Source organism: Ohtaekwangia kribbensis (assembly GCF_042676245.1).
GTDB classification, from domain to species: Bacteria; Bacteroidota; Bacteroidia; order Cytophagales; family Cyclobacteriaceae; genus Ohtaekwangia; species Ohtaekwangia kribbensis.
On the sequence record NZ_JBHTKA010000015.1, the window covers coordinates 1 to 115343 of the forward strand.

The 115343-nt window shown below is 43.3% G+C and carries 93 protein-coding genes, 2 pseudogenes and 1 riboswitch (1 of these 96 running past the window's edge); of the genes and pseudogenes, 61 read left to right on the plus strand and 34 right to left on the minus strand.

Annotated features, from left to right (window positions below; genetic code table 11):
• Positions 1–167: 167 nt before the first annotated feature.
• The 5 genes from ACFQ21_RS26875 to ACFQ21_RS26895 form a co-directional block, all read right to left on the minus strand.
• Positions 168–1955, minus strand: coding sequence for a DUF885 domain-containing protein (locus tag ACFQ21_RS26875; RefSeq protein WP_377584961.1), 1788 nt, complete (start codon positions 1953–1955; stop codon positions 168–170).
• A gap of 136 nt (positions 1956–2091) precedes the next feature.
• Positions 2092–3126, minus strand: coding sequence for a patatin-like phospholipase family protein (locus tag ACFQ21_RS26880; protein ID WP_377584964.1), 1035 nt, complete (start codon positions 3124–3126; stop codon positions 2092–2094).
• 165 nt (positions 3127–3291) lie between these two features.
• Positions 3292–5505 carry a cellulase family glycosylhydrolase gene (locus ACFQ21_RS26885; RefSeq protein ID WP_377584966.1) on the minus strand — a complete coding sequence of 738 codons (2214 nt, stop codon included), beginning with the start codon at positions 5503–5505 and terminating at the stop codon, positions 3292–3294.
• 178 nt (positions 5506–5683) lie between these two features.
• On the minus strand, positions 5684–9817 hold the full coding sequence (locus ACFQ21_RS26890) for a two-component regulator propeller domain-containing protein (RefSeq protein ID WP_377584968.1): 4134 nt from the start codon (positions 9815–9817) through the stop codon (positions 5684–5686).
• Positions 9818–10031: 214 nt separating this feature from the next.
• Positions 10032–11435 (minus strand): Gfo/Idh/MocA family protein, encoded by a 1404-nt coding sequence (locus ACFQ21_RS26895; protein ID WP_377584970.1) that lies wholly within the window; start codon positions 11433–11435, stop codon positions 10032–10034.
• 110 nt (positions 11436–11545) lie between these two features.
• Here ACFQ21_RS26895 and mreB point away from each other — a divergent pair, with 110 nt between their 5' ends.
• Positions 11546–12571, plus strand: a complete 1026-nt coding sequence (gene mreB / locus ACFQ21_RS26900) for a rod shape-determining protein (RefSeq protein ID WP_377584973.1) — start codon at positions 11546–11548, stop codon at positions 12569–12571.
• 90 nt (positions 12572–12661) lie between these two features.
• Here mreB and hppD read toward each other — a convergent pair whose 3' ends face one another.
• Complete coding sequence (hppD, locus tag ACFQ21_RS26905) at positions 12662–13756, minus strand: 4-hydroxyphenylpyruvate dioxygenase (RefSeq protein ID WP_377584975.1); 1095 nt, start codon at positions 13754–13756, stop codon at positions 12662–12664.
• A 258-nt stretch (positions 13757–14014) separates the two neighbouring features.
• Between hppD and ACFQ21_RS26910 the strand changes: the two genes are divergently transcribed.
• Positions 14015–14374, plus strand: a complete 360-nt coding sequence (locus ACFQ21_RS26910; protein WP_377584978.1) for a hypothetical protein — start codon at positions 14015–14017, stop codon at positions 14372–14374.
• An 83-nt stretch (positions 14375–14457) separates the two neighbouring features.
• On the opposite strand, the gene trpS is transcribed toward ACFQ21_RS26910, so the two are convergent.
• Positions 14458–15429, minus strand: a complete 972-nt coding sequence (trpS, locus tag ACFQ21_RS26915; RefSeq protein WP_377584981.1) for a tryptophan--tRNA ligase — start codon at positions 15427–15429, stop codon at positions 14458–14460.
• A 69-nt stretch (positions 15430–15498) separates the two neighbouring features.
• Here trpS and fcl point away from each other — a divergent pair, with 69 nt between their 5' ends.
• From fcl to ACFQ21_RS27105, 38 genes are all read left to right on the plus strand, one after another.
• Entirely contained in the window at positions 15499–16446 is a 948-nt protein-coding gene (gene fcl / locus ACFQ21_RS26920; protein ID WP_377584983.1) for a GDP-L-fucose synthase, read from the plus strand.
• 73 nt (positions 16447–16519) lie between these two features.
• A complete protein-coding gene (gene gmd, locus ACFQ21_RS26925; protein ID WP_377584985.1) occupies positions 16520–17638 on the plus strand; it encodes a GDP-mannose 4,6-dehydratase in 1119 nt (372 codons plus the stop codon).
• 84 nt (positions 17639–17722) lie between these two features.
• Positions 17723–18802 (plus strand): DUF1573 domain-containing protein, encoded by a 1080-nt coding sequence (locus ACFQ21_RS26930; protein ID WP_377584988.1) that lies wholly within the window; start codon positions 17723–17725, stop codon positions 18800–18802.
• Between the two features lie 255 nt (positions 18803–19057).
• Positions 19058–19861 carry a polysaccharide biosynthesis/export family protein gene (locus tag ACFQ21_RS26935; RefSeq protein WP_377584991.1) on the plus strand — a complete coding sequence of 268 codons (804 nt, stop codon included), beginning with the start codon at positions 19058–19060 and terminating at the stop codon, positions 19859–19861.
• Positions 19862–19865: 4 nt separating this feature from the next.
• On the plus strand, positions 19866–22286 hold the full coding sequence (locus ACFQ21_RS26940) for a polysaccharide biosynthesis tyrosine autokinase (protein ID WP_377584993.1): 2421 nt from the start codon (positions 19866–19868) through the stop codon (positions 22284–22286).
• 44 nt (positions 22287–22330) lie between these two features.
• Complete coding sequence (locus tag ACFQ21_RS26945) at positions 22331–23758, plus strand: MBOAT family O-acyltransferase (RefSeq protein WP_377584995.1); 1428 nt, start codon at positions 22331–22333, stop codon at positions 23756–23758.
• On the plus strand, positions 23758–24849 hold the full coding sequence (locus tag ACFQ21_RS26950) for a hypothetical protein (protein ID WP_377584998.1): 1092 nt from the start codon (positions 23758–23760) through the stop codon (positions 24847–24849). The genes ACFQ21_RS26945 and ACFQ21_RS26950 overlap by 1 nt, the downstream gene beginning before the upstream one ends.
• A 28-nt stretch (positions 24850–24877) precedes the next feature.
• Entirely contained in the window at positions 24878–25876 is a 999-nt protein-coding gene (locus ACFQ21_RS26955) for an NAD-dependent 4,6-dehydratase LegB (protein WP_377585000.1), read from the plus strand.
• 9 nt (positions 25877–25885) lie between these two features.
• Positions 25886–26908: an N-acetylneuraminate synthase gene (gene neuB / locus ACFQ21_RS26960; RefSeq protein WP_377585003.1), complete on the plus strand. Its 1023-nt coding sequence runs from the start codon at positions 25886–25888 to the stop codon at positions 26906–26908.
• A complete protein-coding gene (gene neuC, locus ACFQ21_RS26965; protein WP_377585006.1) occupies positions 26890–28014 on the plus strand; it encodes a UDP-N-acetylglucosamine 2-epimerase in 1125 nt (374 codons plus the stop codon). Before neuB ends, neuC begins: the two co-directional genes overlap by 19 nt.
• A 9-nt stretch (positions 28015–28023) precedes the next feature.
• On the plus strand, positions 28024–29082 hold the full coding sequence (locus ACFQ21_RS26970) for a nucleotidyltransferase family protein (protein ID WP_377585008.1): 1059 nt from the start codon (positions 28024–28026) through the stop codon (positions 29080–29082).
• Complete coding sequence (locus ACFQ21_RS26975; RefSeq protein WP_377585011.1) at positions 29083–29769, plus strand: acylneuraminate cytidylyltransferase family protein; 687 nt, start codon at positions 29083–29085, stop codon at positions 29767–29769.
• Between the two features lie 41 nt (positions 29770–29810).
• Entirely contained in the window at positions 29811–31610 is a 1800-nt protein-coding gene (locus ACFQ21_RS26980; protein ID WP_377585013.1) for an ABC transporter ATP-binding protein, read from the plus strand.
• A gap of 1 nt (position 31611) precedes the next feature.
• Positions 31612–33000: a surface carbohydrate biosynthesis protein gene (locus ACFQ21_RS26985; protein ID WP_377585016.1), complete on the plus strand. Its 1389-nt coding sequence runs from the start codon at positions 31612–31614 to the stop codon at positions 32998–33000.
• A gap of 68 nt (positions 33001–33068) precedes the next feature.
• Positions 33069–33617, plus strand: coding sequence for a serine O-acetyltransferase (locus tag ACFQ21_RS26990; RefSeq protein ID WP_377585019.1), 549 nt, complete (start codon positions 33069–33071; stop codon positions 33615–33617).
• The gene (locus tag ACFQ21_RS26995; protein ID WP_377585021.1) at positions 33614–34690 is read left to right on the plus strand and encodes a glycosyltransferase; all 1077 of its coding nucleotides are present in this window, start codon (positions 33614–33616) and stop codon (positions 34688–34690) included. Before ACFQ21_RS26990 ends, ACFQ21_RS26995 begins: the two co-directional genes overlap by 4 nt.
• A 3-nt stretch (positions 34691–34693) precedes the next feature.
• Positions 34694–36175: a capsular polysaccharide export protein, LipB/KpsS family gene (locus ACFQ21_RS27000; protein WP_377585024.1), complete on the plus strand. Its 1482-nt coding sequence runs from the start codon at positions 34694–34696 to the stop codon at positions 36173–36175.
• Positions 36163–37722 (plus strand): aldolase catalytic domain-containing protein, encoded by a 1560-nt coding sequence (locus ACFQ21_RS27005; protein ID WP_377585027.1) that lies wholly within the window; start codon positions 36163–36165, stop codon positions 37720–37722. The genes ACFQ21_RS27000 and ACFQ21_RS27005 overlap by 13 nt, the downstream gene beginning before the upstream one ends.
• On the plus strand, positions 37719–38417 hold the full coding sequence (locus ACFQ21_RS27010; RefSeq protein WP_377585030.1) for an acylneuraminate cytidylyltransferase family protein: 699 nt from the start codon (positions 37719–37721) through the stop codon (positions 38415–38417). Before ACFQ21_RS27005 ends, ACFQ21_RS27010 begins: the two co-directional genes overlap by 4 nt.
• Positions 38395–39033 carry an HAD family hydrolase gene (locus ACFQ21_RS27015; protein WP_377585032.1) on the plus strand — a complete coding sequence of 213 codons (639 nt, stop codon included), beginning with the start codon at positions 38395–38397 and terminating at the stop codon, positions 39031–39033. Before ACFQ21_RS27010 ends, ACFQ21_RS27015 begins: the two co-directional genes overlap by 23 nt.
• A gap of 3 nt (positions 39034–39036) precedes the next feature.
• Positions 39037–39810 (plus strand): glycosyltransferase family 29 protein, encoded by a 774-nt coding sequence (locus ACFQ21_RS27020; RefSeq protein ID WP_377585035.1) that lies wholly within the window; start codon positions 39037–39039, stop codon positions 39808–39810.
• 24 nt (positions 39811–39834) lie between these two features.
• Complete coding sequence (locus ACFQ21_RS27025) at positions 39835–41094, plus strand: glycosyltransferase family 4 protein (RefSeq protein ID WP_377585038.1); 1260 nt, start codon at positions 39835–39837, stop codon at positions 41092–41094.
• Positions 41095–41108: 14 nt separating this feature from the next.
• Positions 41109–42218, plus strand: a complete 1110-nt coding sequence (locus ACFQ21_RS27030; RefSeq protein ID WP_377585040.1) for a glycosyltransferase — start codon at positions 41109–41111, stop codon at positions 42216–42218.
• A complete protein-coding gene (locus tag ACFQ21_RS27035) occupies positions 42215–43339 on the plus strand; it encodes a glycosyltransferase (RefSeq protein WP_377585043.1) in 1125 nt (374 codons plus the stop codon). The genes ACFQ21_RS27030 and ACFQ21_RS27035 overlap by 4 nt, the downstream gene beginning before the upstream one ends.
• A 72-nt stretch (positions 43340–43411) precedes the next feature.
• The gene (locus ACFQ21_RS27040; RefSeq protein ID WP_377585046.1) at positions 43412–44395 is read left to right on the plus strand and encodes a GNAT family N-acetyltransferase; all 984 of its coding nucleotides are present in this window, start codon (positions 43412–43414) and stop codon (positions 44393–44395) included.
• 132 nt (positions 44396–44527) lie between these two features.
• Positions 44528–45520 carry a GNAT family N-acetyltransferase gene (locus tag ACFQ21_RS27045; protein ID WP_377585048.1) on the plus strand — a complete coding sequence of 331 codons (993 nt, stop codon included), beginning with the start codon at positions 44528–44530 and terminating at the stop codon, positions 45518–45520.
• Positions 45521–45586: 66 nt separating this feature from the next.
• Positions 45587–46735 carry a hypothetical protein gene (locus ACFQ21_RS27050; RefSeq protein WP_377585051.1) on the plus strand — a complete coding sequence of 383 codons (1149 nt, stop codon included), beginning with the start codon at positions 45587–45589 and terminating at the stop codon, positions 46733–46735.
• Positions 46732–47733, plus strand: coding sequence for a polysaccharide deacetylase family protein (locus tag ACFQ21_RS27055; protein ID WP_377585053.1), 1002 nt, complete (start codon positions 46732–46734; stop codon positions 47731–47733). The genes ACFQ21_RS27050 and ACFQ21_RS27055 overlap by 4 nt, the downstream gene beginning before the upstream one ends.
• Complete coding sequence (locus ACFQ21_RS27060) at positions 47720–48880, plus strand: glycosyltransferase family 4 protein (protein ID WP_377585056.1); 1161 nt, start codon at positions 47720–47722, stop codon at positions 48878–48880. The genes ACFQ21_RS27055 and ACFQ21_RS27060 overlap by 14 nt, the downstream gene beginning before the upstream one ends.
• Before the next feature lie 59 nt (positions 48881–48939).
• Positions 48940–49545, plus strand: coding sequence for a sugar transferase (locus tag ACFQ21_RS27065; protein ID WP_377585058.1), 606 nt, complete (start codon positions 48940–48942; stop codon positions 49543–49545).
• Positions 49532–50146 (plus strand): acetyltransferase, encoded by a 615-nt coding sequence (locus ACFQ21_RS27070; RefSeq protein ID WP_377585061.1) that lies wholly within the window; start codon positions 49532–49534, stop codon positions 50144–50146. Before ACFQ21_RS27065 ends, ACFQ21_RS27070 begins: the two co-directional genes overlap by 14 nt.
• Positions 50143–50769 (plus strand): acetyltransferase, encoded by a 627-nt coding sequence (locus tag ACFQ21_RS27075; RefSeq protein WP_377585064.1) that lies wholly within the window; start codon positions 50143–50145, stop codon positions 50767–50769. Before ACFQ21_RS27070 ends, ACFQ21_RS27075 begins: the two co-directional genes overlap by 4 nt.
• Before the next feature lie 2 nt (positions 50770–50771).
• Positions 50772–51314 carry an exosortase family protein XrtF gene (xrtF, locus tag ACFQ21_RS27080; RefSeq protein ID WP_377585067.1) on the plus strand — a complete coding sequence of 181 codons (543 nt, stop codon included), beginning with the start codon at positions 50772–50774 and terminating at the stop codon, positions 51312–51314.
• Entirely contained in the window at positions 51311–51718 is a 408-nt protein-coding gene (locus ACFQ21_RS27085; RefSeq protein WP_377585070.1) for an exosortase F system-associated membrane protein, read from the plus strand. The genes xrtF and ACFQ21_RS27085 overlap by 4 nt, the downstream gene beginning before the upstream one ends.
• A gap of 21 nt (positions 51719–51739) precedes the next feature.
• Positions 51740–52864 (plus strand): DegT/DnrJ/EryC1/StrS family aminotransferase, encoded by a 1125-nt coding sequence (locus ACFQ21_RS27090; RefSeq protein WP_377585073.1) that lies wholly within the window; start codon positions 51740–51742, stop codon positions 52862–52864.
• 100 nt (positions 52865–52964) lie between these two features.
• Positions 52965–57743, plus strand: coding sequence for a T9SS type A sorting domain-containing protein (locus ACFQ21_RS27095; protein WP_377585076.1), 4779 nt, complete (start codon positions 52965–52967; stop codon positions 57741–57743).
• The gene (locus ACFQ21_RS27100; protein ID WP_377585079.1) at positions 57744–57935 is read left to right on the plus strand and encodes a hypothetical protein; all 192 of its coding nucleotides are present in this window, start codon (positions 57744–57746) and stop codon (positions 57933–57935) included. It begins immediately after the preceding gene.
• On the plus strand, positions 57932–59893 hold the full coding sequence (locus ACFQ21_RS27105) for a polysaccharide biosynthesis protein (RefSeq protein ID WP_377585082.1): 1962 nt from the start codon (positions 57932–57934) through the stop codon (positions 59891–59893). The genes ACFQ21_RS27100 and ACFQ21_RS27105 overlap by 4 nt, the downstream gene beginning before the upstream one ends.
• A gap of 217 nt (positions 59894–60110) precedes the next feature.
• Here ACFQ21_RS27105 and ACFQ21_RS27110 read toward each other — a convergent pair whose 3' ends face one another.
• Entirely contained in the window at positions 60111–60989 is an 879-nt protein-coding gene (locus ACFQ21_RS27110) for a DUF6089 family protein (RefSeq protein ID WP_377585085.1), read from the minus strand.
• A 50-nt stretch (positions 60990–61039) separates the two neighbouring features.
• Positions 61040–62251, minus strand: a complete 1212-nt coding sequence (gene sucC, locus ACFQ21_RS27115; protein WP_377585088.1) for an ADP-forming succinate--CoA ligase subunit beta — start codon at positions 62249–62251, stop codon at positions 61040–61042.
• A gap of 69 nt (positions 62252–62320) precedes the next feature.
• On the opposite strand from sucC, the gene ACFQ21_RS27120 reads away from it, so the two are divergent.
• Positions 62321–62977, plus strand: coding sequence for an ABC transporter ATP-binding protein (locus ACFQ21_RS27120; RefSeq protein WP_377585091.1), 657 nt, complete (start codon positions 62321–62323; stop codon positions 62975–62977).
• 315 nt (positions 62978–63292) lie between these two features.
• Here ACFQ21_RS27120 and mtaB read toward each other — a convergent pair whose 3' ends face one another.
• The 6 genes from mtaB to ACFQ21_RS27150 form a co-directional block, all read right to left on the minus strand.
• On the minus strand, positions 63293–64612 hold the full coding sequence (mtaB, locus tag ACFQ21_RS27125; protein WP_377585094.1) for a tRNA (N(6)-L-threonylcarbamoyladenosine(37)-C(2))-methylthiotransferase MtaB: 1320 nt from the start codon (positions 64610–64612) through the stop codon (positions 63293–63295).
• An 88-nt stretch (positions 64613–64700) separates the two neighbouring features.
• Positions 64701–66431: a phospho-sugar mutase gene (locus ACFQ21_RS27130; protein WP_377585097.1), complete on the minus strand. Its 1731-nt coding sequence runs from the start codon at positions 66429–66431 to the stop codon at positions 64701–64703.
• A 69-nt stretch (positions 66432–66500) separates the two neighbouring features.
• The gene (locus tag ACFQ21_RS27135; RefSeq protein WP_377585099.1) at positions 66501–66776 is read right to left on the minus strand and encodes a Trm112 family protein; all 276 of its coding nucleotides are present in this window, start codon (positions 66774–66776) and stop codon (positions 66501–66503) included.
• 55 nt (positions 66777–66831) lie between these two features.
• Complete coding sequence (locus ACFQ21_RS27140; RefSeq protein WP_377585102.1) at positions 66832–67503, minus strand: thiamine phosphate synthase; 672 nt, start codon at positions 67501–67503, stop codon at positions 66832–66834.
• 11 nt (positions 67504–67514) lie between these two features.
• Positions 67515–68573 (minus strand): AIR synthase family protein, encoded by a 1059-nt coding sequence (locus ACFQ21_RS27145; RefSeq protein ID WP_377585105.1) that lies wholly within the window; start codon positions 68571–68573, stop codon positions 67515–67517.
• Positions 68574–68614: 41 nt separating this feature from the next.
• Positions 68615–69316, minus strand: a complete 702-nt coding sequence (locus ACFQ21_RS27150; RefSeq protein WP_377585108.1) for a class I SAM-dependent methyltransferase — start codon at positions 69314–69316, stop codon at positions 68615–68617.
• 79 nt (positions 69317–69395) lie between these two features.
• Positions 69396–69490, minus strand: a riboswitch (TPP riboswitch).
• Positions 69491–69634: 144 nt separating this feature from the next.
• Between ACFQ21_RS27150 and ACFQ21_RS27155 the strand changes: the two genes are divergently transcribed.
• From ACFQ21_RS27155 to ACFQ21_RS27175, 5 genes are all read left to right on the plus strand, one after another.
• Positions 69635–70075 (plus strand): hypothetical protein, encoded by a 441-nt coding sequence (locus tag ACFQ21_RS27155; RefSeq protein WP_377585110.1) that lies wholly within the window; start codon positions 69635–69637, stop codon positions 70073–70075.
• A 250-nt stretch (positions 70076–70325) separates the two neighbouring features.
• Complete coding sequence (locus ACFQ21_RS27160; protein ID WP_377585112.1) at positions 70326–72230, plus strand: DNA topoisomerase IV subunit B; 1905 nt, start codon at positions 70326–70328, stop codon at positions 72228–72230.
• A gap of 89 nt (positions 72231–72319) precedes the next feature.
• The gene (locus ACFQ21_RS27165) at positions 72320–75184 is read left to right on the plus strand and encodes a DNA gyrase/topoisomerase IV subunit A (RefSeq protein ID WP_377585114.1); all 2865 of its coding nucleotides are present in this window, start codon (positions 72320–72322) and stop codon (positions 75182–75184) included.
• A gap of 125 nt (positions 75185–75309) precedes the next feature.
• The gene (locus tag ACFQ21_RS27170; RefSeq protein WP_377585884.1) at positions 75310–75489 is read left to right on the plus strand and encodes a type II toxin-antitoxin system HicB family antitoxin; all 180 of its coding nucleotides are present in this window, start codon (positions 75310–75312) and stop codon (positions 75487–75489) included.
• A gap of 33 nt (positions 75490–75522) precedes the next feature.
• Positions 75523–75660: a type II toxin-antitoxin system HicA family toxin gene (locus tag ACFQ21_RS27175; RefSeq protein WP_377585887.1), complete on the plus strand. Its 138-nt coding sequence runs from the start codon at positions 75523–75525 to the stop codon at positions 75658–75660.
• 226 nt (positions 75661–75886) lie between these two features.
• On the opposite strand, the gene lhgO is transcribed toward ACFQ21_RS27175, so the two are convergent.
• From lhgO to ACFQ21_RS27200, 5 genes and pseudogenes are all read right to left on the minus strand, one after another.
• The gene (gene lhgO / locus ACFQ21_RS27180) at positions 75887–77083 is read right to left on the minus strand and encodes an L-2-hydroxyglutarate oxidase (RefSeq protein ID WP_377585116.1); all 1197 of its coding nucleotides are present in this window, start codon (positions 77081–77083) and stop codon (positions 75887–75889) included.
• A 507-nt stretch (positions 77084–77590) separates the two neighbouring features.
• Positions 77591–79837 (minus strand): annotated as a pseudogene (locus tag ACFQ21_RS27185) (aconitate hydratase); the annotation flags it as partial.
• 41 nt (positions 79838–79878) lie between these two features.
• The gene (locus ACFQ21_RS27190; protein WP_377585118.1) at positions 79879–80388 is read right to left on the minus strand and encodes a MarR family winged helix-turn-helix transcriptional regulator; all 510 of its coding nucleotides are present in this window, start codon (positions 80386–80388) and stop codon (positions 79879–79881) included.
• 144 nt (positions 80389–80532) lie between these two features.
• Positions 80533–81216: a GTP cyclohydrolase I FolE gene (gene folE / locus ACFQ21_RS27195; protein ID WP_377585120.1), complete on the minus strand. Its 684-nt coding sequence runs from the start codon at positions 81214–81216 to the stop codon at positions 80533–80535.
• Complete coding sequence (locus tag ACFQ21_RS27200; protein WP_377585122.1) at positions 81176–81586, minus strand: 6-pyruvoyl trahydropterin synthase family protein; 411 nt, start codon at positions 81584–81586, stop codon at positions 81176–81178. The genes folE and ACFQ21_RS27200 overlap by 41 nt, the downstream gene beginning before the upstream one ends.
• Before the next feature lie 591 nt (positions 81587–82177).
• Here ACFQ21_RS27200 and ACFQ21_RS27205 point away from each other — a divergent pair.
• From ACFQ21_RS27205 to ACFQ21_RS30550, 4 genes and pseudogenes are all read left to right on the plus strand, one after another.
• Complete coding sequence (locus ACFQ21_RS27205; protein WP_377585124.1) at positions 82178–82834, plus strand: phosphoadenylyl-sulfate reductase; 657 nt, start codon at positions 82178–82180, stop codon at positions 82832–82834.
• Between the two features lie 15 nt (positions 82835–82849).
• Positions 82850–83770 carry an NAD-dependent epimerase/dehydratase family protein gene (locus tag ACFQ21_RS27210; protein ID WP_377585126.1) on the plus strand — a complete coding sequence of 307 codons (921 nt, stop codon included), beginning with the start codon at positions 82850–82852 and terminating at the stop codon, positions 83768–83770.
• A 33-nt stretch (positions 83771–83803) separates the two neighbouring features.
• Positions 83804–85390 (plus strand): Na+/H+ antiporter, encoded by a 1587-nt coding sequence (locus tag ACFQ21_RS27215; RefSeq protein ID WP_377585128.1) that lies wholly within the window; start codon positions 83804–83806, stop codon positions 85388–85390.
• 129 nt (positions 85391–85519) lie between these two features.
• Positions 85520–87479: pseudogene (locus ACFQ21_RS30550) on the plus strand (insulinase family protein).
• Between the two features lie 55 nt (positions 87480–87534).
• On the opposite strand, the gene ACFQ21_RS27230 reads toward ACFQ21_RS30550, so the two are convergent.
• The 8 genes from ACFQ21_RS27230 to ACFQ21_RS27265 all read right to left on the minus strand — a co-directional run bounded on the left by ACFQ21_RS27230 (position 87535) and on the right by ACFQ21_RS27265 (position 94313).
• Positions 87535–87951, minus strand: a complete 417-nt coding sequence (locus tag ACFQ21_RS27230) for a BrxA/BrxB family bacilliredoxin (RefSeq protein WP_377585135.1) — start codon at positions 87949–87951, stop codon at positions 87535–87537.
• Between the two features lie 36 nt (positions 87952–87987).
• Positions 87988–88335 (minus strand): SUF system Fe-S cluster assembly protein, encoded by a 348-nt coding sequence (locus tag ACFQ21_RS27235; RefSeq protein WP_377585138.1) that lies wholly within the window; start codon positions 88333–88335, stop codon positions 87988–87990.
• Entirely contained in the window at positions 88332–88766 is a 435-nt protein-coding gene (locus ACFQ21_RS27240) for a SufE family protein (RefSeq protein WP_377585140.1), read from the minus strand. The genes ACFQ21_RS27235 and ACFQ21_RS27240 overlap by 4 nt, the downstream gene beginning before the upstream one ends.
• Positions 88767–88769: 3 nt before the next feature.
• The gene (locus ACFQ21_RS27245) at positions 88770–90017 is read right to left on the minus strand and encodes an aminotransferase class V-fold PLP-dependent enzyme (RefSeq protein WP_377585142.1); all 1248 of its coding nucleotides are present in this window, start codon (positions 90015–90017) and stop codon (positions 88770–88772) included.
• A gap of 2 nt (positions 90018–90019) precedes the next feature.
• Positions 90020–91327, minus strand: coding sequence for a Fe-S cluster assembly protein SufD (sufD, locus tag ACFQ21_RS27250; RefSeq protein ID WP_377585145.1), 1308 nt, complete (start codon positions 91325–91327; stop codon positions 90020–90022).
• Positions 91328–91337: 10 nt separating this feature from the next.
• Complete coding sequence (gene sufC, locus ACFQ21_RS27255) at positions 91338–92093, minus strand: Fe-S cluster assembly ATPase SufC (protein ID WP_377585148.1); 756 nt, start codon at positions 92091–92093, stop codon at positions 91338–91340.
• Positions 92094–92161: 68 nt separating this feature from the next.
• Positions 92162–93607: a Fe-S cluster assembly protein SufB gene (gene sufB / locus ACFQ21_RS27260; RefSeq protein WP_377585151.1), complete on the minus strand. Its 1446-nt coding sequence runs from the start codon at positions 93605–93607 to the stop codon at positions 92162–92164.
• Positions 93608–93848: 241 nt separating this feature from the next.
• Positions 93849–94313, minus strand: coding sequence for an Lrp/AsnC ligand binding domain-containing protein (locus ACFQ21_RS27265; protein WP_079688822.1), 465 nt, complete (start codon positions 94311–94313; stop codon positions 93849–93851).
• 722 nt (positions 94314–95035) lie between these two features.
• On the opposite strand from ACFQ21_RS27265, the gene ACFQ21_RS27270 reads away from it, so the two are divergent.
• The 7 genes from ACFQ21_RS27270 (at position 95036) to yiaK (ending at position 102181) form a co-directional block, all read left to right on the plus strand.
• A complete protein-coding gene (locus ACFQ21_RS27270) occupies positions 95036–96712 on the plus strand; it encodes an AMP-binding protein (RefSeq protein ID WP_377585154.1) in 1677 nt (558 codons plus the stop codon).
• 162 nt (positions 96713–96874) lie between these two features.
• Positions 96875–97309, plus strand: a complete 435-nt coding sequence (locus tag ACFQ21_RS27275) for a tellurite resistance TerB family protein (RefSeq protein ID WP_377585157.1) — start codon at positions 96875–96877, stop codon at positions 97307–97309.
• A 174-nt stretch (positions 97310–97483) separates the two neighbouring features.
• Positions 97484–98932, plus strand: coding sequence for a TonB-dependent receptor (locus ACFQ21_RS27280; RefSeq protein ID WP_377585159.1), 1449 nt, complete (start codon positions 97484–97486; stop codon positions 98930–98932).
• A gap of 8 nt (positions 98933–98940) precedes the next feature.
• Positions 98941–99348, plus strand: a complete 408-nt coding sequence (locus ACFQ21_RS27285) for a DoxX family protein (protein ID WP_377585162.1) — start codon at positions 98941–98943, stop codon at positions 99346–99348.
• A 97-nt stretch (positions 99349–99445) separates the two neighbouring features.
• Complete coding sequence (locus ACFQ21_RS27290; RefSeq protein ID WP_377585165.1) at positions 99446–100321, plus strand: alpha/beta hydrolase family protein; 876 nt, start codon at positions 99446–99448, stop codon at positions 100319–100321.
• Between the two features lie 103 nt (positions 100322–100424).
• A complete protein-coding gene (locus ACFQ21_RS27295; RefSeq protein WP_377585168.1) occupies positions 100425–101093 on the plus strand; it encodes an OmpA family protein in 669 nt (222 codons plus the stop codon).
• Positions 101094–101152: 59 nt separating this feature from the next.
• On the plus strand, positions 101153–102181 hold the full coding sequence (yiaK, locus tag ACFQ21_RS27300; RefSeq protein ID WP_377585171.1) for a 3-dehydro-L-gulonate 2-dehydrogenase: 1029 nt from the start codon (positions 101153–101155) through the stop codon (positions 102179–102181).
• A gap of 80 nt (positions 102182–102261) precedes the next feature.
• Here the strand turns inward: yiaK and ACFQ21_RS27305 are convergent, their stop codons facing one another.
• Positions 102262–103998: a cellulase family glycosylhydrolase gene (locus tag ACFQ21_RS27305; protein ID WP_377585174.1), complete on the minus strand. Its 1737-nt coding sequence runs from the start codon at positions 103996–103998 to the stop codon at positions 102262–102264.
• Between the two features lie 450 nt (positions 103999–104448).
• On the opposite strand from ACFQ21_RS27305, the gene ACFQ21_RS27310 reads away from it, so the two are divergent.
• Positions 104449–104886, plus strand: coding sequence for a CAP domain-containing protein (locus ACFQ21_RS27310; RefSeq protein ID WP_377585177.1), 438 nt, complete (start codon positions 104449–104451; stop codon positions 104884–104886).
• A 162-nt stretch (positions 104887–105048) separates the two neighbouring features.
• A complete protein-coding gene (locus ACFQ21_RS27315) occupies positions 105049–105807 on the plus strand; it encodes a GH12 family glycosyl hydrolase domain-containing protein (protein ID WP_377585180.1) in 759 nt (252 codons plus the stop codon).
• A gap of 297 nt (positions 105808–106104) precedes the next feature.
• Here ACFQ21_RS27315 and ACFQ21_RS27320 read toward each other — a convergent pair whose 3' ends face one another.
• The 5 genes from ACFQ21_RS27320 to pckA form a co-directional block, all read right to left on the minus strand.
• Positions 106105–107250, minus strand: a complete 1146-nt coding sequence (locus ACFQ21_RS27320) for a lactonase family protein (protein ID WP_377585183.1) — start codon at positions 107248–107250, stop codon at positions 106105–106107.
• Between the two features lie 49 nt (positions 107251–107299).
• On the minus strand, positions 107300–108502 hold the full coding sequence (locus ACFQ21_RS27325; protein ID WP_377585186.1) for a family 1 glycosylhydrolase: 1203 nt from the start codon (positions 108500–108502) through the stop codon (positions 107300–107302).
• 2 nt (positions 108503–108504) lie between these two features.
• Positions 108505–109284, minus strand: coding sequence for a M15 family metallopeptidase (locus ACFQ21_RS27330; protein ID WP_377585188.1), 780 nt, complete (start codon positions 109282–109284; stop codon positions 108505–108507).
• A 215-nt stretch (positions 109285–109499) separates the two neighbouring features.
• On the minus strand, positions 109500–109970 hold the full coding sequence (locus tag ACFQ21_RS27335) for a hypothetical protein (RefSeq protein WP_377585192.1): 471 nt from the start codon (positions 109968–109970) through the stop codon (positions 109500–109502).
• A 206-nt stretch (positions 109971–110176) separates the two neighbouring features.
• Complete coding sequence (pckA, locus tag ACFQ21_RS27340) at positions 110177–111793, minus strand: phosphoenolpyruvate carboxykinase (ATP) (protein ID WP_377585195.1); 1617 nt, start codon at positions 111791–111793, stop codon at positions 110177–110179.
• 195 nt (positions 111794–111988) lie between these two features.
• Between pckA and ACFQ21_RS27345 the strand changes: the two genes are divergently transcribed.
• Positions 111989–113488, plus strand: coding sequence for a peptide MFS transporter (locus tag ACFQ21_RS27345; protein WP_377585197.1), 1500 nt, complete (start codon positions 111989–111991; stop codon positions 113486–113488).
• Between the two features lie 27 nt (positions 113489–113515).
• A protein-coding gene (locus ACFQ21_RS27350; RefSeq protein ID WP_377585199.1) for an OPT family oligopeptide transporter crosses the window boundary here: on the plus strand, positions 113516–115343 show its 5' portion. It continues 215 nt past the right edge of the window; only the first 1828 of its 2043 coding nucleotides appear in the window; the start codon lies at positions 113516–113518; its stop codon lies off the right edge, out of view.

A 115343-nucleotide genomic window follows, 5' to 3' on the forward strand; every position in this document is an offset into this window, starting at 1 on the left:
ACGACTGTCTGTTTAAATTCTTCGCTAAAAAGACGTCTGTTCGCTAATGTAATTCGCTTTGTCATAAGTTAACCTTTTGTGGTCAACCTATTTCAGGGACTGACATGTCCTGAAGCCAGTAGCTTGCAACCAGCAGCCATTGTATTTGTCCAGTGGCCAGCAGCCTTCTACGCTTTCTTTACCGACTCGATCCAGCGGTTTACTTTTTCTTCCAGAACTTTTAACGGTATACATCCGGAATCCAGTACCTGGTTGTGGAATTGAGACACACTGAATTTGTCGCCCAATTCTTTTTCTGCTTTGGTGCGCAGCTCGCGGATTTTCAATTGTCCTATTTTGTAAGACAGTGCCTGCCCCGGTATAGCCATATAGCGTTCTATCTCTGAGATGATACCTTCTTCTGTTTCAGCTTCGTGGTCAAGGGAATATTGAATTGCCTGTTCGCGTGTCCAGCCTTGTGTGTGCATACCGGCATCTACTACCAGGCGGATCGCGCGGTGCATCTCGGCACTGAGCATACCAAAGTATTGATACGGATCGGTATAGAGTCCTAATTCTTTACCAAGTGATTCGGTATACAGGGCCCATCCTTCAGCATACGAGCTATAGCCCAGTATTCTGCGGAAAGCAGGCAATGCTATATTTTCCTGTTGCAGCGATATCTGGTAATGGTGGCCCGGTATAGCTTCATGCAAAAACAGGTCTTCATCCGAAAGCGTGTTATACTTCTTTGCATCCGGTATGGGAACATAGAATACTCCCGGACGTGTACCATCCTGCGACCCCGGATTATACTCGGCACTGGCAGATGCTTCGCGGAAAGCTTCGGTACGTTTCACTTCGAATGGTGTCTTCGGAGTTTTATCAAACAGCTTGGCAAGGTTCGGCTTCATGCGGTCGTGTATAGCATTGAAGTGTGCAATCACTTCTTCCGGCTTAGTGAACGGCATCAGCTCTTTCTTGTCACGCAAGTGAACGAAGAATGCTTTCAGGTCGCCTTTGAAACCGACCTGCTCTTTTACCGCTTCCATCTCTTTGGTAATGCGGTCTACTTCACTTTTACCTAAAGCAAAAATTTCGTCAGCCGATTTATCGGTGGTCGTATAGAGCTTGATCAGGTAATTATAGTATTCCTTACCCACCGGCAATGCAGATATGCCGGACGTCTCGCGACAAGCTGGTATATATTCCTTCTTGATGAAATCATTCAGTCTCTTGTGAGCGGGTATAACTTTATTCTGGATAGCATCTTCGTATGCTTTCGTCAGTCGCGCTTTATCTTCTGCCGAGAACTCGTTCGGAAATAACTTGATCGGGTTGTAGAAGAGGTGATCTTTTACCGGACCATGATCCAGGTCTGCGAGTTGAGGAACAACTTTTTGTGCCAATACTTTCGGAATAACATAGCCTTGTGCTACACCTTTTTTCATGTTTACGATAGCCGTATCCGTCCAGGCTACATAAGCGTCCAGACGCTTCAGCCAGTCTTCATAATCTTTTACACTTTTAAAAGGTTGCAAGCTGCTGCCACTGGCAAGTTGTCCGATGAGCAAATGTGCGGACCAGAACTGATTTACCGGAGTGAGGTAGTCTTTAAATTGTAAACCTTCCAGTGCTATATCGCATTCCCATTTCAGAATGTCGTAGCTCATCTGGTCTTCTTCTGAAAGTTTACTGCGATCGGTAGCCTGAAGTGCATCGCGGTATTGCGTATAAAAATCTTTTAACCGCGTGCGATACTCCTGTGTGATGTTGTTGGGCAACTGGTCATTATACCGGTTGTCACCCATCATCGTAGCATCCATCGGGAAAAGCTTCAGCCGCTCTTCATGATACTGTTGCAACAGACTATCAAGCGAAGCTTGCTTCTCAGTAGATTGGGTTTCTTCTTTCGGAGGCGCTGAACAGGCAACAAGCATCTGTACAGCGACAATGTAGATCAAAAGTTTTTTCATATAGTTAGCATACATGGCAGCAAGGTAGCAAAAAATAGCTGCTAGCTACCAGCTGCGAGCTGCTGGTTGGAGCCCAATCTTTCAATATTTCAATCTTCTAATCTTGCAATCTTTTAATCTCCCAATCTTAAATTTTTCAATTCACCACAAGTTCTGGTGCACGGTGTGGTTCCTTATGCACGATGCTATCCAGGAATTTTTGTAACGTCTGCTTCTGATCGGTATCGAAGATCTGCTTCTGAACTTGTTCTTCCAAATACTGTCTTGTGGATTCGCGTGCATCGGTCATGTCAGAATATTCTTCATTTGCTATATTGATGTTCAGTCGCATATAGTTTCCGGTGCCGAGCATCTCACGGCTTTCATAGTCTGTGGTCTGGTTAACACCGCGCATCATAATATCCGTGATCTCCTGTATCCACTGAAGCTCACCCCAGCGTACGGCTTCCTTCTCGGTAATGGTGCCACAGTAACTTCCGGTGCCAAGCGAGAGTACACGTATATCGTTAAAGGCTATATCTGTTCCATCGCGCTTCTTGTAGAAGCCCTGGTTACCATACCGGCTTATCTCAGCAATGGATGCCATGGTTGGGTTGTTCACATATACTCCGCCATCTATACCGGTGAGGCGTGCATTCTTATAGGTGAAGGTATACGCAGGCAGATATGTTGGTGCAGCGGATGTAGCACGACAGATGTCATGTATCCTGGCGTTGGCAGTAGGATCTCCGACCGCTTCACTCGATTTGAAGAAGACAGGCTTGTTGCCGTTGAGATCGTACGTTGATACCATGATCGGCCGCAGCGATTCTTTTATCGTTTCTTCTTTCACATATTCTTTCAATACTTTCTCGATACCATCAGCATTATAGGCAGGAGAGAAAAGGTTAGTTGCCCGATGAAAGAATTTACTGATGCCGGAGCGGATCGGAAAAATTACTTTACCCTGCTTGATATAGATATTCGCGATATCATCCAAAGTATATTTAGGACCGCTCCCATTTTTCAAGGTGAGACAGGACACAATCAGTCCACCGGTAGAAGTGCCGGCCAGCATATCGAACGTATCGAGTATATTTCGTCCAGTCATTTTCTGTACTTCCTGGAGAATGCGCACGGGTACAATGCCACGGAGACCGCCTCCGTCAATGGTCAGGATGTTGTAGGTCATGGGTCTTTTGTTTAAATGGTGCAACGTAATTTAAGAACGCAAAAAAAGCCCACCGTTCTGCAGGGTTTGCAGATCGATGGGCTCCTGACGGAAGTTAACCAATTATCAGCGCATTACAAGCATTTACTGAATGTAAATTACTTCCTGCGCGGTCTCAAGAGTCCGTTACTCTTTCTTGAAAGTAGTGCTATATATTTCTTCGTTGGACTCTACGCGAAGTATATATAGTCCTGTTTTTAGTTTTTGAATGTCGATCGCAGTGGCTTTCTCGCGGGCATCCTGCGTGAGCCATACTTGTCCACTCATATCGTGAATAGTAACCCGCGCATTCGGTGAAACACCGCTCACCGTGATGGATGTCTTCGCAGGATTAGGGTATACCTGTATAGCATTATCGACAGCACGGGCAGAACTGATAATAGCAGAGGTTCCCGTTGCGTGGTTTACCAGTTTGATATAGTCATGCGTAAATTGATATCCGGTGCTGCTTGCATTTTTACCGGCTACGGTGAAGCGCACTTTTTGATCGCCCGTGTAGAAATTCACATTGGCTACAAGTACTTCTTTAAACTGGGTAGTAGCGCTGTAAAGATCGAATACCGATCCGTAAGCCGCGCCATCTTTATATACCTGGCAAGTTCCCTGGTCAGGTCCTGCACGGAAGCCGAGGTATATATCGTAATTCACAACGCCACTATGAGGAAATGTATACTCTATAAAATCACCTGTACCATCTGCATTTAAGCGAACAACGTTACTGTTACTGGCGGCAGCATCGCTTACTACTGTGTTGGTTGCACCGCTCGACCACCGACTGGTGCTTTCTGCTTCACGAGGAGCAACAGAACCTGTGGATGATGTGAACTCAATATAGTTCAGGTTGAATCCGCCACCGGCAATCTCAAGTCGCAATACCTTATTGCTGCCACCGGTAACAGCAACGTTATTTATCGTTAGTGACTCCCAGGTTTCCCAGCCACCGGTGTTGTTCGGTATAACGGTACCGAGCGTAACACCATCCAGCTTTACTGTCACACTTCTGCCGGTGCCCGAGCTGGCGCTGGCAGATCGCAATGCTATAGTATAGGAACCGTCCACAACATTGGCGATAGTATACTCGAGCCATTCGCCCCCAACGGTATACCCAACCGTATAACCACCACCTACATCACTCGTAGTTCCAATATCAACATCGCTGGTGCGATAGGTATTGCCGTTGTTGCCGTAGTCAGTGTCGTGATAGGCCACATCCTGGTTGCCGTTGTCAAAATTCTCTGCTTGTATTTTGCCGGGTATATTTTGCGTTGTAAACGGTGTTTGTGTACCAACGCCACCCGAGCCTCCCGGTTGATTATGATTTTGTTTATCGAACAACCAGTTCTGAATGAAGCGCCCCTGGTTCTCACCCGACATCAAGTTCCAGTTCCAGTCAAAGAACTGTGGCTTCCAGAAGTTATCGAAGATCCAGCTTTGCCAGCTTATCCACGGACGTGCATCTATATAGTTTCGAAACGGAGTGCCCCAGCCACCGGTCGTTCCATACGTAACGCCATCCGAATAATTCGGATCTTGATTCCAGCCAAACTCGGTCAGCATTACCGGTATGGTATTGGCCGCGTTACCAAATTTAGCATTTAGGTTGGTAGCGGTTGCAGCGCCCTGGTTCGGGTATATATGGTATACATATACCAGGTTGCTGCCAACGAGCGGATCGGTTACGGCACTGTTCACCCGTGTGCTCCACTGCGGACTACCGACAAGAATCAGATTATTCGGAGCCACAGCACGTATAGCATTGATGACGGGCTGGATATAGTTCTTCCACGATGTCCAATTATCCGGATTGATCGGTTCGTTAAAAACTTCGAAGATCACGTTGGGCGTATTGGCATACCGTGGTGCCACGTAGTTCCAGAAGTCCAATACAAATTGCTGCTTCACACCGCCTGATCCGTTCACGTCATAATTACTCACCAGGTGCAAGTCTACAATCACGTATTGATTACGTGCTATAGCCTGTTGTACATACGGATCGATGTGCGTAGCGAAACTCGTAGCCGGATCTTTTACTTTCGCTGTTGTAACGGGTAAGCGCAACACCCGCGAGTACCAGCCGCGACTTCCATCAGCTTGCCAGTCGAGCATTTCGGTCATGGGTTTGTTGTTACAGGTAGTACATTCGTTCTGATGTTCGCTTGGAAGAATCGATACACCCCGAAGCGTAACGGGATTACCCGCGGGATCTTTGATCTGATTTCCGTCCACGTGTAGCCATGGCTTTTGTGCATGCGCTAAAGAAGACAGTACAATAAGAAGGACGACAAGGAGGTAGTATTCGGGATGGAATTTTTGAAGTGCGTGTAATCGTCTGGTTTTCATAAAAATAGATTTTGGTTGTATTGAATTTGTGACGCGTGCCTTTGAGACAAGTCGAAAGGCAATGTGTTCAAGCCTGCAGCGCTTGACTAAAAGTAGGAGGGACCGTAAAAAACAGGAGAGTAAAAATCAGTATATAACAAGGAAAAACCTTCCAAAATGAAACCAGCGGCCGCAATGGTTACAACGACCCGGGTATACGCGCTTGCGGTGGACGATAAGCGGATGGTAAAACACCAAATTGTTTTTTGAACGACTTGCTGAAATAGTTAGCGTCAGCAAAACCAACCCTGCACGCAATTTCATGTACCGGGTGTTGACCCGACTCGAGTAATTGGACAGCGCGCTTCATGCGAATGTCTTTGATAAACTGATTGCCGGAAACGCCCAGTATACTTTGAAGTTTGCGGTATAGATTTGTCTGACTCATGCCAAGGTCGCGACAGAATGTTTCAACATTAAAATCCGGGTCTTCTATATTTTGCTCAACAGCCTCAACTGCTTTCTTGATAAAGATGGCATCCGGAGATGTTGTTGCCGGTGCAGTAGGATTAGCGATGAAGTCGCGATAGTATTTTTTCCGGAAGCTCTCGCGCAGCTCGATGATGTTGCTGAGTTTGGCGAGCAGTACATTGGTGCTGAACGGCTTTACAATATAGTCATCTGCATGTGCAGCTTTGAAGGCATGAAGTTGAAAGTCTTCATCGCTTCGTGCTGTAAGAAACACCACAGGTATATGACTGGTGCGTATATCTTTCTTTATCCGTGAGCACATCTCTACACCATCGAGTACTGGCATCATTACATCGCTGATGATAATATCGGGTATACTATCGCAGGCTTTTTGAAAACCAATCTCGCCATTCTCAGCTTCTTCGATGAGAAACGTAGTGTCAAAATTCAGTTTGATAAACTGGCGGATGTCGCTGTTATCTTCTACCACTAGCAGCAACGGACGCCTGCGTAATTCGGATTGGTCGGTCGGATCTGCAGGTTTAGTATCCGGTATACCATACGTTGTCTGTGTATCCAGTAGCCTGTCCGTGATATCATACGGTTTATTCGCGAATTCATCTGAGGCAAAGGCTTCTTGTCCTACGGGGAGCCATACAGAAAATTCGCAGCCCTCGCCCATGTCACTTTTCAATAGTATATCTCCGTGATGCAGTACAGCCAGTTGCCGTGCAAGTGCGAGCCCAATGCCGGTGCCTTCTTTGGTGCGATGCTCACGTTCAACGCGGAAGAACGGATCAAACACTTTCTCATGATACGCCTGCGATATACCTTCACCACTGTCTGTAATGCGGATGCAGAGAAACGATTTTGCATGACGCTTCTTCTTCAGAATAACTTCCGGAACCGGTGGTATACCTTCTTCAAAGAGCATGATGCTGACACTGATCTTCCCCTGGTCGGGAGTATATTTAAACGCATTGGACAGGATGTTCAATATGATTTTCTCCAGCTTGTCAGGATCGAAGTACTTTTCAGCCGTCGGTACCGAAGTTGAAAAGTTATAAACTATATTTCGTTTCTCGGCCGTAAATTGAAAGGCTTCCTTAATGCCTTTAACAAAACTGATGATATCGCCCTGCATAACATTCAGCTTCATGAACCCAGCGTCCAGTTCGTAGATGTGCATCAGTTGGTTGATGAGGCGAAGCAGATGCTGTCCATTACGATGAATGAGGTCAAGCATTTGCTTGTCTTTACCGTGTATATCCGTTGAAGTCGTTAGCTGGTTGAGCGGACCGAGTATAAGCGTGAGTGGTGTTCGGAACTCGTGTGAGATGTTGGCGTAGAACCGAAGTTTGATGTCATCCATTTCGAGGCGGTTGCGCACCTTCATGCGCTGTACAAGTATATAGCGCAGTACGAACAGCGAAGCCAGGAGAAGTATAGCATAGATAATCTTTGCCCACCATGTTTTCCAGAAAGGAGGGGTGATGATAATGCGAATTGAATTTCCTTGTTCATTCCAGATACCATCGTTGTTGGTTGCCTTTACGCGCAAGATATATTCTCCGGGATCGAGGTTGGTATAGGTTGCTTTTCGTTGTGACCCTACGAAATTCCAGCGTTCATCAAAACCTTCCAGTCTATAGGCATACTGATTCTTTTCCGGAGATGTATAGTTTAGAGCCGCAAACGCCAGCGAGAACACTGATTCTTTATACGATAGCGTTATCACCTGAGCTTCATCAATAGGACACGCGATAGGAGCGTGGTCCTCCCGGAAATTTACAGGCTTGTTGAACACCTGCAGTTCCGTAAAATATACCGGTGGAATAAAATTGTTATCGGCGATACTATCCGGATGAAAGTAGTCCAGACCGTTAATACCGCCAAAGTATATTGTTCCCTGTTTGTTTCGAAAGGATGATAACCGGTTGAAGGAGTTGCTTTGAAGTCCATCGGCTATCTCATAATTGCGGAAGGTCACAGCTTTTGTGTCAAGCCGCGATATACCTTTGTTCGTGCTGAGCCATAAATTGCCGTGGCGGTCTTCTTCAATGGCTTGTATAACGTTGTTGGGCAGACCGTCTTTAATAGTATAGGTGGTAAATGTACTTTTATTCCGGTCGAGTAAATTCAATCCTCCCTGTGTGCCGATCCAGAGATTGCCGCTGCGGTCTTCGTAAATTACATTGACAATATTGTTGCTGATGCTTTGCGGATTATCGCGATTGTATTGGAAGTGAATGAACTGATCTTTCTTTCGATCGTATAGGTTAAGACCTCCGCCTTCTGTGCCAACCCACATATTTCCCTGTTGGTCCTGGTATATAGAAAATACAATGGCGTGACTGAGACTTTCTTCCTTCGTGGCATCGGGTATATAGTGCTGTACCTTTTGATTCTGCTTGTCGTATATAATTAATCCTTCTCCCCAGGTTCCCATCCATATTTTACCGGTAATCGTGTCTTCGGTAATAGCTGCTACGTGCTTTATATCAACATTGAAATTAATTTTTTGAAAGCTATAGGTCTGCTTGTTGAACAGGGAAACCTTTCCGTAAAAACTCCCAAGCCAGGTATAGCCTTCACGGTCTTCATACATGCACAGCGGATAATTACTGGGAATGCTGTTTGTGTTTTGAGTTGCATGCACGAGGTGTTTGAACTCTTTGCTATGCCGTTGGTATATATTCAGCCCGCCTCCGTCTGTACCGATGTATATAATTTCGCTATCATCTTCGTAAATAGAAAGGACATTTTCGTTATTAAGACCGGTGGATGTATTGTTGTTGGTGAAGTGTCTGAATTTGTTCGCAGTACGATCGCAGAAATTTATACCACCGCTAAACGTACCGACCCAGATATTGCCTTGCTGGTCCTTGTATAGTGAGTATACCGATCCGTTGTTGAGGCCGTCCGGATTGTTCTTGTCGTGATTTATATAGTGAAATTTATTGCGGCTCTTGTTCAGAATATTAATGCTTCCGTTTTGCGTGCCGATCCACAGGTTGCCTGCATCATCTTCCGTAATCGAAAGTACATCGTTATTGCTGATGCCATGTTTTGTACCCGGTGTATAGATATAGCGGATAAACCGGTTTTGCGTTTTATCGTAGCGATTCAGTCCGCCTTCGGTCGTGCCGATCCAAAGTGTTCCCCCAGCATCGATATATAGTTTCTTTAAATAATTCGAACTTAGCGAGTATATATTGTTTTCTTCTTTCCGGTAATGGATAAACTTTTCTTCATCGATCCTGAATTTATTGAGGCCTGCATTCCAGGTAGCAATCCATAGTGAACCATCGCGGTCTTCGAGTATATCCTCAATGTCGTTTCCGCTTAGCGAAGAGGCATCTGCAGGAGTTTGGCGATAGCATGTAAAGACTTTCTCTTTTGCATCGAAGCGATTGAGTCCACCGCCACCCGTGCCAATCCAGAGTCTGCCTTTCGAATCCTGTGTGATGGCACGTACCTTGTTCGAACTGATGCTGCGTATATCCCGCGGGTTGTGCAGGTAGTTGGTAAAGTCATCAGTCGCACGGTCGTACAAACTCAGGCCACCGTCTTCCGTGCCCACCCAGAGCCTGTGCTGGTTGTCTTCGAAGATCGTCCGGATATAATTATGACTGAGACTTCGCGGGTTGACAGGGTCGTTCCGATAGACGGTAATTGTATAGCCATCGTACCGATTCAACCCATCGCGCGTGCCGAACCACATAAAGCCTTTGTGATCTTGCAGAATGCAGGTAACGTTACTTTGAGACAGCCCATCATTCCGGTTAATATGTTTAAACCGATAATCCTGACCAGACACATATACTATAGACGCAAGCTGAATGAGACAGAGTATACTCATCAGCTTGCGAAATATACCGGGGCAACACCGAAAATGAATCGTGTAAATACACCTGTCCGATACGACTGCCATTTCTTTCACTTACCTGGATCTGATTCTTATGAAGTAAATCAAATTAAGTCATGAAAGCTATATTCAATCGATTGAAAGGAGCTTACGGCATATCAGTGGTTGTAACGGGTAATGTCTTACAACGACCTTTGAGACAAATGCATCAGGTGAGTCTGGCAGCCTCCGGATCCCAATTGATGATCTTCTTTTCAAAATAGCTTTTGTTGCTCGCAAGTGCCGGGCCAGCTGCGCGCATGCCGAACAGTGCATCTTCTTTTATAGTCTTGCCTTCGCGGATGCCTGCGTAAAAATTCATGTGATGATCGTAGTTCGCGCTATATCCTTCCGGAGCTTTGAACTCGAGGTCTGACTCCACCATTGCTGGCTTTCCGGGTTTATAGGTTGCCTCATACCATTTCTTATACTCTTTCTGTTGCGTTTCGGTAAAGGTCTCGAAGGAGTCCCAACCGCCATACGTGGGCACGCTGGACAATTTGTGTCGTTCTACTTTTACTCCGCCCCAGCCGAGGGTAATCACGCCATCGGTGCCGATAAAGCGAAGTCGCTCACCGCTCTCACTTCCGTCTACAAAATTTACCCGCATCTGTAAATTGAATGCCGAATGTTGTTTCGTCTCGGGGTAGTCATATATACCCATGATTACATCGGGCACATCGCGACCATCTTTCCAATGGCGCAAACCTCCGGAAGCAAAAATCCGGTTCGGACCTTTTGAGCTGGTTACAGCATGAAGCGCAGAGAACAAGTGGACAAACAGATCGCCTGCCATACCGGTGCCGTAGTCCTGGTAATTTCGCCAGCGGAAGAAACGTACGGGTTCGTATGGCATTTTCGGAGCATCTCCTATAAAGCTGTCCCAATCCACCGTGTTGGCTTTTGCATCGGTAGGGATGGAGTATTGCCACGCGCCATTGGAACTGTGCCGGTCCATATAGGTCTCAACGACCACGAGATCGCCAATGATTTTGGATTCAAAGAGCTCCTGTGCTTTCTGCGTTACGATGGAACTCACGCGCTGGCTCCCGACCTGTAATACTTTGCCGGTTTTCTTTTGCGTGGCAATAACTTCTGCGCCTTCCTCAAGTTTGTGTACCATCGGCTTCTCGCAGTATACATGTTTGCCTTTGTTCATCGCTTCTATGGATATGCGGTCATGCCAGTGATCGGACGTAGCTACGATGACAGCATCTATATCTTTTCGATCGAGTATCTCTTTATAATTTTTTGTTACAAAAATGTCATTACCATACACCTCCTTCGCGCGGTCCAGTCGGCCGGTATATAGGTCGCAAACACCAACCAGTTTTACACCGGGTATCTGTACACTTGTCTCTGCATTACTAAAGCCCATAATGCCCATGCCTATAACAGCGATATTTACCTGATCGTTGGCGGTATATTTCTTATCAGGAGCTTTCTGTTGCTGCAACGCTACAACTTTTGTGTTGGAAGCCTGAAGTAAAGAAGGTGCTGCTCCCGTAATGATAGCAGTACCAAAAGCTTTCTTCAGAAAGCTTCTTCGTGATTTTCTTGATTCATTATACATAAGGTACTTCTGGTTGATTAGACTTATGGAAGTTACGATATTTGAGAGCTTTCAAAAAGCATGGTAGATTTTAGGGGAATAGTGATTACGAGCGGAAAAATTTATTTGTGATGATGAACTTCAACTTTTTCAGAAACCGTAGCCTGGCCATTGATCTGGGTAATAACAATACATTGGTGCGTGACAAGAATAACCTGTTGGTATCGCAGCCATCATACATTGTATTTAATGTTGAGAATAACACCGTGAAAGCTGTAGGCGAGAAAGCCTATAGCATGTTTGAAAAACACCACGATGAACTGAAGCCGGTGAAACCGTTGAAGGGTGGTGTGATTGCTGATTACGATTCGGCAAGCCGTATGATTCATGAGCTGGTTCGCCAGGTGAATGGTAAATCATTCATGAGCGGATACGAATATATCATCTCCGGTATTCCGTTCTCTACTACCGAAGTTGAGCGCAGAGCGCTTCGCGATGCGTTAGGACAGTTCAATGCAAAGTATACTTATTTAATGTATGAACCACTGGCGGCAGCCATGGGTATGGGACTCGACATACAGGAGCCGAATGGTAAAATGGTGATCGATATAGGAGGGGGCATTACTGAGATCGTGATCATTTCACTTTCCGGTGTTGCTGCATTTCAATCCGTGAAGATTGCCGGTGATACATTTGATCAGGAGATACAGGACCACTTCCGCAGAAACTATAACATGGCGATTGGCCTGAAGACTGCCGAGCAGGTGAAGATAAAAGTAGGAGCAGTAGTGGATTCGTTGGTTGAAAAGCCCGAGCCGATGATCGTTCGCGGTAAAGACCTGATGGAAGGTATACCGGTAACGCGCAAGATCGATCACTCGGAAGTTGCTCATATATTAGACAAGTCGATTGGAGCTATTGAACATGCCGTGATCCAGACACTCGAAACATGTCCTCCGGAATTAGCGGCTGATATTTACCAGAACGGAATTCACATCACTGGTGGAAATGCGTACCTGCGCGGTTTGCGTCAGCGCTTTGAAGACAGAATCAAATTGCCGGTTCACATTGATGACGAAGCTCTCCACTCTGTAAGTAAAGGTGCTGCAAAAGCGTTACAGGATCCAAAGAAATACAGAAGCGTGTTGATGGAGTAATATTCAGGCATACCGCTCTAAAATTATAAGCCGAAAGTAATAGGAGTAACTCCTATACTTTCGGCTTTCTTAATTTATACTTTACTGGTGTTACAGATTGCCGCGAAGAGCTTGTTCGCGTTCGATCGACTCAAACAGAGCTTTGAAGTTTCCTTTGCCGAATGACTTTGCTCCGTTGCGTTCAATGATCTCGAAGAAAAGAGTAGGGCGGTCTTGAACAGGTTTCGTGAAAATCTGCAGCAGGTAGCCTTCTTCATCGCGATCAATCAGGATGTTCTGCTTTTTCAGTTCCTTGATATCTTCATTGATGGTGCCGACACGGTCGAGTACATCTTCATAGTAATTATCAGGCACGTATAAGAATTCAACACCGCGTTTTCTCAACTCGCTTACCGTATATACAATGTCATCAGTCGCGATCGCGATGTGTTGCACACCGGGGCCATAGTAGAAGTCAAGATACTCTTCGATCTGTGATTTCTTCTTGCCTTCAGCCGGCTCGTTGATCGGGAATTTAATATACCCGTTTCCATTCGATACAACTTTGGACATCAGGGCGCTATATTCCGTGGAGATGTCGCTGTCATCAAACGTAACGAGCAGACTGAAGCCCATTACTTTTTCATAGAAGCTTACCCACTCGTTCATCTTGCCGAGTTCAACATTACCAACACAGTGGTCTACATATTTTAATCCGATGGGTGATGGCGTTAGTGTACTCTTGCGTGCCTTGTACCCCGGAAGGAATGGTCCTTTATAATTCTTACGCTCTACAAACGTATGGATGGTCTCACCGTATGTTTTGATGGATGCTACCACGGCTTCACCATGCTCATCTTTCAAAACCGTTGGCTCTTGCACAGCAACGCCACTGCGGGAGGTTGTCTCATAAAATGATTTACGGGCATCATCCACCCATAATGCCAACACCTTTACACCATCGCCATGCTTGCATACATGTTGAGCGATGGGAGTGTCTTTTTGCAAAGCAGTTGTCAATACAAATCTGATCTTGTTTTGCTGCAGTACATACGAAGCGCGATCGCGCACGCCTGTTTCCGGACCAGCATACGCTACGAGTTCGAACCCGAGACAATGCTGATAATATAGAGCAGACTGCTTGGCATTGCCAACATAAAATTCAATATGGTCGGTGCCATTGATGGGCAAAAAGTCCTGATTCATAAAATGAGATTTAAGAGTTAAACCGTCTGATTCATTTACTTCGCCTGTGAAATTACAGCATCTCGCAAGAGGATGGAAGCATTACAAAGGACATTCGGCAAAATGATAAATGAGCGATTTTTATTGGCTGGACTTATTGAAAATTGTATTACGTGCAAAATAATATAGGGAAGAAAATGCGGTTGAGTTTGCCGGTGAGTGCATCAAACTATTTCCAAATTCAATGATTTCTTTAATCTTTGGGGTAAAATAAGAAACATGGATATTCAGGCATTTGATAAGGCGCTCCAGGAAATTGTAAAAAAGAGAACCGATCTGGAGAAAATTGATTATAACAACCCGAAGTATGATGATCTGGAGGAGCAACTGCACGATCTGGAAGATGCTTTCTCTGTGAAGTATGGCGAATACCTCGAAGATGTATTACAAGATGTGCACGATGAGTTATGTCCTGATAACGATGTACTGTTCCCAACAGCCTATATTAAAGGTGTTCCTGTAGAAATTGACAAGTACGCAGGCAAAGAAACCATATTAACGCTCGAAGCAAATCCACCACGCATCACCCTGAGCATCGGGAAAGAAAAGAAGAAAGAAGTGGTTTGGACAGCAAAATAGTGCTGGTGTGTTGATGTGTTCAGGTGTTGACGTTTAAATGCAGTGTACTTCAACACATCAACACCTGAACACATCAACACATTTCATCGAAATCCCAACGTCTTCCTAACTCTTTCCAAAACCTCGAGCGCGATGGTGCGGGCCTTGGCTTCGCCTTGTTCGAGTTTTTTGTCGAGCTCGGCAGGGTTGCTCATATAGAAATTGAAGGCTTCGCGTTCTTTGCTGAACTTCTGGATGATCAATTCGTATAGCGCTTGCTTGGCGTGGCCGTAACCAAAATTACCCGCGAGGTATTTATCACGAAGTTGTTTTTGTTGATCTTCGGTGGCAAGCAGACTATAGATCTTATAGGTGTTGTCTGTATCCGGATTCTTCGGAGCTTCCAGTGGTGTACTGTCGCTCACGATCGATTTAACCTGTTTTAGTAATTCCTTCTCGGGCAAGAATATGTCGACAATATTTCCGTACGACTTACTCATTTTTTGACCGTTCGTGCCCGGTATAGTCATTACCTGTTCTTCAATTTTCGCTTCCGGAATTACAAAAGTTTCTCCATACTGATTGTTGAATGCTGTAGCGATATCACGCGCCATCTCTACATGCTGGCGTTGATCTTTCCCTACCGGAACAAACTGTGCATCATACAATATTATATCAGCCGTCATCAACACCGGATAGGTGAAGAGTCCTGCATTAACATCCGCTAATCTTTCAGACTTGTCTTTAAAAGAGTGTGCGTTGGCAAGCATCGGAAAAGGCGTGAAGCAGTTCAGGTACCACGTGAGTTCACACACTTCCGGAATGCGTGATTGCCGGTAGAGATAATTCTTTTCAATATCGAAGCCGAAGGCAAGCCATGCGGCAGCTACAGCACGGACGTTGTTGACACGGGTTTCTGCGTCTTTAATAGTAGTAAGTGAGTGAAGATCAGCAATGAAAAAGAAAGATTCATTACCCGATTTCTTTGAAAGTTCTATTGCCGGAATAATAGCACCCAACAAATTGCCCAGGTGCGGACGACCACTACTTTGTATGCCTGTTAAAATTCTTGCCATAATGGTTGCAAAGAAAATAAAATAAAGCAGAACTGAATTAGTTTTAAATTTGAACCGGAAAACGGATTTATGATAAAATCATCCAAAGTTTATGTAGCGGGTCATCGGGGAATGGTTGGTTCAGCTATTGTGCGTTGTCTGGAGAGAAATGGTTATTCCAACCTCGTGTTTGCCACCAGTAAGGAACTCGATCTACGTCAACCAGACCAGGTAAATAGTTTTTTTGAGCGTGAACGCCCTGAGTATGTCTTTCTGGCCGCTGCAAAAGTAGGAGGGATCCTTGCCAATAACATCTATCCCGTTGAATTTCTGTATGATAATCTCATGATTCAGAACAATGTTATTCATGCAGCCTATCAATATGGCGTGAAGAAACTGTTGTTTTTAGGATCATCCTGTATATATCCAAAGTTTGCTGAGCAGCCTATTCATGAGGAGAGTCTCCTTACAGGTTCGCTCGAACCTACCAACGAAGCCTATGCTATCGCAAAGATTGCCGGTATCAAATTGTGCCAGGCATACTATAGACAATACGGTGCACACTTCATTTCAGCAATGCCTACCAATATGTATGGCTATGGCGACAATTATCATCCACAAAACTCACACGTACTGCCGGCACTTTTAAGGCGTTTTCATGAAGCGAAAAATGAAAATAAATCTGAAGTAGTGATCTGGGGATCGGGTAGACCGCTTCGTGAGTTCATGTTCTCAGATGATCTGGCCGATGCCTGTTATTACCTGATGTTAAACTATGAAGACCCCGAGCTTATCAATGTAGGAACAGGTGAAGAGGTGTCTATACTTCAACTGGCTAGTCTCATTGGTGAAGTGATTGGCTATAAAGGTAAAATTGCCTTTGATACTTCGAAACCGGATGGAACGCCACGCAAGTTGATGGACAGTTCAAAGCTGCATGCTCTTGGCTTCAGACATAAGACTTCGCTGCGTGAAGGCATCGAGAAAACATATCAGGAATTTTTGACGAAACAGTTTGAGTATAGTCAAACTATATAAGTAAGTATACATTTAAAACAAAAATAATGTCGTGCCCTGAGGCATGACTAAAAAACATTATCAATTTATTTAAATGAAAAAAGCGTTTATTACCGGTATCACAGGTCAGGATGGAGCTTACCTCGCAGAGTATTTACTAGAGAAGGGGTATGAAGTGCATGGCTTAAAGAGAAGGTCTTCTCTCTTTAATACAGATCGCATTGATCACATCTATCAGGATCCGCACGATAAGGGAGCGCGGATGAAATTGCACTTTGGCGATCTCACCGATTCAACGAATCTGATCCGTCTTATTCAGGAAATACAACCGGATGAGATTTACAACCTGGGTGCGATGAGTCACGTTCGCGTGAGCTTTGATATGCCGGAATACGTTGCCAACACAGACGCTATCGGAACACTGCGGATTTTGGAAGCAGTACGCTTGCTGGGCCTTGGTCAGAAGACCCGTATATACCAGGCATCAACATCAGAACTTTATGGCAAAGTACAGGAGACCCCACAAACGGAGCGTACTCCATTTTACCCTCGCTCACCGTATGCGGTAGCTAAGCTTTACGGATATTGGATCACGGTTAATTATCGTGAGGCCTATAACATGTACGCTTGTAATGGTATACTTTTTAATCATGAGTCACCATTGCGTGGAGAAACTTTTGTATCGAGAAAAATAACGCGCGGTGTGGCACGCATCATGCTGGGCTTACAACAGAAACTATATATGGGTAACCTGGAAGCTAAACGCGATTGGGGACATGCCCGTGATTATATTGAAGCAATGCACCTGATACTTCAACAGCCTGTAGCGGAAGACTATGTTATTGCTACAGGAGCAACAACATCGGTGCGTGACTTCCTCGTAAGAGCTTTCGATCACGTTGGTGTTACCCTTGCATTTAAAGGTAATGGTGTTAATGAAGTCGGTATTGTTGAGCAGGTGAGAAACGTATCAGACGATTTTGTGTTGAAGCCCGGTGCAGAAGTAATTGCTATTGATGAGCGTTATTTCAGACCAACTGAAGTTGATTTACTTCATGGCGATCCTTCAAAGGCGAAAAAGATTCTGGGATGGGAACCCAAGCATGATGTCAATTCGTTGCTGAAGGAAATGGTAGATGCCGATGTTACCTTGATGCGCAAGGAAAGTCACTTGAGACAAGGCGGATTCAAGGTGTTGAACTACCACGAGTAACGATACGTTATTTCAGGGGAATATAGTTTGATTGTGAAATATACACTTGTCCATACAGGAGGCAGTAGGTAAATACAGTACAATATGAAAATTAGGTTGTTTATTTTAGTTCTGATTACGATGATCAGTGCTCATGCCTGGTCACAACAATCGAAGCCTCTTCAGTTCAAGGAGGAGATTTTTGATTTTGGTAATGTAGCAGAAGAAGGTGGCCCGGTAACGCACGAGTTTGTTTTTACCAATGGAAGTAACCGCCCGGTAAAGATATTAACGGTACAGGCATCGTGTGGTTGTACCACACCCGGATGGTCGAAAGAATCTGTAGGTCCGGGAAAGACCGGCTATATACAGGCCAGCTTTAATCCGAAAGGACGTCCTGGGTTCTTCACAAAGTCACTCACCGTTACAACCGACCTCGAGGCAACTCCGATTGTGCTTCAGATTAAAGGTCAAGTATATTCCGGAGGATCGGTTGATGCTTCAGATTTTCATATAGCCAATGGAAACTGGAAGCTGAAGGCAGGATCGTTCAACCTCGGCAAAGTATATCGCAAAGACGAATTTACTTCCCGTGACTTTCAGATTTTGAATGGCGGTAGTAAAGCCATTACATTCACCGGTAAAGTTGTTGGTCCGAACTATATAAAAGTTGATGTTACTCCGAAAACATTAGCGCCCGGTGCAAAGGGCAATGTGAAGATCAGCTACAACGGTAAACTGAAGAATGCGTATGGATTTCAATCAGACAACATCGAGATACAGACGGATGATGAACTGAATCCGGTTAAGTCTTTCTCGGTATATGCGACACTCGAAGATTACTTTGATCCGTTGAAACCTGAGGATCTCGCGAAAGCGCCTCAGCTCAGATTAGGCATGACTTCGCTTGACTTCGGCACGGTGTCATCAAATGGAGCCACGCGTGAGATAACTGTGTCTAATACCGGGAAGAAAGAACTTAACATCCGTTCGCTTCAAGGTAACTGTACATGCGTAACAGCATTAGCAACCAAGCCGACACTCAAGCCCGGAGAGAGCAGTACGATCAAGCTAAATTTCAAGCCTCAAGATCGTAAAGGCACGCAGCAAAAAGCAGTTACTATTTATTCCAATGATCCACGAAATCCGGTCCAGAGAATTACCTTCTCAGCCTACGTGGATTGATTAAGGTAACGTTTCCAATACTTTAAGTTTCTTAAAAGAGAGTTCATGGATATAGAAGTGTCCTTGAACTCTCTTTAATTTTACCGCAATCATTTTCTTACTCACGTTCAGCAGAGCTTCAGCTATGTATGTTCCTGCTTAAAGATAAAGAGAAGGGATGCACGGACAGATTGTTGCTGCAATGGACGAATTGAAATTGAAATTGGGTTTAATAACTGTATATTTACCCCCCTTAAAGAAGGCAAAAACAAAGAAATGACCCGAATTTGGCTGATTTTAGGCGTATTGGTTCTGTTATTAGGCGCCTGTGTTCCCAATAGAAAAATAGTTTACCTACAAAAGGACGATCTGAAGCACCGGGACGAAATTCCGAAGGATACTATATTACGTTCGCATACGCTGAAGATTAGAGAGTATCGTATTCAGCCACTCGATATATTAAGCATCAACTTTGAGACACTAAGTAAAGAGAATGACGCTTTTGATTTCTTGTCAAAGTTAAATGTCAATGCAGGAAGTAGTGGTGGCGGTAGTGGTAGCTCCGGAGCGATGATGAATGGTATTTTGGTAGATACAAAGGGAGAAATAGATTATCCTGTACTGGGAAGAGTAAAGGTAGGAGGGTTGACACTTTTTCAAGCTAAGGATTCAATTCAAAAAAAAGCTTCTCAGTTTTTGCCGGATGTTGTTGTAAGAGTAAGGATGCTCAATTTCAGATATACCGTACTGGGCGAAGTGAATAGTGAGCAGACGGTGTTGTCTACAAATACGAGGCTTACCATGATGGAAGCTATAGGTCTGGCCGGAGGTTTGTCTGAGCTGGCAGACAGAAGTCATGTAAAGGTACTTCGGCAAAGTGGAGATAGTACAAAGGTTTTTTATGTCAATCTCTTGAAGGAAGAATACGTGGAGTCTCCCTACTATTTTGTTCAGCAAAACGATGTTATTATAGTGCCTCCGTTAAGACAACGTCCTTTCAGAAGATACTTTACAAATAACCTGGGTATAATAACTACCACGATTTCGTTCATAGTGCTAATAGTAACTTTATCCCGATAAGACTTTGAATACCCAGGCTCCTATACCAGATATTACTGAAGCCCCTGCAACCTCTTCCAAAGGGATTCAAATCAATTTTAAACGGGTAGCCGATCGTGCTATACGCTATTGGTATATCATATTGCTTTCCCTTATTGTAAGTATTAGTGTTGCTTACCTGATGAACCGCTATAGCACTCGTATATATCCGGTTAAAGCATCTATCATTATTCGGGAAAGCGAGGAAAATGTTGGTGCAAAGTTTTTATATAACAACGAGCTGCTTTCTGAATACCGAAATTTCTACAATGAGATTTACATCATGAAATCATATCCGCTGCTTCAAGAAGTAGTGGAAGAACTTGGTTTTGATGTATCCTATTTCAGAGAAGGAGATATAAAGACGACTGAGTATTACGAGCCTAACTTTCCGGTATCTATTAAAGTTGTTCTAAACGAAGGCAAGCGGCCCTATGGCAGATCATTTTATTTTAAAGTCGTAGATCAGAATACCTATTCATTACAGTATAAAGTCGATGATGACCAGCCAGGCAAAGAATTCTCATCGCTGCATTTTAATGATACGGTTAAAATAAATGGCTACCGGCTATGCGTGAATAGAAAAGCTGATGTATCGGAATTGTTCAACAAGACGCTGGTTGTAAGATTCAATGATCCGCTATCATTGGCTAAATCGTATTCAAGCAGGTTAAAAATAGGGTGGGCTATGACGGGATCGTCTGTTGTAGACCTTGAGATCAATGGATCAGTTATACAAAAAGAAGTAGATTTTCTTAGCAAGTTTATAGAACGCTACCAGGACTATGATGTTGAGAAGAAGAATAAAATGGTGGCACGTGCGATACAGTTCCTCGATAATCAACTTGGAGTTATCGGAGATTCTCTTGAACACTATGAGGACCAGGTTGAAGACTTCAAGCGCAGGAACGTTATCACGGAGCTTGCTGAAGAAACAAACAGGCTATACCTGAAACTTCAGGACTATGAAAATCAAAAATTCCAATACAGGTTATTAGATAATTACTTTACCTATATATCGCAGTTACTGGAGGAGAATCAGTACGAAGGTATCTTTACCCCTCAAAGTGTCGGCATTACAGATGAAATAATAACCAAGCTTATAACATCGCTTATTGAAGAGCAAGGACAGGTTAATTTATATAAAACCAATTCAACAAAGGGAGTTTTGCGGCTGGAAGACAATCCGAATTACCAGGAAAAACTTAAAAGAATTCAGTTCTTAAAAACCGATATATTAAAGACGATCGAAAATAGCCGGAGTACTCAAAAGATAAATATCAAATTCATAAACGATCAGATAAAGATAGTAGAGGATCAGCTTGCCAAGTTACCAAGTACTGAGCGTGAATTGGTTGGTATACAGCGTAATTATTCACTCCGTGAAAACCTGTATATATTTCTCTTGCAGAAAAGAACAGAAGCTGGTCTGTCGATGGCATCTACAACGTCCGATATTGTTGTGGTAAACCCTCCAATGGCGGGTGGCGCTATATCTCCTAAAACCATGCAAAACCTGATGACAGGACTTGGTATAGGTTTACTGGTGCCGCTATCAATATTTATTTTGCTGGAAGTTCTTAACAATAGAATCCAGTCGAAGGACGATATTGAAAATATGACGTCCGCACCAGTAATTGGTGCAGTGGGGCATAACCCGGCATCTGATGCATTGATTGTCTATAACAAGCCACGTTCTGCCATGGCTGAATCTTTCAGGTCACTCAGGTCTAACCTCAATTACTTTACAGGAAATCAAGACCATCAAATTTTCATGGTAACGTCTTCCATTCCTGGAGAAGGTAAATCCTTTACTACTCTTAATCTGGCAACCGTATATGCTTTGGCAGGTAAGCGAACCGTAATCGTTGGGGCGGATCTTCGAAAGCCTAAATTGTACGATGAGTTAGGTTTGAATAATACGATCGGATTGAGTCAATATTTGTCAGGGATGGCAAACAAAGAAGAAATCGTTCAGGCTTCTTCAATTGATAGCTTGTACCTGATAGCCAGTGGCCCGATGCCTCCCAATCCAAGCGAATTGCTTCTTCGTCCGGCAATGGAAGAACTGATAAACCATTTACGGGGTAAGTTTGATTATGTTATTATAGACACTCCTCCGTTGAGTCTGGTGACAGATGCATTTGTTTTATCAAAGTATGTTAATCATACACTCTTTGTTATCCGTCAGGATTATACACCGAAGGAAGCGTTACGATCGTTTGATGAGTTTTACAGATCAGGCAGATTGCTTCGTGTAAGTGTACTGTTCAACGATCTTCGAAAATCAGGACTCGGTTATGGTTATGGTGGCTATAGCTATGGATATGGTTACGGTTACCAGTATGGAGGATATTACTACGGCCGCAAGAAAAAGAAGAATGGTAATGATTATTATCAGGAATAGCTATTGCTGTTTTTGATTATATGAAATAACTTTTATTTGACCAGATGCTATTTAATTCAATTGAGTTTGCTCTTTTTTTAATTATAGTATACGTGCTATACTGGCTGTTAAAAGACAGCAGACGCTGGCAGAACAATCTGTTGCTGTTGGTTAGCTATATATTCTATGGGTGGTGGGATTGGCGCTTTGTTTTCCTGCTAATGTTGTCCACAATTATAGATTATTCGTTCGGATTGTTAATATATAATTCCGAGAGTCGAAAGAAGCTATATTTGTGGTTGAGTATATTTAATAACCTCGCAGTACTTTTCTTCTTTAAATATTTTAACTTCTTCGCTGACTCCACGCAGGCTGCACTTTTATTTTTTGGAATCACGATGAATCCTGTGTTTATTAATATAGTACTACCGGTTGGAATTTCGTTTTACACCTTCCACGGTATGTCTTATGTAATTGATATATATCGTGGAAACGCTAAGCCTATTCATAACTTTGTAGATTACTCTCTATTCGTAAGCTTCTTTCCGTTATTGGTGGCAGGACCGATTGAACGTGCTACGCACTTGTTGCCACAGATTACAGCCGATCGGAAGTTCAACTATACACAGTCCGTGGATGGTTTGAGACTTATTCTTTGGGGTTTGTTTAAGAAGGTAGTAATAGCCGATAACTGTGCAGTATTTGTCAACCAGATATTCGAGAACTCTGCAACGGCTTCGAAAGTTGAGCTGGCATTAGGCGCTATATTTTTTGCTTTCCAGATTTATGGTGACTTCTCGGGGTACTCGGACATTGCCATAGGAACAGCGAAGCTTTTTGGTATAGAGTTACTTGTTAATTTCAGGACACCATATTTTTCACGAGATATAGCGGAATTCTGGAGACGTTGGCACATCTCACTAACAACCTGGTTCCGCGACTATATCTATATACCGCTGGGAGGAAGCAGGGTAAGTACAATGAAAGCAATCCGGAATACAATGATCGTTTTTCTGATCAGTGGTTTCTGGCATGGTGCGAATTGGACCTTTATTGTGTGGGGAGCACTTAACGGATTATACTTTTTGCCGCTTCTCATATCCGGTAAAAACAGAGTTCACACCGATACAGTAGCGGAAGGGCGTTTCTTGCCAACCTTTAAAGAGGCATTTCAGATCCTGGCAACTTTTTCATTGACGTGTTTTGCCTGGATTTTCTTCAGAGCTGCAAATATAGGCGATGCCTTCGAGTATATAGCGGGCTTCTGGACGAATCCGTTGTTGCCAAGTAATAATCTGGTGATTTTAGATCGGTCACTCATTTTAATATTATTCCTTTTTATACTGTTGGAATGGTTGTTTAGAAACGGTATGCCTGAATTTGTTAGAAGCAGGCATGCGGCTTTGCGTTTAGCTCTATACTACGGACTGGTCATACTTATCGTGTTCTTTGGTGCTTTTGGTAGTGAGGAATTTATATACTTTCAGTTTTGATGAAGAAGTTTATATACAAAGTATTGGTGTATTTGCTGCCTGTGCTTCTTTTTTTTGCTTTGCCTTACATCATTTTGGAAGTTTCGGGCGAGCTAAAAGATTTGTCAAATGTTCGGGTAGGGCAGGGACGTTTGCTCGGGCTGGCCTATAGCGATCAGTCAAAGGACTATAAGCTTAATGAGATACTTGCCCGGAAACCTGAAGTTCTCGCGTTAGGCACTTCCCGTGTGCTTCAGATAAGAAGCTTCTTTTTTAAGAAGCCTGATACCTTTTTTAACGGAGGCAGAGTAATTTCCAGGGTAGGTGATTTACCGTGCTTAATTGAGGAATGGGATAAGAGTAATTATAGACCTCGCGTCATTATACTAGGGCTTGATCAATACTTCTTCAACAGAAACTGGGATAACCTGAAAGAAAGATGTGAGTATAATGTTAAGATGAGTGGATTGAACATGCTGAGTAAATCTTCACTTGATGTGTATTCTGACTTGATGGATGGTAAAATCCAAGTGAAAAATATTGCTCAGTATGAAGGCCGTCATGGTCTTACTGCCATGATGACGAATTCAGGATACAGAACAGATGATGGAAGCTATTACTACGGGAAAATAATTCGTGACTTCAGGAAGGGAACAAAGATTTCCTTTGAAGATATGGAGAAAAGAATTGAAAGAGGTAAAAGCAGATTTGAATGGGGAGATGAAGTAAATGAAGATGCAATTCGAATTTTGAAATCATTTGTTGATTACTGTGCCGATCATAAGATTGAATTGACAATGTTCCTACCTCCATATCCTGCATCGATCTATAATCGCATGGTAGATTCAGGTAAATATGGTTACATATTGAAATTGGACTCTGCGTTTAGCGCAAACAGCCTGCGTGTGCATAACTTTTCTTCGTTAGATAGTTTAGGTTCAAAGGATGATGAAGCTATTGATGGATTACACGGTTCTGAAGTTGCGTACCTAAGGTTGATTCAGGAACTCGGTAAACGTGAACCGTGGTTGGATAAATATATAGACCAGGAACAATTTAAGTTATTGAATGCACCGGCTAATGCATTAGAACTGAGAGAGGAAAAGTATTAAAGGTTATTTGAATATATATACATACCAAATGGAACTGAAAGATAAAACAGTATTAGTTACAGGAGCAGATGGATTTATTGGAAGCCATCTCACGCAACGTCTTCTTGAAGAAGGCTGCAAAGTAAAGGCCTTTGTTTACTATAACTCTTTTAATAGTTGGGGATGGATTGATACTTTCCCAAAAGAACTGAAAAACAAACTTGAAATTTTTTCCGGAGATATACGTGACCCTAACGGGGTGCGTACGGCTATGCAAGGAGTTGATGTCGTATTTCATTTAGCCGCATTGATTGCTATACCGTTCAGTTATCATTCACCCGATAGCTATGTTGATACGAATGTAAAAGGAACACTAAATGTAGTGCAGGCAGCACGCGACCTGAATACCAAGCGTGTGCTCGTTACTTCTACTTCAGAAGTGTATGGTACAGCACAATATGTACCTATAGATGAGCGTCACCCGCGTCAGCCGCAATCTCCGTACTCGGCATCTAAAATCGGAGCGGACTGTATAGCAGAGTCTTTCTACAGAAGCTTTAATTTGCCGATTACAATTGTTCGTCCATTTAATACGTTCGGTCCTCGCCAATCTGCAAGAGCAGTTATACCTACTATTATAACTCAGCTTTTAAATGGTGCATCGTCTTTAAAGCTTGGTGATCTTACACCAACACGTGACCTGCTTTATGTAAAAGATACTGTTGAAGGTTTTGTAGCAATTGCCAAATGTGATGAATTGGTAGGCCATGATGTCAATATAGCTACACAATCTGAGATTTCGGTAGGAGATCTGGCTCGTAAATTAGTAAGCCAGATTGGATCAGATATCAAGATTCAAGAAGATCAGCAACGCCTTAGACCGGAAAAAAGTGAAGTATTCAGATTGTTTGGAAGCAATCAGAAACTCATGCAATACACAAGCTGGAAGCCCAAGTATTCATTAGATGCAGGATTGAAAGAGACCATCGAGTGGTTCCGTCAGCCTCAAAATATAGCAGGGTATAAATCTGATATTTACAATCTTTAATCCAATATCGTGAGTCGAGTAACTATTATAGCAGAAGCCGGAGTTAACCATAATGGCGAGATAGAGAAGGCAAAGCAATTGATTGATGCAGCAGCGAAAGCGGGTGCTGACTATGTAAAGTTTCAGACGTTTAAGGCTGACAAACTTGTAAGTACCGAAGCGAAGAAAGCGGCTTATCAGGCAAAGAACATCAATGATGGTGATGATTCGCAGTATGGTATGCTGAAAAAGCTTGAGTTAAGCGAAGAAGATCATCACACGCTTAAAAAATATGCACAGCAGGCAGGTATCAAATTCCTGTCAACAGGATTTGATGAAGATAGCTTGGACTTTCTTGATTCTATAGGTATAGATTTCTTCAAAGTGCCTTCCGGGGAAATTACCAATTATCCGTACCTGCAACATATAGCTTCAAAAAAGAAACCTGTATTGGTATCTACAGGGATGTCGTCACTGGGAGAGATTGAACAGGCGTTGGATGTCTTGACAGGTGCTGGTGTTCTTATCGATAATATAGCAGTACTTCATTGTAACTCCCAATACCCTACACCTTTTGAAGATGTAAATCTGGCTGCAATGCTTTCAATCAAAGATGCATTTAAGGTTCGTGTCGGATATTCCGATCATACCTTGGGCATTGAGATTCCTATAGCAGCAGTTGCGCTCGGAGCCACTGTAATAGAGAAACACTTTACGTTGGATCGTAATTTACCGGGTCCTGATCACAAAGCATCGTTGGAGCCTAATGAGCTGGCACACATGGTGAGTTCAATTCGTAATGTTGAATTGGCATTGCAAGGCGATGGAAGAAAACGTGCATCAGCATCTGAAGCGCCTAATAAAAATCTGGTAAGAAAAAGTATACACTTAGCAACTGATAAGAAGGAAGGTGATGTGTTGTCGAAAAGCGACCTCATTATGAAACGTCCGGGAGATGGTATATCTCCGATGTTGATTGACCTTGTTATCGGAAAGAAAGTATCTAAGAATTTAGCGGCAGGCGAAAAATTGACATGGCAACACTTCCATTGAGAGTAGGCGTTCTGACAAGCTCAAGAGCAGATTTTGGTATCTATCTTCCTTTGCTAAAGAGGATGCAGAACGACTCATTCTTTAATTTGAAGATTATTGCCTTCGGAAGTCACTTGTCTCCTTTTCATGGCTATACGTTAAAGACAATTGAAGCGGAGGGTTTTGCTGTTGATGCCCGGATCGAATCATTGTTGACGGGTGATTCTCCTGAGGCAATTGCCACAGCGATGTCGTTAACCATGATGAAGTTCTCTCAGTATTGGGGAACGTATGCAAGCCAATACGATATTGTGCTGTGCCTGGGCGATCGCTATGAAATGTTTGCTGCAGTAACAGCGGGTGTTCCCTTCGGTGTAAAATTTGCCCATTTACATGGTGGTGAAAAAACTCTGGGCGCTATCGATAACTTTTTCAGACACTCCATTTCACAGGCGGCATGGTGTCACTTTGCTTCAACCGCTGCCTATGCAGACAGGTTGAGACAAATGCTTGACGAACCAGAACATATATACAATGTTGGAGCGTTAAGCCTCGATTCACTGGCAGACATTGCTTTCTTATCGAAGAATGAGATTAAAAGCAAATGGAAGATTGACATGACGGCACCGACTATATTGGTAACATTCCATCCGGAGACCGTCAATGTATCGGAGAATACCCGATATGCGAATGAATTGGTAAAGACTTTTATTGCATTGTCTCAATTTCAGATTGTTATTACAATGCCGAATGCCGATACGTTGGGGGCTACAGTCCGAAATATATTTATCGAAAAACTGTCAGGTCAGCGCCATATAGTAATGGTGGAAAATCTGGGAACGCGTGGATATTTTTCAGTGATACACCATTGTGCTTTTCTATTAGGAAATACATCCAGCGGAATTATTGAAGCAGCATCATTGGGTAAATACGTAATCAATGTAGGCGATCGCCAGAAAGGACGGATGCAGTCGGATAATGTAGTGAATGTTCCTGTATCCAGTGAGGCAATGCTCAAAGCAGTCGGGCAAATTGCTGGAAAAGGTGACTACAAAGGTGAAAATATATACTATCAGAACGGCTCTGCCGAGAAGATATGTAATTCGTTAAAACAACTATTTTACTAGACATAGGCTATGTTTGTTGATTTTAGAGAATATATAATAGACGACAAAAGCAATGCTCGTCAGGCTTTACAGAAGTTAGATGCGCTCTCTTCAAAGGATAGTCGCACGCTCTTTATTACCAATGAAGATGGAAAGCTTTTGGGAACCATAACGGATGGTGATATACGCAGAGGCTTGCTGTCGGGTAGAGAGATATCCGAGAATGTAAATCTTTACATGAATCGGAAATTCAGATTCCTTCGTGAAGACCAGATCAATGCAGATGAAGTAAAATTATATAAAGGACTCAAGATCAATTTGCTCCCGGTACTCGATTCAAAGGAGCGCATCATTAAACTGATCGACTTAAAACAAGTACAGGCTATTGTCCCTATATCTGCGCTTATCATGGCTGGTGGTCGAGGCGAGCGTTTAAGACCGCTTACCGATGCTACCCCTAAACCAATGTTGAAAGTTGGAGACAAGCCTATTATTGAGCATAACATTGACAGACTTATCAAGTACGGGGTCGAAGATTTTTACATCAGTATCAAGTACCTGGGAAAAAACATCCAGGATTATTTTGGAGATGGAAAGTCTAAAGGCGTCAATATAAAATATATTGAGGAAGATGAACCGCTTGGTACAATTGGAGCGTTTCGTCTAGCACCGCAAATTCGTCATGAGCATATCCTCGTAATGAATTCTGATATCCTTACGACACTTGATTTTGAAGATTTCTATAAACACTTTCTGGCTATTAATGCAGATATGTGTGTGGCCAGTGTTCCGTACAATGTAAATATACCGTATGGTGTACTGGAATTGAGTGATGACCTTCACGTCACTTCACTCAAAGAAAAACCAACCTATGTATACTATTCTAACGCGGGTATCTATCTTTTGAGATCGAAACTTCGGGATCTCATTCCAGAAACGGGTATGTATAATGCAACCGATCTGATGGATGATCTGATACGTAACAAACGAAAAGTTGTGAACTTCCCAATACTCAACTATTGGCTGGATATAGGCAATCAGCAGGATTTCCTCAAAGCACAGATGGATATCAAACACCTTGAGCTATAAATGAAGACTTTAGTAGTTATACCGGCTCGTGGTGGTTCAAAGGGTATACCCTTTAAAAATATTAAACCATTGGGAGGGGTTCCATTGATACATCACAGTATAAAAGTTGCACGAACTTTTACAGATGATGCCAACATATGTATCTCAACCGACTCCGACAAAATTATAGAATGCGTTCAGGAAGCTGGTTTGAAGGTTCCTTTCGTCAGACCTGAATCGCTGGCTACTGACACAGCAGGTACTTACGAGGTATTGCTGCATGCTTTGGATTTTTATGAAAAGAACGGAATTCAATATGATTCCGTTTTATTGATGCAGCCGACATCACCTTTTCGCAAAGCACAACATTTGCAGGAGATCAAAGCGCTATACAATAGTTCTTTGGACATGGTTGTGTCCGTGGGGGTGAGTCCTTACAGCCCTTACTTTAATATTTTTGAAGAAGACCAGGAAGGATTTCTTCAGAAGAGTAAGTCAGGTCCGTTTAAGAGAAGACAAGATGCTCCATCAAGCTACTTTTATAACGGTTCGCTATATATGATCAATGCTACGTCATTGCGTAAGCAACCGCTTCACGAGTTTAAGAAAGTGAAAAAGTATGTGATGGACGAATTACACTCACAAGATATAGATTCCCCATTAGACTGGGCGCTATGTGAGACTATACTAAATCAGGGACTAGTATAATTTGATTTACCTGGAACTATTAATTTGTAAAATCTGGATTTGTGAATAGGCTAAAGCAGTTGATTAAGAGACAATTTGAAGATTTCTATTACTTCTATGGTTATCTCGGTTACAGAATTTTTATTTCTGTCGGGTTAAGCTTAACCGTAGGTGTACTGGATGGTTTTGGACTTGCGATGTTTCTTCCCTTGCTTCAGATGGTAGACAACAGTGGCGCTACTGTCCAATCAGAACAAATGGGAAACTTGTCTTTTTTGATCGATGGGTTGAGTTGGCTAGGCTTTAGTATCACACTGCAGACAGTCCTGTTGGTGATCCTTACATTTTTCGCCTTGAAAGGATTGGTGAAGTTTGCAGAAGGTTATTATAAAGTGCTTTTACAACAACGGTTTATACGAACGATTAGATTTTCAAACATCACGTTGCTTTCCGGTTTTAAGTATAAGGCTTTCGTAGGAAGTGACTCCGGAAGAATTCAGAATACATTTAGTGGCGAGGTAGAGAAAGTATTACAGGCCTACCGATCTTACTTTACATCATTTCAATATGGTGTGCTTGTAGGGGTATATATATTCATGGCCTTTATGGTTAATCCGCAGTTTGCCGTGCTGGTTGCCGTTGGGGGAGCGCTAACAAATCTTATCTTCAAGAAGATATACCAGATAACAAAAGCATTGTCACGTGAATTGACAAAGGAGTCGCATACTTTTCAGGGATTGCTCATTCAGAAGGTTGCAAACTTTAAATACCTCAAGGCCACCGGGCTGATACACGAGTTTGGCGAAAAGCTAAAGCGCATAATTCTTAAGATAGAAGAAACGCAACGTAGAATAGGTGTGATGTCCACATTTCTGGCAGCTATGCGAGAACCTATCGTAATGCTGGTTGTGGTATCAGTTATTTTAGTTCAGGTAAAATTCTTTTCTCAGAATCTCGGATTGATTATTCTGAGCTTATTGTTTTTCTATAGGTCGCTCAGTTTCTTAATGGCCCTGCAGAATTACTGGAACACTTTTTTATCAGTTTCCGGTTCGCTGGAAAATATGTCAGAATTTACGAATGAACTGAGAGAACAACAGGAGGAACGGGGAACCGAGAAAGTCACTTCATTTGAGAAATCTCTTTTGCTAAAAAATTTATCTTTCTCGTACGGCAATGAATCGATACTACGCGATATATCTCTTGAGATACGAAAGAACGAAACGATCGCATTAGTCGGAGAAAGCGGCTCTGGCAAAACAACGTTGATGAACGTGTTGAGTGGACTGCTAAGCAGTGAGAAGGGAATGTTTTTTATTGACGGAAAAGACAGCAAGGCCATTGATATAGTATCATTCCAAAAGAGAATAGGGTATATCACACAAGAGCCCGTTATTTTCAATGATACTGTTTTTAACAATATAACATTTTGGGATGCACCAACGCCCGCTAATATTCAGCGATTTGAAAAGGCCATGCGAATGGCTTCAATATATGATTTCGTAATGGGTTTGCCCGATAAGGAAAAGGCGCAGTTGGGAAATAATGGTATCATGGTAAGCGGAGGACAGAAGCAACGTATTTCAATTGCCCGCGAGTTATATAAAGAAGTGGATTTCCTGTTTATGGATGAAGCAACATCAGCGCTTGATTCGGAAACCGAGAGAAGTATTCAGGAAAATATAGATCAGCTTAAAGGACAATTTACAATTATCATCATTGCACATAGATTATCAACCGTTAAGAATGCCGACAGGATAATATACCTGAATAAAGGTGTCATTGAAGATATAGGTGATTTCGAAAGTTTACGATCGACTTCGAATAATTTTAACAGAATGGTCGCACTGCAAATATTTTAATATGAATATTTTATTTCCAATAGAAACACAGAGCCGTGAGCTGGACTATAAACTTCTTCTGGCATCAGCATTAGCTGGAAAGAATGGAAGGAGTATTCATTTTGGTAGTTTCCAATTCCTAGATAAAAGCCTGCCTTATTTTAAAAATGGCCTATATGTAGGTAAGAATATATTTAGAAATGACGCGCGAAAATTTAAGCCCAAGGGATACTACGAGCAAAAGGAACGTGGCATTGATAGTATATATTATTACGAGGAAGGTGGCTTCTTCTTTAAGAATGACGAACTGTGGAAAGAAAGATTAGAGTTTAGCTGTAATCCAAGAGTTTTTGATGAGCATGATTATGTTTTCGTTTGGGGAGAACGTCAAAAGCAGGTTTTGTCAAAAATAGCAAAGCATCCTGAAAATGTGAAGAATGTAGGTGTAGTTCGATTTGATCTGTATAACAAGTACAAATTTCTTTATAAAGAGAAAGGCGAAAAATATCAGAAGGAATTAAAAGACTATGTGTTGATTAACACGCACTACGGTGCCGCCAACAACCACAACAATTTTACCAAGCAGCTACATTTTTTCAAATATCCTGTTATGAATACACAGGAGAGAATTGGATTTCTGACGAGGTATAGTGATGACTTTGATAATTTGATGTCAATGGTGGAGTTGGTTCTTCAACTGGCAGATAAATTTCAGCATATTAATTTTGTGGTAAGACCTCATCCTTCTGAAAATCTCAATTTTTATACGGATGTGTTTGCCAATAAAAGTAATATACATGTTATCAGAGATGGCTCAGTGGGTGAGTGGTTAGTGGGAGCGAAGGCTCTCATACATGGAGGATGCACCACATCATTCGAGTCTCATTTTATGGGGATTCCTGTAATTACTTTTATCAAGAAGGTAAATGCTCACACCATATATCCTGCAAGTGAGATAGGGTATATCTTGAACGATCCTGAAAAAATAGAAGCTTTGGTCAAGTTGATACTGGATAAAAAACATCCATCCGACCACGGTTATACATATTCAATAAAAGGTGATGAAGTAATCAATAACCTGAATATGCCTGCGACAGAATTGTTTTTGAAGGAATTTGAAACGATCGAGCAGAGTTATCTGCAGAATAATAAGGATGGTCAGTTTAAATCTCCTTCATCTCTTCAAGTCAGTAAATTGTTCTATAAAAAACTGCTCTTTGAAAAGGTATATGTGGCGTACAATACGGTACTAAACAGACATACCAAATTGAATTCCTTAAAGTATATCAATAACAAGTTTCCTGGATTTGATAAGGAGAAGATCGAATCTCTCTTGAAGAAAATAGAGGATAACACCGGTAAGAGAGTGAAGCTGAGATTTTACAATCCGCATTATTTTGTAATCTCTTAGTTTGTGAATACCTCTTCGCTAAGTCTTATTGAATAACGGAATGATAAACTTTTAAACAGCGTATAAAAATGCTTGAAGCCATTAAACATGATCTCATTCACAGCTTGTCTGGTTCGCATTTTCAGCACAAAGTATCATTGAATTTCTTCAGGGTGCTGAAAAGTTTCTTTGTAAAGGAATTCAAGGCAATTTTTATGTACCGTGTTTACAGCTATACAGATAGAAAAGGATTGAGTTTGATTACATTCCTGTTGTATGAATATTCAAAGAGACGATATGGTGTTGATATATCGCCTCGTGCAAAAATACAGGGTGGAGTTAGGATAGCACACTGCTCAGATATAGTGATTGGCCCGAATGCATCGATTGGATACGGAACAGTTATTTTTAATGGTGTAACGATGGGAAAAAAGTATCCTGGAGCAAAAGGTGGAATGCCGCAGGTCGGCATGAATGTAACGTTAGGTACCGGAGCAAAGCTTTTGGGAAGTATAACAATCGGAAATAGCGCGAAGATCGGAGCCAATTCCGTTGTGATCCACGATGTTCCTGAATCTTCTACGGCCATGGGTATACCTGCTAAAGTAAAAATCAAAAAAGACGAACAGAGCCAGTGAGAGAAGATAAGTTTTTATTTGTTGTCGGTTCTTTAAAAAAAGGTGGGGCAGAACGGAATACTGCTATACTTGCTAATCATTTGGTCAGTCGAGGACATGCAGTTACGATTGCCCTTTTTATTCGCAACATCGCTTTTGAACTAGACCCCAGGGTGAATATTGTTCATGTAGACCACAAGCGATATAAGAATAAAATACTCAGTGCCCTGTATGTTATCTTCAAGGTAAGAAAACTTGTTAAAGCGCTTAGGCCGAAACGATTGATAGCGATGTCAAGAATAGGTAGTCTGTTGGCGACATGCGTTTTATTCGGACGTACTGTCACGAGGTTTGATATCTATCCGTTGATAGGGTATAAGAAATATAAGCAATGGCAATTTTGGTTTTTCTATAATATGCCGTGGGTTAAATATGTAGTATGCCCATCGGAGGAATTGAAGGAAGACGTAACCGGTTTTTTTCTGAATAAGAATAAGCTGGTGACTATTTATAATCCGGTTCCACTGCCTCGTAAGAATGAGGATTTAATAAAAAATATACCAGAGAATCGCCCTTATTTTGCGATTGTGTCGCGCCTGAGCAGACAAAAGAATGTCGCGCAAGTGATCGAAACATATCATCGATTCCGAATATTTGAAAAAGCGGATTTAATTATCTTAGGAGATGGTTCTGAGATGCTTCACTTAAAGGCTTTGGTTGAAAAACTTGAATTGACCGATTGTGTTAAGTTGAAAGGATTTATAGGAGATCCGCACCCCTATATGGTAAATGCTATAGCATTGATTAATGCATCGCTTCGTGAAGGTTTCCCGAATGTAGTGGTGGAAGCTTTGTCGTTAGGAACTCCTGTGATCTCATCTCTAGCCAAAACAGGACCCAAGGAGATAATTTTTCACGGAGATAACGGCTATTTATTTCCGGTAGGAGATTATGAGAAACTGGGAGCGATCATGACGGAGATTCTTGCAAACAAGGATCTGTATATGCATTTGAAGAGAAACGTTACAAAGGGTCTTGACAGATTCACACAGGAAAAAGTTATGGATAGCTGGGAAAAAATTTTAATGAATTGAGACATGAACACGTTGATAGTTTCCGCCTATAATGTAAAAACATATTCGCGATCCATTATGCTGGATCAATTGGCGCAATACGTTGAATCGAAAAGTCCATCAGATAAGATATACTATTTGAATTGCTCGAATAGTTTTGATACATGCTATTTCAATTTTGATGGTAAACCAGATGTATGCTTCTCCTGTCGTATCAATGCGAATAGAAGCCTGGATCTTGTTGAAGGCGATTTTGTTCCATTAAAATTTGAAGATATTCTTATTGAAGAAGACTGGAAGCAGGCGATTGCGTTTTTTAAAGACAACGCTGCCATAGACTTTGATACAAAGTACGATAACTTCGAGATAGGAGAGTCACTGCTTTCGGTTTATATTTCCAACACAAGGAATCGCGATGTAGCTTTGGCAAACAAGTCAAACTATATTCTAAAAGCTAAGATAAATTCCTTAGCTCTGTATTTTGCGATTAAACGTTTTTTGAAGCAGAACAACATCGATAAAGTTGTAAGTTTTAACGGAAGGCAGGATTATAAGCGTGCAATCTTACGCGCCTCCGAGACGTTGGGCATAGATTGTTACAACTATGAGCGAACTCGTCCGGGGGGATACCTGGAGATATTCAAGAATGCGTTACCACATAACATTGTGGCAAAAACTGAATGGATAGAGAAGGCATGGAGTGATCCTGACTATTCGCTCGAAGAAAAAATGAAAATCGGCGCTCAATTCTACGAGGGTAAGAAAGCGGGTAAGGCAATTGTTGATAAATCGTATGTATCAAGTCAACAGAAGGGATTACTTCCGGAAGGAGTAAAAGACAGTAAAAAAAACATCGTTCTGTTTACAAGTTCTGACGATGAATTTGCTGCAGTTGGTAAGGAATATCAGAATCCGTTTTTCTTTGATCAATTGGATGGTATACGCTATATCGTTGACCTGGTAGGGAAGCAATTGCCAGAAGTTAATTTGATAATCCGCATGCATCCTAACTTGAAAGGTGTTAAAGAAGTACAGGCTACGGGAATAGCAGCGCTGAATAAAGTATATCCGAATATACATGTAATTCTGCCTGAAAGCACAGTGGACAGCTATGCGTTGCTGGATATAGCGGAGAAAGTTATCGTCTTTGGATCCAGTATAGGGATTGAATCCAGTTTCTGGAGAAAACCGGTAATTTTACTCGGTAAGAGTTTTTACTGGTACCTGGATGTTGCTTATACACCCAAGGACAAACAAGAAATATTAAGCTTACTTCAATCCGACTTGCTGAGCAAGGATATAACCGGTTGTATTAAGTATGGGTTTTATGCTTTGAAAGGTGGTGTTAAAGCTAAATATTACGACCAGAAAGGCCCTACATCTACACCGCTTTTTAAAGGCATTAAAATGAACGATTACGATTTTGGTACAAAGATATTGGCTAAAATTATCAGTGTAGTGCATCGTGTTTTTAACATAAAGATGAAACTAAAATGGATACAGTAAGAAACTATAAAATACTGGATTGTACACTTCGTGATGGAGGGTACTATACCAACTGGGACTTCAACAAGGAATTGGTACATACCTATTTTAAGTCTTTCAACGAGTTGCCTGTAGATTATCTGGAGATAGGTTACAGAAGTAGCCCGATGAAAGAATATTTAGGCGAATATTTTTACTGCCCTATATACGTACTGCAAGAAGCAAAGTCGTTATCCAACAAAAAGCTGGTGATCATTCTCAATGAAAAAGATGTGCGACCTGAGCATGTAAAAGATTTGCTGGAGCCGTGCAAAGATTTAATTGACATGGTGCGGATAGCATTGGATCCGGAGTATTTAGGACGTGCATTGAGGCTTGCGGAAGAGATAAAGAAGCTAGGTTTTGAGGTCGGCTTCAATGTAATGTATATGAGTAAATGGAAACAGTATGGCGACTTTCTGAACCAGATTAAGGAGGTAGATGCTGTAGCCGACTATTTTTACATGGTTGATTCATATGGAGGAGTATACCCGCAGGATGTTAAGGAAGTGATCAACTTGGTAAAAGAGCGCACGAAGTGTAAGATTGGATTCCATGGACATAATAACATGGAGCTGGCCCTGATCAATTCGCTAACAGCACTTGAGCATGGCGCTGATATTATTGATGCTACTGTAACAGGTATGGGACGTGGTGCAGGTAATTTAAAAACAGAGTTATTGTTAACTGCATTGAATGCATCACAAGGTCTGAAGACGGACTTCAATGCATTAAGTGCTGTTGTGGATGTTTTTGAAAGATTGCAACAGGATCACGGCTGGGGTACCAATCTTCCATACATGGTGTCAGGAGCTAACTCGTTACCACAAAAAGATGTAATGGAGTGGGTAACACGAAGATTTTATTCTTTCAATAGTATCATACGGGCATTATATAACCAAAAAGAGAAGGTACAAGACAATCAGAAGCTGCCGTTGTTCAGTCCCGCCAAACATTATTCAAAAGTTATTATAATTGGGGGTGGACCAAACGCCAACCTGCATAAAACAGCAATTAAGGAATTTGTACGGAATCTTGAACCTGATACTTGTATAATTCATGCAAGCTCAAAGAATGCTGCAAATTACGAAGACATACAAGTCGATCAATATTTCTGCTTAGTCGGTAATGAAGGGCACCGACTGGAAAATGTATTTAAGAATCTGGTTAACTTCAAAGGTCAATGTGTGCTCCCTCCATATCCAAGGAAGATGGGTACATATATACCAGAAGCATTGGTTGGTAAAAGTTTCGAGCTCTCGAATATTGATTTTACCAATACGTTAAAAGATTCTCACTCGGCACTGGCCTTGCAAACAGCGCTTCAGTTGAACGCAAAGGAAATTTTCCTGGTAGGATACGATGGCTATCAGGAGAAGGCGATTACGCAACTTGAAAAAAGTCTTTCCGATGAAAATGAGTTTCTATTCACAGCATTTAGAAAGCACAGTAGTATAGCGCTGAGTTCACTTACACCAACCAACTATAAAAATTTACCTGTAACCTCTGTTTACTCATACCTGGAATGAAAAAAGATATTTGTTTCTTCCTGCCAACCCGGAAAGGAAGTCAACGTGTTAAGTCTAAAAATACACGCCCCTTTGCCGGAATATCGGGAGGAATTCTTGAGCTGAAGCTTCGACAATTGATGGAGTGTAAAACGTTGTCAAATGTAGTGCTGTCAACAAACGATGAGTTTTCGATGGAGATCGCAACAAAAATAGATCCTCATCAATCAAAGATTAAAGTGATTCAGAGGCCTGATCATTTATGTCTGGATACAACTGTATTGACAGATCTCATTAAGTATGTGCCCGAAATTGTAAAGGAAAGTCATATCATCTGGGGGCACACCACAACTCCTTTCGTGAAAGCAGAGGATTATGACACAGGCATTGAGAAATACTTTTCAAAACTTGAGGAAGGCTATGATTCATTAATCAGCGTGATGCCGCTTCAAAACTTTTTACTCGATCAGCGTGGGGATGTTTTTAACTATGATGCCGGTGCAAACCGGTGGCCGCGTACACAAGACCTTCCTGTTCTTTACGAAGTAAACCATGCAATGTTTATTACTTCAAGAGATATATACCTGAAGGAATCAAACAGAATTGGAAGTAAACCTTATTTATACGAACAAGATAAGATCAAGTCGTTTGATATTGACTGGATCGATGACTTTTTAATAGCAGAAGCCATATATGATAAACTTTTCAAAGTATAAAGTAATTCTGTGGGACTTTGATGGTGTATTGATGGATTCAATGCCCGTGCGTGATCGGGGCTTTGAAATCGTTTTATCATCCTATCCTCAACATGAAGTTGAAAAGCTATTGATATATCATCGTCAGAATGGAGGCCTGTCACGGTACGTAAAGTTCAAGTATTTTTTCGAACAGATTCGAAATGAAACGATAACCAGTGCACAGGTAGATAGTCTTGCTTCCGAATTCTCTGAAGTAATGAGGAGAGAGCTTGTCAATCGCGCGCTGCTTATTGAAGAATCGGTAGCATACGTAAAAGAGAATCACAAGAAATTCAAGATGCATGTAGTGTCGGGTTCCGATCAAACGGAGCTTCGATATTTATGTGATGCTTTAGGACTTAAAGATTACTTCGAATCTATCCATGGTTCGCCGACACCCAAAAAAGAATTGGTAAACTCGGTCCTGAATATATATAAATATACGCCAGAGGAAATTGTTTTTATTGGTGATTCCATGAATGACTATGATGCAGCCTCCTTGCATGGAATTGATTTCTATGGATACAACAACGTCAGCCTTGAAAATATAGGTGTTGGATATATTCAGGCTTTTGATAGTGTTTATAATCTGTGAGTCATGAAATTTCTGATTAAGCTATATCGGGCTCTGCTAGGTTTTGTGTTGATGCTCCGGTTTACGAAACGTTTTGATAAGAGTATACTGGAAAAAAAACGTATTGCTATTGTAGGACCTGCAAGCTCTGCCATGAATACGAACCGGGGAGAATTTATCGATGCTTTTGACTTTGTGATTAGAATCAACAAGTCTCCGTTAGTAGTTAGGGATGGTAAGTTTAAAAAAGATATAGGTTCGAAGATTGACATTCTGTTTCATAGTTTCTTTGAAAATGAATTTAGTGGCGGTGGTCCGCTTGATTTTAATTTATATAATCAACAAGGGATACGCTATGTGATTAACCCGATTCCGACCTATTTTGGCTGGCGGGTAACCTTTAATTTCTATAAAAAATACTTGCTCTCACAGGTGGTTTACTACTTGCCCTCTGCTCCTTATAAACAAGTGATTGGTGCGTTTGGAAAATTTAGACCGACCACCGGATTTTGTGCGCTAAAGGAGGCCATGGAATCAGATTTCTCAGAGCTCTTTATAACCGGATTTACATTTTTTAAAACAGCGTATGGCGATGGATATAGAGATGCATTGAAAGATGTGAACGTAAACAAGAAATATATAGTGGATTCTAATATTCACAATCCTGATATTGAATACGAACAATTTATAGTAATGCTGAAGGCAAATCCGCATAAGACTATATTTGTAGACAAAGAATTGAAGCAGATTCTCTTGCGTGACGGCATTGTCGTAAACGAAGCGCCAGACGAAGTATAATTGGAATAGATCACCAGACGAAGTATGATTAAAAAGCCCGATAGTGTAGCAAAAAAATCTGCCATATTTATTATGCCCCGTTCGAGCAAGGCCTGGGTGGGAGCAGAAGCGTTGTGGATTACAGTGGCTGGCTGGTCGGCAGCGGCCGCCCGTAAATTTGGAAACGCATGGGTGCTGACATCTGATCGCGTTGCATCACCCGAGGAGGTTATACATTATCCTTTAGGTGAGCAGAAACCCGCCTCCACTTCTAAAAAAAAGACGTTAGGTCAGCGTGTACCATTATTCATTAAGACCTTACTGAAAGATATTTTATTGTGGAGAAAAAGTAGGCAATGGAATATAAACAAAACGTTCCCGTGGTCAGACTCTGGCGTTGCGTTTGTATGGCAACAGCATGATTTGTTTGAAGGACCGGGAAAAAAAATAGCAGCACAATTAGGTGTGCCACTTATAGTATACGTTCATGCACCCGTGGTATGGGAGGCTGGAAAATGGGGGGTGAAGCGTCCGATATGGGGGGTGTTGTTAGAAAAATACCAGGAGCGAAAAGCACTGCAACAAGCTGATATTGTAGCATGCGTTTCGGAGGATGTTGCCAGGAAGGTTATACAAATGGGAATAGATCCTGGTAAAGTATTGATCTCACCAATGTCTGTAGATCCGTTCTTGTTTGGTTCTGATAATTCATCTTTGTCATTGAGACAATCGCTTGGATTGGACAACAAATTTGTTCTCGGTTGGACAGGAAGTTTCAGAAGCTTCCATGGCCTGGATATATTGATCAATGTTTTTAATAAAGTATATCAACAGCGAAATGACGCAGTACTGCTGTTGGTAGGAGATGGACAGGAGCGTGAAGGAATTGCCCGCATGGTAAAAGAACTCGATCTTGAAAAAGCAGTAATGTTCCTGGGAAAGAAACCCTTCGCTGAAATTCCCAAGTATGTATCGCTCTTCGATATAGCTATTGTAAGTGCACGGAGTGCTGATGATTTTCATTATTCTCCATTAAAGCTGCGTGAATATTTAGCAGCAGGCAAACCGACACTTGCGCCACAAGCTGGTGAAATACCTGTTATGTTTAGCGACAATAATCATTTACTATTATACAAGGTTGGTGATATAGATGATAGTGCATCTAAAATCATAACACTTATGGAGGATTTAAGTTTGCGGGAGCGGCTCAGTAGGAATGGAGCCAACTATATTCTTTCAAATGGAACATGGGACTATGAGATGGAGAAGGCGCTGAGAAAGATTGAATCCAACACAAAGCATTAAAATACATAGCACAGGTGAAGATCTTACAACTTATTCAAAAGCCCCAGCTTAGAGGAGCAGAGATGTTTGCCTGCCAATTGTCCAATCACTTGTTGGCGATGGGACACGATGTTACCGTTGTTTGTTTACTGGATGGCAACGCGCAGCTACCTTTTAAAGGAAAACTGGTAAATCTGAAAAGACCACTGTCAAAACGATTTTTTGATGTTGGTGGATGGAAGCAACTTGCTGACTATATCAAACAGAATAAACCTGATATTATTCAGGCGAATGCAGGAGATACATTAAAGTTTGTTGTCCTTTCTAAATTGTTTTTCCAATGGAAGACTCCTATAGTGTATAGAAATGCCAATAAGGTTAGCGACTTCATTACATCTCGTCCTAAACTTATCTTTAATAAATTTCTCGTTAAGCAACTCGAACATATCATTTCAGTGAGTGAATTGTGCAGACTTGATTTTATCAAGACGTATAATGTTCCTTCTGAAAAAACCACAATGGTGCCGATTGGTATCGAAGCAGTAGCTGTCAATAAAACTTTATCAGCAGATATACTTCCCTATTTCACCTCGGGGAAAGTAATTGTTAATGTTGCCAGTCTTGTTCCTGAAAAAAATCACGAAGCGTTATTGCGTATAGCCACTGAAGTAGTTAAAGAATATAGCGACATCAAAGTGTTAATCCTGGGAGACGGTAAACTTCGCGAAAGTCTGCAGCAGAAAATTATGGCGATGGGGCTTGATAATCATGTTGCATTACTAGGATATCGTGCTGATGTATTATCGATTCTTTCCAATGCTAATGTATTCACGTTACCGAGTAGAATAGAAGGGCTTCCCGGAGTGATATTAGAAGCTTTTTATTGCGAGGTACCGGTTGTAGCATACAACGTTGGCGGTATCAGCGAGGTTGTTAAAAACGATGAAACAGGTTGGCTCGTTGATAAAGATGATGAACAAAGATTTATAGTGTCTGTTAAGGATGCACTGCTAAACTCAGACAAAACATCCAAAATAAGAAAGAATGCTCATCAGTTTGTCACAAGAGAATTTATGAATGACAGCATTGCCAAAAAGTTTGCGGCTGCTTATACAAAAGTTCTGAATAGCAAAAGCGCAGTATGAATCAAAAAATAAAAATCCTTCACGTAATAAAATCTTTGGGCAGGGGAGGCGCTGAAATGTTACTGCCGGAAACACTGCGTGTGCATAATAAAGATCAGTTCGAGTTTCACTATATATACTTTCTGTCTTGGAAAGATGCGATGGTGAGCTCTATCCTGGAACACGGAGGTAAAGTTACTTGCATTGCGGCACGCAATAATATCGAGCTTTTGTTCAAAGCGAAGGCTGTTTCAGCGTACGCGAAGAAGCATGGTATAAATCTTATTCATGCACATCTTCCATGGGCCGGTATAGCCTCGCGCATTGCAGGTAAACTGTCAGGTATTCCGGTAATCTATACCGAGCATAATAAGCAGGAACGCTATCATATTGCTACCCGGTTGGCCAATCTGTTCACGCTAAACTGGCTTACAAAAATTATAGCAGTCTCCGAAGACGTTGAGAAATCGATACGAAAACATAAAACCAATTTAAAAGCATCTTTAATCACCATTCTGAATGGTGTTAACACGGAACGTTTTGCTCCAGGACAATTTCAGCGTGAAGAGATTCGCGGGAAATTTAATATACCACTTGATGCACCTGTGATCGGAACTATAGCTGTATTTAGATTTCAGAAGCGACTGGACTTATGGATTGAGCTGGCTAAAAAGATTTTGTCTCATCGTCCCGAAACACATTTTATAATTGTTGGCGATGGACCATTGAAAGAACTGTTGTTAGAAAAACAAAAGCAACAAGGTCTTGAAAGCCGAGTTCATTTTGCGGGTACACAAACGGAAGTACGTCCATACCTGTCTACCTTTGATTTGTATATGATGACTTCAATTTTCGAAGGCCTTCCTATTGCTCTGCTGGAAGCAATGTCTTCGGGATGTGCTGTGGTTAGTACAAATGCAGGCGGTATAAAAGAAGTAATCCGCCCCGGTGTAGATGGCCTGTTGTGTGATGTTGAAGAACCTGAACGTTTGGTTGAATTTGCTACAGAGCTGATAGCCGATGCTAAAAAGAGAAACGCGCTGGCTTTGCAGGCAAGAGAGCGGGTTAAAGAAGAATTTAGCATGGAGAAAATGGTTAAAGCCCTTGAAGATGTATACCGGCAGGAGGTAAAAATGTACTAACGTGCATTTACCTCGATTAGCGGAAAGCATTAGTGGTGAAAAATAGCGAGTATTGCATGACAAAAAATTGCTATGGAGATCAGAACTGCGACCGAGCATGATGTACCGTTAATTGTAGAGTTACTTAAGAAAAGCCTGGGTGAAGAGCTTATGCCGAAATCCCGGGAGTATTGGCAGTGGAAACATATCGATAATCCGTTCGGAAAATCTCCCGTTATACTGGCTTTTGAAAATGACATTCTGGTTGGGGTCCGTGCCTTTATGCGATGGCAATGGAAATCCTCCGGACAAGTCTTTGAATCGGTTCGTGCTGTTGATACAGCAACGCATCCGGATTACCAGGGGCGCGGTATATTTAAAAAGCTGACCCTGGAGCTTTTAAATTATTGTGCGAATGAAGGATGGCATTTTGTTTTCAATACTCCGAATAGCAACAGTAAACCAGGATACCTGAAGATGGGATGGAAGGAAGCAGGGAAACTTCCAATCAGCATACCGATACTACACCCTGTTTCAGTCGCACTAAACATGTCAAGACTAAAGCAGTCGGTTGTTAAAACCAATGATACAAATCAAGAGTCCTTTCTTCAGCATCCGAATCTGGAAGAGCTGTTAAAGCAAAATGCAGTGCGCTGCAAAGATCAAATCATTACATCCCATACTGTTAAATCACTGCAATGGAGATATCAAAACGTACCAGTTGCTAAATACTTTACGTCTGGATTGCAAACAGCGGGAAAGCTGAGGGTTTTGCTGGTATATAGATTGAAGTCATCCAGTGCTGGCAACGAATTGAGAGTAACCGACATTTTCATGGACACTGACAAGTATAAAACGGAAGTGCGCGCTATGGTGAAAGATCTGGTAAAGCAGCACGCAGCCGATTATGCAACAGTATCGGGACTAAACTCGTGGTTGAACGGAGCAGGACTATATTTGCGAAAATTACCCGTAGGTCCTGTTGTAACCGTACGCAATATAACATTTGACGCAGCCAACACACTCCATAACTTTAATGGCTGGAGCCCATCCGTTGGTGATCTGGAATTGTTTTAGCTTAACGTTTTTGATAACTACAATTCTGGGCTAAGAAAATATAGTAAACTGTTAGGTGTTTAGCGTTCAAACTATTATCTAGCTGTGTTTAGCAAAATTTAAAAAAGGTCCTTTACCCGCCTTTTCAATTATATGGAAATTCGCCTCGCACATGAAGGTGACATACCCGAAATCGTAAGCCTACTGAAACTAGGATTAGGAGAGAACCTGCTTCCTAAATCTGAAATTTATTGGCGATGGAAACACGTAGATAATCCTTTTGGAAAATCACTGGTGCTATTGGCTATTGACAAGAGTAAGATTGTGGGGGTTCGCACTTTTATGCGTTGGAAATGGAGAGCAGGTAATCATATCATTGAAGCGGTGCGAGGTGTTGATACAGTGGTTCACCCTGATTATCAGGGTAACGGTATGTTTGGAAAGTTGACGCTGGCATTGATCGACCATTGTCGCGAGAATGGATATGGATTATTGTTCAGTACGCCTAATAGAAAGAGCAAACGAGGCTATACAAAGTTAGGATGGGCAGAGGCAGGTAAATTGCCTATCCAAATGAAAATGGTAAAACCGGTTTCAATGATGCTTGATGTTGTATTGCGGAAAAAGAGCAGGCAGAACAATGCATCTAAAAAGGATGAGTCTATCTCTTATTATTTAAACAACGCGGGTCTATCGAAACTTATAGCTTCAAATAATATACTCTATGGTTCGCACGTAATTACCGAGCATTCAGTTGATACGTTGATGTGGCGTTACGCAAATGTGCCTGTGGCAGAATACTATGCGGGTGGAGTAGAAGATACAGAATTGAGAGCATTATTTTTTTACCGTATCAAGCATACGTTTGCAGGGAAGGAACTGAGGATCACAGATGTTTTTCTCTCTGACAGAAAGTATGTTCAGGACTTGAAACAAATAGTGGATCGCAAGGTTCAGGAGCACAACGCTGATTATGTAACGTCAGGAAGTTTCGGAATCGCGAATCTTCTAGGGACAAATATGTTAGTTTTAAAACGCAAAGTTGGACCGACTGTAATGATTCATAATATTATGTTGCCGGATTTAAGCAACTTTGCAGCCTTCGAAGGGTGGAGTCCTTCCTTTGGGGACCTTGAATTATTTTAGAAAATGCTGGGAGGAATACTTGTCATCATAATAACAGGATTTATTTCGTTTGCCTTAATCAACACGGTGAAGCAACGATATCCAATTATAGATGAATCACTTCTGAAGAGGCTCTACTTCTATCATATCTTATTGTCGTTCGCATATTTTGCATATATACTTTTCAATCCTTCAGACTCAAGAAATTATTATCGAAAAGTATCCATGGGTTTCAGAGGAGATTCGTGGGGCGATTTCTATGGAACCAGTACTACATTTATCGAATGGGTTACTTATCCGTTTGTCAACTATCTGGGGTTTTCATATGAGGGTATGATGGCCTTGTTTTCGTTCTTTGGCTTTTTAGGATTTGTTTACTTCTATATATTCTTTAAGGAAAATATACGCTTCAGGCATGAGTTCTATGGGTATGATCTTCTTACACTGATTTTCTTTTTACCTAATCTTCACTTCTGGTCAACATCTCTAGGGAAGGGGTCCATCATCTTTATGGGACTCGGGTTATTTTTTTACGGAATTAGCAATGTTAAAAATAGAATACTCGCACTGGCCATAGGAGCGTTGATCATTTATCATGTGAGGCCCCACGTAATGCTTGTTATATTGGTATCATCGGCAATGGGATTTATTTTTTCATCGAAGGGGGTTAGCGTTGCAATGCGCGTGATGTTCCTGGCAGGAGCTTCCATTGCCTTCTTCTTTATCTACAAAGACGTTCTGTCGATGGTGGGCATTGATGAGGAGGAATTTGTAACGCAGGGATTGGACTTGACACATCGTGCAAAAGAACTTACCAAAGCATCATCCGGTGTTGATATTACACAATATAGTTTGCCGATGCAGGTCTTTACTTTTTTATATCGCCCGCTTTTCTTTGATGCCCCTGGCGCACTTGGAATCATTGTCTCATTTGAAAATGTTTTCTATCTGTTAATCTCATTAAAGCTCATTGGTAATTTAAAGGGACTGAAATTTCTGGTTACTGGTAACTTCTTGGCGAAAACGGCCTTCTTAAGTTTTATTACTATATCAATTGCTTTAGCACAGATCTCTGGAAATCTGGGTTTGGCAATGCGACAAAAAAGTCAGGTAATGATTCTGGTTTTGTTTGTTGTACTGGCATTTCTGGATGAAGAAAAATTAAAAGCCTGGAAACATCAGCAGCTATTGAAACTGAGGCGATCACAGGCAAACGCTACAAACGCTACTACATGACGAAGGGTATATTTACGATTTCTCTCGATTTTGAACTCCACTGGGGAGGTTTTGAAAAATGGAATTTACCGCAGTATCAGCAGTATTTCTTTAACACACGCAAAGTTATACCGCAGATGCTTTCCCTGTTTGAAAAACATGAAGTGCATGTTACCTGGGCGAGTGTAGGAATGTTGTTTCATAACAACAACGAGTCTCTGCGTAACGCTATACCTTCAGAGAAACCAACGTATCAGGACCAGCAACTGTCGGCCTATAGTTTTATTGACAAGTATGGTATAGGGAAAGATGAGCAGGAGGATCCTTTTCATTATGCGGCATCATTGGTGAAAGTTATTCTGAATACACAATACCAGGAACTGGCTTCGCATACTTTCGCTCACTATTACTGCAACGAAGCAGGGCAGACGATTGAGCAATTCCGTGCTGATCTTCGTGCAGCGCAGCAATCAGCAGCGCTATATGGAAAGAAGTTGAGATCGTTGGTATTTCCGCGTAATCAATTCAATGAAGACTACCTTCGTGTTTGTTATGAAGAAGGCTTTGTAACCGTTCGCGATAATCCACGCGACTGGTTCTGGAATATTCGCAGCACACAAAATGAATCAATGTTGAAGCGCCTCAACCGCGGTGCTGATGCATATATACCAATTGGGAAGAAGAACACCTATACATTGGATACAGTAGAGGTGCGTGCAGGCCTGCCGCTGTGTTTGCCGGCCAGCAGATTGCTGCGGCCCTATCGTCCTTCTGAATATTTTTTGAATGCCATGAAGATTGGTCGGATCAAGCGTGAACTTGAACGAGCTGCGAAGCGTGGTGAAGTATATCACCTCTGGTGGCATCCACACAACTTTGGTAGTTTTCCGGAACAAAGTATAGCCGGATTAAAACAAATTCTTGAACACTATGATTTTTGCCGGAACCGTTATGAAATGGAAAGTTTAACGATGGGTGAAACGGCAGATCGTATTTATCAGCTCCATGGAAAAAACTAGATTACTGCGTATCACTACCGTACCTATCTCTCTGCACCTTCTGCTAAAGGGACAGTTTCGTTTTATGCGCGAGCAGGGCTTCGAAGTATATACCATGAGTGCTGCTGGTAAAGAAGTACCGGAAGTTCGGAAGGAAGGTGTAGAACACATTGAAGTTCCGCTAACAAGGAAGATTACACCGATCCAGGACCTGCTTTGCCTTTGGAAAATGATGCGAATCATGCGGGCAATACGTCCGCATATAGTGCATACACATACACCTAAGGCAGGACTGATCGGAATGCTGGCAGCGTGGATTTGCCGCGTGCCGGTACGTATGCATACTGTGGCAGGTTTACCCTTGGTAGAAGCAACCGGATTGAAACGATTTATACTCGTAATGACGGAGAAGATCACATACTTCTGTGCAACGGGTGTATATCCCAACTCTGTCGGGTTAAAGGACTACATGACTCAATCATTGGGTGTGAGTAATGATAAGCTGAAGATCATCGGCAAAGGCAGTAGCAACGGCATCGATACGAGTTTGTTCAAGCGCTCCGACACTATAGAAAAGCAGGCACTTGAAATACGCAATCGCAACGGAATAAATCAAGGAGATGTTGTATTCTCATTTGTAGGAAGAATAGTAAAGGATAAGGGCATAGGTGAACTGATTCATGCCTTTAAGCGGTTGCCAGCATTATCAGGAGGAGCAAAGGTATATTTACTCTTAATCGGTCCGTTTGAACAAGAGCTGGATCCGCTTCATGAAGAAGACTATAAATTCCTGCACGAAAATAAGAATGTAATTCTGGCTGGTTTTCAATCAGATGTTAAACCTTGGATTACAGCTTCCGATATTTTTGTTTTTCCGAGCTATAGGGAAGGTTTCCCGAATGTAGTGATGCAGGCGTGTTGTCTCAATGTACCCTGTATAGTGTCGAACATCAACGGATGTAATGAGATCATTCAGCATGAACAAACGGGTATTGTCGTACCGGTAAAGAATGCAGAGGCGGTGTACCAGGCCATGGTTACGCTGCTGGAAGATATGACGTTGCGGAAGGCATATTCGGAGGCCGCCAGAAATTATATCGTAGCGAATTTCGATCAGCAGTTTGTATGGAAAGAGTTGTTGAACGAATATACATTGCAGCGATCTTAAAATTGAAAAGCGCTCGTCATGTATTGCTTCGTGTATCTTTGCAAATAAAAGTTTAAGGTGTGTACGTATCGATAGTAAAGCCTTTTTTCGACAAAGCCACTGCTTTTGTAGTGTTGATTGTTGCTTCTCCACTGCTGGTAATATCTATTATACTGTTGTGGTTTGCCAATAAAGGAAATATATGGTTTCTGCAGGAGCGCCCTGGTAAGAATGGCAAAATATTCCGAGTGTTTAAATTTAAAACGATGACCGATGAACGGGATGCTCAAGGCAACTTGTTGCCTGATGATAAGCGATTGACGGCCGTTGGTAAATTCGTACGGAAAACTTCGCTGGATGAATTGCCGCAGATGATCAATGTACTGAAGGGCGATATGTCTATCGTTGGACCGCGCCCGTTGTTGGTTGAGTATCTTCCACTCTACAATCATCAACAAAGAAGGCGACACGAAGTTAAACCCGGCATAACAGGCTGGGCACAGGTAAATGGTCGCAATGCCCTCGATTGGCCTGAGCGATTTGCCTGCGATGTCTGGTATGTGGATCACATATCCTTTGCGTTAGATATTAAAATCTTATTTTTGACAGTTGTAAAAGTATTTAAAGCTGAAGGCGTCAGCAGTGGCACATCAGTAACAATGGAGAAATTTCGTGGAAACACATAAGATCATTTTACAAGGTGGCGGTGAACATGCCCGGGTTGTGTTGGACAGTTTGCTTACGCTGGGGCATAAGGTTACGGCTCTTTTCGATCCAAAATATTCGGGCGATTTATTCGGTGTACCTCAGCGAGGTTCTTATGATCCGGAGTTTGAGCCCCACGCAAAAGCCGTAGTCGCCATAGGTAATAACGCAGTGCGAAAGCGTGTAGCAGTGGTAACGAAACATACGTTTACCAATGTTATCCATCCTTCTGCTATAGTTTCTTCTTTTGCATCTTTAGGAACCGGCAACATGTTGCTGCAAGGCTCAATCGTTCAGGCACAATGTAAGTTGGGAAACCATGTAATTATTAACACGGGCGCTACGATCGATCATGATTGTGTTATCGAAGATTTTGTTCATATCGCACCGGGAGCAGTACTGTGTGGTTGTGTAAGTATAGGGGAAGGATCATTTATAGGAGCAGGTTCCGTTATTATTCCCGGAAAGCGAGTAGGTGCCTGGGCAACGGTGGGAGCCGGTGCTGTAGTAATTCAGGATGTGCCTGATTATGCTGTAGTGGTTGGCAATCCAGCCCGCATCATTCGATACGAGAAGTCATGAAAAAGGAGCTCATTATATATGGAGCCGGTGGATTAGGACGTGAAATACTGACGATGATTCGTGCTTTACCCGAATGGCAGCCGATAGGTTTCATCGATGACAAAGTCCCCCCGGGTACATCAGTAAAAGGATTGAAGGTGTTAGGAGGAGTGTCCGTAATGCAAGCAATGACTTCAACCGTGAATGTTGTTCTTGCTGTAGGTAGTCCGTTGGTAAAGCAGCGACTTGAAGAACAATTGTTGAAATATTCCGTATACTTTCCAACGTTGATTCATCCTTCTGTTATTATGCAGGACTCTGCTTCGATTACTATAGGAGCAGGCAGCATTGTTACAGCAGGCTGTATCCTGACCACCGATATATATATAGGTAAACATGTTTTGATTAATCTGAATACAACAATAGGTCACGATTGTAGCGTTGAAGATTATTCTTCCATTATGTGTGGAGTAAATATAGCAGGAGAGGTAACTATAGCACGATCTGCATTTATAGGGTCGGGCGCTAATATTTTGAACCAGGCATCATTGGGAGAATCGTGTACAGTAGGGATGGGGGCTGTTGTATTGAAAGATGTTTTACAACGCACTACTGTGGCAGGTGTTCCGGCTAAAGAGATTTGAAGATGGCATCCATTTCATTGAAAGAGTTTAAGCCAACTATATTTTTCCTGGTAAAGTTTGTCGGGCTATATGTTGTATTAAATCTGTTGTATGGCTTCTATATAACATCATATCATCCCAATCCTGATCCTATAACGATACTAGCATCAAATAATTCTGCATTTGTGTTGAGAGTTTTCGGGACGGATGTTGTTGCTGTTGATTCACTCAAAAAGCCTACGACATCTTTGGTGTGCGATGGGAAAAATATAGTGTCGGTCTACGAAGGCTGCAACGGAGTAAACGTAGTCATTGTATTCCTGGCTTTTATAATTGCATTTGGTCCTTTTACCAAAAGAATGTTGTGGTTTATACCGCTGGGTATTCTATGTATACATCTTATAAACCTGGGGCGAATATCATTGCTATTCTGGGTGTCGAATAGCATGCCGAAGTATATGTACTTTACGCATAAGTATTTATTCACAGCCATCATTTATGTAGCTGTCTTGATCTTGTGGGTGTGGTGGGTGCGCATTTCGTCAGCGGATAAGAAACAATCATGAAAGTACGCATCGTCCTTGGGATAGTATCGGTTGCCGGACTTATCGTGGTGTTCCTGTTCCAGCGCATCAATATTGCAGCAGCAATGGAGGTGTCCCATCATCAGATTCATCAGTTCATTATAAACCGATCAATCCGTTTTCTGTTAAATGATTTCCTTACCATTGGGTTGATCTTCGCGTTGTTTGCGGAAAGAAAGTACGTGATATTTGCGCTGTGGGTTCAGGGGATAGGGATTGTATTTTTTCTGATCCCATACTTCATACTGAAAATTCAATATCCTGCATACAATGGGCCGTTACTTTCGTTTTTACACAGATTGATTCTCAATCCAACGCTATTACTGCTGTTGATCCCTGCATTTTACTATCAAAAGAAAATAAGCTCTAACGGAAAAACTGTTTAATGTATATTTGCCTTTTTGCATATGACTAAAGAAAAGATTTACCTGTCGTCTCCTCACATGGGTGGGGAAGAAATAAAATTTGTTAATGAAGCTTTCGAGGCAAACTGGATATCTCCGGTGGGTCCCAACATCAATGCTTTTGAAGAAGAGTTGGCCACGTACAATGGAACAAAATATTGTGCAGCGCTTTCATCCGGTACTGCAGCGATTCACCTTGCTTTAATCTTGTTGAATGTAAATCCGGGTGATGAGGTTATCTGTTCATCATTTACCTTCTCAGGTTCTTGCAATCCTATTCGTTATCAGCAGGCTATACCCGTGTTTGTTGATTCCGAAACAGACTCCTGGAACATGGATCCTGTTTTACTGGAGAAGGCTATAAAAGACCGTATCGCGAAAGGCAAAAAGCCGAAGGCAATAATTATCGTTCATTTATACGGCATGCCTGCCAAAATGAATGAAATAAATGCAGTAGCAAAACAGTATGATATACCGGTGATCGAAGATGCTGCTGAAGGACTTGGTTCAAGTTACTTTGGAAAGAAGCTTGGTACCATGAGCGATATGGGTATTTATTCATTCAATGGTAACAAGATCATAACTACCTCCGGTGGTGGTGCTCTTGTATCGGAGAACAAAGACTGGATTGCCAAAGCAAAATTCCTGGCTACACAAGCACGTGATGCTGCTCCTCACTATGAGCATACACATATAGGCTATAACTATCGCCTCAGCAACATCAGTGCAGGTATAGGTCGTGGACAACTTCGTGTGTTGGATGAGCGTGTACGTCAACGCAGAAATGTATTTGACTTCTACAAAAAAGAATTGGCAGGTATTAAAGGCATCGTGTTTCAAAGTGAGTTTGAGGGTGCCTATGCCAACCGTTGGTTGACAACTATATTGATCGATCCGGCACAGACAGGATTTGATCGCGAGAAACTGAGACTCACACTTGAGAAAGAAAACATCGAGAGCAGACCGTTATGGAAGCCGATGCACATGCAGCCTGTCTTCCAAGAATATCCATCCTATACATCCGGAGTATCTGAAAAACTTTTTGAGACAGGACTGTGTTTACCGTCAGGATCAAACCTAACTGCTCAACAACTTTCTGGTATAGTTGAAATAATTAAGAATACCTAAATAGTTGGTATGTTATAGAAATATTGTCTAGCTTCATAGGCAGTTGTCCGAAGAAACAAATCCCCCTAAATAAAGGACTTCGGTCCTTCTGCCTATGAATATGACTAAACTCGCACTGAGTATCGGGTTCATATTGTTTACAGGTTATTTACATGCACAAACAATTACCTCTAATCAAGATGGTCCCTGGAACGCCACTTCAACTTGGGTTGGTGGTATAATCCCAACCAATACCAATTCTTCCGCTATTGTCATCAATCACAATGTATCTATACCCAATGGGTATTCAGTTACAATTGATGGTCTAACATTAAATTCTCAGGTAACGATAAATGCCGGCGGCACACTGGATTTTCTATCGGAGGCAAGTCCGGGGTTTGCTCAGAATTATATCAATGGAACGTTAGTGAGAGAAGACTTGTCCAATCTTACCGGCACCACGGGGAACAACCTTGTCTTTGAATCAGGCTCGATCTATAGACATCTCTTCACAACAACGCAAGGAGCTATACCGCTGGCCTCATGGAATATAAATTCAACCGTACAGATTGAAGGATATACTTCGTACTCTTTCAGTAGTGCTGCAGGTAACTGGTCGCAGTCCTTTGGCAATGTTGTGTGGGATTGTACCGCGCAAACCAACACGTTCAACATGAATGGCTTGTTGACTTCGATTGCCGGAAATTTCCGGGTTATCAATACCGGTACAGCGGTTCTTCAAATGGCAACTACTCAAAATCCAACAATATCTATTGGCGGAGATCTATCTATTGAGAACACCGCACGTGTACGCTTGACGACTACAGGAGGCGCGCCCGGAACTATATATGATATTACCGGAAGTTTTATATATACTTCCACGAACGCCACGGGTTCGGATGTTACAACATCAGGTGTATGTACGCTGAATATCGGAACAGATTTCAGTATGAATGCTCCCGGTGGACTTCTTGCTATTTCGAGAAATGGTGCCGGTGTTTTAAATATAGGTAACAACTTCGATCTTGTCAGCGGAACGTTATCGGAGATCGGTGTAGGTAGTGGGGATATCAACTTTGTTGATCCGGGAATCGATCATACATTTTTAAATACAGGCACAATCAGCGATGTCAGCTTGCTCAACTATACTATACCGGCAGGCCATTCCCTGCGATTGATTGGTGAGTCTCAATTGTTGGGAGGAACCAGCAGTTCTTTGACGGTGAGCGGAACGCTCATTGTCGAGTCAGAAAATTCAACAGGTGCTATAATAACCGGAGCCTTTGATGGTTTGGGTAACGTACGCGTTGAAGACAGAATATTCAATACAAATTCCAGAATTGTTTATGGTGGTGCCGCCCCGCAATTTATAGGAGATGGACATCCTTCGACACCAGACGTTGATGCCGAGATTAACAATGCATCCGGTGTCTCTTTGGAATTGGGTACACCTACATCGCTTACATTAGGGAGAGATCTTTATATCACCACCGGTAACCTGAATGTAGCAAACGATGATCTGATCATTTCCAGGAATGTATACCTTACTGGCGGAGATATTTCGCTTACGACTACCACCAATATACGAACATTGCAAGTAGACGGAGATATAGGCCTTACTGGCGGAAATATAAATCTAAACAGTGGTGATGCTGATGCTATTCTGGTCGTGAATGGTACGATATCAGGTGGTAACTATATATTCTTTAACGGAGATAATTGCAATCTGCAGATTGGCGGATCAGGAAGTCTTGGTATGGACTTCCCGCTTTTTGGTGCCACCGCCGTTGAGACAATCACCGTTGATCGGGCAGGAGAGACGATTGTCTTTGCACAGGACCTTACTACACTGGATATTACCATCGACAATGGAGCCGTTGATATGAATGCACCGCTGGTAGTATTTGACGATCTGAACCTGGCTACCGGTACAACACTATATATAGAAGGGCAGACGCTTGAGTTACGCTCACAATTTAATAATACCTTAACGGGTGGTGTTATATCGTCAGACGCATCGTCATCACTTAGCATTCTTGATGCAGGTATATTGGGAACCCTCGCATTTTCTCCAACCGGTAATACGCTTGGCAGTTTTACCCTTAACAGAGCAACAACAGGTACGCTGGTTACATTGAACAGTAGTGTCACCGTGTTAACTACCTTCAACCTTGCCGATGGTATAGTTGATAATATATCAGGACTGACTTTCGGTAATGGAACCAATGTTACCCGAAATTCTGCGGCATCTTTTACGGGTACCAGTGCAGTACCTGCAGGTGGCCCCTATAACCTTGCCTTTACCGGGGGAACCATGACTACCGGGGCAGAGGCAAGAGGTTCGCTTAACAATGTTACCTGCAGCGCCGGAACAATTACGCTGGCAGCAGCGATAACAGCGTCTGGCACATTTTCAGTTACATCGGGTACATTTACAAGCGGAGCCAATACAGTTAATGTCGGATCACTTACGATATCGGGCGGTACATTTAATGCTCCCAGTTCAACGCTGACGGTGTCAGGAGATGTAACCAATAGCGGCACATTTAATCGTAACAATGGAACAATCATATTTGCCGGAACGTCTTCTATACTGGGGACATCCAATCCTTCCTTCCAGAATGTAAGCATCAGCGGTACGCTTACTTCGCCGGCAACATTTAACGTGCATGGCGCTTTTACAAATAACGGGACATTCAATGCGGGTACTGGTACCGTTGCGTTTTTAGGAACGGCAGCGGTTACGCAGGTTGTAAGTGGCAGTAGCGTTACAGCCTTCAACAATATATCTGTGGCAAACTCTACCGCTGCTACCGATGTACGCTTTGAAAACAGCCATACCGTACGAGGCACATTATCAATTACAGCCAATGCGGTGGTGGATGCCGATGGAACAACAGGTACCGGTATATTAACGTTACTTTCCACAGACGATGATCCGGCAGTCGATGCTGCTATTGCTGCGCTCTCCGGTACATCACAGGTAACGGGTAACGTAACGGTTCAACGGTATATGTCTATTGAAGGAGGCAATAACAGCCCCTCGTTTAATAACGGTCGAATATATAGATATATATCATCGCCAGTTCAGAATGCAACCGTGCAGGATATTCAGGCAGAGATACCGATTACCGGGTCGTTTACCGGTACTTCAGTTTGTAGTGGTTGCGGAACTTCACAATCCATGTTTTTATATAATGAATCTGTTATCACGGATATAAATGGCAGCGGAGCCAATGATGTTAACGATGGGTACCAGGATTTTCCATTAAACGCCAATACAGAAACATTCACTACCGGGAGAGGATATACATTATTCATCCGTGGGAATATGCCTCCGATATCAACACGCGGAAACGCCCGCTGGGATGTGCGAAATCCTATCAATTCAGGAACAGTCAATTTTACTACCTTTATGTCCTATACATCCTCAGGAGTTGACGCGAATGACGGATGGAACCTGGTAGGAAATCCATATCCTTCAACTATCGATTGGAACGCAGCAGCCGGATGGACGAAGACCGGTTTGGACAATACTATATATATGATTGATAACTCAGTCAATCCGCCTGTGTACGCAACCTTTAATGGTACCTTGGGTACAAACGGAGGGTCCCGATATATACCGATGGGACAAGCCTTCTTTGTAAAAGCCAATAGCGGAGCGTTTACTTTCAGCTGTGCTGAAACCGTGAAGTCGCCAGGTTCCGCGACTATATTTTTCAGAGAGGCTGCGCCTGAAAACGTACTTCGTATTACGTTGCGACAAGGAGTATATCGCGATGAAACAGTTATTCACTTCCGTGAAGATGCGACTGAACAGTTCGACAATCATGCAGACGCATTTAAGCTCATGAACAGTTCTTTTAATGTCTCCACAATGTTGGGTAATGACAAAAGACTTTCCATCAACTCACTTCCTGCATTAAGCTGTCAGAATACGATTAAACTGGATGTCAGCAATATTGAAGAAGGCCACTACCGACTTGATTTTTCTGAGCTGGAGTCGTTTACCAAGGGTATAGCATTATCGCTGACCGATAAGTTTACCAACGCCCAGGTATCGATAAAGGAATTGCGTTCCTACGAGTTTGATGTAACCTCGGATGTTCACAGTTATGGTTCCGAGCGATTCTATATTTCCATCTCCCCAGCGAGCGAACCTGCATATACATTGGCGCATGAGTCGCGCATTTGTAAAGGTGAAAACGTGGTGATAAAGATTAACGGCTCTCAGGGCGGTAACGACTATGCTGTTACGATGCGAGGCCAGCCGGACGAAGTTATACGCCAGCGCAGCAATGGAGGTATACTTGAACTCACCATACCAAACGACAAGGTGTTGGTTGGCGAGAACGTGTTCACCATCTCGGAACAAAATGCTTCGTGTGCCACATCGCTATCGTCCGTGGAGGTCACCGTTTTTGTTGAAGAAATTCAACCGGCCACGATCACGGTAGGGGAGAAAAACGTACTAACATCGAATTATGAGGCCGGGAACACCTGGTACTTCGATGGCACGATAATAGGGGAAGAAAAGGCTGTAAATATCTCTGAATCCGGAGAATACACGCTCGAAGTTGTTACTGGAGCATGCATTCTGGTATCAAAACAAAACATTTTCGCAGAAGATTTGCAGTCTGATTTCGGTGGATATAGGGTTTATCCAAATCCTGTAGCCAAGGGAAAATTGTTAAAGATTGAATCTAAGCAATTAATTAGCAATGAGTTGCATATAACCAACGCATTTGGTGTACAGATCGGAAAAATTGCTATGATACCTTATGATCAGGGATATTTGGGCGAGTTTGATTTGGGAAAATTTCCGACAGGGATTTATTTTGTAACTTTGAGAAGTGGAAATACTATTAAGAAAGTCAAGGTTTTAAGTTTAGAGTAGATGCGCAAATTATTCCTAGTACTTAGTATAGTTTTTATAAGTTCTTTAACATCATCGGCACAGCCAGGCAACCCGGAAACAGATCCGGATCAGCCAGTACCCATCACGGGTATAGAGTGGTTGATTGCCGGTGGGTGTGCTATAGGATTGAAAAAATTCCTGTCTTCTAAAAGGGCTTCTTCAAAAGAATGAAAAGAATAAGTCAGACAAGATTAGCCCTTCTTCGGAGACGATTAAAGGGAAAATACTTGCTTCAGAATGTTATAAACCGGCTCACATTCCTGCCCCGGTGGGTCATTATTTTAATTGACTTATCGGTAATAACATTCTCGTTTGGGCTAGCTTTTTTTTTCCGGTTTAATTTCAACCTGAATTCCATCGATGAATTTAATCCTTCGTTCAGTATCCCTGCTGTATTATTTATCTCGATAATATCAACGTTAATCACCAAATCGTACGCTGGTATAGTGCGCTATACTGGTATTCAGGATGCCATACGGATTTTACATACTGAGTTACTGAATCTCTCGTTCCTAGTCGTTATTAATTTGATATACTTCTATAATGTAGGAAAGAACTTCATTCCTTATTCGGTAATATTCATTTCGTTCTTTATTTCTTCTGTACTGTTATACCAGTATCGATTGGTTATTAAGAGCATCTTCAGTCACTATAAATCAAACTTTCCCAACAAGGTTCCTGTGTTGATTTTCGGGGCTGGTGTTGCCGGCTTCCTTACTAAACAGGCGATTGAAGCTGATATGACTGGCCAGTATAAACTGGTAGCTTTCTTAGACGATGATGTTAAGAAAAACCGTAAGGATATAAACGGAACAAAGATCTATAGCTATGATAAGTTGACAGAACTTGTGGATAAGTACAAGATTAAGAAGATAATTATCGCGGTACGTAGTCTCTCCATCGAAAGGAAGAATGAAATAGTAGATGACGCGCTGAATCATCTTATCCGGGTGAGTTATGTAACTTCGTTTGATAAGTGGCTTAAGAATGAATGGGATGTTAAAGAGATCCGGGATGTTAACATTGAGGATCTTCTGGGCAGAGAGGTTATCAAACTGGACAATAAAGCTATCGATGCTGACCTGCAGGGCAAAGTAATTTGCATTACGGGTGGAGCGGGATCTATAGGTTCAGAAATGGCGCGCCAGGTGCTGAGCTTTAAGCCGAATACATTAATATTGATCGATCAGGCCGAGTCTCCATTATATGAGATCGAGCGTGAACTGAGAAGTAAGAATAAGCAAACGAAGATTTTCGTATTCATTGCTGATGTCTGTAACAAGACACGTATCAGAAGAATCTTCGAAGAGTTCAAGCCGGAGATATTATTCCACGCGGCTGCCTACAAGCACGTGCCGCTTATGGAGAGCAATCCATCGGAAGCTGTGAGTGTAAATATATTCGGTACCCGTACGTTGGCGGATCTTTCTGTTGAGTTCAAAGTAAAGAAGTTCGTAATGATCTCGACAGACAAAGCTGTGAACCCAACGAACGTGATGGGATGCACCAAGCGTATTGCCGAGATATATGTACAATCTCTCGACAGACATCTTGAGCGCCTTGGTATCAGAAAGACTTCCTTTGTAACAACGCGCTTCGGGAATGTACTGGGTTCCAATGGATCCGTTATACCTGTATTCAAGGAGCAGATTAAAAACGGAGGACCGATCACCGTAACACATCCGGAGATCACCCGATTCTTCATGACTATACCGGAAGCTTGTGAGCTTGTGATTGAAGCCGGAGTAATGGGGCAGGGGGGAGAGATCTTTATTTTTGATATGGGTAAACCTGTGAAGATTTATGATCTGGCCCGCAAGATGATCAAGCTATCTGGTAAGGAATTAAATAAAGATATAGAGATTGTCTTTACCGGATTGCGCGATGGCGAAAAGCTATACGAAGAGTTGTTGAACGATCAGGAAAACACTATCCCTACTCACCACGAGAAAATTCTGAAGGCGAAAGTATCAGAGTACTTGTACGATGAAGTTTCCCGTAACCTTGATCTACTCGAAGAATTCATCAACGATAAGAACGAGCACAAAATGGTTACGCTTATGAAAGAGATTGTGCCGGAGTATAAGAGTAATTATTCAAGGTTTGCTGTGCTGGATGTAGCACATTAAGAAGCATAAGAAAATATAGAGTAGGAATAATTTCTGGCTAGGGTATTATCCATCATTAGTATTGTATCATTAGTTAGAAAACTAACCTGGCTCTTGTCAATTCCAATGGTTTGTGAACTGATATCAAGACTGATTCCGAATCAAAGTCAAGTATAAAAAGAAAGAGGGATACATTTTGTATCCCTCTTTCTTTTATGCCGTTGTATACTTTAATATACTACGGTCTTCTATAGTAGTATTTTCTTTTCTTATTGTACAGCTTTCTTTGAGAGTCGTTGAATAACTCGTAAGGAAGATAGTATTGAAGTGTAACATTCATCAGGAAATAACCATCGTTCTCTTTCGGATTTCCACGAACACCAGCTTGCGAAGGATTGGCGGGTTGCGTTCCAATTTCAACACGCCTGTCAGATAAAGCTCTGGAGAGATCACTCTTCAGCGTTGATGCTTCCGGATATCTTCTTACACTTACATCATCCAGATAGTCAGTAAAGGTAATTCGATAGCCTCCTTCGATAAGGAGGTTAAAGAATGGATCCAGTTTTATTCTTGCTCCCAAACCAAAAGGAATTACCGGAGTAATGCGGCTATAACGCACACCTTCTGTTTCAAGAGGTTGAAGAGCATACTTTTTACCCTGGTACTCTGCTTTCGGATTGAAGTACAGTAAACCTATACCGGCAAATGCGTGCAGGTTCAACTTCGATCGCTGATAGAAGCGAAGTCCCATCGGACTAAGATTCACAACCCCGAGAGCACTTAACTCTATATTGGAAGATGTGAAAGACAGGTTTCGTTCTTGTCTGTCATCATCCGCTTTAGCATCGTCCCCTGAAATCTGGAAGAATGTTAAGCCGGCGCGCACGCTAATGCGATTATGGATATAGTATTCAGCGTTGGCAGCGATGTTGAATTTGAGTATACCAAATTCTCCAGGGTTAACCATTTCGCCATAATAATTAGCCGTGCCTGAGCCAAATCCAACCAACAGGTTTCTATTCTTTCGAACGGCATAAAAACTTTGTGCGTCCGCTACCTGAAAGAGGGCGCAGGTAGAAAAAGCAGATAGAGCTAAGAGTCTTTTTATTGATCGCATTACGAGCAAAGTTTGTACAATATAGAAAATTTGGTGAGTCTAGGAAATTCCTATGCCAATACTTCCTTTACACGTTGTGCTGCGTCTTTTAACAGTATTGCGGAGAACACTTTCAAGCCGGATTGTTCAATGATCTTCGCGCCTTCTTCAGCGTTAGTACCTTGTAAACGTACTATGATCGGAACCTTGATATCGCCAATCTTCTTGTAAGCCTCAACAACTCCGTTGGCAACACGGTCGCAACGAACAATACCACCAAAAATGTTAATCAGGATTGCCTTCACATTTGGATCTTTCAGAATGATTCGGAAACCTGCTTCCACAGTTTCAGCATTTGCTCCACCACCTACGTCAAGGAAGTTAGCAGGTTCACCACCAGAGATCTTGATGATGTCCATAGTAGCCATCGCCAAGCCGGCTCCGTTTACCATACAACCTACGTTACCATCCAGTTTTACATAGTTAAGTCCGGCTTTACCAGCTTCAACTTCCAATGGATCCTCTTCTGTTATATCACGCAGTTCAGCAAGATCTTTATGACGATACAAGGCGTTGTCATCCAGATTTACTTTTGCATCAACAGCGAGTATTTTATTGTCAGATGTTTTTAACAGCGGATTGATTTCGAACATTGAAGCATCAAGTCCGAGGTAAGCATTGTAAAGCGAGTGAATGAATTTCACACCTTCTTTGAAAGCATTTCCTTCCCAACCTAATGAGAAAGCAACCTTACGAGCCTGGAATGGCTGAAGACCAACAAGTGGATCGATCCATTCTTTAATAATTTTTTCAGGATGAGTTTCTGCAACTTCCTCGATGTTCATTCCTCCTTCTGTAGAAGCCATAATTACCGGGCAACCCTTCGAGCGGTCGAGGAGGATACTCATATAATATTCTTTCGGTTCGGTCTCGCCCGGATAGTATACATCTTCAGCGACCAGAACTTTATTTACCTTTTTACCTTCAGGTCCGGTTTGGATAGTAACAAGTGTACCGCCCAGAATAGCTTTTACCTTATCGTGTACTTCGTTAATTCCTTTCGCCAGAACAACACCTTTCGATCCGGTTTCCTTCACGGTTCCCTTTCCACGACCACCGGCATGTATCTGAGATTTAACAACAAACCATTTGGTGCCGGTCTCTGCCTGTAGCTCTTTTGCTGCAGTTACTGCATTGTCTGGAGTATCGGCTACAATGCCCCGTTGAACGGCCACACCATATTTCTTCAGAATTTCTTTGCCTTGGTATTCGTGAATGTTCATTGAATTTTTTGTTTTGGGCGAAACTAGCGTATTTAAAGCTTTATTTCAAAGGAATCTATACAATTAGCAATGTTAAGAGCTACACAGGTTGAAAAATCCTACGGTCAGTTGAAAGTACTGAAGGGGGTAGACTTAGAAGTTAATGAGGGTGAGGTGGTTGCCATTGTTGGTGCCTCGGGTGCCGGCAAAAGTACTTTACTGCATATTCTCGGTACTTTGGATACGCCAGACCGCGGCCAACTCTTTATTCACGATAAAAATGTATTCTCACAGTCGCCTAAAAACCTGGCTGCGTTCCGGAATAAATCCATTGGCTTCGTTTTTCAGTTCCATAACCTCTTGCCGGAGTTTACTGCGCTTGAAAATGTATTGATACCGGGCCTGATTGCCAACAACACCAACGAACAGGCTATACGAAAACGCGCTGAAGAATTGCTGAGCATGTTGGGGCTGAGTTCGCGTATACATCATAAACCTTCCGAACTGTCTGGTGGTGAGCAACAAAGAACAGCTGTAGCCCGTGCATTAATTAACTCACCGGCTATAATTCTGGCCGATGAACCAAGCGGTAACCTGGATTCTAAAAACGCATTGGAGCTTCACGGACTATTCTTTCAACTGCGGAAAGAACTGAAGCAGACGTTCATCATCGTTACGCACAACGAAGAACTTTCAAAGATGGCGGATCGAAGAATTGAAATAAAAGATGGAATTGTAAATCGATAGTTGTTGATCGATTTTACAGACAGGTATAAAAAAACGAAGAAGAAAGCCCTTCACAAACCAAAACCCCCAAGTTCGTGGCTTCCTCCTTCATCCTAAAGCAGGCAGGTTAGAGTAGACTGCTTATTTCTTTTAACTGGATTGATGATACAAAGATATAGCACGCTGAGAACCTGATTCGTGCAGAGACCGGAGAGAAGGTAGAGGTGTAAGATGATCTTAATTTCTACAAAATAGTGCACGCAGGGTGGTAGTAATCCGAGAGGTGTAGTAACAATCTTACAGATAACCTACACCTGATATTGCCTGCACTATATATTAATGGATGAATACTTCCGCTTGTGCATCTTCTACTTCAACATGGCCGTGATCGTTGATGGCCAGAAGCTTAACGTGTTTCAACTCGTTGACTAATACAGGATCGTATTTCGCTGTAACACGGATATAGTTTTCGGTAAAGCCATGCATCATTCCGTTTTCAATGTCATTTTCAAAAAGAACGGTGGCTTCTTTGCCGAGATTCTCTTCGTAAAACTTTCTGCGTTTTTTATCGGAGAGTATATGCAGCATTTTGGAACGATCAGCCCGCTGACTTCCCGGTACTGTACCAGTCATTTCTGCAGCAGGTGTATTCTCGCGCTCCGAGTATGTAAATACATGGAGGTATGATATGTCTAACTCATTGAGAAACGCGTATGTATCGAGAAAGTCTTCGCGTGTTTCTCCGGGGAAACCTACAATCACATCAACACCAATGCAGCAGTGCGGCATCAGCGATTTGATTTTGGCAACACGATCGGCATATAGCTCGCGCATATAGCGTCTGCGCATCAGCTTCAGAATTTTGTTCGAGCCGGATTGTAAGGGTATGTGGAAATGAGGAACAAATCTTTTTGACTGAGCAACAAACTCGATGATATCGTCTGATAAAAGATTCGGTTCGATTGATGATATACGAAAGCGATCTATACCTTCCACTTCATCCAGCGCCTTTACCAGATCAACGAAACGCTCAACGCGTACTCCTTGTTGAATACCAAAGTCGCCAGTGTTTACACCCGTCAGCACAATTTCGCAAACTTCAGTCTTTGCAATATCATGAGCAGTCTTCAGTATATTTTCGATGCTGTCACTTCGGCTACTGCCGCGTGCCAATGGTATCGTACAAAACGTGCAGGAGTAATCACAACCATCCTGTACTTTTAAAAAAGTACGGGTACGATCGTTAATAGAGTAGGAGGTATTGAATTTATTAGCCTGTTCAACTTCCGAAGCATATACTTCAGCCTGAGGCTTGCGTACAAAACCATCGAGTAATTCTACCAGTCGGAATTTTTCGGCAGCTCCCAACACAGCATCCACTCCCGGAATCTCGGAAATCTCTTTGGGTTTTAACTGTGCATAACAACCTATAATGGCTACGTATGCATCCGGAGCTATACCGCGTGCTTCGCGCACGATCTTGTGGCATTTCTTATCGGCATTCTCCGTTACGGAGCAGGTATTGATAATGAAGATATCGGGAGTATCGGTAAAGTCTACTTTCTTATAGCCTTTCTCCTCAAACATCCGTGAAATGGTGGATGTCTCTGAATAATTAAGCTTGCAGCCCAGCGTATAAAAAGCGACTTTTTTCATGATGAAGCCGCAAAGATAGGGAAAACGTGTTTAGGTGTGTAGGTGTTTACGTGTTTAAGTTAACGTACACACCTACACACGTACACACTTACACACTCTGCAAATATGCTTCTACGCCTTTTATTTTCAGGTCGAGTTGTTCATCGACCTTTTCAAATTCTGAGCGTGAGGCTAATGGAGCGTTTACACTGATGTAAAACTTGATCTTGGGTTCTGTGCCGGACGGACGAACAGAAACCTTTGTGCCGTCTTCCAGGTAAAACTGAAGCACATCTGATTTAGGGAAATCGAGATTGGTTTCTTTGCCCGTCAACAGATCTTTTTCTTTCAGGATTTTATAGTCGAGCAAACGAACCACGCGACTGCCGATAATCTCGGAAGGAGGGTTGTTTCTGAACTTCTCCATCATCGCCTTAATCTCCTGTTCTCCCTGCTGACCTTTTTTCGTTACGTTAAGCAGTCCTTCTTTATAGTAAGCGAACTCTACATACATATCGATAAGCCAGTCGTACATAGACTTGCCTTCTTCGGTAGCGCTGGCGGCCATCGCAGCAAAGAATGCGCACGATGAAACAGCATCTTTATCGCGAACAAAGTCACCCGCCATATAGCCATAACTTTCTTCTCCGGCGGCTACGAATTTTTTCTTGCCTTCGAACTTGCCCATCAGCTCCGCTATATATTTAAAGCCGGTGAGTGTGTTATAGCATTCAACACCAAAGCGTTCAGCCATCATGTCGATGAGCTCTGATGTAACGATGGTCTTTGCAATATAGGCGTTGTTCTTGTCTTTCAGGTTCTTCATGATGAAGTACATCATCAGGCTGAAAGCCTGGTTGCCATTGAGGAGTATAAATTCTCCGTTGGATTTACGCACGCCCATCCCCACGCGATCTGTATCCGGGTCGGTAGCCATAACCATAGTGGCATTCACTTCTTTACCCTTTTGAATCACAAGCTCCATCGCAGATTGTTCTTCCGGGTTCGGAGACTTTACCGTAGGGAAATCACCATCCGGTTCTTCCTGTTCTTTTACTACATGGATATTAGTGAACCCGATTTGTCGTAAACATTCAGGCACCATCGTGATACCCGCACCATGAAGACTTGAATATACCAAGGGTATATTTTTGTGCTTGGCGATTACATCGTGGTTCGGAATGATCTTCTTTACTTCTTCGTAGTAAGCTTGCTCAACCTCAGGGCCTATAACATTAATGTTGGCAAGTGTTGGTTTAAACTTAACCTGGTCGAACGAGGTGATGGCCTTTACTTCTTCAATGATATTTTTATCGTGAGGAGGCACTACCTGTGCACCACCGGTCCAGTAAGCTTTGTAACCGTTATATTCTTTCGGATTGTGTGATGCAGTGATCACCACGCCCGAGTCGCAGTTGAGATAACGGATGGCGAAAGAGAGGAGAGGAGTGGGGCGAAGTTCATCGAACATATATACCTTGATACCGTTGGCAGAGAAAACGGCTGCTACGATTTCGGCAAAGTCGCGGCTGTTGTTACGACTGTCGTGAGCAATGGCAACTTTTATTTCCTTGCCCGGAAAAGTCTTGTTCAGGTAGTTGGAAAGTCCCTGCGTGGCAACACCAACAGTATATTTGTTCATACAGTTGGAACCAACGCCCATGATACCGCGCAATCCACCGGTACCAAATTCAAGATCTTTATAAAAACTATCGATCAGTTCTTTCGGTTCTTCTTTGGATAGCAGCGCTTTGATGGCTGATTTTGTCTTGTCGTCAATCGTGCGACTGGTAAGCCAGGTTTCTGCTTTTGCCTGTACGGTTTCTAATAACTCACTCATGATCTTTTTTAGTAAGGCCGTAAATTTATCATAAGTTTTTACAGACGCGATGTGTTTCCACACTCATTTTTAGATTTCCTGACCAGCGGCAAGAAGTTTGAAAGTCTGCGAGTCGTTGTCGATTTGTAACCCCCAGCGATGCAGCACCGGGTGTTCCAACGATTTCTCGCGATACTCGTCAGGCGACATAATAGGTATACCATAGATGATCGGGTAGTAACGCTTGCAATGTGTACAGGTAAAGATACCTTCCAGTATAGTATCGCCTTCCTGGCGGATGATCTTCAGATCGAGATCGTTCTTATCAAAAGGACAGGCCAGTTTATGAAGAAGTGAAGTTTTCATGATGATTCATTTGTTGTGTTTGAACAGCTTTAATAAGTGGCTGAGGAATACATTTTTATCGCGGACGAGTCAGCGCCTCCTTGAAGTCTTGTGCAGCGCGTGCCGGGTCGTCTGCTTTTAATATCGCGGAGATCACGGCAACGCCGTTTATACCCAAAGGCAACAGGGTGTTGATCGATGCCGGAGTAATTCCTCCAGCAACAAAAATGGGCAGATTGGTTTGCCGCCTGGTTTCTTCTACTACCTCCGGACGAACAATTTCACAAACACCAGCCGAGGCCGAAGGGAACATGGAACAGAAAGAAAGATAGTCGGCAAAGCGTATAGCCCAATCGATGCGAGTCTCGTCATTGCCACAGGTTATACCGGTGAGGAAAGGTCTCGTTATGGTATTACGGTTTGTGTCCCAATCGGCAGGTATAGCATCGAAGTGTACACCATCAATCATGGTGCTTTCGAGCCAGTGCCATTCTTCGTTGATAAGTACGGGCACATCAACGGCATGCGCCAGCGTAGTGATACTGTCAATGAAAGCTTTTTGATCCTGACCTTTGTGCCAATGATTCCAGATCTGGAGAACATCTACACCACCTGCCAATGCAGCTTTCACTTTGGGCAGAACGGTTTCGATGCCTTCATGCGGATCAATCACCAGGTATACTCCGCCTTTAACCTTTCTGCGGAGGTCTTCGATTGTTTCAGTATATAGTTTACCGTTTACTGTCATATACCTTTGGTTTATTTCCAGCCTTTCCCGAACGCGTCAAAGAATGCACTCCAATAGGGATCGGCTCCCGGATGTTGCAGCTCAACAACTTCCTGATCGCGATGTATTTTCAATCCCTCCGATGGAGCCGTGACCGCACCAATTACAGTAGCCCGCACGTTGTTCGCTGCCAGATGTTCGACCAGAAGATGTGCCTTATCTGCTTTGGCGGTGATGATCATTGCGCCTGCTCCGACACAGTATAGCGGGTCAATGTTGAACAAGGCACCGATCTTCTGCTGAGGTTCACCCAAAGGTATAGCAGGCTCGTTCACTACCACACCACATCCGGAGGCATGCGCCAGTTCATATATAGCACCGAGTACACCACCCTCGGTAGCATCGTGCATGGCTGTAACCGACTGTGTATGCCGATGAAACTCACCTGTGGCCAGACCAGCTTCGACAGCGCTGGTTTCGTAAAACAATTTTGCTGCGCGTTGTTGAATATCAGAACCACAGGATTTTATCACCGTCTCCGGAAAGCTTAGCGCGAGGATGGAAGTAGCGATCAACGCACATTCTTTGGTCATGATCAGTACATCGCCTGGTTCAGCACCTTTACTGGTAATGATCTGTTCTCCCGGAGCTACGGTAATCATCGTGCCACCTCCGGCAATGGTGGAGTTTATGCCTTCAAATCGCCCGGTGTGTCCTCCGGTAATAGCAATGCCGAGGCGATTGCAGAACTCATGTATATAATGCCAGTACTGCTCAAAGTCGTGTACCCCAAGCGTTGTGGGAAGGTTCAACGTAAACTGTGCATACTGTGGAGCAAAGCCGGTGGTGGCCATATCGTTAGCCATGAGTTGAACCGAGAGCCAGGCCGATTCACGAAGTCCCAGCGTTGGTATGAGCGAAAGCGGATCGCTCGTCATAGCCATAGCCAGTCCATTGGGGAGATTCACGATGGAAACATCTACACCATACTCCGGTCCGATAACTACTTCGCTTCGCTTGGCACCGCAGAACGGGAACACCTTTTCCTTGAAAAATGAGTTTTGAATCTTGCCGGTTTCGGGGAAATCCATGTTTGTGCGTGTTGATGTGTTGGTGTTGAGGGGGATATACCTTAGCGTTTCAGCTTTACGTATAGGCCGAAAAAATCTCCGTAGGGAACCTTCCATTGTTGTACGGGGAACCACTCGGGCAGGCCGGTACAATTCCATTCAAGGGTATATTCTTCACCTAGCAAGGCTTCTTTGATGACCGCGGTTAACGTATTGGGCGTGTAGAAGTTAGCTGTTACATAGAATGGATTTTTACCGAAGAGTTGCTGTACTCGCCTGCGTACTACTTTCGGTGAATTACGGTTCATCATACCGAACACAATGCCGTGCTTGCCAACACGCGCTGCTTCGCGGATTACTTTAACAGGATCTTTATAATATTCGAAAGTGGTGATGAAGGCAACGGCATCGAACGTGTTGTCTTTGAAGGGCATATGGTGTGAGTCGGCCAACACTAAATCACCTTTGAACAACTGCACGCCTTGTCCCAACATAAAAGGAGAGAGGTCGCCACCCGTGGCTTCTATACCTATATCTTTCCACCAGCGGGTAAAGCGTGTCGTGCCGCATCCGAACTCGAGCAGCGTGTGGATGCGGTCATCTTTTTTAAGAAGATCGCCAATGATTTTCTTCTGCCAGATCTCGGCTCGTTTGTAGCGTCCTTCGTACCAAAGTTCATACGTGTCGGTATGTTCGCGGTTGAAGAACCATTCTTTCCGGTTCTGCCAGGATCTCAGATTTTGCGTGACGAGGTTAAAAGACATTGTTTGCTTGTTTAAAATCCAACAAAAAAGCCGCACCCAAAAAGGAATGCGGCTCAATATCGTATGCCTGCGCAAAGTGAAATCGAAGCTGTGCATTCCCTTCGCTGGTATTAGCCAGATCAGGTTCCCCGGGTATAATCTCAGCCGTTTTGCACAGCACCCCGATGCGCTTATGAGACAAAGGAAAGTGATAAAACCGGACGATGCAAGACCTCTCCATTAAAATTAGCGTGATGCCATTCTTCAGGTTTTAATTAAAAATGAGTTTTGTTTGTTAAAAATGATGGTGGTTAATTGCGGCCAAATTTGAAAGGCGTTATGATGTTCAAGGTTTTCAGAGCGGTATGGTTTTTCTCGCTGATCGGGGTGCTGGGCGCGCTTTTATATGTGTACGCAGACCTGCCAGAGAATGTGATTGTGCAGCAGGAGGGAATCGAATCGAAGCTGATCAGTCGTGATATTTTCTTCTACATTGTGCTCATTCTGCTTACCATTGCCAATGCGTTGGTGTATGCTGTTGGTAGTGTTTACAAGCACGACCTGACTTTCAAAGCATGGTTCTGTGGTTTGATTATTACCCTCAACCTCTTTTTTGTGGTGGGATTATTCCTGGTCAATGCCTATAATAGTGACGAACGTTTTGATTTCAGTAGGATCGGTTTTGTGATTTATGGTAGCTTGGGGCTGATGGTTTTGTGGGCAATAAGCTGGCCGGTGGTGAAGATGGTGGCTAATAAAAGATCTAATGAATTAGTTTAAATTATTATTCATTAGTATTTAGAAATCAAGTATTTAAATGTTTTAATCTTATTCATTTTTGTAGTTAAAGTTTTTGTTGAATAATTGAAGTGACTTTAAAATTCATTTTATTAGATGCGTATAGATTTTTTGCCGGGTTTAGGAAGCTGATTCTTTCAACTTCTGTTCTTGAACCCGAAGCAGATTTTTTAAACTTTGAAACTGAATTTTTTAGTCTTCAATTTTCTGAACACTAAATCCATTTCGTGCTATGGCAAAATCGGAGAAAGACTCTTCTATGTTCACGTATGACGAATCCAGCATCAAGTCGCTTGACTGGCGTGAGCACATTCGTCTGCGACCTGGTATGTACATCGGTAAACTCGGTGACGGGTCATCCAAAGATGATGGTATATATGTACTCGTAAAAGAAGTTATCGATAACTGTATCGATGAACACATGATGGGATACGGCAAAAACATCGATGTGCACATCACCGAATCGAAAGTTACCGTGCGCGACTATGGCCGTGGTATTCCACTCGGTAAAGTCGTGGATGTAGTTTCTAAAATCAACACAGGTGCCAAGTACGATTCCGGTGCGTTTCAAAAGTCGGTGGGATTGAACGGTGTCGGTACGAAAGCAGTGAACGCGCTCTCCAGTTATTTTAAAGTGCAGGCTTTCCGCGAAGGTCAGCAGAAACTGGCGGAGTTTAAGAAAGGTGTTTTGGTTAACGATCCGAAGCCGGGAAAGAGTGACGAGAAGAACGGTACATACGTTGAGTTTGAACCAGACAACACGATGTTCAAAAACTATCACTTCATTCCGGAATACCTGGATGACCTGATGTGGAACTATGCGTTTCTGAATGCCGGTCTTACCATCAACTATAACGGACAGAAGTTTTTCTCGAAAGACGGTCTGCTCGATCTGCTCAGACAAAAGTCTGATGCCGATGATCTGCGTTACCCGATCATCCACCTGAAAGGAAAAGATATAGAAATTGCGTTGACACACGGCAACCAGTATGGTGAAGAATACTATTCATTTGTAAATGGTCAGAACACAACACAAGGTGGTACCCACCTCGCAGCCTTCCGCGAAGGTGTAGTGAAAGGTGTTCGTGAATTTTATAAGACTGATTTTGATGCTGCGGATATCCGCGCGAGTATAATTGGTGCTGTGGCGGTACGCGTGCAAGAACCTGTGTTCGAGTCGCAGACTAAAACCAAGTTAGGTTCGCTGGCAACAGCTCCGGAAGGAGGGCAGCCGATCAAGAGTTTTGTAGGCGACTTCGTTGCCAAGGAACTTGAGATATACCTGAACACCAATCCGATTGCTGCCGATGCATTAAAGAAACGCATTCAGCAATCTGAGCGCGAACGTAAGGAAATTGCCGGTATAAAAAAGCTGGCGAACGAACGCGCCAAGAAAGCAAACCTGCACAACCGTAAGCTTCGCGACTGCCGCTATCACTTCGATGAGAAGAATCCCAAAGGACAGGATTGTATGATCTTCATCACGGAAGGGGACTCAGCTAGCGGATCGATCACAAAGTCACGCGATGTTGAAACGCAAGCCGTATTCAGTCTTCGAGGTAAACCGTTGAACTGCTTCGGTCTTACCAAGAAGGTTGTATATGAGAATGAAGAGTTCAACCTGCTGCAGCACGCATTGAATATAGAAGACGGTCTGGATGGCTTACGCTATAACAAAGTGATTATATCTACCGATGCCGATGTGGATGGTATGCACATTCGCTTGTTATTGATGACGTTCTTCCTGCAATTCTTCCCTGACCTGGTAAAAGCCGGTCACGTATTTATACTCGAAACGCCACTGTTCCGCGTGCGGAATAAAAAGGAAACTATATACTGCTATAGCGAAGAAGAGAAACAGGCAGCGATGAGAAAACTCGGTGCTAAACCGGAGATCACACGCTTCAAAGGTTTGGGAGAAATTTCACCTGATGAGTTCGGAAAGTTTATAGGTGAGAACATTCGCCTGCAACCTGTTCTGCTTCATAAAGACAGTCACCTGCAAAAGATACTTGAATTCTATATGGGTAAGAACACGCCAACCCGTCAGGATTTTATTATTGAAAACCTTCGCATCGAACTCGATAAGGTTGAAGCAAGTGCCGAGAAAGCACAGGAAGAGGAAGTAGAAGCCTAGTATATATATCGCGATGCAGGATTTGCGATAGGCAGAATCCTGAAACAAAGACAAACAGCATTTTTGAAGTTTATATTTTTTAATCGGTCATGAGTAAGAAAGAAAACCCGAAAGCAAACGAGGACAACGAATCAAACGAAGAAAACAACAACGGTGCCGGTGGAGGAGAAGATGTTATCCACTCGGTTGCCATTGATGGGTTATACCAGAGTTGGTTCCTGGACTATGCATCCTATGTAATTCTTGAGCGCGCAGTTCCGCGCCTCGAAGATGGGTTCAAACCCGTGCAGCGCAGGATCATGCATTCGCTGAAGGAAATGGACGATGGCCGCTTTAACAAAGTAGCAAACGTGATTGGTAACACCATGCAGTATCACCCGCACGGTGATGCGTCCATTGGTGAAGCCATAGTAAATATAGGGCAGAAAGATCTGCTCATTGAAACGCAGGGTAACTGGGGTGATGTGCGCACGGGTGATGGTGCCGCAGCGCCACGTTATATAGAAGCGCGTCTCTCCAAGTTCGCGCTCGATGTAGTATATAATCCGCAGACTACAGAGTGGCAACTTTCTTATGACGGTCGTAAAAAGGAGCCGGTAACACTTCCGGTAAAATTCCCGTTGCTGTTGTCGCAGGGTGTGGAGGGTATCGCGGTAGGTCTTTCAACAAAAATTCTTCCGCACAATTTCGTTGAGCTCATCAAGGCTTCGATCGATATCCTGAAAGGAAAGAATCCTAAAATATATCCTGACTTCCCGACTGGTGGTATAGCAGACTTCACAGACTATAACCAGGGATTGCGCGGTGGAAAGATCAAAGTAAGAGCCCGCATTGAAGTGCTTGATAAGAAGACGCTGGTTATCCGTGATATACCGTTCTCGACTACGACAACTTCTCTTATGGAGTCGATCGTGAAAGCGAGTGAGAAGGGACAGATCAAGGTAAAGCAGGTAATTGATAACACCGCTCAAAATATAGAGATACAACTTCAGTTGCAGCCGGGGCAATCTCCGGAAGTAGCCATTGATGCGTTGTATGCATTTACGGATTGCGAAATATCGATCTCGCCGAATGCGTGCGTGATCGTAGATGACAAGCCGAAGTTCATGCCGGTTAACCAGATCCTGAAGCACAATACGGATCAGACCGTTCAGTTGCTGAAGCAGGAACTGGAGATCAGGCGTCAGGAGTTGATGGAGAAGATTCTGTTCTCATCACTGGAAAAGATCTTCATTGAGAACCGTATCTACCGCGACATTGAAGAAGCGGAAAGCTGGGAAGAAGTAATTGAGACAATCGATAAAGGACTCAAGCCGCACAAGAAAAAATTCTATCGGGAGATCACAACGGACGATATAGTTCGATTGACGGAGATCCGCATCAAACGTATTTCGAAGTTCGACTCGTTCAAGGCTGACGAGATGCTGCGTGATCTTCAGAAAGAGCTGAAAGAGACCGAGCATCACTTAAAGAACCTTGTTGAGTATGCTATATCGTATTTCCAGAAACTGCTGGAGAAATATGGTAAAGGTCGCGAGCGCAAAACTGAAATCAAGAGCTTCCAGTCTGTTACGGCTGTTGAAGTTATTGCCAACAACCAGAAGCTGTATGTAAACCGTGCTGATGGTTTTGTGGGCTACAGCTTGAAGAAGGATGAGTATATCTGCGATTGCTCGGACCTGGACGATGTTATTGTAGTCCGCAAGGATGGTAAAGTAAGGGTGTCACGTATCCAGGAGAAAGTGTTCATGGGTAAGGATATACTATATGTAGGCATCTGGAAGAAAGGTGACGATCGCATGGTATACAACGTGATCTATGCCGATGGAAAAGGAGGGAAGAGTTTTTCTAAACGTTTCAGTCTGCCAGGCGTAACCCGTGATAAGGAGTATGATATCACACAAGGCAATCCGAATTCGCGTATACTCTATGTGAGCGGAAACCCGAATGGTGAAGCTGAACAGGTTGAAGTAAAGCTTTCACAATCCAGTACCGCACGCAAGAAGGTATTCACATACGACTTTTCCGAACTCGAAGTAAAAGGCAGAAGCTCAAAAGGAAATATACTTACACCGTATCCGGTTCGTAAAGTTGACTTCCTCAAAGCGGGTGGCTCTACACTGAGTAAACTTGATCTGTGGTTTGATGCCGATGCTGGTCGTCTTAACAAAGACAAGCGCGGTCGCTATATCGGCAAGTTTGATGTGGACGACAAGATCATCACGTTCTATCGCAACGGTTCGTACAAGATCACGAATTACGAACTAACGAATCGTTTTGATCCGGAGAAGACTTTGCACGTTGAGAAGTTCAACGTTGAAAAAGTAATCTCCGCAGTATATGTCGATGGCGAGAGCAAGCAGTATATGGCGAAGCGTTTCGTGATCGAGACTACAACACTGGATAAAGAGTTTGGATTTATATCCGAAGGTATCGGTTCACGACTTGTGGCCGTAACAACTTCTGAAACACCGGAGATCGAAGCCGAAGTAGTGAAGGCAAAAGATAAACCGAAAGTAACCGAAGTTATAAACCTGGAAGAAGTTGTAGATGTGAAAGGTTGGAAAGCTGTCGGTAACAAACTTTCTCAGTACAAAGTATCGAAAGTGAAACTGGTTCAGGAAGAAGAAACTGGTCTTGAAGAAGGTGATGATGAGACTGTATTAACGGAGACTACTGACGCGGATCAGTCGTCAAAAAAAAAATTGAGTTCGAAACTGAACCCGAAGTCGAAGAAGACGGACAAGTCAGTCTCTTCGGCGAGCCCCAAAAAGCAGGCACCGGTCAAGGCGAAGTCAAAGGACAAGCCCCAAGCCACCAGCAAAAAAGTGAGCCCACCAAAAAAATCCAAGTCGAGCAGCAAGCCCTCTTCGGTGAAAAAGGTGGCCAAGAAAGCGCCAGCCAAGAAGTCGGCAAAAGCTCCGAAGAAGAGCAAGGGAAAAGGGAAGAAATAAATAAGTCAGGAAGTCCGGAAGACGGAAAGTCTTCTGGCAATTTCAGTGCAGGTGATACGATTGAGTTTGATGTTTGAGTATTTTGTAAATTGCTTCTATGAGAAATCTTCCGTTTACATTTTAAGATCGAGAAAGATGGAGAACAGTTTCATGCGTGGTGTCCTGAGTTACCAGGGTGTCATACACATGGCAAAACTCCTTCCTTCGCACTGGAAAATCTTAAAGATGCTATTCAACTCTACCTTGACGCGATCATGGAGGAGGAGATAGCACGACTGACAACCGAGATGTTGGATGAAGCCTAAGGAGTTAGTGAAGCTTCTTGAAAAAGACGTTTTATTTTCGTTCGGCAATCGGGGAGTCATGCTATATATCGTAAAGCTGGCTCCAAAATCATTATAGTACCGATCCGTAGCAAAGATATACTGACCGGTACATTAATGTCGATTTTAAAAGATGCAGTACTGAAAGACTGATAAGGAATTAAGAAGTGAAGGGATTTGTCTCTTCGCTTTTTTTGTTTCCCGCAGAAGGCCTGATTTACGCAGGCCAAATGCACTGTATACTAATAGTAAAGCCTTGTGTACTTTTTGAAATGAAAGTAAATATATAGGGACAAGGAATAGTGAATCGATGAGAATGTCGATTCGTCATTAAAAACTTATCTGCGTAAATCTGCTTCCTCTGCGGGAAAGAAAGAAATCAGAGTCTCTTCTGCACAAGCTCCGCTACAGTTTCGCCTATAGATAGCGAAGACGTGGCCGCAGGCGATGGTGCGTTGCATACGTTGATGGCCAGCTTTTCTTCGAGGATCATGAAGTCGTCCAGCAGGCCACCGGTTCGGTCGCAGGCTTGTGCACGTACACCGGCACCGCCTTCAATCAGGTCTTCTTCTTTTATCTCGGGCAATAATTTCTGAAGTGCTTCGGTAAATGCTTTCTTCGAGTAGGAGCGGTACATCTCACCAAAACCAGTGCGCCAGTATTTCGATACAATTTTACGGAAGCCAGGCCATGCGAGTGTCTCACCAAGCTCTGCCAGATTTATATCTGATTTTTTATACCCTTCGCGCTTGAAGGCGAGCACTGCATTAGGTCCACACTCAACACCGCCACCGACCATCGTAGTAAAGTGTACACCCAGGAACGGAAAATTCGGATCGGGTACCGGGTATATCAGCGTTTTTACAAGATACTCTTTCTCTTTCTTCAATTTATAATATTCACCGCGGAACGGTATAATCTTTACGTTCACATTCTGCGATGTTAATCGCGCGATCTTGTCAGAATATAGTCCGGCACAGTTTACTACAAGCTTGCTGCTATAGGTTGCTTTCGGTGTTATTACTTCTACGTTATTGGTACTGAAGCGTATGTCAATCACTTTCTCACCGAGTTTTATTTCTCCGCCTTTTTGCAGAAGTACTTCGGCATACTTTTCTGCTACTACGCGGTAGTCAACAATACCGGTTTGCGGAACATGTATACCAGCTATACCGGCAACGTGAGGTTCATATTCCCTAAGTTCTGATGCATTGAGCATCTTCAGGTTTTGCAATCCATTTTGCTGACCGCGATCAAATATATTCTTCAACAGCGGCAGTTCGTTGTCGGCTGTGGCGACTATCACTTTACCGCAGATGTTGTGCGGTACATTATATTGTTTGCAGAAATCGAGCAGCAGGTTGTAGCCATGAATGCAATTCTTGGCTTTGAGACTTCCCGGTTTATAGTATATACCGGAATGTATCACGTTGCTGTTATTGCCGGTCTGGTGATTGGCAACAGCGTTCTCTTTTTCAAGAAGTACTACTTTTAATTGAGGATTCCGGTTGACTAGCTGTAAGGCTGTGGCGAGCCCGACTGCTCCGCCTCCGATTACAATAACATCGTACTGCACAGGATGATATAATTTTTGCCCGAAGCTAACGATTAAATCTGATACTGCAGACTATAAATATACCAAGTGCGTGTAAATGAAAAGCCCCGCAGGAGCGGGGCTTTTACTTTTCTATTTTTTCTTTTTAGCTACTTTCTTAACAGCCTTCTTCGGTAATTTTTTCGCGGCCTTCTTAGCGGTAGCCGTTACTTTCTTCACCGGCTTCTTCGCTGCCTTTTTAGCAACTACTTTCTTCACCGGTTTCTTTGTTACCTTTTTAGGAGCTGCCTTTTTCGCTACAGTTTTCTTCGCTGCTTTTTTAGGAGCTGCTTTCTTCGCTGTAGTTTTCTTGGCTGCCTTTTTAGGAGCACTCTTCGAAGCTGCTTTGGTAGCAGGTTTAGCAGGAGCTGCCTTCTTCGCTGGTGCGCTCTTCTTTTTAGCGGCAGGTTTAGACTTTGTCGGAGCTGAAGCTGCAGGTTTAGCGGGAGCTGCTTTTACAGCTTTCTTCTCGTCAGCAAATTTCTTCGCCATCAGGTTCAATGCTGAACCTGCTTTGAACCACTCGATCTGGTTAGCATTGTACGTATGATTTACCACGATGCTATCTTCAGATCCATCAGCATGGTGAATTGCCAGCGTAAGAGGTTTTTCAGGTGCGAACGATGTTAATCCGATGATATCAAATGTATCGTCTTCCTGTATTTTGGTATAGTCTTCCTTGTTAGCGAACGTAAGGGCAAGCATACCTTGCTTCTTCAGGTTCGTTTCGTGAATACGTGCAAATGATTTTACAAGTATAGCGCGTACACCCAGGTGGCGTGGCTCCATCGCTGCGTGTTCGCGTGATGAACCTTCTCCGTAGTTCTCATCACCAACCACGATTGATCCTATACCTTCTGCTTTGTAAGCGCGTTGTACTTTTGGTACTTCATCGTACTCAGCAGTAAGACCATTCTTTACGCTGTTGATCTTTTCATTGAAAGCGTTGGTAGCACCGATCAACAAGTTGTTGGAAATGTTATCGAGGTGACCGCGGTATTTTAACCATTTACCCGCCATCGAGATGTGGTCAGTAGTACATTTACCTTTCGCTTTCAGGAGTAAGCGAAGACCTTTCAGATCTTTACCTTCCCAAGGTTTGAATGGATCGAGTAACTGCAAACGATCTGATACCGGATTTACTTTTACCGATACTTTGCTGCCATCTTTAGCAGGTGCCTGGAATCCAGGATCTTCAACATCGAAACCTTTTGTAGGAAGCTCATCTCCGGTAGGAGGGTCAAGCTTCACTTGTTCACCACGTTCGTTGGTGAGGTAATCAGTGGTTGGGTTGAAAGTAAGATCACCGGCTATAGCAAGTGCTGTTACCAGTTCAGGCGAAGCCACGAATGCATAAGTATTCGGGTTGCCATCGTTACGTGACTGGAAGTTACGGTTGAAGGAGTGAACGATGGTGTTCTTCTCTTTCTTCTCAGCACCCACGCGGCTCCACATACCGATACAAGGTCCGCAGGCATTCGCAAATACTTTTGCACCGATCTGATCGAATGTATCAATAAAGCCATCGCGCTCAATGGTATAGCGCACAAGCTCTGAACCTGGCGTGATGGTAAATTCTGCCTTCGTCTTTAATCCTTTTTCAGCAACCTGTTTCGCAAGACTGGCTGCGCGGGATATATCTTCGTAAGAAGAGTTTGTACATGAACCGATCAATCCTACTTCAACAGTAGTAGGCCAGCCATTCTTTGCAGCTTCTTCTTTGATTTTAGATATAGGAGTAGCCAGGTCTGGTGTGAACGGACCATTCAGGTGTGGCTCAAGTTCAGAGAGGTTGATCTCAACAACCTGATCGAAGTATTTGTCAGGATCTGCATATACTTCAGGGTCAGCATTAAGATGTTCTTTAACAGCGTTGGCAAGTTTTGCAACTTCTGAGCGGCCGGTAGATTCAAGGTAACGTTCCATTGACTCATCATAACCGAAGGTAGAAGTAGTAGCACCTACTTCAGCACCCATGTTACAGATGGTACCTTTACCGGTACAGCTTAATGACTCTGCACCTTCACCGAAGTATTCAACAATAGCACCGGTTCCTCCTTTAACGGTGAGTATACCTGCTACTTTCAGAATAACATCTTTAGCAGAAGCCCATCCATTTAATTTACCGGTAAGTTTTACACCGATAAGTTTAGGGAATTTCAACTCCCATGCCATGCCTGACATAACATCAACAGCATCAGCACCACCGACACCTATAGCAATCATACCAAGACCACCGGCATTTACCGTGTGCGAGTCAGTACCGATCATCATACCACCGGGGAATGCGTAGTTCTCTAACACAACCTGGTGAATGATACCGGCTCCTGGCTTCCAGAAGCCGATACCATACTTATTGGATACAGAGGCAAGAAAATCATATACCTCTTTACTTTCTGCATTCGCGTTTACTAAATCTTCCTGAGCACCTGTTTTAGCAACGATCAAGTGGTCACAATGTACGGTCGATGGCACCGCTACTTTCGGTCTGCCTGCAGACATGAACTGTAACAATGCCATCTGTGCGGTGGCATCCTGCATGGCTACACGGTCAGGAGCGAAATCTACATAAGACTTTCCACGGCCAAAGTTCTCCAGCTTTTGATCTTCATGGAGGTGAGCGTACAATATTTTTTCTGACAACGTAAGAGGACGGTTAACAACTTTTCGGGCTTTGGCTATGCGTGCGGGCATCTTAGCATACAAAGCCTTGATCATTTCTAAATCGAATACCATAAGAGTTTAAATTTAAAGCGATGCTAAAGTAGTAAACTTTTTTATCGCGAAGAAGTTTCCGCCTCGAGCGTTTGCTTCGTACTCGTTTGCTTTACTTTATCAGAGCCTCTGACTTTGTCTAACAAGTGGTTTAAAGTGTGGGTTTCATCTTCTGTGAGATTATGTAAAATGTCCTCGAAGGCATTCACCTCAGTTTGCATCTTGTCAAGAACTGCAAGGCCTGTCTGGGTGATTCTGACTTCAACGCTTCGCTTGTCCTTCTCGCAGAACTCGCGCGTAACAAAACCTTTAACACGCAGGCGTTCAACAATCCGTGATGCATCAGACATCTTATCAAGCATACGATCTTTGATAAGGTTGATAGATGCGTGACCCGGTAACTGGCCTCTCAGGATTCTCATTACGTTGTACTGCTGACGTGTAATGTCGTGTTTTTTGAAAACACCATTCATCTTGTCCACCATGTAGTAATTGGTGAAGAGCATGTTCAATAAGGCTTTCTGATACTCGTTCTGAAAGTCCTCCTGTTGGATGTCTTGTTCAAATGACATAGTAATGGGGGGTCTGGGGTTTAACAACTTATTTTTTATGTACAACCAAATTAACCATTAATGCTATTCGTTAGACAGAATACCTTAATAATCCGGTACAACACGTATCTCCCAACACACAACTAAAAAGGCCCTTTCGGGCCTTTATTTGCTATTAATGTAGTTTAAGAACTCGCGTTTAATATTTTCATCATTGAATTTTCCTGAGAAATAAGCTGTACCAGTTTTGCTGTTTGTATCACCAACTCCGCGTGAAGCGACACACATGTGGTTGGCATCTATCACCACACCGATATCTTCTGTCTGTAATACGCGCTGCATTTCTTTTCCGATCTGTACTGTTAAACGCTCTTGTACCTGTGGACGTTTGGAGAAGTATTGTACGATGCGATTGATCTTTGATAAGCCAATTACTTTACCACTCGAGAAGTATGCTACATGTGCCTTGCCATATATAGGCACAAAGTGATGTTCGCAGTGTGAATAGAACGTGATGTCTTTCTCCACCAGCATCTGATCATAATTATACTTGTTCTCGAAGAGTCGTGGATGCGGACGGTTCTTGGGATTCAATCCGCTGAACACTTCCTTCACATACATCTTGGCTACTCTGCGCGGAGTTCCGTTGAGACTGTCGTCTGTCAGATCAAGACCGAGGATCGTCATGATTTCGCGAAAGTGTTTTTCAATCTGCTCGATCTTCTCTTCATCATCCAGGTCGAATGCATCGGCACGCATCGGAGTCTCGGCCGATGTACCAACGTGATCCTCCGAAAGATCTTCAGCATCAGTTGGCTGGATATTCAACGAAATTCCTTTCTGTCTCATACAAAGTAATTTTCAATTCAAATTTAGAGTCTATATGCTGCCGTAGTATTCTCCAGATTATAATGGCAATATTTTCAGCAGTTGGGTTTAGTTCTTTAAAATATTCTAAGTCAAGATTCAGGTTACGGTGATCAAACTTGTTCAACACATGTTGCTTTACCAGATCGCTCAGCACTTTCATATCATACACATAGCCTGTGGCAGGGTCTGGTTCTCCAGTCACACTGACAATTACTTCGTAGTTATGGCCATGAAAATTAGGATTGCTGCACTTTCCGAATACTTCCTGATTCTTTTCGGGCGACCACTCCGGATTAAAAAGTCTATGGGCAGCATTAAAATGTTCCTTGCGCGATACCTTTATCTTCATGTCATAAAGGTAAACAGGATTGCCATTAAAAGGTTCAGACTGAATTTTTTTATCCAGGGCAGGGAAGGAGAGGAGAGGCTGGTTTCTTGTGGTGTTGAGTAAGAAGATTAAGAAGTAAGGAGTAAGAATCAAGGAGTAAGACAATACGATTAATCGTAAAGGTATAGCTCCGTTACTGATCCTTCACGTTTAAGTAGTTTGCAATAAGGTACTGATATATACCTGGCAAGTATATAGATCTGCGGCTAAGAAAGTATACCGTGAGGTATATCTAAGGATTGAAACTGTATACGGGCCCTGTATCATCCTTACAACCATTCGGTACATTGAAGTCGGATGAAACATGAACAGATTCATGATTAACATGAACTATTTGCCGATCATTTTGGGTTTGCCCAAATACAGTCTGACCGCAAAATGCAAGTATCGTGAGTAATACTGCTAAAAGTATGCGATATTTCGGATTCAATTTTAATGAGGTTTAGGATTGAACAATGCTAATATACAACGATAAAGTAATAATGCAACAAAACTTTATCTTTATTTTGATTATTAGCTAGTTAGAGTGGTTTACTTAATGGTTGAATTACAGTGAAAATCGAAGAAATAAAGGCCAAGCTTGAAGCTTACAAAGCCGAAGACAAGAAGCTGTTCACGACTTCATCGTTCCAGTCGCACAGCCTGGTATTGCTGCATATACTGAGTCGTATTGATAAATCTATACCGGTATATTTCATCAACACGGGGTTTCACTTCCCGGAGACGGTGCAGTTCAGAGACTATATCGGTAATGCGTTTGGTCTGAATATAGTTGATCTTAAATCAGACGTGCCCAAGTTTATGCAGCGTGATGCTGAAGGACGATTACTCTTTACATCCGATCCAGATCACTGCTGCTACCTGAATAAAACTCAACCAACGGATGCCATACTGCTTTCGCACGATGTATGGATAAACGGAGTGCGTGCCGACCAAAGTGCTGTGCGCGCTGCTATGAAAGTAGAACAACCTGCCAAGCACGGATGTATACGCTTTCACCCGATGCTCGACTGGAACGCCAAGATGATCTGGCAGTATCAGAAAGAGTATAATTTACCCAAGCATCCGCTGGAAGAAAAAGGATACATCAGTATAGGATGTGAACCTTGCACCCGTAAATTAGACCCCGAAATGCAGGAGCGTGAAGCACGCTGGTTCGGTATGAACAAAGTAGAATGCGGTCTGCATACAGATTTAATCAACAAGTAGTATTTCAACCCCATCATGAAAGTATTAGTTACCGGAGGTGCCGGATATATAGGCACTGAGTTGATCAGTGCGCTGATAGCAAAACCAGAAGTAGATCAAGTCATTGTATACGATAACCTGAGTCGTCCGAATTACAACATGTTTCTCGGGCTGCGTCTGCAGAAGCACATGAAGATAACTTTTGTAAAGGGCGAGCTGCTGGATTCACGGGCACTCCGTAAAGTTCTGAAAGGTGTTGATGTAGTATACCACCTGGCCGCAAAAGTAACGACACCATTTGCCAATGCCGATGCGCACTCGTACGAACAGGTTAACCACTGGGGCACGGCCGAACTTGTATATGCGGTAGAGGAGAGCAACGTTAAACGATTTATATATACCAGCAGCACAGGTGTTTATGGCTCATCGAAAGAAGCGGCTGATGAGTTAACGGCTCCGGATCCACAAACACTTTATGCGATCTCCAAACTGCGTGGCGAAGAACACGTGCGCAGACTTTCAGAAAAGATTGATACTTATATCATGCGCTGTGGAAATGTATATGGATATAGTCGTAGCATGCGCTTTGATGCTGTTATCAACAAGTTCGCCTTTGAAGCAAACTTCATGAAGCTCATCACTATACAGGGCGATGGCAAACAATCACGTACATTCATTCATGTTGACATGCTGGCGAATGCGCTTGGCAACTTGTTAACGGCACAGCTTGCCAACGGCACCTACAACCTGGTGGAGCGCAATCTGAAAGTAATTGATATACTCGATGTGCTGAAAGAACTGATCCCTCCGCTGGAATTTATTTTTATCAACCAGCATCTTCGTTTACACGAGCTGAACGTTAAGGTAAATCAGCAGGTAAATGATATATTGGGGGTTGCAAATAACAGACCGTTGAAGGAAGAACTGGAGGAGTTCCTCACGAAATTCAGCTACTGAGTTCAGCCATCTGTTTTTTACTAACCCCACTGCATGCAAAATATAGCTACTGTTATAATTCTGCTTGCCGTAGTCACTGCGTTGGCAGAGGTAACGGATAAGATCAGAGTACCATATCCTATTCTCCTGGTTATAGCCGGGATCGCCATTGGCATGATTCCAGGTATGCCTTCTGTTTCCCTTGACCCGGAAGTTGTTTTCCTCATCTTTCTGCCACCCGTGTTATACTCTGCGGCATGGAATACATCGTGGCCGGATTTCAGAGCTGCGAAACGTCCTATAACTTTATTGGCTATAGGGTGTGTAATCTTTACTACCTGTGCCGTAGCGTGGGTGGCACACCTGGTAATTCCTGGTTTTAACTGGGCCGAATCATTTGTACTCGGTGCTGTCATTTCGCCACCCGATGCTGTAGCCGCTACGGCAGCAACCAAAGGTTTAAGTTTACCGAAACGTGTTATCACCATCCTGGAAGGTGAGAGCCTTGTGAATGATGCAACGGGTCTGATCGCCTATCGGTATGCGGTAGCGGCTGTTGCTACGGGAGCATTTAATTTGTGGAATGCGGGTATCCAGTTCATTGTAGTGGCTACCGGAGGTATAGCTTTAGGATTGGCAGTAGGTGTGATCTTTAAATGGATCCATAAGTTTACACCTGATAATCCTACAACCGATACTACACTTACATTTCTGGCACCCTTTGTTGCATATTTAGGGGCCGAGTCCATTCATATTTCCGGAGTGTTGGCCGTAGTGGTTGCTGGTTTATATGTGAGCTGGAATTCCAGTGAAGTCTTTTCACAACAAACGCGCCTGCAAGCCTATGGCTCATGGAACACTGTACTCTTCATTTTGAATGGAGTCATTTTTATTCTCATCGGTTTACAACTTCCCGAGATTGTGGGTAACATCGGTGCTAATTCTTTTTGGGCATGGAAGTATGCAGTCATCATCAGTATAGCGGTAATCATCGGTAGAATTATATGGGTATATCCCGGAACCTATATCCCACGCTGGCTCAGCAAACGTGTTTGCGAACAAGAGCCTGATACCAACATTAAAATTACTACCATTGTGGCATGGTCGGGTATGCGAGGCGTTGTGTCACTGGCGGCTGCGTTGGCTTTACCGATCACCATCAATGGATCAACTCCATTTCCACAACGGAACCTTATTATATTCCTTACCTTTTGTGTGATCTTCTCAACACTTGTGCTTCAGGGATTAACACTTCGCCCGTTAATTAACTGGTTAGGAATTCAATCGGATGGAAAAGATCACCAGGACGAACAGCGTGCAAGATTGGTGCTGGCTTCATCTGTCATCGAACACATCGAAGAAAATTATGCACTGACGTTGAGCGATGAGGTATTGAACCAAATCAAAACAAAGTATGAAATTCGTATTCAGCGATTGCGGAAAGATCAGACCGAGCAACGCCTCAACGATGAGCAGATCCACGAATTCCACCGGCTCCAGCAGGAGCTGTTACATAAAGAGCGCGCGGACCTGATTCGCATGCGCAGAGAAGGTGCCATCAGTGATGAAGTACTTCGAAGAATAGAGTATGAACTTGATCTCGAAGAAACCCGACTCATGCTGGAGCGGAGCCTCACCTAATTATACCATTGCCTTCTTCTATATAGCGCTCGTCAGAAATCAATTCTTTTCAGGGTTGGATTTTAGTGTATTTGCAACACTGTAAATAACTCATATATAGTAAACTAACCCAAATCTGAAAAGGTATTTATGAAGAAACTGCTAGTCCTGGCATTGGCACTTGCACCACAATTGATGATGGCGCAGGTGAAGCTCGTTGAAAAAGTTGAGCAGAAGGGAGACCAGGTTGTTATTCCCTATGAAAAGTATGTATTGCCCAATGGGCTTACGGTAATTGTGCATGAAGATCACAGCGATCCGATTGTACATGTTGATGTAACGTATCACGTGGGATCTGCCCGTGAAGAAATTGGTAAGTCGGGCTTCGCACACTTCTTCGAACACATGATGTTCCAGGGAAGTGATAACGTTGGTGATGAACAACACTTTAAGATCGTAACCGAATCCGGAGGAACGCTGAACGGAACAACGAATCGTGATCGTACTAATTATTTTGAAACCGTTCCGAGTAACCAGTTGGAAAAAATGTTGTGGCTCGAAGCGGATCGCATGGGCTTTTTACTCGATGCTGTAACGCAGAAAAAATTTGAGATACAGCGTGCTACTGTAAAGAACGAGCGTGGACAAAACTATGATAACCGTCCGTATGGATTGGTAGGTGAGACCATTGCCCGCAATCTATACCCGTATGGTCATCCATACTCCTGGTTAACGATCGGGTATATTGAAGACCTGAATCGTGTTAACGTAAATGACCTCAAGAATTTCTTTCTGCGCTGGTATGGACCGAACAACGCAACGGTAACGGTAGGCGGTGATGTAAAAGCTGCTGATGTTGTAAAGCTTGTTGAGAAATACTTTGGTTCTATACCGAAAGGTCCGGAAGTGCAGAACATGAAACTGCCGGCACCAGTAGTTTCAAGCGATCGCTATGCAACATTGGTTGATAATTATGCGCGCCTGCCACAACTTGTTATTACATACCCAACCGTACCAAGTTACCATCCGGATGAACCGGCACTGGATTGCCTCGCAGAAATTTTAGGACAAGGCAAAAACTATGGCATTGCTGGAAGAGCGCATGCTGCGTCCTAAATTTACTCCGGAGGCTTTCGCGCGAATTCAGAAGCAAACTATAGAAGGTTTCAAGCAACGCAAGTCACAGCCAGCCATCATTGCCAGTGAATTATATACCAAGCTTAATTATGGTGGCGATAATATCTTGGGATTGAATGATGTCGGATCAGAGTATACCGTTAAGAATTTAACACTTAAGGATGTTGAGGATTACTACAGCAACTATATCACATCAACCGGTGTGGATGTAGTGGTAGTGGGCGATGTAAAGCAGGCAACCATTCTTGGCAAGCTCGATTTCCTGAAGAAGCTTCCTGCTAAAGATGTAAAACTGGCTACACCAGCAAAAGCTCCTGCCATCGACAAGACTCGTATTTATATAGTAGATGTACCAAAAGCAGCACAGACCGAGTTTCGTGTAGGCTATGTTACCGGCTTGAAATATGATGCTACCGGTGAGTACTATAAAACAGGTTTGATGAACTATGCACTGGGTGGAGCTTTTAACAGTCGCATAAATCTGAACCTGCGCGAAGACAAAGGCTGGACCTACGGAGCACGCTCTGGCTTTAGCGGTGATAAATATAGCGGCGAGTTTGTATTCAGTGCCGGTATAAAAGCTGCTGCTACGGACAGCGCTTTGGTAGAAGTGCTGAACGAGCTAAACACCTATGCGAAGAGCGGTATACAAGATAGTGAGCTTCTGTTTATGCGAAGTGCTATCGGTCAGCGCGATGCATTGCGCTATGAAACAGGCTTTCAGAAAACAGCGTTCATCGCGAACATTCTCCGCTATAATTTACCGGGTAACTTTGTAGAACAGCAAAGCAAGATTGTAAGCACGATTTCAAAAGATGAGTTGAACAAACTCGCTAAGCAGTGGATCGATACTTCCAAAATGAATATACTGCTGGTAGGCGATAAGACTACGATACTTCCCGGGCTTAAACGTTTAGGTTACGAGATCATCGAGCTTGATATAAACGGCAACAAAAAAGGAGTGATCAACTGATCACTCCCGTATATACTTTAAATAAAAAGCGGGCTCTAAACCCGCTTTTGTTTTATTAGCAATATTCATCGAATACTTCTACCAGGTGCTGGCCGATCATCTGGGCATTTCTGCCTTCGATGTGGTGGCGCTCTACGAAGTGCACCAGCTCACCATCTTTAAACAATGCTATGGCCGGAGAAGATGGCGGATAAGGCAGTGTATATTCTCTTGCCTTTGAAACCGCTTCTTTATCAACACCGGCAAAAACAGTAGCCAGGTTATCCGGTTTCTTAGGAGATGACTGCAACGCCCACTTAACGCCTGGTCTTGCAGCACCAGCAGCACAACCACAAACTGAGTTGATCACCAGCAGGATCGTTCCTTTCTTGTTTTGAAGGTAGCTATCTACTTCGTCAGAAGTTTTTAGTTCAGCAAATCCAGCGCTCGTCAGGTCGGTGCGCATGGGTGCTACTAATTGTTCGGGATACATAGTTTTATTGACAGTTAAATCTGATAGTATAACAAATTATAGAAATCCTAGTTCAAGTTTGGCAGCCTCGCTCATCATGTCCTGCGAGTAGGGAGGATCAAAGGTAATCTCGACTTTCACATCGTTGATGCCTTCAATAGCTTTTATTTTTTGTTCCACTTCTCCGGGAATCACTTCGGCCGAAGGGCACGAAGGCGAAGTAAGCGTCATCTGAATATATACATTGTTTACCGGGTAGATGTTGATTTCGTAAATAAGGCCTAACTCGTATACATCTACCGGAATTTCAGGATCATAAACCGTTTTAATGGCTTGTATCACTTTATCCCGAAGCTCAGGAATTGTGGTTTGCGATACATTCAGATTTTCAACCTGCTCACTCATGACTTAACTTCCATTTTGGTTTTAAAGGCAAGCGCATACAATTTCATTTGTTTGATCATGGCTGCAAAACCATTCGAACGCTGTGTGCCGATGAATCGTTCCATACCAATCTTGTTCATGAAGTAAAGATCAGCATTCAGGATCACATCAGGCGTCTGGCCATTGAAAATGCGCACCAGCAGACTTACCAATCCTTTTGTTATCGCAGTGTTGCTATCGGCTGTGAAGTATAGCTTGTTGTCTTCCAGTTTGCTGGTTAACCATACTTTCGACTGGCATCCTTTTACAACGTTATCTTCTGTTTTATCAACTTCAGGCATTACAGGTAATTTCTGGCCCAGCTCCATAATGTAGAAGACCGTCATTTCCATATCACCATCCAGCAGCGAAAACTCACTTATGATCTCGTCTTGTATCTGATTGATCGTCATTGTTTACTTCATGAAGTTAATGACCCGCTCCAAACCCTCTACGAGCTGATCAACCTCTTTCTTAGTATTATAAACCGCGAACGAAGCCCTTACAGTTCCTTCAATGCCATAGCAAGTCATGAGAGGTTGTGTGCAATGATGCCCGGTGCGAACCGCGATACCGCGCGCATCCAGCATCTGGCCAATATCGAAGTGGTGAATGCCTTCCACCGTGAAAGCTAAAACGCCCACTTTGTTTTTGGCAGTACCCACAAGCTTCACCGATTTCAGTTTCGAAACGCGTTCTGTTGCGTAGGTTAACAGCTCATGTTCATGTGCCGCTATATTTTCACGACCCAGTTCATTGATAAAATCGAAAGCATATTTATAGGCTACTACATCGGCAATGTTCGGAGTACCCGCTTCGAATTTATAGGGAAGGTCGTTGTATGTAGTTTTCTCGAACGTAACTTCCTTGATCATTTCACCGCCACCATGGTAGGGAGGCATCTTTTCAAGAAGTTCTTTTTTACCGTAGAGTATACCAGTGCCGGTAGGACCGTACATTTTGTGTGCAGACAGGCAGTAGAAATCACAATCCATGTCCTGCACGTCAATCTCTAAGTGAGCACCTGCTTGTGCACCATCAATCAAAACAACAGCGCCAACTTCATGCGCCAGTTTGATTACTTCCTTCACAGGGTTAATCGTTCCCAGGCTGTTGGAAGCATGGTTGATGGCTACAATCTTTGTTTTACCGGAGAGTATCTTTTTGAAAGTATCCAGATCAAGTTCACCTTCCGGAGATACCGGGATCACCTGCAGTTTTGCTTTCTTCTCTTCACATACCAGTTGCCACGGTACAATGTTCGAGTGATGCTCCAGGCCCGATATAATAATCTCGTCACCTTCTTTTATAAAAGCCCTTCCATACGATGATGCCACCAGGTTTATACCTTCGGTTACGCCTCTCGTAAAGATGATCTCTTGTTCAGACTTCGCGTTGATAAAACGCTGTGCTGTATGGCGCGTCTCTTCGTAGGCTTTCGTTGCTTTCTCCGCCAGTGTATGTATACCGCGGTGTATATTGGCATTGTAGCTTTTATAATAATCGATCAAGGCATCGATCACAACCAGCGGCTTCTGCGAAGTAGCAGCGTTATCAAGATATACTAAATCGCGACCGTTAACCTGTTGATGAAGGATCGGAAATTGTTTTCGGATCGCTTCAATATCAAGTTTACCGGCTATAGCAGGAGAGGAGGAAACCATACCTAAAAGTTTTTATGTAACCTTTCGCTGATTACGTTGTCGAGATATTCTTTGATCACAGGGTGCTTCACATTGTCCAGTACTTCGCCCGCGAACGCGTAGAGCATCATAGCCTGTGCTGTTTCTTTACTGATACCGCGTGCCTGCAGATAGAAGAGTGCTTCTTCATCCAACTGCCCCGTAGTACAACCGTGCGAACATTTTACATCATCTGCCCAGATCTCAAGCTGTGGTTTGGTGTTTACCGTAGCTTTATCGGTGAGCAGTATATTCCGGTTTGCCTGGAAGGCATTTGTTTTCTGAGCATTAGGACGCACGTAGATCTTACCGTTGAACACGCCTTTGGAGCTGCCATCCATAATACCTTTATACATTTCATTGCTGAATGAATTAGGCTTCCGGTGATCAACAACGGTATGGTTATCCGCCAGTGTATCGTTTGTCAGCAAATATAGTCCGTACATGTGCGATTCAATTCCTTCACCATCCAGCACAAACTGCAGGTTGTTTCGTACCAGTTTACCACTCAGGGTAAAGGTATAGGTATTAACACGGCTGAAGTTAGACTGGTATATCTGTGTAAGACCGAACTGATAGCGAGGTCCGTTATCGTTTTGAATGGAGTATAGATTGAGAGCTGCATTCTCGGCCACAACGGCTTCTGTTACCGTATTCGAGAAGTTTGCTGAACCGGTTGAATCGAATTTCTCCAATACAGTCAGCTCGCTGCTCTTGCCTACAACAATCAGGTTACGGTTAACCGATATCACCTGACCTTGTGCAGCATCGTGTATATGGTGAAGTACAACAGGCTTCTCCACTACTGTGTTGTCAGGAACGTATATAAATACACCATCCTGAAATGCGGCCGTGTTCCAGGCTATAAATGCATCAGCCTTTGCATCCGCATATTTACCCAGGTGCTTCAATACAAGATCAGTCTTGGTAGACAGTGCTTCCTGTAAAGTAAGAACGGTAAGCCCGGTTGATTTGATCGAAGATGTTTCCTTCGAAAACACCCCGTTTACAAATACCAGTACATCAGCTTCAACTCCGGCAATGGTATAGTCAGAAACGTTATTGATTTTGGAAACCGGATTCTGCAGAGCGAAATTGAAGTTCTTCTCCAGTGATCGGGTTATCGGTGTGAATTTATACTCTTCTGCTTTGTTTGCAGGAAGTCCAAGCGTACGGAAATTCTCCAGCGCTTCCTTGCGAAGAGCAGTTTCCGAAGATGCAGTCTTCAGACTCTTCTCAATGCCTGCAGCAATCTCGGACGTGATATTTTTTTCAGATACAGCAACACTCATCGTTCTTGCATTAAGCTACTGAAACTTCATCCTTAATCCAGTCATAGCCTTTTGCTTCGAGCTCCAGTGCTAATTCTTTCGTGCCTGACTTCACGATCTTCCCTTTGTAAAGTACGTGTACAAAATCAGGTACGATATAATCCAGCAGTCGCTGATAGTGTGTTACTACAATAACTGCGTTTGATTTATTACGAAGTTTGTTAACGCCATTTGAAACGATCTTCAACGCATCGATGTCAAGACCAGAGTCTGTCTCATCAAGTATAGCAAGCTTTGGTTCAAGCATCGCCATCTGGAAGATCTCGTTGCGCTTCTTCTCACCACCGGAGAAACCTTCGTTGAGGGAACGATTCAACAGTGATTGATCGATCTCCACAAGCTTCATCTTTTCGCGCATCAGTCCGAGGAACGATACAGCGTCAAGTGCAGGTTGTCCGCGGTGTTCACGAATCTGGTTCACAGCAGTCTTCATGAAGTTGATAGTGCTTACGCCCGGAATTTCCACCGGGTATTGAAATGCGAGAAACATACCTTCGCGGGCACGTTCTTCCGGTTCCAGTTCGAGCAGATCTTTTCCGAGGAACTCAACTTCACCACCGGTAACTTCATATTCTTCACGGCCTGCCAGTACCGATGCAAGTGTACTCTTACCAGAACCGTTAGGGCCCATGATGGCGTGCACTTCACCCGGTTTTACTTCCAGATTGATACCGTTCAGTATTTGTTTGTCTCCGATCTTCGCTTGCAGATTCTTTATTGTTAACATCGCTATATCTTCTTTGCTTTATATACTATATGTTTTGGTGTATGAAGGATTTATGCTTCACACGTAAATTATCCTACACTTCCCTCCAGGGTCAATGCCAGTAGTTTTTGTGCTTCCACAGCAAACTCCATCGGGAGTTGGTTGAGTACTTCTTTGGCATAACCATTCACGATCAGTGCTACAGCAGATTCTTCATCGATACCGCGTTGCAGGCAGTAGAAGATCTGGTCTTCACCAATCTTGGATGTTGTAGCTTCGTGCTCGATCTTGGCTGAGTTATTTTCAACATCTATATACGGGAAGGTGTGCGCTCCGCATTTGTCACCCATCAACAATGAGTCACACTGTGAGAAGTTGCGTGCACCTTCTGCGCGTTTCATGATGTGAACTTGTCCACGGTAGCTATTCTGCGAGTGTCCTGCAGATATACCTTTCGATACGATGCGCGACTTGGTGTTCTTACCGATGTGAATCATCTTCGTACCGGTATCAGCCTGCTGATAGTTGTTGGTAACGGCTACGGAGTAAAACTCACCCATGGAGTTATCACCTTTCAATATACACGAAGGATATTTCCAGGTTATAGCCGATCCGGTTTCAACCTGTGTCCATGAAATTTTAGAACCATCGCCAAAGCAAAGGCCGCGCTTCGTTACAAAGTTATAGATACCGCCTTTACCTTCTTTATCACCCGGGTACCAGTTTTGTACGGTTGAGTATTTTACCTGTGCATCTTTCATCGCGTAGATTTCAACTACCGCTGCGTGTAATTGATTCTCATCGCGCATAGGAGCGGTACAGCCTTCGAGGTAACTGACGTAAGAACCTTCATCGGCTACGATCAATGTTCTCTCAAACTGGCCCGTATTCGCTGCGTTAATTCTGAAGTATGTAGAGAGTTCCATCGGGCAACGAACACCTTTGGGAATATAGCAGAACGATCCGTCTGTAAACACAGCGGAGTTAAGCGCTGCAAAGTAATTATCGTTTACCGGCACAACCGAACCCATATACTTCTTCACAAGGTCAGGGTGTTTTTGTACGGCTTCGCTGAACGAGCAGAAGATGATCCCCAGTTCGCCCAGTGTTTCTTTAAACGTAGTAGCAACCGAAACGCTATCGATAACAGCATCCACGGCTACACCGGTTAGTCTTTTCTGTTCTGTTAAAGATATACCCAGCTTTTCGAAAGTCTTGATCAGCTCAGGATCAACGTCCTCCAGGTTTTTAGGAGTTGCTTTTTGCTTGGGGGCAGAGTAATAAATAACGTCCTGATAATTAATAGGAGGGTAGGTAACGTTCGGCCAGGTGGGTTCTTTCATTTTTGTCCACTGGCGATAAGCGGAAAGGCGCCACTCGAGCAACCACTCGGGTTCGTTTTTCTTGGAAGAGATAAACCGGATGATGTCCTCGTTCAACCCTTTGGGAGCAGAATCGGTCTCGAAGTTGGTGGTCCAGCCGTGCTCGTATTCCTTGGAGGTCAGCTCCTCTAATACCTGATTATCTTTACTCATTCAGTTCGTCTATTTAGACTGATTATAAACCTACAAAGCTATAACAAAAATGAAATTTTTAGGTTCTTAGGCCCGTTTATTTCCCCATAGAAGTTTTCTATTGCCTAATAGAAATTGCAAACACATGTACGTATTTACGACAACTCTTTCAAAATCAATCACATAAAAAATCCCGAAGCGAGGTTCGGGATTTCAATGCGTTGTCGTGAGGTTGTAAGTTGGTTGAATATCGATGTAAGTACTAGGTGAGATTCAAACTGCGATCGAGACTTTCTTCCAATGAGATCATCGTTTCAGTACGCTCAATACCTTCCACCTGTTGTATTTTATCATGAAGTACTTGCTTCAGGTGATTGGTGTCTTTGCAATGTATTTTGGTAAACATACTATAGTTACCCGTTGTATAATGAATGCTGGTGATCTCGGGAATCGCTTTGAGTTTTGCCATTACCTGATCGTAGAGTGCGCTCTTCTGCAGGAATATCCCGATAAAAGCCGTGATGTCATAACCAAGCTTGGCGTAGTTTACCTTTAGCGTAGTCTTCTCAACAATGCCGGCTTCTTCCATTTTATTCATGCGAACGTGGACTGTACCACCCGAAACAAAAGCTTTTTTGGCCACTTCGGTATAGGGTTTCTTGGCATCCTGCATCAGAATCTCCAGAATCTTCAGATCCACATTGTCAACTTTATAATTTTCGGCCATATATAAAACTGGTTTTAGTTTTAATTCAAAAATATGAAATAAAATTGAAAAGTATATAAATATTATTAATGTTTATTGATTCGAGCAGCAGTTTTGGTGTTACTTTGTTACATAATTTACAACGAGACGCACTGATCACACACACACTCAAAGCCCACACAAACCCATTGTAGGGTGTTGGAATTTGGCAGACATGCCCTCCGGTCTCGAGGGTGGAGGTAACGGGATAAAGTCCAGCCTTTGGCGACCTAACTGCTCCGTGGAGGTTCGAGCCCTCCCTCTACAGCAAAGTCTCCCGATAGCTATCGGGAGCATCACACACACAACCAACCACACAAATATATTGTAGGGTGTTGAAATTGGCAGACATGCCCTCCGGTCTCGGGGGTGGAGGTAAACGGAACAAAGCAATGCACCCTGATCCCGTTCAAATCGGACAAGATCAGGTCAGCGCCTAACCGCTTCGTGGAGGTTCGAATCCTTCTCCTACAGCAGCTCAGTTTAGGTTAATGAGTTATTCAGAGCTACCCGCTTCTCCAGGAGAGGCGGGTTTTATTTTTTTAACGATGCCGCTACTTTTCTGTTATTTCTTCATCTAAACATTGTTTTCATCCCCCAAACGTGATAAATCTTTGCGATCTAATTTGATTTGCTGATAAACAATCGTTTGCTTTGGAAATCTGTAAATTTGAAGGATTATTTTTTAAGAAAGCGTAGATGTTATGAAGGATTTCCCGTGGTTTAAGCATTACCCAAAAGGCACCCCTCACGAAATTAACTTGTATGACTATTCTTCTCTGGTCGATCTCTTTGAAAAAAGCTGTGCGAAGTATCGCGATAAGGTGGCTTTTGTGAATATGGGAAAGGAGATGACTTTTGCCGAGATCGATAAACTGTCAAGAGACTTCGCGGCGTATCTGCAAAGTCTCGGGTTGAAGAAGGGCGATCGCATCGCTATACAAATGCCCAACCTGCTGCAATTTCCGATTGCTTTCTTTGGTGCGCTGCGTGCCGGACTTACGGTAGTAAATACCAACCCGCTATATACTCCGCGCGAAATGGAACATCAGTTCAAGGACGCTGGTGTTACAGCTATTGTTATTGTAGCAAACTTTGCCAGCCACCTGGAGAAGATACTTGCAAACACATCCATTAAACACATCATCGTTACGCAACTCGGTGACATGCTCGGTGGATTGAAAGGATCGCTCGTGAACTTTGTGGTGAAGTATATCAAGAAAATGGTGCCCGACTATACTTTACCGAACATCATTCCTTTTAAAGAGGCTATGAAGAAAGGTGCATCACTGTCCTACAGCAAGCCTGAACTTTCGGTAAAAGATATAGCCGTGCTGCAATATACCGGTGGTACCACAGGTGTATCAAAAGGTGCCAAACTTTCGCACGGTAATATCATTGCACACAACTCGATGATCACCGAGTGGTTCAAGCCCTATATGTCGAAAGACGGTAATGATCTTATTATTACAGCTATACCGATGTATCACATTTTCGCGTTGACGGTAAATGGATTCCTGATGTTCAGCACCGGTGTGAAGAGCGTGATGATCACCAACCCGCGCGACATGAAGGGCTTTGTAAAAGAATTGCAGAAACATAGATTCACCATTATCACAGGTGTCAATACTCTCTTTAATGGTTTGCTGAATACACCGGGTTTCAAAGATCTTGACTTCTCTGTGTTGAAAGGTGCTGTTGGCGGTGGTATGGCTGTGCAAGATATAGTGGCCAAGCGCTGGGAAGAAGTTACCGGCAAACCTTTGGTGGAAGGTTACGGATTGAGTGAGACATCTCCTGTATTATGTTGCAATCCGCTTGACGGACAGCATCGTTTAGGTACAATCGGTTTACCCATGCCAAGTACAGAGGTAGCTATATTTGATGACAACGGAAATCAATTGCCACAGGGAGAAACAGGCGAGATCTGTGCACGCGGTCCGCAGGTAATGTCGGGTTATTGGGAGAAAGATAATGACGGTGTGTTCTTTCATAATGAATGGTTCCGCACCGGAGATATAGGGAAGATGGATACGGATGGATATTTCAAGATCGTTGATCGCAAGAAAGACATGATCAAGGTATCCGGCTTCAATGTTTTTCCGAATGAAATTGAAAATGTAGTGGCTGCACATCCAAAAGTATTGGAAGTAGCCGCGATCGGAGTACCCGATGCAAAATCAGGCGAAGTAATAAAAGTCTTCATCGTGAAGAAGGATCAGAGTCTCACCGAAGATGAACTGAAAACTTTCTTCCATGAAAACCTCACGAACTATAAAGTACCGAAGCACATTGAATTCAGAACTGAACTTCCGAAGACCAATGTGGGTAAAATTTTAAGGCGTGCGCTTAAAGAGCAGGAGGCAGCCGCAGCCGCTTAGGTATAAGAACAACTAAGTTTGTAAACAAAAACTCTCTCGGTGGTGCAGATATATAGGGGAAGATGTAACGAAGTAGGGGCAGCTTGCTGCCGGGGAGAAATAACGCTATCAATAGTTGACTATCGATTATAAGCATTGTAACTTCCTATAAACCTATAAACTATGATTGGCTTTTTCGAGCACCAGTATCTGTCGTACAAAAAAAATCACATTAAGAATCTTCTTGCCCTGGCCAAGGTCGATGGTCACATGCACGAAGCTGAAGAAGCATTGCTATATAAGATCGGTAAACGTTACGGACTAAAAGATCGCCAGGTAAAAGAACTGGTAGACAGCGATGAAAAATATCAGATCAACGTGCCCGATAATCATAACGACCGCATGAACCTGCTATACGATCTTATACTCATGGTATATGCCGATGATGTAGTGGATCAGCACGAGGTAAGTTTCTGCGAAGATGCCGTGGAGCAGTTTGGCATGAGACGTGAACTGGTTACGTGGTTGCTCGAGGAGTTTCACAAAGGTACTCCTCCACCGGTTGACGAATGGGAAGAGATCAAACGCGAAGCACAGGCAAAATTTGCGACTAAATAATAACATCAGGAGGGCAGCATAACAGCTGCCCTCATTTTTTTTAGATGCACGCAAATTCCTACATGTCAAAACTTTACATACAAATGGCGAGTTATGCGTATAAACTTTATATACATTTAACTTTTAACCGTTTGGCATTAACGGTAAATTAGGCGCGAAAGCAGGAGACAGCTTATGGAAGAATTCAGAAAACTTACCACGCAGGAGAAAGCCCTGAGGATCAATTTAAGTAAATCAATTTACGGATCGTTTGCTGAAATAGGAGCGGGACAGGAGGTAGCTGCAAATTTTTTTAAAGTAGGGGGTGCTTCCGGAACAGTTGCTAAGACCATGTCGGCTTACGACATGAAGTTCAGTGACGCGATCTATGGCGTGGGCGATCGCTACGTTTGTGAAGATCGACTTCTTCGCATGCTCGATCACGAGTATGTACTGTTGCCGGAACGATTACCACATCGCATCGATAACACACGGTTCTTCGCGTTTGCTGATACCGTTGAGATTCTCAACTACGAGCGCACCAACCAGGGACACGGCTGGATCGGACTCCGGTTTCAACTTACACCCAAAAGTGAACCGAATGATTGTGTGATTCATGTAAAGATGCACGACACCGATCAGCTGCAACAGCAACTTGCGCTTGGTATAGTGGGGGTTAATTTGTTATACGCTTGTAACTTCATGAGCAATCCGGAAGATATACTCATGTCGCTGCTGGATGGACTGACACAACGCAGAATCGAAATTGATATGTTCCGTCTGTCGGGGCCAGACTTCAAGCACGTTGACAACCGTTTGATGGCGCTCAAGATGGTGAAGAATGGTTTGACGAAAGCGGCCATGTTTGGTCCGGATGGAAACGTAATGCAGCCTACGGATGAACTCTATAAAAAGAATGTACTTGTGCTGCGCGGTCGCTTCAGACCACCTACGCATGTTAACGTAGATATGCTGCTCACATCGCGCAGGCATTTCAAGCAGGAACAGGATGTAGACCGTTCCAAAATTGTATTGCTATCCGAACTTACGCTGAATGACCTGAGCCCGGATGGAAAGATCGATGAACGCGACTTCCTGCACCGTGCCGATATACTTTGTTCACTCGGCCAGAACGTACTCATCTCGAATTACTTCGAATATTACCGCCTGGTAGACTATCTCTCCAAGATCACGAAAGGGAAGAAGATAGGTATCATCATGGGTATATATGCGTTGCAGAAAGTTTTTGACGAGAAGACATACGAGAACACGCGTGGAGGTATATTGGAGTGTTTCGCTTCGCTCTTCGGATCGAACGTAAAACTATATATATACCCGGCTCTTCGCGTTGGCTCGCAGGAGTTGTTCACGCTGAAAGATTTTGAGCAGGAGTTGCCGCCCAACCTGCAAAACCTCTTCCGTTATTTGATGGACAACAATAAGCTGGAAGACGTGAACGATGCCGATACACGCAAGCTGCACATCATTTCCGATAATGTACTATCCATGATCCGCAAAGGAGAAAATGGCTGGGAAAAATTTGTACCACACAAAGTGGAAGAAGCCATTAAGGAATTTGGTTTGTTCGATTATCCTATACCGGATACAAGTGAAGAAGTAAAATCCATTCCCATCGCTAACTGATATATACCATGCTACTCCACAACGATGATCTGGCCAGACTTATACTGCGATTGACTTGTGGAGGTATACTGATCTTTCATGGTATATTTAAAATATTCACCGATATAGAACATGTAAAAAATATAGTTGTAGCTGCCGGTCTTCCGGCAGTTACTGCTTATGGCAGTATCATTGGCGAAGCGATCGCACCTGCGTTGGTTATTGTGGGGTATAAAACAAGGTTGGCGGCTATTGTTATCGTAATAAATATGCTCATGACTATATGGGTTGCTCACCGCGATATAGCTTTCAAAGTAAATGACTATGGTGGCTGGATGATTGAAACCAATATGCTTTTTCTTCTCACCGCCCTTGCTCTCGTCTTTACCGGAGCAGGTCGCTATAGCTTTTCAAAAGGCAAAGGGCGCTGGGATTAACACATGTTCATGTGATGTCAACATTTGCGAGACAAACGCAACCTTAACGTGCATATTCAAGTTCTAAGAGTCTTTAAAAGATCCCTTTAAAGACGTTATGAAAGAAGTATTGAATGTGGTAGCGCGTGATGGTGTGCACCTCTCGGCCACATGGTATGCAGCGAAGAACCCACATGAAAAGGTAGCGCTGATCAACTCAGCAACCGGTGTACGACAACAGTATTACAGTGATTTTGCCAAGTGGCTGGCTTCCGAAGGTTTCCAGGTATATACTTTCGATTATCGAGGTATAGGTAATTCCCGTCCTGAAGATCTGAGCGATGCTTTGTATGATATGCACGACTGGTCGGTAGATATAGATGCCATGATCAGTCACATTAACAAAGCTCACCCGTTATCGCAGCTGATCATTGTAGGACATAGTATTGGCGGGCAACTCATCGGTATGTCAAACCTTTCCAGGCAAGCGGAAGCTTTCATCATGATCGGTTCACAAACTCCGTACTGGAAAAATTATACCGGGTGGCGTATGAAGTTAAAGCTGCTCTGGTTCTGGTATATGGCTATACCGGTGTTGACAAAGTTATTCGGTTATTTTCCTGCCTCGCGATTACGCATGTTTGAAGATCTTCCTGCCGAGGTAGCAAAACAATGGTCGCGCTGGGGACGCAACAAGAACTATATATTTGATGAATTACCGGCCGGGCAAAAATCATTCGAAGCATTGCATCAACGTACGTTGATGATCAGCTTTTCAGATGATACACTTGCGCCACTCGATGCGGTTCACGACCTGCAGCATTTTTACAAGAATCTGAAAGTAGAACACTGGCATTTAACACCTGAAGATGTATTGAAAAAGAAAGTCGGACATTTCGGATTCTTCCGCAAGCATATGGAAGCCGTTTTGTGGCGTGAAGCCATTCGCTGGATTGAGAAAGATAATGCGACCGAGAAACGCAGAGCAGCGTGAATCAGAATCCATCCGTCTGTGTATAGATCATAAGAACGATGTTCAGACATTATCCACGGCATAAGTTTTGTTCAGGTGGTTAAGCTTTTCTACTTTTAACATTATGAAAAAACTAACCGCTCTCATTTTGATCATCTTCGGAGCTCATGTACTTTATGCTCAGAACGATGCTATTACAGCCGAAGGTAAAATAACAGATGCCCGCACCGGTAAAGGTATAAAGGCTAATATCCGCTATAGCAGTATTCCTACCGGAAGCATCTTCGGCCGCTTCAACGACAGCACATTTTCCTTTTCAATCTTCGGCACAGCCAAATACCAGATTACGGCTGCCGCAGAGGGCTATAATCCGCGTACAGTTATTGTTGATCCGAAAGATATAGATGCCAATAAAAAAGTTATTCGTGATATCATGCTCACGTCTAAAGGACAGACGATCATTCTGAATCACCTTATCTTCTCGCAAGGTAAGTCGGTGATCGATCCGAAGTCATATCCCGAACTGGACGAAGTGGTACAGATGATGAAAGAGAACACGCGCATCGAGATACAACTGGAAGGCCATACCGATAACGTAGGCAGTCCGAAAGCAAACCTGGAATTATCACAGAGTCGTGTAGATGCTGTGAAGAAATACCTGGTTGAGAAAGGTATAGCCAAGGGAAGAATCCAGACAAAAGCGTTTGGCGGCTCACAACCTCTTGCAAACGAAATGACCCCGGAAGCACGTGCCAAGAACAGACGTGTGGAGATGCGGATATTAAAAGATTAAGTCGAAACCATTTCTTATCTTAAAAGCGTCAACGTGCTAAACACGTTGGCGCTTTTTTTATGGATAACAAGGCAGACTTTATTCAGGTGCCCTATCAGCAGATGTACGATACATTTCTTCAGGCGCTGCTGAACCATGGATTCATTCCGGAGAAAGCAGCGCAATGTGCATCGATCTTTGCGATCAACAGTGCAGAAGGTATATATACCCATGGTGTTAACCGGTTCCCGCGATTTATATCCTATATCCGCAGCGGGTATATAAAAGCAGATCAGGCACCATCGCGTATCGGTGGTTTCGGTGCCATCGAACAATGGAATGGTAATCTCGGCCCGGGGCCGCTCAATGCTATAGATGCATCAGATCATGCCATGGCATTAGCTTCTTCACATGGTATAGGATGTATAGCTTTATCAAACACCAACCACTGGATGCGCGGTGGATACTATGGATGGCATACAGCACGCAAGGGATTTATATTTATAGGCTGGACAAATACACTCGCCAATATGCCCGCATGGGGTGCTGTTGATAGTAAAGTCGGGAATAATCCATTGGTAATAGCAGTGCCTTACCAGGATGAAGCGATCGTGCTGGACACAGCCATGTCACAATACTCGTATGGAGCGTTGGATCAGTATCAATCGAAAGGCGAGCAGCTTCCTGTACCCGGTGGTTACGATGAAGCCGGTAATCTTACCAAAGATGCCGGTAAGATACTCGGATCACGCAGGGTATTGCCGATTGGTTATTGGAAAGGAGCGGGGCTGTCGTTACTATTGGATATACTCGCCACTATACTCTCCGGTGGATTGTCAACCCATGAGATTTCTAAAAAAGAAGCCGAGCATGCTCTTTCACAAGTATATATAGCGATTGACATAAAGAAGCTTGGGCATTTTCCGGCTATAGCAAACTCGCTGGAGCAAATCATACAGGACTATCACACCTCACAACCGGCCGAGCCCGGTAAATCAATACGTTACCCGGGCGAGTACATCAGACAAATCCGTGAGAAGAATATAGAGTCGGGTATACCTGTATCGCGAAAAGTTTGGGACGAGATACTGGTGTCCGTTAATCGTTAACAGTTATTCGTTAATCGTTATTAGGATGATATGGCAAAAAATCCACGGATAACGATTAATGTGTATCGGATAACCGATAATTATTCGGTTATTCCAGCAATGACAGCATCCAGAGCTTCCTGATCGTATACTGTATTTGAGCTTCGATTGAAGAGTGTAGTAGTATTATCACCAATAGCACCGGCGTCCCAATAGAAAGGTATAATTCCGTTTGCCTTGGCTTGTTTGGTTACATACTTTAAGAAGTATGCGCGCGATGCCAGGTGTAATGTTAGAGCATCACCCGTTAGCGTTGATCTGCGTATCGCTCCATATTCGCCCATAATTACCGGTATACCTTTATCTACAAATTTAGTCTTCATCATTTTAAATTGAGAATCAACGGTACTTTCTTCACCCCATGTAGCATTGCGGGTAAGGTCCGTTGTAGAATGGTAGTTGCTGCCCCAGTAATAGAACATCTTTCCCCAGCTCTCATCTTTTGTAAGCAGACAGAATTGAAAAGGAGTATAGAAGTGTACCTCTGCCATCAAACGATCTGCAATTTCATCCGTTGGTAATGATGTCATCAGGTTGTTAGTCTTCTCTATATCTGTTGAAGGCCCCTGAACAATTAAAACCCGATAGCTGTTTTTCCCTCCTGTAGAGCGCACAGCATCCACGAATGTCTGGTGATACGAACTCAGCACGGCCATCTGCGTTGCATTCTCAACATTAGGTTCGTTCGCACTCGCGAAAAGTAAATGTTCATCGAAGTCACGTAAATGTGTTGCGATCTGTTCCCAGAAAGCTTGTTGCTTTGCGTTGTTGGCATCTTGTTTATCGGTAGTACAGTTGTTTTCCAACCATCCGCCATCCCAATGTATATTCAGAAGTACATACATATCATTATCAACACAGTATTGTACCACTTCCTTTACTCTGTTCAGCCAGTCAGTCTTGAGTTGTGCTGTTGAACTGTTGGACATATACTGATCCCATGAGCATGGAATACGAATCGCGTTAAATCCATTTTGCTTTACCAGGTCAATCAGTGCCTTCGTCACTTTCGGATTTCCCCACGCGGTTTCACCTCCAATAGCTTCCAGTGTGTTACCTATATTCCAGCCCAGTTTTATTTTGGTGGCCAGTGTTACAGCGTTGCTGTTCATACCGGTAGCATCCGGGGCGATAGGAGAAGTGTTGTAATTCGGATAGAGAGAACCTTTTTGTGTCACAGTGATCTGAACGTCAGCAGCACCTTCTGCGCTTATCCGTACCGTTGCAGTGCGCGCAGCTCCGGTATTTGCCGATGCAGTGACAGTAATGGTTGTAGCGCCTGTGTTACCGGTGCCTTGTGTAAATTCCAACCAGTCTGCATTCTCGCTCACGCTCCACTGGGATGCATCTGTTGTAACCTTGAGCGACATTGTACCACCGGCTTTACTGTAAGTAATGGTGGATGGATCTGTTGTAGTACTATATAGATAGGTTGATGAGCCTTGCGTAACCAGCACTTCAACCGACTTTGCACTACCTGCTGTAAATACAAGTGTAGCGGTGCGGGTTTGCAGTGTGCGCGTATTTACAGTTAGTGTTACCGTTGTCTTGCCGCTTGCTCCGGTAGTGGCTGAAGCACTCAACCAATCCGAAGCAGAATTACTCATACTCCACGCATCAGCATCGGTTTCAACCGTAAAGCTGGCAGTTCCTCCGTTGGCAGCGATGTTTACTTTTTGCTGACTTAGTGTAAGTGTGTTTAGTTCGTCTTTACTGCACGATGCGATGGCGACCGAAAGAATGATCAGAATGTAGCCGATGTAATTGAGTTTTTTCATGCTTGCTCCTGGCGGAATGATTGGGTTAGTTACCGTTTTGGGAATCGTTCATTCGTTTGCAAAACAACTGGAAATTTCAAAATCCCACGGGCTCAAATCTTTCTATATAGGTAGCAGAATGTTTCCAAAAGCAAATAACAATGCGAAAAACCAAGTATTGACATTTTTCTCCGGAATGTATGCAGATGACTGAAGCAGCGTGTGGAAAGTTGTACTCTATACATAATAAGAGAAAGTTTGCATTGCCATGACTCGGATTTATACTTTACCAAGCAAACCGCGTTTTGAAGCAGTTGAAATTGTTGGATTGTTTTTAGTCACTATGCCTATATTTGGTTAATGCAATAGTCTGACTATACCGGTACAATGACTATCTATAACGGATAACAAATTAATGAAATGAGATTTGAGATACCTCGAATAGTGTTAATAGTATCTATAGTAGTTAGTATGGTTAGTTGTTCAGACGATGACGAACCTGCAAAACCGGAAGATATACAGATTGAATTACTCAACGCTATAAATACGTTGCGTGTTACCGGCTGCCAATGCGGCAATGATATAATGCCTCCCGTAGAACCCGTTACCTGGAATGATACGCTAGCGCAAACCGCGCAGGATCATGCCATCGACATGTATACCTATAATTATCTCAGTCACTTGTCGCGTGACGGAACGCCTCCCATTATCCGCACACAACAAGCCGGATATAGCGGTATATATGTAGGCGAGAATATAGCACGTGGCTATTTCAATGTAACGGATGTTATGAAAGGATGGGAGGAAAGTGAAAGCCACTGCAAGAACATGATGGACACCACCTATACCGAGATAGGAGCCTCCAAAGTTGCTGGTTACTGGGTACTCGATTTAGGCCGACCGAAGTGATAACATCCATCGAAATCGTTTGAAGTTTCGATTGAAATACCGGAATTGTACCCTTCTTTAAGAGAAATTATACCCTTCCTCACGAGTTTCATCCCTAATTGTTAACAAATCGTGCTGTGACCTGCTGCTACTTTTATGCAAACGATTTAAACAAACAACCAAATGAAAAAAGTTTTAGCATTTCTCATCCTCGCGAGCATGACACTCGCATGTCAGCAAGAAGAAATTACCCCAACCAATGATGCCGAAGTCCTCGCGGCATGGGGTTCCAGTGAACCATGGGCCCAGTGGTCCAACGGCGGATATACTATATATAATAATATATGGGGACAGAAGAACGGACCGGGGCCGCAATCTATATGGGCCAACTCGTATAGCAACTGGGGTGTATGGGCTAACCATCCAAACACAGGCGGTATAAAATCATATCCCAACTCAACACGTTATGTGGGGCGCAAATTAAGTGCGTTGGTTTCCTGCACCAGTAAAGTTAGCGCTACAACACCAGCCGGTGGCGCATGGGCTTCCACCTTTGATATATGGGACAGCGCGAAGCAACACGAAATCATGTTGTGGATGAACTATACCAGCAACGCGAACGGAAGTGGTAACATTAAACCTATATCTTATAACTGGAATGCTCAGGGATACCCGGTTGCTACTCATACCAATGTATCAGTAGGTGGCCATACCTGGAACGTATTCCGCGGACACAACGGAAATAACTATGTATACTCTTTCCTGAGAACTACAAAAACCAACAACGCTACAGTAGATGTAAAGGCCATTGCAGAATGGGTAAAAGCCCGCGGATGGTTTGGCGACATAACTGTAGGCGATGTGCAATTCGGCTACGAAATCACCTCTTCAAGCGGAGGACTGAACTACGTTACAAACTCATATTCGGTATCGTTTAACTAGAGCTCCTGGCTGCAAGCTGCCAGAGGAAGCTGCGAGCCTTGAGCTACGAGCTATGAATCTTGAGAGCTGCTGGTTTTTGATTACGGGACTGCTAAGACATTGATAAAAGATTATAGGTATATATTTTATTCGTCTTAATGACCGTGCTCAGAAGCTGGCAGCTATACTGGCTTCCTCAAAGCCAAGCAAAGAAAATCATATAGTTTAAGAAAATTTACCAGTAGCTCGTAGCTCTATCACCGCTCTTGCAGCCAAGTAACGCTAATTATATAGCCTGGCAAAATCGACATCTTGCAGCTAGTAACTGGCAGCTAGAAGCTTCAAACACACGGGTGCGGGAACTTTCAGCGGCTTGCCAACGGGAGTGAGTTTGCCTGTTTTAGGGTTGATGCGGAAGGTGGCGATGGTGTCGGTGTCCTGGTGGGCTACAAATATATATTCGCCCTTCGGGTCGATCATGAAGTTGCGTGGTGTGCTGCCACCTGTAGTTTGTTGCCCGACAAGTTTGATTTTTCCATCGGCACCAATGCTATATATACTCAGTCCGTTATAGCCACGGTTCGACATGTATAGAAATTTACCTTTTGGATCTACATGAATATCGGCACTGGTATTTTTGCCGGCAAATGTTTTGGGTAGTGATAGCACTGAATCCTGCAATATCGTAAGATCACCAGTCTTTTTATCAACTTTGAATGTAGCTACGGTTGAGGTTAACTCTTCTGCTACATACATATAATTACCGGAAGGATGGAATGCGAAGTGTCGCGGACCGGTGCCGGCTTTTACCGATACTTCTTTTTGTTTGGAATCGTCCAGCGTGCCTTTCTTCAGGTTGAAATTGTAGATATATATTTTGTCTGTGCCCAGATCAGCTGCATAGAGAAAGCGGTTATCCGGTGAAATCAATGCCGAGTGCAAATGCGAACTCTGCTGACGATCCGGATTTATACTGCTTCCGGTATATTTCTTGGAGTCAGATGGATTTCCTACGAGTCCGTCTTCAAACAACGGAAGCACTACGAGATTACCTTCGTTATAATTTGATACAAAAGCATACTGGCCGGTTTTATCAAAGCTAATGTGACAGGGATCGGCTCCGAACGATGAGCGTGTATTCAATGCACTGAGCTTACCGGTTTTTGCATCAATAGTATAAGCTGTTACAGAACCGCCGGTTTCATTCTCGCTTGCTTTACCTCGATTTACCGAGTATAAAAACTTGCTGGTAGGATGAATGCCAAGAAACGAAGGACTCTCAAGCCCCGTAACCGTTTGGACTAATGTAAACGACTTCTTTGCGCGGTTAAAGGTATAGATATAGATACCTTCGCTGCCGCGAACACTGAACGTGCCTACATATAAATATTCTTTTTTACTCTGTGCAAGAGATGAAAATACAGAGAGGGTTAGAAACAATACGCCCAGTAATTTTCGCATCATAGAAAGTAGGTATGGTAACTATATAGATTGAAGGTACACGCAAAATTTCTTAAACAGAAACTTCTTTATGTTTCTGTATGCTGATTTTTTTTGAATGGGCGAGCGATGCATACAGCGCACCACTGGGTTTCATCATCCGGTTCTTGGTTTTCAGATCGCATTCATATAATCCGAAGCGCATGCTGGGACCAAGGTGCCATTCAAAGTTGTCCCACGTACTCCAGAAATAGTAGCCCTGAATATCGATACCATCTTTGATCGCTTTGTGAATAATCTCGGCATAGTCCTGTATAGCCTGCAGACGCAGAAAATCACTTTCATCACAAACACCGTTCTCGGTAATGATGATGGGCTTTTTATACTTGTTCCAGTAACGGTCCAGGCACGCGCGTAGTCCTTCGGGATAATACTCCCAGATGTCATCATGCTTGCGGCCCAGTTCTTTTATTTTGTGAGGTGTTTCCAGATACGTAATCGGTAGCGGATCGTGTGGAATGCGACCGTAGTAACTCATGCCGAAGAAATCAACTTTCTCAAAGTGACTTGGCACATAGTCCATAAACCACCAGTCGCTGAGGCGTGCGGGAAACCATCCGAGTATATTTTCAGCAGAAAACACTGTTGCATTATGCGATATACCGATCGGCTGATTCGGGAATTTTGCTTTGATATAGTCGTAAACTATATCGTGTGCCTTGCCCATGTTGATCACAACTTTGCCGGCGGTAAGCGGGTTGATCTTGAAAGGAGGGAAGAAGCCGGTGATCCATCCATAGCTCGCATATACATTTGGTTCGTTGAATGTATTCCAGTACGAAATATACTCACCATATTCATCAACAACTTTTTTGCAGAAGTCAACCCAGAGCGCGATGTTCTCTTCGCGTTCCCATCCACTGCGTTTGGCAAACCACAACGGATTGGTAAAATGGTGAAGCACCATCATGATGTTTACACCACGCGATTTTAATTGCTGTAATAATGAATGGTAGTGTTGTCGGGTTTCCGGATCGAAGTTGCCGAATGGCTCGCGCTGAAGTTTGCTCCACATCAAACTCATGCGGTAGTTAGGCGCGAGTGATGCAATGATAGTTACATCCTCTTCCACTCTCAACTCGTGGTCGGTTGTGCGGTCGAACAGGTATCCATCCCGTGATGAGATGCCTTGCCAGTCGTGTTCGAAAGCTGTTTCTATTTGTGTCGCGGCTGTACTTGTTCCAAAGAAAAAGTGTTCCGGAAAAGTAAGTCTCATAGTTATTTACGCGTCATGGCGCCCTGTGCATCTTCTACCGCTCTCCAGTATTTACGCAGAAGTTTGATATCCTCATGTATGCACGGATATAGTTCATCACATTTCGGTATAGGGGGCAGTTCGCCATGCGAGAGGTGTACAGAAGTAAGTCCGCCTGTCCATTCGAAGTGACCGGGATCATAGGGTTTTCTCCAGCGTCCGCCCCAGCGTAAGCCGAGCTTTTCACCTTCAACACCGATCTTCAGCCACAAAGCTTTATTGTCCCATACAGCAACCGAATCAACAATAGGTACCAGGTCAACCGCGAGTCCGTATTGATGTTTGGAACGTCCGGCTCCCGAGCTGGTATATTTACTCCCCATCACTTTATATTCATTCTGCTTGGCATGTGTGCGATACGATTCTACTACAGCAAGTTCAATTCCCTTGGCGCGGCAATTCACGATTAATGTTTTGATACGATCGCGAAAGTAAGGATGCAAAGCTTCCAGATCGGTGATCATCGACATGGTTCCGCGATCTTTTCCAAATGCAAAGTTCTCTACCATACTCCATTGTTTCCAGCCCGATACGGTGTCCATGGTAATGGTGGGCTCTTCTGCTGCGACTGTAACTTCAGCAGCGGGTTGTTCAACTGGCTCGACTACAGGTTCATTGTAAAAGAATTCAGCATGTTCGCGGCAATCAAAAGGGGCGAATAACCCATCGAGTTGAGCATGAGCAACGACAGCCGTGAGCATCATTAAGGAGGAGAGTAAGAAGGGCTTCAGAACATCACGCATTTTTGCAACTTGGTTTTGGTATGCAAATATATGACATTAAAGGTATTACAACTTTACCAGAACATTAAGCTTGATGTGAAAAACTTACATCCGTAGTGCTTTCATATTTCAAAACGATAGCCGGCTATATATACTCTGCAAGAGGCTGGCTATAAAAAAGAAGAGGCTACCTGTTGGGCAGCCTCTTGCTTGCGAAAGTATATCTTATGTGTGAATCAGTTCACCGCATTGTCTTTGGCGAGCTCATCCATCAGTGACTGATATTTGGTTTTAAGACCTTCGTCACTGCTGATGGCTTTTCTTACTTTGTTAAATGCTGCTGCACCTACAAAGTCTTTCGCCAGCAACTGGTACGTTTCCTTAATCTTGGCTGTGCCTGCATCCTTCTTCGCAATAACTTCTTTTACGAAGGCAATCTCTTCCGGAGTTGCATTTGCTTCCAGTAGTTTACCTTCATCATTGATGACTTTGAAAAGCTCATTATAACGTTGTGCAGATATAGTCTGACTTGTAGTCACCATCTCTTTAATCTGTCCCGACAGAACCGCTTGCATCTCATTCACAGAATCCATGGCAATCGCATACTTTTTCAACTCCTCATCCGTAACTGTTGCTGCATCTTGTGCGAACAACTTAGCAGAAAAAAGCGCCATGAAACACACCAGGCTAAAAAACTTCAACTTCATACAAATTTGGCTTTTTTTAGGTAAAACTTTATTTAATACTGTCCGCAGTATAATAAACCAAATGTTTGAACTGCGTTTCGTTTGCTATGAACGGGCGATAATTTATACAAATGGAGCATGCTTCCGACAAAATGAAAAAAGCCGCCCCCGATAAACGTTCGGGGCGGCTTCTCAATCAATCCCTGCCTGATCAAGCCAACAACTGGTTATTGTGCGTGCATCTTGACATGAGGTGCACCTGCCAATATTTCGGCATTGGCGTTTTCAGAGAATTTCTCGAAATTTTTCAGAAAGGCCTCTGCTAAAAACTGTGTCTTGTGATCATACGCATCTTTATCACTCCATGTATTGCGCGGGTCGAGTATTTCAGAGGGCACATTCGGACATGATGATGGCATGGCAACACCAAACACTTCGTGATTTTTATACGACACTTTATCAAGTTCTCCATTAAGTGCAGCCGTGATGAGCGCACGGGTATGCTTCAGACTCATACGGTCACCAACACCATACGCGCCACCTGACCAGCCTGTATTTACCAGCCATACATTTACGTTGGCTTCTTTCATTTTCTTGCTCAGCATCTCTGCATATACCGTAGGATGCAACGGCATAAACGGAGCACCAAAGCATGCGCTGAACGTCATGGTAGGTTCTAGAATGTCAGCTTCTGTGCCGGCAACTTTTGCAGTATAGCCGGATATAAAATGGAACGCAGCCTGGCCCGGTGTAAGTTTAGCAATAGGAGGGAGAACGCCATACGCATCGCAGGTGAGGAAGAATATATTCTTCGGATTTTTACCCAGCGATGGCTGCGCTATATTTTGAATGAACTCGATCGGATAGCTTACCCGTGTGTTCTCGGTAAGTTTACCATCAGCATAATCTACTTCGTTAGAGCCTTTTCTGAAGCCAACATTCTCGAGCAGTGCGCCTGTGCGGATGGCGTTAAATATATCCGGTTCTTTTTCTTCTGAAAGATCGATAGTCTTTGCATAACAACCACCTTCGAAGTTGAAGATCACATTGTCATCTGTCCAGCCATGCTCATCATCTCCGATCAGTTTCCGGTTCGGGTCAGCAGAGAGTGTTGTCTTTCCGGTTCCTGACAATCCGAAAAATATAGCGGTGTCACCTTGCTTGCCGGTGTTGGCAGAACAGTGCATCGACAAAACATTTTTCTGATGTGGTAAAATGAAATTCAGTGCTGAGAATATTCCTTTCTTGATTTCACCGGTATATCCGCTACCGCCTATTAAAATAATTTTGCGCGTAAAATCAATGATTGAAAAGTTATGCTGACGGGTTCCATCTTCCTCCGGTACAGCATGAAAACCCGGTGCATTCAACACCAGCCACTCCGGTTCGAAGTTCTTCAGTTCATCTTCGTTTGGTCTGATAAACATGTTATACACGAAGAGATTGGACCACGCGTATTCATTGATCACGCGAATGTTCATGCGATAACGCGGATCTGCGCAGGCATATACATCGCGTACAAAGAAATCTTTGCCTTTGAAATAGTGAAGCATCTTTATATAGAGCTTCTCAAATCGCGCAGCATCGAACGGTATATTAAAGTTGTTCCACCAGACAGTCTTTTCGGTGACACTGTCTTTAACCGTGAATTTGTCTTTGGGTGACCTACCCGTAAACTCTCCCGTATGAATGGCCACTGCACCGCTGCTGGTGATCTTGGCATCACCATTATCAAGTGCCATCATGGTAAGTTGTTCGGGAGCGAGGTTCCAGTAGGCTTTTCCATCGGAAATACCGAGGTGTTCGATCCCGACTAATCGGGATCTGATTCCGAATTCCAGCATGATCAATTTGGGTTAATGAGTTATGCGTAAAGGTATGGGCAATTGAAAATGGTTTCAATCGTTTGCAATTATATTTTGTTTCTGGTTGCGGTTAACAAACACTATTTGCGAAAATGGATTTATCGGCCTACTTTCAAGCCGGTTTGAAGAACCGCAAGCAATATTTTATTTTACCTACCTGACCTTTTTGTTTAAATGAGTCAAGAAAAAACATTTTTTGGCCATCCGCGCGGACTGGCTACTTTATTCTTTACCGAGATGTGGGAGCGCTTCAGCTACTATGGTATGCGGGCGCTTCTGTTATTGTATATGGTAGCTTCTGTGGAAAGAGGTGGCATGGGCCTGGACGATAAAACCGGTGGCGCTGTGTACGGACTCTATACCATGTTTGTATACCTGCTTGCGCTGCCCGGTGGCTGGCTTGCCGACAAGTTCTTTGGCCTGCGCAAGTCTATATTTTATGGCGGCTGCATCATTGCACTCGGTCACATCTGTCTTGCACTTCCTACTACAGAAACATTCTTTATCGGTTTATTACTCATCACGCTTGGTACCGGTCTACTCAAGCCGAACATCAGCAGTATGGTGGGAGAGATATACCCGCCGGATGAACAGGTAAGACGCGATGCAGGCTTCTCTATATTCTTTATGGGTATAAATTCAGGCGCACTCATATCACCGATTATTGTAGGGTACCTGGGCGAGAATATAAACTGGCACTATGGATTTGCCGCTGCCGGAGTGGGTATGATCTTCGGATTGATACAATTCAAACTCACGGAGAAATATTTAGGCAACGCAGGTCTTGAACCGGCACGTTTACCCGATGCAACGCAGCAGAAAAAACGCGAGACTTCTATTCGCACGGGTCTGTGGATCGTAAGTATACTGCTTATCGCATTTGTAGCGCTGCTGTTAACACGCACCATCACCATTAACCCGGTTGTATTTGCAAGCGCTTCCGGTGTTGTTATCGGTATATCCGTGTTGATATACTTTATATATGTATTCCTGTTCGAGAAGCTTGATGGTGACGAGAAGAAAAAAGTGTTTGCCATTTTCCTGATGTTCCTCATCACAACGATGTTCTATACGGGGTATGAAGGACAAGGATCATCGCTTAATCTTTTTGCCGATCGATATTCCGATCGCAGTTTAGGATCGTTCATCATGCCGGCAAGCTGGCTTCAGTCGGCTCCGCCATTTTTTGTAATTCTGTTTGTTCCTGTATTTACCTGGCTGTGGTTTACGTTGGCGAAACGAAAACTCAATCCCATTACACCGGTAAAGATGGCGCTCGGTTTGATCTTTATGGGACTGGGCTATCTTGTGATGATCGGAGCTTCGGATATAGTGATAGCAGGCGGTAAACCTTTACCAACCTGGCTCATTGTTACCTATATGTTCCATACATTCGGAGAGATATGTTTATACCCGATTGGACTCAGCGGTGTAACCAAACTTTCACCGAAGAGACTGGTAGGACAAATGATGGGGGTATTCTTTATGGCGCTGGCACTCGGTAACTTATTTGCCGGTTTATATGCCGGTGAATTCAGTGACGAAGCGATCACCGCCAATCCTACATTGTTAACCGAACTGTTCGGCTTCATTGTAAAGATCATGTTTATAGCCGGTGCTATTGTGCTGGTGTTCAGTAAACCAATTCGCAAACTCATGGGCAACATCCAGTAAAAACTCAACACGAACTCATTAACCATCATGGAAGGAAATAAATTTTTTAAACCGTACGTCTCACCGGAACAGCGAATTCCGGAGTTCACAGTCAAGTCTGTATTGTTTGGTTCGCTCTTCGGAATTCTGTTCGGAGCTTCAACGGTATACCTGGCACTCAAGGCAGGTCTTACGGTTACAGCATCTATACCAATAGCCGTGATCGCGATCACGCTGGGACGCAAAATTCTCAAGACAACCATACTTGAGAATAACATTATACAAACAACAGGCTCAGCAGGTGAATCGATAGCAGCCGGTGTTGTATTTACCTTACCCGGATTTCTATTTCTCTCTCCCGGCCAGGATGGTGTAAGTATAGGGGAAGCTTATTTCGATTACCTCACGATATTAATACTGGCTGCCTTTGGTGGTATGCTTGGTACGTTGATGATGGTTCCGTTACGGAGATCGCTCATTGTAAAAGAACATGGTACACTTCCTTATCCGGAAGGAACTGCGTGTGCTTCGGTATTGCAGGCTGGTGAAAAAGGAGGTGTATTTGCACAGACAGCGTTTGCCGGCATGGGTATAGCCATGCTATATGCGCTGATGCAAAAAGTATTTCACGTAATCGCTGAAGTACCGGCCTATATCACGAGCCAGACGAACAAGTACTGGCCATCAGCAGCAACACGCGGAGAAATTACTCCGGAATATTTGGGGGTAGGGTATATCATTGGTCCGCGCATATCGGGTATACTCGTAGCGGGTTCTGTGCTGGCATGGTGGGCTATTACTCCGCTGCTGAGCACACTGATTCATCCGGATACGATTGCCCTGCAGCTTGTTAAATTAGGAAACCTGGCAAGTCTTGATACTCCCGGTGGTTATGGTAACTGGAATCCGCAGACGCATACCTTCGGGAGTTATGCCGATGCTATATATCGCGCCTATATACGGCAGATCGGTGCCGGTGCTGTAGCGGCTGGCGGGTTCATCACACTCATCAAGACTATACCCACGATTGTGAGCTCCTTTCGCGAGAGTATGGGCTCATTAAAGGAGAAAGGACAAACCAGTGTATTGCGTACGGAAGATGACTTGTCGTTCAAGTTTGTGATTATAGGAAGTATAGCGTTGGTATTGCTAACGGCGATGCTTCCCAGCAACATTATGCCCGGTGATAGTATACTTCAAAAACTCTTCATTGGGTTGCTGATTGTAATCTTCGGGTTCTTCTTCGTTACCGTGTCCAGCCGTATTGTGGGTTTGGTGGGTACCAGTAACAACCCGATCTCGGGTATGACCATCGCTACGTTGATGGGTACCTGTCTCATCTTTACCAGTATAGGTTGGTCAGGCAAATTTTACGAACCACTGGCCCTTGTTGTGGGCGGTATGATCTGTATAGCCGCCTCGAACGCAGGAGGTACGTCACAAGATTTAAAGACGGGATTTATAGTAGGAGCAACACCCCGCTATCAGCAGCTTGCATTGTTCATCGGTGCGATTGTTTCATCTATTGCCATCGGGGGCATCGTTCGCATTCTCGATACACCGACACCTGAAATGCTTGAGCAAGGTATAACACACGCCATCGGCAGTGATAAATACCCGGCACCACAGGCAACGTTGATGGCGACACTCGCACGCGGTATACTTTCGTTTAACCTCGACTGGCAGTTTGTAATTGTAGGTGTATTTATAGCGATCACGATGGAGCTATGCGGTATTAAAGCCCTTGCGTTTGCCATAGGACTATATTTACCATTGTCCACTACACTTCCCATTTTCGCGGGCGGTGCCGTAAAAGGTTATGTTGACTGGCGTGCTGAACGCAAAGGTGAAAAAGTACAGGATGATGAACTTGGTC

Bases quoted from the DNA above. Each gene is read 5' to 3' on its own strand.
- ACFQ21_RS27235 (WP_377585138.1), bottom strand. From the start codon at position 88,335: ATGAGTGAGCAGGTTGAAAATCTGAATGTATCGCAAACCACAATTCCT.
- trpS (WP_377584981.1), bottom strand. From the start codon at position 15,429: ATGGCAAGAATTTTAACAGGCATACAAAGTAGTGGTCGTCCGCACCTG.
- ACFQ21_RS26880 (WP_377584964.1), bottom strand. From the start codon at position 3,126: ATGACCTACAACATCCTGACCATTGACGGAGGCGGTCTCCGTGGCATT.
- ACFQ21_RS27330 (WP_377585188.1), bottom strand. From the start codon at position 109,284: ATGCGTGATGTTCTGAAGCCCTTCTTACTCTCCTCCTTAATGATGCTC.
- ACFQ21_RS27040 (WP_377585046.1), top strand. From the start codon at position 43,412: ATGGAGATCAGAACTGCGACCGAGCATGATGTACCGTTAATTGTAGAG.
- ACFQ21_RS27215 (WP_377585128.1), top strand. From the start codon at position 83,804: ATGCAAAATATAGCTACTGTTATAATTCTGCTTGCCGTAGTCACTGCG.
- ACFQ21_RS27130 (WP_377585097.1), bottom strand. From the start codon at position 66,431: ATGAGTGAGTTATTAGAAACCGTACAGGCAAAAGCAGAAACCTGGCTT.
- mtaB (WP_377585094.1), bottom strand. From the start codon at position 64,612: ATGAAAAAAGTCGCTTTTTATACGCTGGGCTGCAAGCTTAATTATTCA.
- ACFQ21_RS26945 (WP_377584995.1), top strand. From the start codon at position 22,331: ATGCTATTTAATTCAATTGAGTTTGCTCTTTTTTTAATTATAGTATAC.
- ACFQ21_RS27315 (WP_377585180.1), top strand. From the start codon at position 105,049: ATGAAAAAAGTTTTAGCATTTCTCATCCTCGCGAGCATGACACTCGCA.
- ACFQ21_RS27295 (WP_377585168.1), top strand. From the start codon at position 100,425: ATGAAAAAACTAACCGCTCTCATTTTGATCATCTTCGGAGCTCATGTA.
- ACFQ21_RS27230 (WP_377585135.1), bottom strand. From the start codon at position 87,951: ATGTATCCCGAACAATTAGTAGCACCCATGCGCACCGACCTGACGAGC.
- ACFQ21_RS27150 (WP_377585108.1), bottom strand. From the start codon at position 69,316: ATGTCTTTTAACCTCGTCACGCAAAATCTGAGATCCTGGCAGAACCGG.
- ACFQ21_RS27285 (WP_377585162.1), top strand. From the start codon at position 98,941: ATGCTACTCCACAACGATGATCTGGCCAGACTTATACTGCGATTGACT.
- ACFQ21_RS27060 (WP_377585056.1), top strand. From the start codon at position 47,720: ATGGAAAAAACTAGATTACTGCGTATCACTACCGTACCTATCTCTCTG.
- ACFQ21_RS27015 (WP_377585032.1), top strand. From the start codon at position 38,395: ATGATAAACTTTTCAAAGTATAAAGTAATTCTGTGGGACTTTGATGGT.
- ACFQ21_RS26935 (WP_377584991.1), top strand. From the start codon at position 19,058: ATGACCCGAATTTGGCTGATTTTAGGCGTATTGGTTCTGTTATTAGGC.
- ACFQ21_RS27140 (WP_377585102.1), bottom strand. From the start codon at position 67,503: ATGACAGTAAACGGTAAACTATATACTGAAACAATCGAAGACCTCCGC.
- hppD (WP_377584975.1), bottom strand. From the start codon at position 13,756: ATGAATCAGGACTTTTTGCCCATCAATGGCACCGACCATATTGAATTT.
- ACFQ21_RS26970 (WP_377585008.1), top strand. From the start codon at position 28,024: ATGTTTGTTGATTTTAGAGAATATATAATAGACGACAAAAGCAATGCT.
- ACFQ21_RS27290 (WP_377585165.1), top strand. From the start codon at position 99,446: ATGAAAGAAGTATTGAATGTGGTAGCGCGTGATGGTGTGCACCTCTCG.
- ACFQ21_RS27035 (WP_377585043.1), top strand. From the start codon at position 42,215: ATGAATCAAAAAATAAAAATCCTTCACGTAATAAAATCTTTGGGCAGG.
- ACFQ21_RS27000 (WP_377585024.1), top strand. From the start codon at position 34,694: ATGAACACGTTGATAGTTTCCGCCTATAATGTAAAAACATATTCGCGA.
- ACFQ21_RS27240 (WP_377585140.1), bottom strand. From the start codon at position 88,766: ATGACGATCAATCAGATACAAGACGAGATCATAAGTGAGTTTTCGCTG.
- neuC (WP_377585006.1), top strand. From the start codon at position 26,890: ATGGCAACACTTCCATTGAGAGTAGGCGTTCTGACAAGCTCAAGAGCA.
- ACFQ21_RS27190 (WP_377585118.1), bottom strand. From the start codon at position 80,388: ATGTCATTTGAACAAGACATCCAACAGGAGGACTTTCAGAACGAGTAT.
- ACFQ21_RS27010 (WP_377585030.1), top strand. From the start codon at position 37,719: ATGAAAAAAGATATTTGTTTCTTCCTGCCAACCCGGAAAGGAAGTCAA.
- ACFQ21_RS26890 (WP_377584968.1), bottom strand. From the start codon at position 9,817: ATGAGTATACTCTGTCTCATTCAGCTTGCGTCTATAGTATATGTGTCT.
- folE (WP_377585120.1), bottom strand. From the start codon at position 81,216: ATGAGACAGAAAGGAATTTCGTTGAATATCCAGCCAACTGATGCTGAA.
- sufC (WP_377585148.1), bottom strand. From the start codon at position 92,093: ATGTTAACAATAAAGAATCTGCAAGCGAAGATCGGAGACAAACAAATA.
- ACFQ21_RS27335 (WP_377585192.1), bottom strand. From the start codon at position 109,970: ATGAAGTTGAAGTTTTTTAGCCTGGTGTGTTTCATGGCGCTTTTTTCT.
- xrtF (WP_377585067.1), top strand. From the start codon at position 50,772: ATGGCATCCATTTCATTGAAAGAGTTTAAGCCAACTATATTTTTCCTG.
- fcl (WP_377584983.1), top strand. From the start codon at position 15,499: ATGATAAAATCATCCAAAGTTTATGTAGCGGGTCATCGGGGAATGGTT.
- sucC (WP_377585088.1), bottom strand. From the start codon at position 62,251: ATGAACATTCACGAATACCAAGGCAAAGAAATTCTGAAGAAATATGGT.
- ACFQ21_RS27135 (WP_377585099.1), bottom strand. From the start codon at position 66,776: ATGAAAACTTCACTTCTTCATAAACTGGCCTGTCCTTTTGATAAGAAC.
- ACFQ21_RS27310 (WP_377585177.1), top strand. From the start codon at position 104,449: ATGGTTAGTTGTTCAGACGATGACGAACCTGCAAAACCGGAAGATATA.
- ACFQ21_RS26895 (WP_377584970.1), bottom strand. From the start codon at position 11,435: ATGTATAATGAATCAAGAAAATCACGAAGAAGCTTTCTGAAGAAAGCT.
- ACFQ21_RS27145 (WP_377585105.1), bottom strand. From the start codon at position 68,573: ATGGATTTCCCCGAAACCGGCAAGATTCAAAACTCATTTTTCAAGGAA.
- gmd (WP_377584985.1), top strand. From the start codon at position 16,520: ATGAAAAAAGCGTTTATTACCGGTATCACAGGTCAGGATGGAGCTTAC.
- ACFQ21_RS27005 (WP_377585027.1), top strand. From the start codon at position 36,163: ATGGATACAGTAAGAAACTATAAAATACTGGATTGTACACTTCGTGAT.
- ACFQ21_RS27155 (WP_377585110.1), top strand. From the start codon at position 69,635: ATGATGTTCAAGGTTTTCAGAGCGGTATGGTTTTTCTCGCTGATCGGG.
- ACFQ21_RS27105 (WP_377585082.1), top strand. From the start codon at position 57,932: ATGAAAAGAATAAGTCAGACAAGATTAGCCCTTCTTCGGAGACGATTA.
- ACFQ21_RS27120 (WP_377585091.1), top strand. From the start codon at position 62,321: ATGTTAAGAGCTACACAGGTTGAAAAATCCTACGGTCAGTTGAAAGTA.
- ACFQ21_RS27160 (WP_377585112.1), top strand. From the start codon at position 70,326: ATGGCAAAATCGGAGAAAGACTCTTCTATGTTCACGTATGACGAATCC.
- ACFQ21_RS27345 (WP_377585197.1), top strand. From the start codon at position 111,989: ATGAGTCAAGAAAAAACATTTTTTGGCCATCCGCGCGGACTGGCTACT.
- mreB (WP_377584973.1), top strand. From the start codon at position 11,546: ATGATGAACTTCAACTTTTTCAGAAACCGTAGCCTGGCCATTGATCTG.
- ACFQ21_RS26930 (WP_377584988.1), top strand. From the start codon at position 17,723: ATGAAAATTAGGTTGTTTATTTTAGTTCTGATTACGATGATCAGTGCT.
- pckA (WP_377585195.1), bottom strand. From the start codon at position 111,793: ATGCTGGAATTCGGAATCAGATCCCGATTAGTCGGGATCGAACACCTC.
- ACFQ21_RS27085 (WP_377585070.1), top strand. From the start codon at position 51,311: ATGAAAGTACGCATCGTCCTTGGGATAGTATCGGTTGCCGGACTTATC.
- ACFQ21_RS26985 (WP_377585016.1), top strand. From the start codon at position 31,612: ATGAATATTTTATTTCCAATAGAAACACAGAGCCGTGAGCTGGACTAT.
- ACFQ21_RS27280 (WP_377585159.1), top strand. From the start codon at position 97,484: ATGGAAGAATTCAGAAAACTTACCACGCAGGAGAAAGCCCTGAGGATC.
- ACFQ21_RS27075 (WP_377585064.1), top strand. From the start codon at position 50,143: ATGAAAAAGGAGCTCATTATATATGGAGCCGGTGGATTAGGACGTGAA.
- ACFQ21_RS26975 (WP_377585011.1), top strand. From the start codon at position 29,083: ATGAAGACTTTAGTAGTTATACCGGCTCGTGGTGGTTCAAAGGGTATA.
- ACFQ21_RS27245 (WP_377585142.1), bottom strand. From the start codon at position 90,017: ATGGTTTCCTCCTCTCCTGCTATAGCCGGTAAACTTGATATTGAAGCG.
- sufD (WP_377585145.1), bottom strand. From the start codon at position 91,327: ATGAGTGTTGCTGTATCTGAAAAAAATATCACGTCCGAGATTGCTGCA.
- ACFQ21_RS27275 (WP_377585157.1), top strand. From the start codon at position 96,875: ATGATTGGCTTTTTCGAGCACCAGTATCTGTCGTACAAAAAAAATCAC.
- ACFQ21_RS27100 (WP_377585079.1), top strand. From the start codon at position 57,744: ATGCGCAAATTATTCCTAGTACTTAGTATAGTTTTTATAAGTTCTTTA.
- ACFQ21_RS27045 (WP_377585048.1), top strand. From the start codon at position 44,528: ATGGAAATTCGCCTCGCACATGAAGGTGACATACCCGAAATCGTAAGC.
- ACFQ21_RS27305 (WP_377585174.1), bottom strand. From the start codon at position 103,998: ATGAAAAAACTCAATTACATCGGCTACATTCTGATCATTCTTTCGGTC.
- ACFQ21_RS27095 (WP_377585076.1), top strand. From the start codon at position 52,965: ATGACTAAACTCGCACTGAGTATCGGGTTCATATTGTTTACAGGTTAT.
- ACFQ21_RS27165 (WP_377585114.1), top strand. From the start codon at position 72,320: ATGAGTAAGAAAGAAAACCCGAAAGCAAACGAGGACAACGAATCAAAC.
- ACFQ21_RS27270 (WP_377585154.1), top strand. From the start codon at position 95,036: ATGAAGGATTTCCCGTGGTTTAAGCATTACCCAAAAGGCACCCCTCAC.
- ACFQ21_RS26955 (WP_377585000.1), top strand. From the start codon at position 24,878: ATGGAACTGAAAGATAAAACAGTATTAGTTACAGGAGCAGATGGATTT.
- ACFQ21_RS27090 (WP_377585073.1), top strand. From the start codon at position 51,740: ATGACTAAAGAAAAGATTTACCTGTCGTCTCCTCACATGGGTGGGGAA.
- ACFQ21_RS26885 (WP_377584966.1), bottom strand. From the start codon at position 5,505: ATGAAAACCAGACGATTACACGCACTTCAAAAATTCCATCCCGAATAC.
- ACFQ21_RS27055 (WP_377585053.1), top strand. From the start codon at position 46,732: ATGACGAAGGGTATATTTACGATTTCTCTCGATTTTGAACTCCACTGG.
- sufB (WP_377585151.1), bottom strand. From the start codon at position 93,607: ATGAGTAAAGATAATCAGGTATTAGAGGAGCTGACCTCCAAGGAATAC.
- ACFQ21_RS27210 (WP_377585126.1), top strand. From the start codon at position 82,850: ATGAAAGTATTAGTTACCGGAGGTGCCGGATATATAGGCACTGAGTTG.
- ACFQ21_RS27320 (WP_377585183.1), bottom strand. From the start codon at position 107,250: ATGATGCGAAAATTACTGGGCGTATTGTTTCTAACCCTCTCTGTATTT.
- ACFQ21_RS27200 (WP_377585122.1), bottom strand. From the start codon at position 81,586: ATGAAGATAAAGGTATCGCGCAAGGAACATTTTAATGCTGCCCATAGA.
- ACFQ21_RS27110 (WP_377585085.1), bottom strand. From the start codon at position 60,989: ATGCGATCAATAAAAAGACTCTTAGCTCTATCTGCTTTTTCTACCTGC.
- yiaK (WP_377585171.1), top strand. From the start codon at position 101,153: ATGGATAACAAGGCAGACTTTATTCAGGTGCCCTATCAGCAGATGTAC.
- ACFQ21_RS26910 (WP_377584978.1), top strand. From the start codon at position 14,015: ATGGATATTCAGGCATTTGATAAGGCGCTCCAGGAAATTGTAAAAAAG.
- ACFQ21_RS27265 (WP_079688822.1), bottom strand. From the start codon at position 94,313: ATGGCCGAAAATTATAAAGTTGACAATGTGGATCTGAAGATTCTGGAG.
- ACFQ21_RS26990 (WP_377585019.1), top strand. From the start codon at position 33,069: ATGCTTGAAGCCATTAAACATGATCTCATTCACAGCTTGTCTGGTTCG.
- ACFQ21_RS27325 (WP_377585186.1), bottom strand. From the start codon at position 108,502: ATGAGACTTACTTTTCCGGAACACTTTTTCTTTGGAACAAGTACAGCC.
- ACFQ21_RS26875 (WP_377584961.1), bottom strand. From the start codon at position 1,955: ATGAAAAAACTTTTGATCTACATTGTCGCTGTACAGATGCTTGTTGCC.
- ACFQ21_RS27020 (WP_377585035.1), top strand. From the start codon at position 39,037: ATGAAATTTCTGATTAAGCTATATCGGGCTCTGCTAGGTTTTGTGTTG.
- ACFQ21_RS27025 (WP_377585038.1), top strand. From the start codon at position 39,835: ATGATTAAAAAGCCCGATAGTGTAGCAAAAAAATCTGCCATATTTATT.
- ACFQ21_RS26950 (WP_377584998.1), top strand. From the start codon at position 23,758: ATGAAGAAGTTTATATACAAAGTATTGGTGTATTTGCTGCCTGTGCTT.